Below are 112,934 nucleotides of genomic sequence, written 5' to 3' on the forward strand. Positions count from 1 at the left end.
GTCTTGAACTTCTTGGTCTTCAGCTGCTCAAGCACCCCCGAGTTGGTACGGCGGAACATGTCTTCCACGAAGCCACCACAGTCCGTTGCCACCACGTACTCGGAAGCGAACAGATCACCCGGCATGCGGGTGTAAATGCGGGTGTTGGAGTAGCTGTTGTTCTCCTGCTTGGTGTTGGCAACGAAGTCGCGAGCAAGCTGAAGGTGCTTAGGGATGCCCGATTCTTGTGCAGCCGTACCAAACGACGCTACGCAGAGTGCCGATACCAGCAGTGACTTTGGGAGGAGTTGCGAGAGCATGTTCGTTCCTTCTTATTGGTTGCGCACAGCCGCGATCAACTCCGACGCGATGGCTCGGAGGTTGTTGCGTGTCACGTCGGTGGACTTGCCGTCGATCTTGGCCGACACAGGCACCATCAACTTGACGTTGGGATCTCCACCTGGGGCTCTGTCGGCCTGCGTGAAGATCTGAACCGTGCGTTGAGGACTCTTGACCTCGAAGCCCTCCTTGCTGAGCACGCCTGGCGAGAGGTAGCGCACCTGTGCGCCGTTACGTTGGGCGGCGCAGACGATGCTTGCAAACAGTTCGGGTGAATTCCACTCCATCAAGATGAAGTTGGCCTTCCATGAGGATGGGAAACCAGCCTTTACCAACTGATCTTCGCAGGCTTGCGCATTGAGCTGTTCCTGCATCCTTTCGATGCTGGATACGGCCTTGGTGTAGTAACTGTCATTCAGCGGAAGACTCATCGATTTGATCTGGGCTGCTACACGTTCACGGGCTGCGACCAGTTCTCGGACCTTGGCCTCAGAAGCTGGTTGTTTGGCCGCAGCACCTACCTGATTGGTGAACGCGTCGATGGCGTCATACGAGGCATTGATGCCCGCAGCCTGCCGCTCAAGCAATGCTACGGTGCTCGGGTCTGTCATGCCCACTTGCTGGCACATGCGTGCAAAGGCCGCAGCCTGCCTATAGCTCTCGACTTTGGCGAAGCCAATGCCTTGCTTGAGGGTACTGCAGGTCCGAAGCTCACCACGGTTGCCGTCTGTGTAGAAGATATTGATCTCTTGGGGGTTGCCGCTACCGTTGAGGGTGACTTGGCTGAGCTTCTGATCGGCGACTTTGGCCTCACGACCCTGCTTGCGCATGGCCTCGTCACGGACCGAGAACAAGTCAGTTGATGCGCTGGCCGCCATGGCATTTACGCTTTGGCGCATAGGAGCCTTCATGGCTTCCTCGCTCCAGTTGGCTTTTGCGTTGATGCACGCGATTGCTTGCCGCTGCCATTCGCGCACAGAGTCCGCGGTCCAGTCGCGTGCTTTAACTCCGAATACGGGCTTCTCTGGGTCCGACAGCTTCCACTTCAGCTCATCCGCAAAGCGGTCATTGCAATCCACGCGAATGGCACCTTGCGCCATCGCCTGGCCGCTGGCGCAGAGCAACAACAGGCTGCTTGCGACAGCAACGCGGACAGATTTGTATCGCCCCTTGATTTTTGAGTTCATCGCTCCTCCTTGAATAACACTATCCGGTTGATTGAATTGACAAGTTTGCCAGAAGCAAACTGATAGTTTGTGGATTGATCGAGTGTCTTTGGCAAAACTTCCCGCCATGGAACGGGTCGTCGTCAATAAGCCTCAACCGCTCGAAGCACGCTTCGCGCAGGAGCGCGACCGTGTGCAGGCGGCGTTCGGTAAAAGGGTGCGCGAGTTCCGAACGGAACAGCAGTTGACGCTTGAGATGCTGGCCGAAAAGGCTGATTTGCATGAGAACTACGTCGGTGCTGTGGAGCGCGGCGAGCGCAACCTGAGTCTGTACAACGTCTGGCGTTTGGCTGGCGGGCTGGGCCTGTCAGTGGCTGAGTTGGTGCAGGACTTACCGGCTCGCAAGGCAAAACGCACCGCCGCTTCGTAGGACTGTCAATCGGTTTCGCGCTGCACTGCCTGCGCGATTTCCTCTATCAAGCCATCGGGCACATCCTTGACCTGCACCGGGTAGCGCAATGCGAGCAGCCTTTGCCGGAGCGTTGGCGTTTGCCAGAATCGCGCTGCCAATACCCTGAACAGCGTTTCACGGTAAAACTTCTCTGGCTCATGGTGACTTTGCAGTACCTTGCGCAAAGGCCACGGCCAATCGCTAATCTTGGCTGAGCGCCAGCAGCTTTCGTCCAGAATAAACGGGTGCTGATAGGCCGGGTGGAGCCATCCAAATGCGTCCGCCGGGCTGGTGACTGCGATGCTGTCAATGGCGTGCTGTTGCCCTGCAGGTGCAAATTCAATGCAGCCGTCGAGGTCTGGTCTCCATGTCAGGCAGTACGAACCGCCAAGAAACTGCATCCGTAATGAACATGCAGCCTGAGTTTGTTGCTCCACTGCGGTCAGCAACACCACATGGGCGGCGGGGGATGTAACGGGGTCAGCGGTCTTCATCCATTCTTTGGGTGCAATCGCTCTTCGGTGCTGGCATGACGGAAACATCAGGTCGGCATCACCCCGTGGTGTCAGCGTGAGCCGATAGCCCAAAGACACCATTCCATCCGTACCGGGAACTGCGACGGTGGTTCCTGACTGGTTGCGCATGTACCGCAATGGGGAGGTGCAAACCATCGCCGTCTGATCGAAGTGCAGAACAATTGTCCCGGCAAGCAAGCTGTACCCAGCAACCCCGGCGATGCCACTCGGCCACGGGTCAATCAACTCAATCTTCCTTAACGGTTGGAGCAGGAGTTGTTCAAAAAACATTGCCCAGCTCCGGTATCCGATGGCGGTGGTTAGCCCTCATGACTTATTTACCTGCTGCTTTCTGCATCTGGGTCACGCCAATAAACCAACTTGGAGTCAATCCGGTCAGGTCTGTGTTGGCAGCGGGCTTGCCAGCTGCCGAATCCACACAATAGGCTTGGACGGTCTTGCCATCTGTTGAGCGCATGCGGTGGAACACCACACAGCGACCGACCTCCCAGTCAGCGTCATAGTCCACCATTGCAATCGCCACGTCGGTCAGATCCTTGAAATCCTTCGATTCCTTCCAAACAGTTGCAACGAGTCCATGCGCGGCCAAAAGTTTGGCAATCAGGTCGCCGTCGATGTAGGGGTAGTACGGCCCAGTTTTGGGTACGCCCAACGTTTCTGCTTGCTTGCGGATATCGTCCAGCGTCTTGCCGTTGCCCGCCAAGCTAGCGATAGCACAGTACACATCTGCATGCCGGTCTTCGCCCGCTGAGACGCGCTTGAAGTGGGGTTGGAAGTTAGAGGGGACGAGTGTTGTAGCCATGGGTTGATTCCTTAAAAGGTTGAAATCAACGCGCAGGGCAAAGCCAGCCCGAGTGCCGATGGGCTCAGAGATTACGAATCAAGGGAATTGGGCTTTGCGGCAGTGGGCCGGTATTTGCCCTACGCGCTGGTCCGCGGCAAGCACACATCAGAGCGATGTTGTTGCCGTGACACATTCAGTGTATGCGCCTACAAACAGCCCTCAGCCAACTAAAAAACTTTGGCAGACAACCGCCATCTTGCCACGCTGTCGAGTAGGCACACCAATCAAAGTTGCAGCCCACAAAGACAAAAGCCGCAGCGATGTTACTCACTGCGGCTTTTGATAGTAGCTTTGATAAATCGAGAATGCTAAAATCCAAAAATCTCTTAGCAATCAATAACTTACCAAACATTTTTGGCGGAAACGGAGGGATTCGAACCCTCGATGAGGCTCTACACCCCATACTCCCTTAGCAGGGGAGCACCTTCGGCCACTCGGTCACGTTTCCAATCCAGCTATTATGGCATGGTTTTGGACCGTTTTTACGCCGAAGGCTGGTCCAGTTCGAAGGCTTTGTGCAGTGCGCGCACTGCCAGCTCCATATACTTCTCGTCCAGGACCACCGAGGTCTTGATCTCGCTGGTGGAAATCATCTGGATGTTGATGCCCTCTTCCGCCAGGCAGCGGAACATCTTGCTGGCTACACCGACATGGCTGCGCATGCCGATACCGACGATGCTGACCTTGCAGATCTTGGCGTCGCCAATGATCTCGGTCGCACCCAGCGTGGGCAGCACTTTTTCTTTGAGCAGATCCACCGTCTTGGCGAAATCATTGCGGTGCACGGTGAAGCTGAAGTCGGTTTTGCCGTCTTTGCTGACGTTCTGGATGATCACGTCCACTTCGATATTGGCATCGGCCACCGCGCCCAGGATTTGGTAGGCAATACCGGGGGTGTCGGGCACGCCCAGCACGGAAATTTTGGCTTCGTCGCGGTTGAACGCGATGCCAGAGACAATGGCTTGCTCCATATTTTCGTCTTCTTCAAAAGTGATCAGAGTGCCGGATTTGGCTTCGATATCAATAGCGATGTCCCATGGGGTGAAGCTGGACAAGACGCGCAGTGGCACCTTGTATTTGCCGGCAAACTCGACCGAGCGAATCTGCAGCACCTTGGAGCCCATGGAGGCCATTTCCAACATTTCTTCAAACCCGATGGTGTGCATGCGGCGCGCTTCGGGCACTACGCGCGGGTCGGTGGTGTAGATGCCATCCACGTCGGTATAGATCAGGCACTCAGCCGCCTTCATGGCCGCCGCCACGGCCACGGCCGAGGTGTCGCTGCCGCCACGGCCCAGGGTGGTAATGTTGCCGGCTTCGTCCACGCCCTGAAAGCCGGTCACGATGACGATCTTGCCCTCCGCAAGATCGGCGCGGACTTTCTGGTCATCAATCGATTCGATGCGGGCCTTGGTGTGGGCGCTGTTGGTCAGAATCGGGACTTGCCAGCCCGCGTAGCTGACCGACTCCCTGCCTTCGGCCTGCAGCGCAATCGCCAACAATGCGACCGACACCTGCTCGCCGGTGGAGGCCAACATGTCCAGCTCGCGCTGGTAAGCGTAACCGGGTTTGCTGGGTGCCAGTTCTTTGGCCAGACCCAGCAGGCGGTTGGTTTCGCCACTCATGGCACTGGGAACCACCACCATCTGGTGGCCGGCGCGCGCCCATTTGGCGACGCGTTTGGCAACCAACCGGATGCGCTCGGTCGAGCCCATCGACGTGCCGCCGTATTTGTGAACTATCAATGCCATGGAATGTGTAAGGCGCTAGAAAAAGAAGTGCCAAAAGAAATGCCATATGGCACGGGTCAGGATGGGTCAGGAGGTAGCGCCGAGCGCTCGCCGGCTACCGCGCCCACAGCCTTGGAAGTGTACCAATCCAGCACCGAACCACGACGCAAGGTAAAGCCCGCGCCGATCTTGATGTGGATTTTCTGCCCCCGTGTCACGCAGGCAGCCACCTGGCGCAACAGCTCCTGCAACTGGGCGGTACTTGGCGTGGTGTGGTGCGTGACGGCCAGCCAGTGGCGCAAAACATTCGCCTGGCGGGCTACCGACAAAGCTTGCAGGCGCTTGATCACAGGCGGACTACCGACAGCAGCGAAGTCCTGCTCCGCCACCTCGGTCAGCAGGGATTGCGCTTGGGCCGCATGGGCGGCGCTGCGTGCGAAAGTCTCGCGGAACTGCGGAAAAGCAGCATCCAGCACAGGCAGCACACGGGCGCGGATGCGGTTGCGGGTGTAGCGCTCATCCGCATTGGTCGGGTCCGTCACATAGGCCACGCCGCGCTGTGCCAGCCAGGCTCGGATATGGTCGGCACGCACGCCCAACAATGGGCGCTGGTAGCAAATGCCATCACGCACCCAACGTGCAGGCATGGAGGCCAAGCCGGGCAGGCCCGCGCCCCGGCTCAAGGCCAATAGCAGGGTCTCAGCCTGGTCGTCTGCATGCTGCGCCAATACTATGGTTTTGATAGCTGGTTGCGCATATTCCGCCTGCGCAAAATGGCTAAAAGCCTTGTAACGTGCACGGCGTGCCGCGTCTTCGGGGCTGTCGCCCTGGGCTGGCCGCGCATCGACATGCAGCACATGCAATGGGACGTTCAAGCTGTCGCAAAAAGCCTGGCAGTGCCGCGCAAAATCATCTGCCGCCGCCTGCAGGCCGTGGTGGATGTGCACAGCCTTCACCTGGCCAGGCCAACGCTCAGCGCAAGCCAACAACAAGGCCGTGGAATCCGCACCTCCGCTGAAGGCCACCGCGAGCGGCAGCTGGGGCGCAAAGGCCTGTAGGGCCTGGTCCAGCGTCTGGCTCATACAAGCCTAGGAGCCTGTCGGGCTTGGGGTGTCGAAAGCGAAAATCGGCCCCGGCGAGGACAGTTTTTGCCGGATTTGCAGGCCCATAGCTTCGCTATGGGGCAAAAAGACGGTGAAAAATGGACCTCTGCGGTCGATTTACAGCCGACGTTCCCCAAGTCCGACAGGCTCCTAGGAATGCAGGCGCCGCTCAATTTGGTTCTCGTGGTAGTAGCGGGTTTTCTCGGCGTACATGGCGCGGTCGGCGCGGTGCAACGCAGCTTCCAGCTGGTCGCCAGCGTGGCAGGTGGAGGCACCAATGGCCATGCTGAGTTTTTGACCCGAGTAGAACTGGTTGTTCAGTTCCAGCAGGGACTGGATACGTTCAATGACGGCCTGCGCGCCGCGCTCGTCAGCGCCAGGCAACAGCATGGCGAATTCATCGCCTCCGGTGCGGGCCACGCAGGCATTCGGGCTGTTCACCTTGCCCAGCACCTCGCCCGCGCGACGCAGCAGTGCATCGCCAGCTACATGGCCATTTTCATCGTTCACCAGCTTCAGACCGTTCAGATCGATGACCAGCACGCTCAACGGCCAAGGGCCTTTGCGCGAAAGCCGATTCAGCTCATCCATGTAAAAAGCCCGGTTGCGCAGCTGGGTCAAGGAGTCGTGCTTGCCCAGGTATTCCAGATAGGCCTCGGCCTTCTTGCGGGCCGTGATGTCCACCAGCGACACCAGCACCAGGTCCCAGCTAGCCAGGTGGTCGGGCAACACAGCGAATTGCATGTGGATGTTGATCAAGTCGCCACTGAGCCGGTAGTTGACCACCTCGCGCATCAGCGTGGTCTTGCCCTGCCACAGCTCAATCAATTGCTCGGCAAAAGAGTCGCGCATCTCGCCGCGAAAGACTTCGCCCAAACGGGCCAGCAACTCAGCCTTGTTTTGCGCACCAAACATGCTGAGAGTCTGCTGGTTCACGTCGATGACGCGGATCTCCTGCATACATCGCGACACGAATTCGGGGTGCACATTGATGAAAGTGCGGAAGTCTTCGATACCGCGCATGCGCAACTCGTCCAGCAGCAGCTTGACCGCGCTGAAGTCTTCCACCCACAGCGATACAGGGGAGTAGTCGAACAAGTCGCGTGCGTGCTGCTCGCTGGCGGCCAACAGCCGTGACGTTTGCAGCTCTTGCGTGATGTCCTCCAAGGACACCATGACGCGGGCCCAGCTGTCCTCGTAGCCCTGCAGCACGCGGGCATGGACCTTCACGTCAAGCCGCCGGCCATCCAGGCCGTAGTTCACCGTTTGTACAGAAAAGCCCAGCGCGCCATCCCACATAGGCAAAAGCTGCTCCATCAACTTGCCCAGCATGTCGCCACGGAACACCTGGTCCAGATTGGCCAGCAGCTCGTCCTGACTGCGGGCACCAAAAATCTCCAGGCTGCGTTGGTTGACCTGCAGCACCTGCAGACAGGCTGCACACTCGGCCAGGCTACCCGGATGGGTCTGCACATGGGCATTCAGGTCGGTGACACCCTGGCTGCGCCAAGTATCGAACAGGCGCTTGAGTGCACTGAAATCCTCCAGCCAAAGGGAAACGGGGGCCAGATCGAACAATTGCGCGTAATCGGCCGGGGATGACACATGGGACACAGCAGAACCTCCTGGCCGGTATTGTGCAGGTTGCCACCGGCCCTCGCCGGCAAGCGCTGCGCGCAGACGAAAAAAAACCAGGCCACAAGGGCCTGGTTTGCGAAGAGCAAGAACGCAGCGAATTAACGTGCGGGCTTGGTCAAACGCTTCTTGGTATCACGGGGCACAAACACCTTGCCGCCGTTGCCGGCACCTGCACCAGGCTTGCTGAAAGCTGGCTTGGAGAAAGCAGGACGGGGCGCATTGAAGTCACCACGTTCGGCGCGGTCACCACGGGGAGCGAAATCGCCGCGGGGTGCAAAGTCACCACGGGGAGCGCCGCCGCCGAAACCACGGTCGGCACCACGATCGCCGCCGCCGAAGCCGCCACCGTTATCACGGTTGCCTTGGTAGCCACCGCCGGTACGTGCTGGTGGACGGCTGTTGCGGTCGTTAAAACCGCTGGCGCCGCCGTAGCCACCACCGCCTTCGCGGTTGCCACCACCGAAACCACCACGGTCGCCGCCGCCAAAGCCGCCGCGATCACCGCGTGGCGATGGGCCGAAACTGCGGCCACGGGGAGCGCCATCACGGCCGCCAAAACCGCCGCCTGCACCACGTGGAGCACGCGAATCGGGCTGGCGCTGTTGTGGCTCCATACCTGGGATCACTTCCGCCTTGAACTGCTGGTGGCTGTAGCTTTCGATGTCGAAAATCTTACGACGGTCGCGCATTTCAGCAAAGGTCACAGCGATACCGTCGCGGCCGGCACGGCCCGTACGGCCAATACGATGGGTGTAGTCCTCGGCCTTCATTGGCAAGCCGAAGTTGAACACGTGGCTGATGCTGGGCACGTCGATACCGCGAGCGGCAACGTCGGTGGCTACCAGAATCTGCACCTGGCCTTGGCGCAGAGCCATCAGGCGGCGGTTACGCAGACCTTGGCTCAGGGCACCGTGCAATGCGACTGCGCTGAAGCCTTCTTGTTGCAGGTCGTTGGCCAGGCCATCACACTCGATCTGGGTGCTGGCAAACACGATCGCCTGAGCGATGGTGGTGTCACGCAGCCAGTGGTCCAGCAGCTTGCGCTTGTGCTGGGCGTTGTCGGCCCAGAACAGGATTTGCTTGATGTTGGCGTGCTTTTCTTGCGGGCTGTCGATGGTCACGCGCTGGGGTTCGCGCATCACGCGGGAAGCCAGTTGCTGGATGCGCGGCGCGAAAGTGGCGCTGAACATCATGGTTTGCTTGCGGCCAATGGTCATTTGGTTCACATCGGCGAGATCGTCCGAGAAACCCAGGTCCAACATGCGGTCGGCTTCGTCCACCACCAGAAACTGGACTTGGTCCAGCTTGATTTGCTGCGAACGTTGCAGGTCCAGCAGACGACCAGGGGTGGCCACGACCAGGTTGGCGTTTTGCAGCTTGGCAATTTGCAGTTGGTAAGGCATGCCACCCACCACGTTGGCGATGCGCAAACCACGGCAATGTTGCACCAGGCCGATAGCGTCGTGGGCCACTTGTTGGGCCAGTTCACGGGTCGGGCACAGGATCAGGGCGCCAGGGGTAGCGGCCTTGAAGTTGCGGGCATTGGTGGGGTCCTTGCGCTTGGCACGCTTAGGAGCGGGTTCGCCCTTGGCAGCGGCTTCGGCCACAGCGGCTTCGTATTCAGCCTTTTCAGCGGCTTCGGCTTCAGCTTGCTGGCGCAAAAGGGTGTGCAGCACGGGCAACAGGAAGGCGGCGGTCTTACCGCTACCGGTTTGGCTGGAAACCATCAGGTCGACAAAGCGGGCGGACTCGCTTTGCATGGCCATGGGGATGGTTTGCATTTGCACAGCGGTGGGCTGGGTGTAGCCCAGGTCGGCCACGGCTTGAATCAGTTCAGGCGCCAGGCCCAGGGTCACAAAGCCATTCGGCACTTCAGGCTGCGCCGGAGTAGCCACTTCGACTTCGGACTGCAAAGTCTCGGTCACGAAGGTGTCGTTGGAAGATGAGAAGGAAGCTGCAGGCGAAAAGTCGCCCGCGACGTCAAAAGAGTCGTTCATTTAATTACTCACATGGAGAGAACGCGAAGCTGCAATGGCCCGCGGACTGCCCCGTAAATGGTTAAAAAACATCAACCATCAAACGGAGCCGATACCTTTATAGGCCTGCTGGCCTGGCATCAGTTGGCGCAACTTTGTGCGCCAGATGAGTGAAGGGAGATGTGCAAAGTGCACTAATTGATTTCAGTGCAGCCTCGAATTATAGCCCGGATTCGGGTTTCCACCTAATTACTGTGCAGTCATCTTCAAAAAGTGTGTGCGGTAATGCACAAGTTCTTCAATTGATTCATGCACGTCGGCCAGGGCCGTATGCTTTTGCTGCTTCTTGAAGGAGGCCGCCACTTCAGGCCGCCAGCGCTTGGCCAGTTCCTTCAGCGTGCTCACGTCCAGGTTGCGGTAGTGGCAGAAGGCCTCCAGCTTGGGCATGTACTTGGCCAGAAAGCGCCGGTCCTGGCCAATGCTGTTGCCGCACAAAGGTGAGGTGAACTTGGGCACGTACTGGGACAGAAAGGCGATCAACTGCGCCTCGGCCTCGGCTTCGGTTGTGGTGGAGGCTTTGACCTTGTCGATCAAGCCGCTTTTGCCATGCGTGCCCTTGTTCCATGCGTCCATCTTGTCCAACTGCGCCTCAGACTGGTGGATCACAAAAACCGGACCCTCGACACGCGGCTCCAGGGTCGGGCCGGTAACGACCACCGCGATCTCGATCAGGCGGTCCACCTCGGGGTCCAGACCGGTCATTTCACAGTCCAGCCAGATCAGGTTGTGGTCCGATTTTGCGAGCAAGGTCGCTGATGACACGGGGGATGGGGTATTGATTTCAGCCATAAATCGTATTGTCGCCGATGGCCTACACTCCCGCCCATGCAAGATACCGCCGTTTTTTCGTCCTCGGCCGCCCTCACACTGGGCTTTGCCGCCCTCCTGATTGTTGGTTTGTGGGTCAAGTTTTGGCTGGCTACGCGCCAGATCCGCCACGTAGTTCGCCACCGCAACGCCGTGCCCGCCGCCTTCACCAGCAACATCACTCTGGAAGCTCACCAAAAGGCGGCTGATTACACCGTGACCAAGGCGCGCTTTGGCCTGCTGGAGATGGCTTTGAGCACCACGGTATTGCTGGGCTGGACCCTGCTGGGCGGCCTGAACTGGCTGAACCAAAGCCTGCTGGCCTGGCTGGGCGGCGGCATGCTGCAACAGCTGGCGGTGCTGGCCGGTTTTGTGTTGATTGGCGGGCTGATCGACATCCCCGTGGCGCTGTACCAGACCTTTGTGATCGAAGAGCGCTTCGGCTTCAACAAAACCAGCCTCAAACTCTGGCTGGCCGACATGCTCAAGTCCAGCCTGGTCGGCATCGTTATCGGCCTGCCGATTGCCGCGCTGATCCTGTGGCTGATGGGCGGCGCCGGCCATCTGTGGTGGCTGTGGGCCTGGAGTGCCTGGATGGCTATCAACCTTTTGTTGTTGATGATTTACCCAACCTTCATCGCCCCGCTGTTCAATAAGTTCAAGCCGCTGGAAGACGAAACCCTGAAGGCCCGCGTCACCGCCCTGATGCAGCGCTGCGGCTTTGCCGCCAAGGGCCTGTTCGTGATGGACGGCAGCAAGCGCAGCGCGCATGCCAATGCATATTTCACCGGCTTTGGCGCGGCAAAACGCGTGGTGTTCTACGACACCCTGCTGGCCAAGCTGGCCCCCGGCGAGGTGGATGCGGTGCTTGCCCACGAGCTCGGCCACTTCAAACACAAACACATTATTCAGCGCATCGTGACCATGTTTGCACTGAGCCTAGTCGGCTTTGCGTTGCTCGGCTGGCTGTCGGCCCAGGCCTGGTTCTACACCGGGCTGGGCGTGATTCCGAATATGTCAGGTGCGCCGAATGATGCGCTGGCCCTGCTGCTGTTCATGCTGGCCGCACCGGTGCTGACCTTCTCCATCGCGCCGCTATCGGCCCAGGTATCGCGCAAGCACGAGTTCCAGGCCGATGCCTACGCCGTGCAGCAAACCAGCGGGCAAGACCTGTCTACCGCCCTGCTCAAACTGTACGAAGACAACGCCTCCACCCTCACCCCCGACCCGGTGTTCGTGAAGTTCTATTACTCGCATCCACCCGCCTCCGAGCGGCTGGCACGCATGGCGCAAGGCGCTGCACAAGGAGCATCGGCATGACCTCCGATTTAAAGAAAAAAGACTGGGCGACGCACAAACGGTCTGCGTTGAATGCTGCACAAATCGTAGCAAAGCTGTCCCACATAGAGGGCTGGCAACTGGACGGCGACGGGGCCGAGGTAGCCATCACCAAGACCTTTCGCTTCGCCAACTATTTTGAAACAATCGCCTTTGTGAATGCGCTGGCCCTGGTGGCCCACGCACAAGACCACCACCCGGACCTGCAGGTGTCTTACAACCGCTGCACGGTGCGCTTCAACACCCACGACGTGGGTGGCCTCACGTCCACCGACTTCGACTGCGCGGCACGCATCAACGGGCTCTTGGCCCTGTGAGCAAGCCCCCTGCCCTGACCCCTGGCCTGGTGGTCGCCACCTATGGCCGGCATTGCATGGTGGAGCGCGCGGATGGCAGCCGCCTGATCTGCCACCCACGTGGCAAGAAGAGCAGCGCCGTGGTGGGCGACAAGGTGCTGTGGCTGCCTGCGGCTGCCGGCCAGGGCGAGGACGGCACTATTGAGAAGCTGCAGCCGCGCCGCAACCTGTTCTACCGCCAGGACGAAATCCGCACCAAGTCTTTTGCCGCGAATCTGGACCAGGTGCTGATACTGATCGCCGCCGAACCCGAATTCTCCGAAACGCAGCTGTCGCGCGCGCTGATTGCCGCCGAGGCCGAGCGCATCACGCCGCTGATCGTGCTGAACAAGCAAGACTTGGCCGTGCCTTTTGAGCGCGCCTGGGGCTGGCTGGCCGCCTACCGCGACATGGGCTACCGCATGTTGCCGCTGTCGCTGAAAGACGGCGGTGGCACTCTGGAGGCTGTGAAAGCTGAGCTGGCCGGCAAGACCACGCTGGTACTGGGCCCGTCAGGCGCCGGCAAAAGCACGCTGACCAACCATCTGGTGCCCGGCGCACTGGCCGCCACGCGCGAGATTTCACAGGCACTGAACACCGGCAAGCACACCACCACCAGCACCACCTGGTACTGGGTGGACAAGGACGCCAACACGGCGCTGATCGACTCACCCGGCTTTCAGGAATTCGGCCTGCACCACATCGACGCCCGGCATCTGTCAGGCCTGATGCCGGACATCAAACCCTTTGTGGAGCGCTGCAAGTTCTACAACTGCACCCACTTGCACGAGCCCGGCTGCGGTGTGATGGCAGCAGTCAAAAGTGACGGCAGCGCAGGCAGTATCAGCGACAGGCGCTACAAAATATATAGTGACCTGTTCGCCGAGCTGAACGCCCCGAAGTTTTAGCCCAGGATTTCTGCGAGCGCCTGCACCAAGGTGTCGCACTGCGCGGGCGTGCCTATGCTGATGCGCAGGTACTGGGCGATGCGCTCCTGCTTGAAGTGACGCACCAGCACTGCGCGTTGGCGCAGCTCCGCCGCCAGCATGGCCGCGTCGTGCTGGGGGTGGCGGACAAATACAAAGTTGGCCTGCGATGGCAGCACCTCGAAGCCCATGTCTTCCAGTTGCAGCGTCAAGCCCTCACGGCTGTGCACCACGGCCGCGCAGGTCTGCTCGAAGTAAGCCTGGTCCTCGAACGCGGCCAAAGCACCCGCCTGCGCCAGGCGACCCAGGGGGTAGGAGTTGAAGCTATTCTTCACCCGCTCCAGCGCCTCGATCAGGTGCCGCTGGCCACAGGCCAGGCCGACCCGTAAACCCGCCAGCGAGCGCGATTTGGACAGGGTCTGGGTCACCAGCAGATTCGGATAGCGGTCGATCAGGCCCACGGCAGACGCACCGCCGAAATCCACATAGGCCTCGTCCACCAGCACCACGCGCTGTGGATGCAGCTGCAGCAGGCGCTCGATCTGGTCCAGCGGTAGGCCGATGCCGGTGGGCGCATTCGGATTCGCCACCACCACGCCGGCCACCTCACCAGGACCAACCAGGGCTTCCACATTGACGCGCAACGCTTCGTCCAGCGGCACCACATGCATAGGGATGCCGTACAGACCGCAATACACCTGGTAGAAGCTGTAGGTCACATCCGGCATCACCAGCGGCGCATCGCCATGCTGGAACAGCGCAAAAAAGGCATGGGCCAGCACCTCGTCGGAGCTATTGCCCACAAACACCTGATCTGCCTGCAGACCGTACTGCTCGGCGATGCGGCCGCGCAGCAGCGTGGATTCTGGGTCGGGATACAGCTGCAAGCCCTGCTGTGCCGCAGCCTGGATGGCGGCCAGCACCTTGGGGGACGGGGGGTAAGGATTCTCGTTGGTGTTGAGCTTGGTCAGGTTTTGCAGCTTGGGCTGCTCGCCCGGCACATAGGGCACCAGCCCGGCAACGACCGGGCTCCAGAAAGACGGCGGGGAAGAAGTCAAAATGCTACTACTTTCATAGCTGCCAGCGCAGATAGCACCTGCGCCAGAGCCCAATTTTGTATAAATACTAACCCAGCAGATTCGCCAGGGTCAGCAGGGCCAGCAAGCCCATCCACAGGACAACAGTGCGCCACACCAGGCCCACCACGCTACGCAGATGGCCCAGCTCGGGGTCGCGGCCAGGGGTGGATTCGGTATCTACATCCATCTCCAGTGGCAGGCCGTGGCCAGACTGTAGGGGTTCAGTGGTCTTCAACGCCTCGCCGCCCAGGCGCACATTCAAGGCACCCGAGGTGGCAGCCAGTACCACGCCGTCGTTGTCGTTCGGAAAGCGCTGGGCGTAATTGCGCCAGCCGTCGATGGCATCTTCAAAGCTGCCCACCACGGCAAAACCGAACGCCGTAATGCGCGCGGGCAGCCAGTCGATCAAAATCCAGGCTCCATTGGCTACCTGCTGCAAAGCCGCGCTGGCCAGCTGCTGCGGGTCCTTGTAGCGCCAGTAACGCGCCACGAATTCACCCAGGCGGTAAAACACGGCACCTGCCGGCCCCAAGCCCAACGCTGCGCCGATGGAATACCAGGCCAACACGCCAAACACATGGCGGTGTGCCGCCAGCACCGAATATTCGATCACATGGCGCACGATTTCACTGCGCGGCAGCTCGGTGGCGTCCACCTGCTGCCACTGCGCCAGCAGCTGGCGCGCCAAAGGCTCGTCACCACTTTCCAGGGCGTCGCGGATTTCGGTGAAGTGGTGGCTGAACTGGCGAAAACCCAAAGTGACATAGAGCACAACCACGTTCCACACCACCGCAAATGGCCAGCCCGCAAGCCAGACCAGGGCCCAGTGCAAGCCCAAAGTCAGCAGGCTGGGCAGCCCCACCGCCAGCAGCCAGGTTAGCCAGCCATGCTGGGCCGTGCCGGTATCGAAATTACGGCTACAGCCGCGCACCCAGGCGCGCAGCATGCCGTGGATGGGGTTGTCTCGGGCCAGGGGGCGGACCTGCTCCAGCAGCAGCGCAAACATGATCGCGAAAAAGCTCATCCCACGATCATAACGACCTGCAGCGACGCGCCTTCACGCCGACAGAAAACGGTAGAAGTTTCGCAGCATGCCGGCGGTGGCACCCCAGATAAAGCGCTCGCCATGGGCATCCTGGTAGGGCATGGAAAACCACTCGCGCTTCCCGCCCTCCCAGTCGAAATGGTGGCGCCGGTGGTTCGCCGGGTCCATCAAAAATGCCAATGGCACCTCGAACGCATCGGCCACCTCCTCCGGCTGGTGCACCAGCGTAAAACCGGGCTGCACCAAGGCCACCACCGGCGTCACGATGAAGGCCGTGCCGGTCAGGTAGATAGGCAGCTCGCCTATCACCTGCACATAGGCCCGCGGCAGGCCCACCTCTTCCCAGGCTTCGCGCAAGGCCGTGGCGACAGCATCCGCGTCGGTCGCATCGGCCTTGCCGCCCGGAAAGGCGATCTGGCCGGAATGGTTAGACATGTGCGTGGTGCGCTGGGTCAACAGCACGCTAGGGCCGCCCCGCTCCGAGGGGTGCAGCACGATGGGGATCAACACGGAGGCGTGCACCGGCGCCCGCTCGGTAAAGCGCGGCTCGGCCCGCACCTCGGGCTGCCAGGACGGCGGAAACTGGAAGCGCTGGCGCAAGGCATCCGGCTGCAATGCCGAGGCAGCAACCGCAGGCAGATGCGCGTCGCCACCCACCACCGGCACCAGGCGCGGATCGAAGTTGGGCAGCTTGGACAGAGGAATGGGGGAAGGCTGGGACACGAAAGCGATGGTACGCCCCAAGAAAAAACCGCCGCAAGCTTGACGCTTGGGCGGTTTTTCCAAGGAGAACAGTGCGAATTAAGCGGCTGTTGCTGCTGCGGCCACTTTGACGCGGTTAGGCAGCTTTTCCTTGATACGAGCCGACTTGCCGCTACGGTCACGCAGGTAGTAGAGCTTGGCACGGCGGACATCACCGCGGCGCTTGACTTCAATACCAGCGATCAGCGGGCTGTAGGTTTGGAACGTACGTTCCACGCCTTCGCCGCTGGAGATCTTACGCACGGTGAAGCCGCTGTTCAGGCCGCGATTGCGCTTGGCAATCACAACACCTTCATAGGCCTGCACGCGCTTGCGCGAACCTTCAACCACATTGACGCTAACAATCACCGTGTCGCCAGGGGCGAAAGCGGGGATGGTCTTGCCAAGACGGGCAATTTCTTCTTGCTCTAGGATTTCGATTAAGTTCATGGTTTTCCTCTAGTGATCATGCATGCGCCTAAAAAGTGCTTTTACCGGGATGGCAAAGCGGCCAGGCAGAGGATCGAAAAGCCTTTGATTATAGCATTTCACCCCAACAGCACCATTCAGCTACGGGGCACGGCCTTCAAAGCAGCCTCATCCTGCCGACTGATGCGGCCCGCAGCACGCGCAGCCTCCAGCAATTCCGGGCGGCGTTGCGCCGTCAATTGCAGACGCTGGTCTCGGCGCCAGCGCTCGATCTGGGCATGGTGACCGGACATCAACGCATCCGGCACCGGGTGCTCTTCCCATATTTCAGGCCGGGTGTAGTGCGGGCAGTCCAGCAGGCCATCCAGCGCGGGGTTGAAGCTATCCAGTTGGTGGCTGCCCTCGTCGTTCAGCACGCCGGGTTGCAAACGCGCCACCGCATCAAGCAAGGCCAGGGCCGCAATTTCACCGCCGGACAGTACGAAGTCGCCCAGGCTGATCTGGTGGGTCACAAATTGGTCGATGAAACGCTGGTCGATGCCCTCGTAGCGCCCACACACCAGCACGGCGCCAGCGCTGACAGACCAGGCTTCAACCGCTGCGTGATTCAGAGCCTGCCCCAGGGGAGAAAACAATACTACAGGTGCCTGCGAGGCATCGGCACGATCAGCCTGGATCGCACGCAAACAGCGCGCCAGAGGCTCCGCCATCATCACCATGCCCGGCCCACCGCCAAACGGACGGTCATCGACACGGCGGTAATTGCCATCGGCAAAATCACGGGGATTCCAGATTCGGACCTGCACCAGGCCAGATTCAAACGCACGCCGCGCCACGCCGCTGGTCAAAAACGGCGAAAACATCTCGGGAAACAGACTGATGACGTCGAACCGCATACGCAGCGCCTTACCGCCTAGTAGTCCGGCTGCCAGTCCACGGTGATGCAGCGCGTGGGTAAGTCCACCTTGTCTACATAGGCCGCTACGAACGGGATCATGCGCTCCAAGGTCTGCGCAACGCCTGCGGCATCCAGGGCCTCGTAGGCCACGACCAGCACGGTTTGCGCACCAGTAGACATCAATTCCTTGACCCGCCCCAGTGCCACACCTTCGCGGTTCAGCACTTCCAGGCCGATCAAATCGACCCAGTAATATTCATCGGTCGCAGCGCTTGGAAAGTTGGCGCGCGCAATAAAAATGCGCGAGCCACGCAAAGCCTCAGCAGCATCACGTCCCACGACTTCATGCGCCTGGGCCACCACGCCGCCGGAATGTTCTTTGGCCTCAGCCACGCGCAACAGACGAGCGCCTTCAAAGTGTTTAGCCCCGCGTTCGGTGGGGAGCAAATACCAACGTTTGGAAGAAAAAAGCGCCTCGGGTGCGGCGCTATGGGAGACGACTTTGAACCAGCCTTTGACTCCCCATGCATCACCGATGCGCCCCACTTCGACGGCATCCGCCGGCAATTCAGCGGTATCTAAAAGAGGCATCATGGGATTTTGCAGGGCAGGCATGACCGCGTTGGCGATCCTGCCCGGCCCAAATACAGTTGATTACGCAGCAGGAGCAGCTTTTTTGGCCGCTTGTGCAATCAGGCGTTCCACCGTGGGGGAAGCTTGTGCACCAACGCCGCGCCAGTAGGTCAAACGGTCCTGGGCAATGCGGATGCTTTCCTCATTGGTGGTAGCGATAGGGTTGTAGAAACCGATGCGCTCAATGAAACGACCGTCGCGGCGGGTGCGCTTGTCGGTCACAACAATATTGAAAAACGGGCGTGCTTTTGCACCGCCACGGGCGAGTCGAATAACGACCATGATTTATCCTTCGGGATGGTTGAACCATTTCAACCGATGTACCAGGCCCCAACTTGACGTAAGAACCTAGCGATATATTCCAACGTTGAGACACGCAACTGGCCACCTAGCCAGTGACACGCTGAAAAGCCTTCAATTATAACGTCCTTCTACATGCCAACCATACGCTCCGCCCGAGACGAAGATATTCCTGCCATCACCGCCATTTACGCCCACCACGTACTGCACGGCACCGGCACCTTTGAGACCACCCCCCCCACAGCCGAAGACATGGCCAGCCGCAGAGCCGACGTACTCGCCAAAGGCCTGCCCTATCTGGTGCTGGAGGACGCAGAGCAGGTGCAAGGCTTTGCGTACTGCAACTGGTTCAAGCCACGTCCCGCATACCGATTTTCCGCCGAAGACTCCATCTACATGGCCCCCAATATTGGAGGCAGAGGCCTGGGACGTTTGCTGTTGACCGAGCTCTCCACGCAGGCTGAAAGAGTTGGTATACGCAAGCTGATCGCGGTAATCGGAGACTCAACCAATGCGGGCTCCATTGGCGTGCACCGTAGCCTGGGCTTTAGCCAGGTTGGCATACTCCAGTCCTGCGGCTGGAAATTTGGCCGCTGGCTGGACGTGGTGCTGATGGAAAAAGCCATAGGTGCCGGTGACAGCCATTCACCTGAATAAATCTACGCATGAAAAATAAAACTGTGGCGACCTGGCTGGCCTTTCTGGGTGGCCCGCTGGGGCTGCACCGTTTTTACCTACGGGGTATGGGCGATATCTGGGGCTGGCTCTACCCCCTTCCCTCGGCGCTGGGCCTGTACGGCGTCATGCGCGCACAGCAAATGGGTCTGGACGACCACTGGAGCTGGGTTTTGATTCCGCTGCTTGGGGTGACCATCACGGCAGGCGCGCTGTCTGCTTTGGTCTATGGACTGAAGACGCCAGAGAAATGGAACGCAGCCTACAACCCTTCTACAGACGCCGAGGCGGCGCCTGGCCAATCCAACTGGCTGACCGTCGGCGCACTGGTCTGCGCCCTGCTGGTCGGCACGGGCACGCTGATGGCCAGCCTGGCTTTCAGCTTTCAGCGTTACTTCGAATACCAAATCGAAGTAACGCCCAAAAACACTCCGTGATCAGAAAATCTGAAGGCTGAACCAGTAGGCCACGGCAGCCACAAAGGCGCTGGCGGGAATCGTAAAAATCCAGGCCCAGATGATGGTTCCAGCCACACCCCAACGCACCGCGCTGGCGCGCTGGGTTGAACCTACACCCACAATCGCGCCGGTAATGGTGTGCGTGGTGGAAACAGGAATACCCAAAGCCGTTGCCAAGAACAAGGTCAATGCACCGCCAGTTTCGGCACAAAACCCACCCACTGGCTTGAGCTTGGTAATCTTCTGACCCATTGTCTTCACGATGCGCCAGCCGCCAAACATGGTTCCACCCGCAATCGCGGAGTAGCAGCTCACAATGGCCCACATCGGTGGAGAAGCATCGGTTGCAGCCGCATGGCCAGTCGCAATCAGCAACATCCAGATAATGCCGATCGTCTTCTGCGCATCATTGCCGCCATGACCCAAGCTATAGGCTCCTGCAGACAACAATTGGAGCCGCCTGAACCAGCGGTCCACCTTGGAGGGCGTAGCGCGGCGACAAATCCAGGCCACCGCCACCATCATCAGCGACCCCAGAAAAAAGCCCAGGATGGGGGACACAAAAATAAAGGCCACGGTCTTCAAAATACCGCCAGCCACCAGCGCCCCCGAACCCGCCTTGCCCACGACCGCGCCCACAATGCCGCCAATCAGCGCATGTGAGGAACTGCTGGGAATACCGTAGTACCAGGTCACCAGATTCCAGAAAATCGCGCCCATCAGGGCACCAAACACCACGTGGACGTCAATCACACCCGGGTCAGCAATCCCCTTTCCCACTGTTGCCGCAACGCTCAAGTGGAAAATAAACAGAGCAACGAAGTTAAACAGGGCTGCGAACACGACAGCCTGCACCGGCTTCAGCACGCCGGTGGACACCACCGTCGCAATCGAATTCGCCGCGTCGTGGAAGCCGTTCATAAAATCAAACAGCAGCGCCATCACGACCAGCACCACTACCACCCACAAGCCCACCTGCACCGTAGCCATCTAAAACCCCGACTCAGGAGTTCTCGAGGACAACGCCCTCGATCAAATTGGCAACATCCTCACATTTGTCGGTGATGGTTTCCAGCAACTCGTAGATCGCCTTGAGCTTGATGAGCTCACGCACATCGGGCTCCTCGCGGAACAGCTTGCTCATGGCGGAACGCATCACCCGATCTGCATCCGACTCCAGTTGGTCGATCTCTTCACAGGTTTTGAGGGCGGCCTCGGCAACCTTTGGCTCGGCAATCTTGGCCAACATATAGACAGCATCCTTCACGCGCTCACAGCACTTGAGGCTCAACTCGGTCAGACGAGACATGTCCTCTGTCATGTGGCGCACGTCGTACAAGGACATGGTTTCTGCAGAATCCTGGATCACATCCGCTACATCGTCCATGGTGTTGATCAACTGGTGGATCTGCTCCCGGTCAATCGGCGTGATGAAGGTCTTATGCAACATCTTATTGACCTCGCGCGTGACACGGTCGGCAGCATGCTCGGCAGTATCTACTTCACGGGTGTAGCGCTCACGCAACTGCGGGTCACCATAGTTCGCGACCAGCAAGGAAAAAGCCCGCGCCGCCTCCACGATGCGATCAGCATGCTGGTTGAACATTTCAAAAAAATTGCCTTCACGCGGCAACAGCTTGCCAAACAGCATGGCGAGACTCCTAAGGGGGGGATTGCGTCAGAAATATGACGGAAAAATGACAGAGCGGAGTTTAACCGCCCAGAACAAGACACACTGAAGAGCTACGCTAACGGCTACAACGGAACCCGTTCCGAAGCTCTCAGGCAAGAAGACGCCCCATACCCAAAGAAGTAACCCCCCATTCCATCAAAGCCTGTACCTCAAACGGTGCGGCCCTGACGGATCCAACAAAACCGAGAATTAATCGTTACGAATGCGGCGCATGGCAATGACCGCCACCAAAGCCAGGCCAGCCCATATCGCTCGACCATCCAGATTCCCCATGTCATCCATCAAGTCAGCCTCACCACTGAGGGGTGCATTGCTCGTGTCCGCTGCACGCCCGCGGGGACTGGCACCCAGAGCTACTTTCACCATGCCAGAGTTTTGCACGGCTTCAACTGCGGAATCCATGCCAGACGAATTTTTGGCTACGCTCATGCGCGGAACCGCAAGCGGATCGGTAATGCCTGTGTTTGCCGCACACACCGCCGTCATCGATACGAAACCGAGAGCCACAACGATATTAATTAGCTTCAACATAAACACCCCTGGTAAATCGCACACTTGCTGCACTGCAATATACAAGGAGATGCTCTGGTAAACCCTCGGTCAATTGCAACAATGTGTGCGCTTCAGCAAAAAAACTACTGAAATTGAAACAGTTTTTATATTGTGGAAAATTAATATGCGACCCTGCCCCGCAAATCTGCTTCACCCGCCAGACATTGGTACATTTGCGCATATTTGGGCTTTTTCAGCACCACGACACCCTGGCTCCTCATGATAAATGCCATTGACAAGCAAAAAAACTTCCTCCGACCGAGCTTTTCCCTTGTCGGCGTAATAGAGGCCTTTTTGGACCCTGTGATCACTATCGTGGTCCTGGGTGCATGCCTGGCCGCATTTGCCCACCCGTTTTCTGCACGCTACATGATCTTGGGGGTGATAGCTTTTTCACTCTCGTTCCCTGGCAACGTAGGGTTCCACGAGGCTCCGCGCCGGGTTCTGCGAAAACTGCTGACAAATTGGCTAACTTTTTTACTGATCTTGGGCGGCTTCGGCATAGCTACAGGCTATTTGAAGAGTTTTACGCGACCAGTTTTGATCTCCTGGGCCGTGTTGACCCCATTTGTACAAATTGGTTGCCACTTTCTCATGCGCTGGGCCGTGCCTAGATTCATGGCGCAGAACGGGCCACGGGAGGTCGTCATTACCGGCGTAAACGAGGTAGGACTGCGTCTAATGCGCGAGTTCGAATCAAACCCCTACCTGAACACACGGGTGCTTGGTTTTTTTGATGACCGCGCCTCAGACCGCCTAGCGGAATTGGGTAAGGTCCCTTTGCTTGGTCGCATGTCTGACCTAGCGGACTACATGAACACCCACAATGTTACCGCCCTGTATCTTGCCTTGCCCATGGCGTCCCAGCCACGCATTCTGAGCCTGCTGGATGACCTGAAAGACACCACAGCCTCCATTTATTTCGCACCTGATATTTTCATGACCGACCTGATCCAGGGGCGACTGACTAATGTGGGCCCCATGCCCGTTATGGCCGTGTGCGAAACCCCGTTCAATGGCATGAGCGGGCTGATCAAGCGCATCTCAGACGTCATCATCTCGCTGTGCATTTTGCTGCTGGCATCCCCCGTATTTGTGATGCTGGGCTTGGCTGTCAAATTCACATCCCCTGGCCCGATCATTTTCAAACAACGGCGCTACGGCCTGGATGGAAAGGAAATTCTGGTCTACAAATTCCGATCCATGACCACGGAAGACAATGGTTCGGTCGTCAAACAAGCCACCAAGAACGATAGCCGCATTACCCCGCTGGGTGCCATATTGCGTAAAACATCCCTGGACGAACTACCCCAGTTCTTCAACGTGTTACAGGGCCGAATGAGCATCGTAGGCCCTCGCCCCCACGCGGTGGCCCACAACGAAACCTACCGCAAGCTGGTCAAAGGCTACATGGTGCGGCACAAGGTCAAACCCGGCATTACCGGTTGGGCACAGGTGAGCGGCTACCGCGGCGAAACCGAAACCATCGACAAGATGGAAAAACGTATCGAATACGACCTGGAGTACCTGCGCAACTGGTCCCTGGGATTTGACTTGTGGATCATCGTCAAAACCGTGCTTGTGGTTCTGAACGATAAAAAAGCGTATTAATGATCGCTATATTTTAGATAGCTGCTTCCGCAGGATATACCTGCGCTAGAGCCTGTTTTCTTATATTTTTTCTATAGCCTGATTGCGCACTGCGCTCAGCTGATTCGAGGCAACTTGAATGGGCGCAATCTCTGCCAACGGGTGGAGTACAAACGCCCGCTGCCACATGCGCGGATGGGGCACGGTCAATGCCGGACTCTCGATGCGGGCCGCGCCAAACAGCAGAATGTCCAGGTCCAGCGTACGCGGTGCGTTCCGGTACGGGCGCAGGCGGCCTGCCGTTTGCTCTATTTTCTGTAGCTGCCCTAGCAGAGCGGGCGCGCACAAACCCGTGATTACTTCAACAACCGCATTCACGTAGTCCGGACCATCGGAGTCCACGGGGGCTGTACGGTACAGCGAGGACCGTTGGACCACCTGGGTATTGGGCAACGCATGGATCGCATCCATGGCTACCAGCACCGTGTCGGCAGCATCTCCGAGGTTGGCGCCAAGCGCGATGTATGCGGTGACAGGGGTACGCTGCAGCTCAAGCATCGGAGCCGGCTGCCGGAGCGGAGCCGCCCGCACCGGGTTTGCGACGGCGGCGGCGCTTCTTGGGGGCGGCTGCTAGGTCAGACTCAGGGGCGGCGTCCACGGCTGCAGGCTGGTCTGCTGCCGCACGTGGCTGCGAGACCACACGGGGTACGCGCACGGCCTTCTGGCGACGGCCCTGCTCTTCGCGGGCCTGGGCCAGCAGGTCTTCACGCTGGTCATCGCTGCCGGTGGTGAACTCCTGCCACCAATCGGCGATGGATTGATCCACCTCACCGGCATCGGCACGCAGACGCATAAAGTCAAAAGCGGCGCGGAAGCGCGGCTGGTCGATCATGCCGTAGGGGCCGCTGCCCACGCGTTTTTCAAAGCGCGGCTGCATCAGCCAGGTCTCGCGCATGTCGCCAGCCAGCTTGCCACGGCCGGACACATCGCCAATGCGGGCGTTGAACACGTCTTCGATCGCATCCTGCAGCGCCACGAAGGGCGGCTGGCGGCCGGTACGGGCGGCCCAGCCCTCGCGCACGTCGGCCCACAGCACGCACGCCAGCAGGAAGCTGGGCGCGACGGGCTTGCCCTCGCCTACGCGGCGGTCGGTGTCCTGCAGCGCGGCCAGCACAAAGGGCTGGTCGGCCCGTTCCACCACCACGTCCAGCAAGGGGTAGATGCCGGTGGCCATGCCGAGCTTGCGCAGCTGGGCGATGGTGGCCACGGCGTGGCCGGTTTGCAGCAGCTTGAGCATTTCATCGAACAAGCGGCTTTGCGGCACATCGGCCAGCAACTTCTGCGAGTGCACCAGGGGCGCGGCAGTTTTGGGTTCGATGGTGAAACCCAGCGCACCCAGCTTGGCAGAGAAACGCACGGCGCGGATGATGCGCACCGGGTCCTCGCGGTAGCGGGTGGCCGGGTCGCCAATCATGCGAATGACGCGGTTCTTGGTGTCCTTGATGCCGCCGTGGTAGTCCACCACGATCTGGCTCTTAGGGTCGTAGTACATGGCGTTGATGGTGAAGTCACGGCGGGCCGCGTCTTCGTCCTGCGGACCCCATACGTTGTCGCGCAGCACGCGGCCACTGGAATCGACAGCGTGCTTCATGTTCGCCAGCTCGCTTTTGCTGGTGCGTTCGTTACCGGCGACCTGCTCAGCGGCGGCGTTGTCCATATAGGCGCGGAAGGTGGAAACCTCGATCACCTCGTTCTCGCGGCCCCGCCCGTACACCACGTGGACGATGCGGAAGCGCCGGCCGATGATGAAGGCACGGCGAAACAGGCCCTTGACCTGCTCGGGCGTGGCGTTGGTAGCCACGTCAAAGTCCTTGGGGCGCAGGCCCACCAACAGGTCGCGTACGGCGCCGCCGACGATATAGGCCTCGAAGCCAGCCGCCTGAAGGGTGCTGACCACGTTGATGGCGCGCTCGTCCACCAAAGAGGGGTTGATGCCGTGCTCGGTGACCGGGATTTCAGCGCGTTTGCCGAACTTCGGCTGTTTCGCGGCGGGCTTTTTGCCCAGCAGTTTGTCGATGAATGTCTTGATCATTGGGAATTAGGAAAACAGCTCCAGTATGCGCCAGCCGCGCTCCTGGGCAATTGCGCGTAAACGCGCGTCGGGGTTGGTGGCGACGGGATGCTGGACCTTTTCCAGCAGTGGCAGGTCGTTGATAGAGTCGGAGTAAAACGTAGCGTCCACGTCCTGCCAGCCCCACCCCCGCTGGGCCAGCCATTGCTCCACGCGGGTGATTTTGCCCTCGCGGAAGGATGGCACGCCCTGGATGTTGCCGGTGATCCAGCCGCTGGCGTCCTGCTCCAGATCAACCGCAATCAGCTCCTCCACCCCTAACGCTTGGGCGATGGGGCGGGTGACGAAGGCGTTAGTAGCGGTGACGATGACCAGCTGCGCACCCTCAGCGCGGTGCTGCTGAAGCAAGTCCAGCGCCTGCGGTGTAATGGCTGGTTGCACGACTGCGCTCATGAAATCTGCGTGAGCAGCTATGGATTTAGTAGCACCCTGGCGCCGCGCCGCAGCCGTGGCAAAGAGCACGTACTCGTGGATGTCCAGCGTACCGGCCTTGTAATGGGCGTAGAAATCGTCATTGCGCTGCTTGAACACCACGGGGTCAGTCCAGCCGATTTCGGTGGTGTAGCTGCCCCAGGCATAGTCGGAATCCATGGGGATCAGCGTGTGGTCGAGGTCGAACAGCGCCAGTTTCACGGGGTGGTCTTTCAAATTGTCTCCAGCATGGATTTGACCAAAGGAATGGTGATGGCGCGCTGGGTCTGCAGCGCATAACGGTCCAGGTGCTCCAGCAGTTGCATCAAGCTGCCCAGGTCACGGCTGAAGCGGCGCAGCATGAAGTCCACCACCTCGTCGCTGAGCACCAGGCCACGCGCCTGGGCCTCGCGGCGCAGCACGGCACGGCGCTCGTCTTCGCTGAGCAGTTGCAGCGCAAACACGTGGCCGCCACCCAGGCGGGTGCGCAGGTCTTCCCGCAGCACCAAGTGGGCCGGTGGCACATCGCCGGCACCCAGCACCCAGCAATTGCACGTCTGCGCATTCACAAACCACTTGAAGGCCATGTGCTGCTGCGCAGGGTTGTACAAATGCACATCGTCCAGCAACACAGCGGCCCAGCTATCGTCAAACTCGGGCGGCTCATAAACGCTGGGGTCCAGCCAGCCAACCCTCGCGGCCTGCATGCGGTAGGCCTCGCGCACTGCGCGCAGCAAATAGGTTTTGCCGGTGGCGGGCTCACCCCACAAATAGGTTTGCAGAGGGCGGCCCGTGTCCACCACGGCCTGCTGCACATGCTGCAGCGCTGCCTGGTTCTGCCCCGCGAAAAAATTGCCCAGCGTAGGGCTGGTCGCCAGGCCGATGTCCAATACCAGTTGCTGCATGCTCAGCCTCGGTAAAAAGGGCTGGCAAAGTAGCGCGTGCGCAGGCGACGTATGGCCACCAGCATCACCGCACTAACAGGCAAAGCCACCAGCACGCCCACAAAACCGAACACCTCGCCAAATGCCAGCAAGGCAAAAATGACCGCGAGCGGATGCAGGCCTATGCGCTCCCCTACTAGCCGGGGCGTGAGAAACAGGCTTTCCAGTACTTGGCCGGAGCCAAATACGACAGCCACCATGACCACAGCCTTGATGGAAGCGAACTGCAGCAGCCCCGCCAAACTAGCCAGCACGAGGCCTACACCAAAGCCCAGGTAAGGTACAAACATGGCCAGACCGGTGAAGATGCCGATGGGAAGCCCCAAGTCCAGGCCGAACAGGCTCAGGCCTACCGCGTAGAACACCGCCATGATCAGCATCACCAACAGTTGCCCGCGCAGGTACTGGCCCAGCACCTGGTCTGCCTCGTCCACAAAATGGTCAAAGCCCGCGCGCAGGCGGGTGGGCACAAACTGCACAATCAGGGAAACAAACCGGTCCCAATCCATCAGCAGGTAAAACAAGGCTGCCGGAATCAGCACCAGATTGCCCACCACCGACAGCGCCACGCTTCCGCCCAGCTTGAGCGAAGAAAACAGCGAGCCCAGCGCCTCTTCTACGTTTGCGTTCAAATATTTGAAGGCAAACGCCTTGATGCTGGCTGGGTCAAGAGACACCTTGAGCCCCAGTTGCGCCAGTAAGGGCTGCAACCAGCGCACCAGACCATCCAGCAGCCCGGGCAATTGCTCACGCATCAAGGGCGCCTCTTTCACCACAATGGGCACGATCAGCAGCGCCAGCATCAGAAAAGCCAGCACAAAGCCCAGCTCGACGACGGCCACAGCCAGCAAGCGCGGCACACGGCCACGGCACAGGCTATCGAGCGAATCCACCAAAGGCGTCAACACATACGCCAATACCGCCGCCACCGCAAACGGCGTGAGCACCGGCCCCAGCACCCACAGCACCAGCAACATGCCCAGCGCAATGGAAATCCAGGTAAAACCGCGCATTTGGGTGGGGGTAAATTGCATCAAGAGGTGGATAGAAGCAGAAAAGAAGGATGGCGCCAGGAGCCGGCTGTGCGGACTTGCACACGCAAGCCCTTAAAATCTGCCCAAATTCTATAGGGCTACACGGCTAAATCCCGTCTGCCCGCTTATCTGGGCAGCAATGTCCGCATCTTTCGCCCCCTTCTAAACGCTCCGACCATGACCACTTCCCACACTTCTCCCCTCTCGTACAAGGACGCGGGGGTCGATATCGACGCAGGCGACGCACTGGTCGAACGCATCAAGCCGCTGGCCAAGAAAACCATGCGCGAAGGGGTGTTGGCCGGTATTGGCGGCTTTGGCGCGCTGTTTGAGGTGCCCAAGCGCTACAAAGAACCGGTGCTGGTGAGCGGCACCGACGGCGTGGGCACCAAGCTGCGCCTGGCGTTCGAATGGAATATGCACGACACCGTGGGCATCGACCTGGTAGCCATGAGCGTCAACGACGTGCTGGTGCAAGGTGCCGAGCCGCTGTTCTTCCTGGACTACTTTGCCTGCGGCAAGCTGGATGTAGACACCGCTGCAGCCGTGGTCGGCGGCATCGCCAAGGGCTGCGAGCTGTCGGGCTGCGCGCTAATCGGCGGCGAAACCGCTGAAATGCCCGGCATGTACCCCGCAGGCGAATACGACCTGGCCGGTTTCGCCGTCGGCGCCGTCGAGAAATCGAAGATCCTGACTGGCAAGGAAGTCGCCCCCGGCGACGTGGTGCTGGGCCTGGCCAGCAGCGGCGTGCACTCCAACGGCTTCAGCCTGGTGCGCAAATGCATCGAACGCGCGGGCGACACCGCACCCGCCACGTTGGACGGCAAACCCTTCAAGCAAGCCCTGATGGAGCCGACCCGCCTGTACGTGAAGAACGTGTTGGCCGCGCTGGCTGAGCACCCGATCAAGGCCCTGGCCCACATCACCGGCGGTGGCCTGCTGGAGAACATCCCCCGCGTACTGCCCGAAGGCACGGCCGCCCACTTGGTGAAAGGCAGCTGGCCCCAGACCGAACTGTTCGCCTGGCTGCAAAAGACGGCCGGCATCGATGATTTCGAGATGAACCGCACCTTCAACAACGGCATCGGCATGGTGGTGGTGGTGGACGCGGCAAACGCTGCAGCCACGGCAGCCACCCTGCGCGGCCTGGGTGAATCGGTGTTTGAAATCGGCAAGATTGCACCGCGCGGCGACACCGCCCCTGTCGTTGTTGCCTGAGACGCGGAATACCGGCCTATTTTTTAATTTATAAGAAATAGGCCTCTAGCGCAGACAATACCTGCGCTAGCAGCTATTTAAAATATAGCAAACCGTTCAACCGAGGGCCCGCCATGTCTGCTTTGACCGAAGACCAAGCCCGCAGCTATATGCATAAGCTGCTGACCGCCATGCACCAGGCGGGTGGCTCGGACTTGTTCATTGCCTGCGACTTTGCGCCCAGCATGAAGGCACACGGCCAGATGAAGGCCTTGTCGGCCCAGAAGCTGGCCGGCGACGTGACCCGCATGCTGGCCCACGCCATGATGAACGAGCGCCAGCGTGAAGAGTTCGCCAAGGAAATGGAGTGCAACTTCGCCATGGCACTGCCCGGGGTGGCGCGCTTTCGCGTCAACGTCTTCGTGCAGCAGCAAAACGTCAGCATGGTCATACGCACCATAGCAGCCGAGATCCCCAGCTTTGCCAGCCTGGTCCTGCCCGAGGTGCTGAAAGAAGTCATCATGCACAAGCGCGGGCTGGTGCTGGTCGTGGGCGGCACGGGCTCGGGCAAGTCCACCTCGCTGGCGGCCATGATCGACCACCGCAATGCCAGCACTGGCGGCCACATCATCACCGTGGAAGACCCGGTGGAGTACGTGCACACCTCCAAGATGTCGTTGGTCAGCCACCGTGAGGTGGGCGTGGACACGCACTCCTGGCACCACGCACTGAAGAACACACTGCGTCAGGCACCCGACGTGATTCTGATTGGCGAAATCCGCGACCCGCAGACCATGGAGCATGCGATTGCATTTGCCGAAACCGGCCACCTGTGCCTGGCCACGCTGCACGCGAACAATGCCAACCAGGCGCTGGACCGCATCATCAACTTCTTCCCCGAAGAGCGGCGCAACCAGCTGCTGATGGATTTGTCGGCGAATATGCGCGCCATCGTGTCGCAACGCCTGGTGCGTATGGAGGACGGCAAAGGCCGCCGCGCCGCCGTCGAGGTGCTGTTGAACACGCCCATCGTGGCCGACCGTATTTTCAAGGGCGCGTTTGGCGACCTGAAAAGCATCATGGACAAGTCGCGCGAGATGGGCATGCGCACCTTCGACTGGGCCCTGTTCGAGCTGTACAACGCAGGCGATATCTCCTACGAAGAGGCCATACGCAATGCCGACTCGGCCAATGAACTACGGCTGAACCTGAAGCTGAAGAGCACGCGCGGCGAACCCGCTACCGCCGCAGGCATGGAGCTGACCTTCGACAAACCACTGACCGAAGAAGAAATCGAAGCCCTGCGCGCAGAAGAGCTAGAGAAGCAGCGGCTTAAACGCCGCCAAATGGAAGACGAGCAAATGGCCCGCCTGCGCCAGGCTAAGCTGGACCAGCAGACCCCGTAGCCATAGCCAGCACCTTGTCGATGCGCTTGCCGTCCAGGTCCACCACCTCGAACAGCCAGCCCGCACACTCGATACGCTCCGCCGTCGCCAGCATCCGGCCCGACACCGACATCAGCAAGCCCGCCACGGTGTTGTAACGGCCCCGCGCCTCGTCGGGCAGCTCCTTGATGTCCAGGCGGACCTTTAGCTCCGTCACCGGCATCAGGCCGTCCAGCAGCCACGAGCCATCGTCGCGCTGCGTGGCCCAGGCATCGGCCTGCGCGCCGGGCTGCAGTTCGCCAGTGATCGCCTCCAACAGGTCGCGCGGGGTCATCAAGCCCTGCACCACGCCGTACTCGTCCACCACGAACACCATACGGCCCGACTTGGCGCGGAACTGCTCCAGCAGCTCCATACCGCTCAGTGTCTCGGGCAGAAAAGCAGCAGGCAGTACATACGGCTCCACCGGGCCAGCCTGGTCAGCACCCAGCTCCAGTAAACGGGCCACGCTGATCACGCCCACCACGTCATCCAGCGACCCACGGCACACCGGGTACCAGGAGTGCGCGCCCTTGTCGCCACCACTGCTGGCCATCTGCAGGCATTGCGCCACGCTGTGCGTAGCTTCCAGCCACTCCACGTCGGTACGCGGCACCATCAGGGATGTCAGCGGCCGCTCGTCCAGGCGAAACACGTTTTGCACCATCAGGTGCTCGTGCTCTTCGATCACGCCCGCGTCCACGCCCTCTTCCAGGCTGGCAACGATTTCCTCCTCGGTCACGGAGCGGCCCGCTGCATTGTCGATACGCAGCAGTTTCAACACGGTCTGGGTGCTGAAGGACAGCAAACGCACAAATGGCTTGGCCGCCGTGGCCACCCAGGCCATGGGCCGCGACACATAGCGCGCCACCAGTTCCGGGTGCAGCTGGCCAATGCGCTTGGGCACCAGCTCACCGAACACAATGGTCACAAAGGTAATCACCGTCACCACAATCACCGTGGCCGACACATCCGCCGCCCGTGCCGCCACACCCCAGTGCTGGATCCAGGCAGAAACGCCATCGCTGAACGCAGCCTCACCCAAAATACCGTTGACCATGCCTATAGAAGTGATGCCCACCTGTACAGAAGACAGGAATTGCGTAGGGTTGTCCAGTAAATCCAGCGCAGCCTGCGCCCCCTTGTCCCCCGCCTCGGCCATCGCCGCCAGACGTGCCTTGCGACTGGACGCCAAGGCCAATTCAGACATAGAAAAAACGCCGTTGAGCAAGGTCAACAGCACGATCAGCAATAAATCCATGGATCAGATGTGAGAATGAGGAGATGGCACTTTACTTGATTGGCGACATCCAGGGCTGCGATGCCCCGTTGCAACGCTTGCTGGACAGGCTGGATTTCTCGCCCAGCCGCGATACGCTGTACCTGCTCGGCGATCTGGTGAACCGGGGTCCCGCCTCGGCCCAGGTGCTACGGCGCTTGATGGGCTACGGCGATGCCGCACGCTGCCTGCTGGGGAACCACGACTTGCATTTGCTGGCAGCGGCCCACGGCATACGCCCGACGCAACGCCAAGACACCTTGCAGGGCATCCTGGAGGCTCCGGACAGATCATCACTGTTAGATTGGGTACGCCACCAGCGCCTTGCACTGCTGGAGCACCTGCAAGGGCAGGAAATCCTGATGGTGCACGCCGGCGTGCTGCCTGGATGGACCGCTGAACAAACCCTGGCTTTGGCCGCCGAAGTGGAAGTCGTTTTGCGCGGCCCGGAGTTGGTGGCATTCTTAGGGCAGATGTATGGGAATACACCAACCCAATGGAACGATGGCCTGCACGGCACCGACCGACTGCGGGTCATCGTGAATGCACTCACGCGACTGCGGTTTTGCTCTGCCGAAGGTCAGATGGAATTTGAAAGCAAAGAAGGTGCAGGAGGGGCGCCGGCCGGCTATATGCCTTGGTTCGACGTGCCAGGACGGCGTACAGCTAACACCACGGTTGCTTTTGGCCACTGGTCCACGCTGGGCTGGTTGGACCGCAGCGACGTGCTGTCGCTGGATACAGGCTGCGTTTGGGGAGGATGCCTGAGTGCGCTGAAGCTGGGCAACACTGCGGCAGACAATCAGCTGATTCAGGTACGCTGCGAACAGACGCAGCGCCCCGGCACCTAAGAAAGCAGATTCAGGCCGACACCGAACTGTCAATCGCCTTGAACAGGGCGGCGACTTTACGCTTAGGCTTGATATTGGCCGAAATACCCCGCACGGTCGCATGTTTAGCGGCAGCTTCCCAGGAAGGTGCCGCATCGCTAGCAGCGGTTTGCTCGTAAGGGCGATCAAAAAATGGGTCTCGCGGTGCTCCCGCTTGGCGGGGAGCACGCGGCGCAGGACGTGGCGTATCCATCACATCCCGAGGATCATCTCCACCCCAAGCACGGCGACCATCGTTGATACGGCCCTGCACGCGGATCTTAGGGATGTCTTCTTCAAACTCGATGGCTTCAAGTTCAATCTTGGTTTTGACCAGCTTTTCGATGTCTGCCACCAAACGGGCATCGCTGCCTGACACAAAGCTCACCGCCAGGCCAGATGCACCTGCACGGCCTGTGCGGCCAATACGGTGCACATAGTCTTCGGCATTGAAAGGCACGTCGAAGTTGAACACAGCAGGCACATCCTTGATGTCCAGACCCCGCGCAGCCACATCGGTGCAAACCAGCAAATCGACTTCACCCTTTTTGAATGAGTCCAACGCTTTCAGTCGTTCGTCCTGGCTTTTGTCGCCGTGCAAGGCCGCTGTCTTCAAGCCCTCCTTCTCCAGCGAACGGGCCAGGCGCGCGCAGCCCAGTTTGCTGTTCACGAAAACAAAGGCCTGTTTCATCCCTCGGCTCTTCAGCACTTGATGCAAGGCCCGACGCTTGTCGTCTGCATTGATGCTGTAGAAGTGCTGCTCCACAGTCGACGCCGTGGCATTGGAGCGGGCCACTTCGATAGTGACCGGGTCCTGCAGATAACTGCTGGCCAGACGTTTAATTTCAGAAGAGAAAGTTGCCGAAAACAGCAAGGTAGTGCGCTGCTTGGGCAAATAGCTCAGGATACGCTGCAGATCCGGCAGGAAGCCGATATCCAGCATGCGATCGGCTTCGTCTAGCACCACGTATTCCACCTGGTTCAGAACCGCATTCTTTGCCTCGATATGGTCGAGCAAACGGCCAGGTGTCGCTACCAGAATTTCAACGCCTTTTTTCAATTCCAGCGTTTGCGGCTTCATGTCCATGCCACCAAACACCACCGCGCTACGCAGATTAGTGTACTTAGCGTAAGACTTCACAGCCTGCGCAACTTGGTCGGCAAGCTCTCGTGTAGGCAGCAAAACCAAAGCACGGACGGGATGGCGTGCCGGCGAGGTAGACGAGTTCTCATGCTTGAGCATGCGCTGCAGCAACGGCAGAGAAAACGCCGCTGTTTTACCGGTTCCGGTTTGGGCTGCTCCCATTACGTCGCGCCCCTGCAAAACCACAGGAATAGCTTGCGCCTGAATCGGCGTCATCGACGTATAGCCCATGTCCGCCACAGCACGTGACAAGGGTTCTGCAAGCTGCAGCTGCGAGAAAGAATCCAGGGGGGTATCGCTCATCAAATCCAGAGGTAAGTAGCTATTCAAACAATAGCAAATTGGACCCACGCGACGTGGGCAAACCCAGATTATCCCTGAAAATGAAAAAACTGCTTTTTAAGCATACGTTGGGCACACGCTCTAAAAGCACAAAGCTGGCAGAAACCAAGGTCTCCGCCAGCTTTTTACAGTCTAGTGCTTGACAGGCACCACAGGCGTCACGGCAGGCTCCAGCGCAGCAGCCACCGCCACGGGCTCCTCATCTGGTAAGGGCTGCGGCATACGCTCCAATGCAACCTCTAAAACCTGGTCAATCCACTTAACAGGGACGATCTCCAGCCCGTTCTTTACGTTAGCCGGGATATCCTGCAGATCTTTGGCGTTTTCTTCGGGGATCAGCACCGTCTTGATACCACCGCGCAGTGCGGCCAACAGCTTCTCTTTCAAGCCACCGATAGCAGTGACCTCGCCACGCAGTGTAATTTCACCGGTCATGGCAACGTCGCCACGCACTGGGATGCCCGTCAAGGCAGACACAAAGGCCGTAGTCATAGCGGCACCCGCACTAGGACCATCTTTGGGCGTTGCACCATCAGGCACGTGGATATGGATGTCCTTCTTCTCAAACACCTCATCCTTGATTCCCAAACGCTTCGACCGGCTACGCACTACAGTGCGGGCAGCTTCCACCGACTCTTTCATCACATCGCCCAGAGAGCCGGTACGTGTGATCACACCCTTGCCAGGCATGATGGCAGCTTCGATGGTCAACAAATCGCCACCCACCTCGGTCCACGCCAAACCGACGACTTGGCCAATCTGGTTCTTTTCTTCAGCACGGCCATAGGTGTACTTTTGCACACCCAGGTACTCATTCAGATTGTCGGCCGTCACCTTGACCTGTGCAGTCATCTGCTTGAGCAGTAGCCCTTTGACAACCTTGCGGCAAATCTTGGAGAGTTCGCGCTCCAAGGAGCGGACGCCTGCTTCACGGGTGTAGTAACGCACGATGTCACGAACGGCATCTGGCGTTAGCAACAACTCCTCTTCTTTCAGGCCGTTGTTCTTCAGTTGCTTGGGCAACAAGTACTTGACGGCGATGTTCGTCTTCTCGTCTTCGGTGTATCCGGCAAGACGAATAACTTCCATTCGATCAAGCAAGGCCGATGGAATATTCATGGAATTCGACGTTGCGACGAACATGACATCGCTCAAATCAAAATCCACCTCCACATAGTGGTCGCCGAAAGTATGGTTTTGCTCCGGATCCAGCACTTCAAGCAAGGCACTGGATGGATCACCGCGGAAGTCCGTGCCAAGCTTGTCAATTTCGTCCAGCAAAAACAGCGGGTTGCGCGTGCCGATCTTGTTCAGACTTTGCAAAACCTTGCCAGGCAGTGCACCGATGTATGTGCGCCGATGACCGCGAATCTCCGCCTCATCACGCATACCGCCCAACGCCATGCGTACGTACTTACGCCCTGTCGCCTTGGCGATCGATTGCCCCAAAGATGTCTTGCCCACGCCCGGAGGGCCTACCAAGCACAAGATCGGAGCCTTGACCTTATCGACGCGCTGCTGCACCGCTAAATATTCCAAAATGCGGTCCTTGACCTTGTCCAGCCCGAAGTGGTCTTCGTTCAGTACCTCTTCGGCATTGCGCAAATCGTGCTTGATCTTGGTCTTTTTGCTCCAAGGCAAGGCTGTGAGCACGTCAATGTAGTTGCGCACCACCGTCGCTTCAGCCGACATAGGAGACATCAGCTTGAGCTTCTTCAGCTCGCTCTCAGCCTTCTTCAATGCCTCTTTGGGCATCTTGGCCAACTTGATCTTCTTTTCGATCTCGTCGATGTCCGCGCCCTCTTCCCCTTCGCCCAACTCCTTTTGAATGGCCTTAACCTGCTCATTCAAGTAGAAGTCGCGTTGGTTCTTTTCCATCTGGCGCTTAACGCGGCCGCGGATCTTCTTGTCAACGTTCAGAATGTCCACTTCACGCTCAAGCTGACCGTAGAGGTTTTCAAGACGTTCACGCACATCGGACAGATCCAGCACGACCTGCTTGCTGTCCAACTTGAGCGGCAAATGCGCAGCGATGGTGTCCGCCAGACGCCCTGGGTCGTCGATGCTGGAAATGGACGTCAGAATTTCGGGCGGAATCTTCTTGTTCAGCTTGACGTACTGGTCAAACTGCTGCATCACAGCACGGCGCAATGCCTCGATCTCCGTCGTCTTGTGTGCAGTCGCCGACCCAACGACCGGCGTAATGCTGGCCACAAAATGTGAGTCGCCATCTTCAATGCGATTGACCGTCGCGCGCTGCTGACCCTCCACCAGCACTTTTACCGTGCCGTCAGGAAGCTTCAGCATCTGCAGGATGGTGGAAATGCAACCCACATCGAACATGTCAGCAACAGAAGGCTCGTCTTTCGCTGCGGCCTTTTGCGCCACCAGCATGATGCGGCGCTCGGCCTCCATCGCGGCTTCCAGCGCCTTGATACTTTTGGGACGCCCAACAAAGAGTGGGATCACCATGTGGGGGAAGACCACCACGTCGCGCAAAGGCAGCAAGGGCAAGTCGAGCGGCTCGGCAGGTAGGGAAATGTGTCCGGACATGAAGATCCTTTATGTAACCTGTTGAATATGGACTTCTAGCGGCAGTTTTCAAGCCACCTTTGCTACCGAATCCGCAGCAGGTGGAGAAAAGCTGCATCCATCCAGGATGCAGTGTTTCGTCTCAGGCCTTTTTCGCGGCTTCGCGGTACACCAGGAGCGGCGGCTTACTCTCGTCAATTGTGGATTCATCCACAACAACCTTGTCCACATTGTGGTTGGTGGGCAAATCAAACATCGTATCGATGAGCGACTGCTCCAGTATCGAGCGCAAACCACGCGCCCCCGTCTTACGAGCCAGGGCCTTCTTGGCAATGGCCTTCAAGGCCGATGGGCGAATTTCCAAATCCACACCCTCCATGGCCAGCAGCTTGCTGTACTGCTTTACCAGGGCGTTCTTGGGTTCCGTCAAGATCTGAACCAGCGCATCTTCACTAAGTTCCGCCAGGGTGGCCACCACCGGCATACGTCCGACCAGTTCGGGAATCAAACCGAACTTGATCAAGTCCTCAGGTTCCACTTCGCGGAACACCTCGGTCAGGCTGCGTTGCTCCTTGCTTTTGACTGAAGCGCCAAAGCCGATACCCGAGGATTCGGTACGGTTGCCAATCACCTTTTCAAGCCCCGAGAAAGCACCACCCAGAATAAACAGAATATTGGTCGTATCGACCTGTAAAAAGTCCTGATTGGGGTGTTTGCGCCCGCCCTGCGGCGGCACGCTGGCCATCGTGCCTTCGATGAGTTTCAGCAACGCCTGCTGCACGCCTTCGCCCGAGACGTCACGGGTGATAGAGGGGTTGTCCGATTTGCGCGAAATCTTGTCGATTTCGTCGATGTACACAATGCCGCGCTGGGCGCGCTCAACTTCGTAATTACAGCTTTGCAGAAGCTTGGCCACGATGTTTTCGACGTCTTCGCCCACATAGCCGGCTTCCGTCAGAGTGGTCGCGTCGGCCATCACAAAAGGCACGTCTAGCATGCGTGCCAACGTTTGCGCCAGCAAGGTCTTCCCGGAACCCGTGGGTCCAATCAGAAGAATATTGCTCTTGGCCAGCTCGACATCGTCCTTCTTGGCGCTTTCCTTGTGGCGCAAGCGCTTGTAGTGGTTGTAGACCGCCACGGCCAACGTCCGCTTGGCAACGTTCTGGCCAATGACGTAATTGTCGAGGTTATTCTTGATATCCAGCGGCGTAGGCAGGGCAGCTCCTGCCTCGCGGGACTCGGTCCCGGCTGGCAGCTCATCACGGATGATGTCGTTGCACAGGTCGATACATTCATCACAAATGAATACCGACGGTCCTGCGATCAGCTTTTTCACTTCATGCTGGCTTTTGCCGCAGAAGGAGCAGTACAGAGTTTTTTCGCTGGAGGAGCCTTTTTTTTCGGCCATGGAGAGATGCCTTTTCAGTCGTTACTGAATGATAACCAAATAAAAACGGCGCTTTCTTTTCCAGAAAACGCCGTTCGGGGCCGCAGAGCCTCTTGTTTTACGCTCAGGGCCGCTTGCTGATGACCTCGTCCACCAAACCATAGGTCTTGGCTTCATCGGCAAACATGAAGTAGTCACGCTCTGTATCACGCTCGATCTTCTCGATGGGCTGGCCCGTGCGTTCAGCCAGGATACGGTTCAACTGGTCACGCGTTTTCAAAATGTCACGCGCATGGATCTCAATATCCGTTGCCTGACCTTGCGCGCCACCCGAAGGCTGATGAATCATCACACGCGAATTGGGCAGGGAAAAACGCTTACCCTTGGCACCAGCGGCCAACAAGAATGCGCCCATACTGGCCGCCATGCCTACGCACAAGGTGGAGACGTCAGGCTTGATGAACTGCATCGTGTCGTAAATCGCCATACCGGCCGTGACCGAACCACCAGGCGAGTTGATGTAGAAAGAGATGTCCTTGTCGGGATTTTCGCTTTCCAAGAACAGCAGCTGCGCCACCACCAGATTGGCGGTCTGGTCATTGACCGGACCGACCAGGAAAATCACGCGCTCCTTGAGCAGGCGCGAATAGATATCGTACGAACGCTCACCACGTCCCGACTGCTCGATGACCATGGGCACCATGCCAAGGCCTTGAATTTCCTGTGTGCTATTACGGATGAACATGGTGTATTTACCTTATTGAAGAGCCATTACAAATAAATAAGGGCTTGCGCCAGAAACACAAGCCCTCTTTGTACCAAATCCGGCAGCAGACTAGTTCTGACCCATCAGCTCGTCAAATGCAACTGCCTTGTCAACGACCTGGGCCTTGCCCAGAACGAAGTCGGTCACATTGCTTTCAATCACGATGGCTTCAACTTCGGCCAGGCGCTGGTTGTCGCTGTAGTACCAACGCACCACATCGGCTGGCTTCTCGTAGCTGGAAGCCAGCTCTTCGATATGGGCCTTGATTTGCTCGGTCGTGGCTTGCAAAGCATTGCTACGAACCAGTTCAGCAACCACCAGGCCCAAGCGCACACGGCGCTCTGCCTGGGGACGGAACACGTCATCGGGAATTGGCGCCTTGTCGGCATCCTTGATGCCGCGCTGCTTCAAATCAGCACGGGCGGACTCAATCATGCGATTCAGTTCCGACTGCACGCTGGCGTTTGGCAGATCGAGTTCAGCCTTGGCAATCAGCGCATCCATCACGGCTTGCTTGTTACGTGCCAACACGCGGAATTTGACTTCGCGTTCCAGGTTCTTGCGGATATCGGCACGCAGACCTTCGACGGTGGCGTCGGCAATACCCAGCGACTTAGCCAAAGCTTCATTCACTTCTGGCAGATGGGCAGCTTCAATCTTGTTGACAGTGACCATGAAGTCAGCTTGCTTACCGGCCACATCTTTACCGTGGTAGTCCGAAGGGAATGCCAGGGGAAAGGTGCGGCTTTCACCGGCTTTCATGCCGCGCACGGCATCTTCGAATTCCTTCAGCATCTGGCCTTCGCCAACCAGAAATTGGAAGGCTTCAGCCTTGCCGCCCTGGAAGGTTTCACCATCGATCTTGCCCTCGAAGTCAACGGTCACACGGTCACCATCTTCAGCGGGCGCATCAACAGCGCGCTGAGCGAAGGTACGACGCTGCTTACGCAGAATTTCAACCGTCTTGTCAATCGCACCGTCGTCCACTACGGCGGAAACCTTTTCCACCTGGGCCGTCGCCAGATCACCGATCTTGACTTCAGGGAACACTTCGAAGATGGCGTCAAAAGCCATTTGACCTTCGGGGGATTGTTCGTTTTCGCTGATGCGGGGCTGGCCGGCCACACGCAGCTTGGCCTCATTGGCAGCAACAGCAAAAGCCTCGCCCACCTTGTCGTTCATCACTTCGTAATGCACGGAGTAACCATAGCGCTGTGCCACCACGTTCATGGGCACTTTGCCTGGACGGAAGCCGTCCATCTTGACAGTGCGCGCCATCTTCTTGAGACGGGTAGCTACTTCGTTCTGGATCACTTCCACTGGCAGGGACAACGTAATCTTACGTTCCAGCTTTTCTAGGGTTTCAACAGTAACTGCCATCTGGGGTCTCGTATAAAAAAGTGTGGTGCGCGGGGGGGGACTCGAACCCCCACACCATTGCTGGCGTCAGGACCTAAACCTGGTGCGTCTACCAATTTCGCCACCCGCGCAAATACAGAACTAAACAGACGACTCAGCGGAACGCTCAACTGCACACCGTAGAAAACCGTCTGTTGGAAATCGGTCAGCCCTCTATTTTAGCGCGCTTCAAACCCGGTTTTTAGCGCACACGCGAATCTGCTGTATCGGCCATTCAGACCTTCCCCTGCTCGGCAGCTGGCAACTTGACGCGAAACCACGCCGCATACATGGCGGGCAAAGAGAGCAATGTCAGCACCGTCGCCACGATCAGCCCGCCCATGATGGCCACCGCCATAGGCCCCCAGAACACCGACCGCGACAGCGGAATCATGGCCAGCACCGCCGCCGCAGCGGTCAGCACAATCGGCCGCAAGCGCCCCACAGCAGACTCGACGATCGCGTCCCAGGTCGGCACACCACGCGCCCGCTCATGCTCGATCTGGTCGATCAAGATCACCGAATTGCGCTGGATCATGCCCATCAGTGCGATCACGCCCAGCAAGGCCACAAAGCCAAAAGGACGGCCCAGCGCCAACAAGGCAGCCGCTACGCCCGCAATACCCAGCGGGCCGGTCAAAAACACCAGCATGGCGCGGCTAAAGCTTTGCAGCTGCAGCATCAGCAGGGTAAAGGTCAGGAACAGCATGACGGGGATACCCGCCACGATGGAATCGGAACCCTTGCTGCTCTCCTCCACCGCACCGGCCACCTCCACCCGGTAAGCGGTCAGCCCCTTGGCGGCCCATTGGGCTTCCAGCTTTTTCAAAGCTGGCAGCAGCTCATTGGTCACGGTCGCACCTTGCAAACCCTCTGGAATATCGGCCTGCACGGTGATGGCAAAGTCGCGGTTTTGGCGCCACATGACGCCCGGCTCCCAGTCGAACACTGGATGGGCCACCTGCAATAAGGGGATGGACTGGCCCGTCGCGGTGGGCAAATAGGCGTTGCCGATATCGGTGATGACGCTGCGCTCATCCAGCGGCTGGCGCAGCACGATGTCGATCAATTTGTCGCTCTCTCGGAACTGGCCTACCGTGGTACCGCTCAAAATGGTCTTGGCCGCCTGGGCAATCGCCTGGCTATTCACCCCCAGCGCCAGGGCCTTGGTCTGGTCAATCTCCAGGCGCATGACCTTGACCGACTCGTTCCAGTTGTCATTCACCCCACGGGTGTTGGCGCTCTGGCGCATCACGTCCTTGACCTCGTCGGCGCGCAAGCGCAAGACCTTGGGGTCCGTGCCCACCACGCGGAACTGCACCGGATACGGCACCGGCGGCCCCGTGGACAAGAGCTTGGCCCGGCCACGGACCTCAGGAAACTCGGTGGCCAACAGCGCCGGCAGCTTGGTGCGCAGAATCTCGCGCTGTTGCAGATCCTTGGACATGACAATGAACTGCGTCACATTGGTCTGCGGAAATATCTGGTCCAAGGGAAGGAAGAAGCGGGGCAAGCCTGAACCTATCCATTCGGTGACGGTGCTCACACCCGGCTCCTGCAGCAGCCGGGCTTCCAGCTTCTTAGTGGTGGCCTCGTTGGCGGCAAAAGAAGTTCCTTCGGGAAACCAGATGTCCACCAAGATCTCGGGGCGACTGGAGTCCGGGAAGAACTGCTGCTGCACCCGGCCCATGCCCACGATGCCCAGGGCGAAAATCAGCAAGGTAGCGCCAATAGTCAGCCAGCGGTGCAGCACACACCAGTGCACCAGGCGGCGGAAGCGGTTATAGAACGGCGAATTGAATGTCTCATGGCCATGGGCTTGCGCATCTGGCTCCGAAGTCTTCGCATGGGGTGGCGCCTTGAGCAGCAGAACGCCCAGGTACGGCACAAAATACACCGACACCACCCAGCTGATCAATAGCGCCAGCACGGTCACCGCAAAAATGGCAAAGGTGTACTCGCCCGTAGTGGACTTGGCGATGCCAATCGGCAGAAAGCCCACAGCGGTGATCAGCGTGCCGGTCAGCATGGGCATGGCGGTGATCTCGTAGGCGAAGGTGGCAGCGCGCACTTTGTCGTAGCCCTCCTCCATTTTGCGCACCATCATCTCCACTGCAATGATGGCGTCGTCCACCAGCAGGCCCAGCGCAATGATCAGCGAGCCCAGCGAAATCTTGTGCAGGCCGATGCCCCAGTACCACATGCCCAGAAAGGTCACCCCCAACACCAGCGGGATGGTGATGGCCACCACCAGGCCTGGTCGCACGTCCAGGGTGTAGCTGCGCCAAAAAGGATTTTTACCCGGGCGCTTATGCAACCCCAGGCTGATGAAGCTGACCAGCAGCACGATCACCACGGCCTCAACCAGCACATGGATGAACTCGTTGACCGAGGTGCTCACCGTCTTGGGCTGGTCTTGCACCTGGGCCAGTGCCACGCCGGCGGGCAGGCCCTGGCCAATTTTCTTCACCGCCACGTCCAGCGCCTTGCCCAACGCAATGATGTCGCCGCCCTTGGCCATAGAGACGCCCACGGTAACCACATCCTTACCCTGGTGGCGCACCTTGACGCTGGGCGGATCTATATAGCCACGGCTGACAGAGGCAAGATCGCCCAGGCGGAACTGGCGGCCCGCAGACGCCGCACTGCGGATGGGCATGGCGCGCAGCTGCTCCAGCGAGTCGAACTGCCCTGCAACGCGCACCTGCACCACATCCAGCGGGGTCTGCACCGTGCCGGCACTCTCCACCTCGTTCTGCTGGCCCAGCTGCGCCAACACCTGGTTCCGGTCCAAGCCCAGTTGGGCCAGACGCTTGTGCGACACCTCGATGTAGACCTTCTCGTCCTGCACGCCAAACAGGTCCACCTTGGCCACATCCTTCACGCGCAGCAGCTGCTGGCGCACATCGTCGGCAAACACCTTGACCTCGGCATTGCTGAAACCATCGGACTCCAGCGCGTAAATCACACCATACACATCGCCGAAATCGTCGTTGAAAAACGGCCCCTGCACACCGGATGGCAGGGTGTAGCGCATATCGCCAATCTTCTTGCGCACCTCGTACCAGCTGTTGGACACGTCGCTGCCGCGAATCGAGTCCTTCACATAAAAGATGATCTGCGACTCACCGGGCTTGGAATAGCTTTGAATCTTGTCGGCATAGGCCACCTCTTGCAGGGTGCGCTCTAGCTTATCGGTCACCTGCTCGGCCACCTGCTGGGTGGTTGCCCCGGGCCAGTAGGCGCGTATCGCCATGGCACGGAAGGTGAACGGCGGGTCTTCGTCCTGGCCCAGCTGGAAGTAGGAGATACCGCCCATGAGCATCAACACGACGATCAGGTAACGGGTCAGGGCCGGGTGCTCCAGCGCCCATTTGGAAAGATTGAAGCCCGGCTTGGCCTGGGCGGAGTTGTTCGGCTGCGTCATCTAGAAACTCACTGGGCGGTCGAGGCTGGCGCTGCAGAATGCATAGCAGCTGCCGCAGGTGCTATCTGCGCTGTGGGCTGTTTTTGCATATAAACCGAAACCTTCTGCCCCGGGGCCAGCACATGCACGCCGGCCGTCACCACCTGCATGCCCGGCGCCAGGCCGCTGGCCAGCACCACCTCGTTACCGTCGGCCGTGGCCACCACCACCGGCTGCGACTTCACCGTCATGCTGGCGGTATCCAGCACCCAGACCGCCGTGCTGCCATTGGCTTCCTGCTTGAGGGCGCTGGTGGGCAGCTTGATGACCGGCACACCACCACGGGTCAGCGATGCCAGCACCACCGATACCGTGGTACCCAGGGGAGGCGCCGTCTGCGCATCGATAGCCACCTTGACCAGGAAGGTCCGGGTGGCCGGATCGGCACTGGCCGCAACCTCACGCACCGTACCGGTCAACTTGGCGTCTGACGACCAGACCCGCACCTCCACGGCCGAGCCCAGCTTGACGCTGGCCACCCGGTCTTCCGGCACCGAAAACACCACGTCGCGCGCGCCATCCCGGGCCACCTTCAGCACCGGCGCACCGCCGGCCACCACCTGGCCGGGCTCGGCAGACACGGCCGTCACCACACCGGCCACATCCGACACCAGGCGGGTGTAGGCCGCCTGGTTGCCCTGGGAAGACAGCTGCGCCTGGGCCTGATCCACCTGCGCCTGGGCGGCTTTTAGCGTGCTGTCGCGCCGCTCCAGCTCGGCGCTGCTGATGAAGTTCTGGTCCTTCAGCTCCTTGTAGCGCTTGTAGTCGGCATTGGCCAGGTCTCGGTTGGTCACCGCCGCAGCCACCTGGGCGCGGGCGGCATCGGTCGCCAGCTTGTAGTCCTGCGGGTCCAGTTGGGCCAGCACCTGGCCCACCTTCACGCGCTGGCCCAGTTCGGCCTGGCGCTGCAGAATCTTGCCAGCCACCCGAAAGCCCAGTGCCGACTCCACCTGCGGCCGCACCTCGCCCGCAAATTCAAACTGGGCGCCCATGTCGCCCAGCGCCACCGTCATCACCTTGACGGCGCGCACCGGCTCGGGCGCCGACTCGTGCTTGGAGCAAGCGGCCGCCAGCAGGGCCACAGCGACCCAGATGGCGCCCATACGGAGCGACGGACGCAAACCACGCGGCGAAGAAGAATGCTGGGGCATGACAAACCTACTGAAAACTGCGGGAGATTAAATTACTGACTGGTTGGTTAGTAATTTATGAGAATGGGCCAGGCATGTCAAGCGACAATCCGGGCCGTGAAAGCCCTAGACCCATCCCAAAATGCTACCCCACAAACCACCAGCCACTACGAAAACTTCCCCGTAGCATCCATCCTGTGCCCGGCCCGGCTGCGCCCGCCCATCGCGGCGATCTACTGGTTCGCCCGCACTGCCGACGACATTGCCGATGAAGGCACGGCCCCGCCACCGCAGCGCCTGGACGACCTGGCCGCCTACCGTGCCGATCTAGCCGCCGTAGCAGCGGGCCGCGCGCCCTCGCAACGCTGGCAACGGGTGTTTGTGCCGCTGCAAGCCGCCATGGCGCAATTTGCCCTGCCCGAGCAGCTGCTGGCCGACCTGCTCAGCGCCTTCACCCAGGACGTCATCAAAACCCGCGACCAGGCCGGCTACGCCGACCGCGCCGAGCTGCTGGACTACTGCCAGCGCTCCGCCGCGCCGGTAGGCCGCCTGCTGCTGCATCTTTATGGTGTGGACGATGCCACGTCCCTGCAGCACAGCGATGCCATCTGCAACGCCCTGCAGCTGATCAACTTCTGGCAGGACCTGAGCCTGGACCTACCACGCGGCCGCTACTACCTGCCACAAGACCGCAGCCTGCACCACGGTGTGGACGCGCAAGCCCTGCAGCAAAACCCGCAAAGCCCGGCGCTCACCGCCCTGACTGCCGAGAACGTGGCCTGGGCCCGCGCCCTGATGGCCAGCGGCACACCACTGGTGCACCGCGTGCCCGGCCGCGCCGGCTGGGAGCTGCGCCTGGTGGTGCAAGGCGGCCTGCGCATCCTGGACAAAATCGAGGCCCTGGGTTTCGCCACCCGCCACACCCGGCCCAAAGTCAGCGGCTGGGACGTACCGCTGATGCTCTGGCGCGCGGTTTGGATGTGACAATCAGCCCCAATCTATGACCCCCGAGCAATACGTACAAAATAAGGCTGCGTCGTCCGGCAGCAGCTTCTATTACGCCTTCCTGTTTCTGCCCAAGCAGCGGCGGGCCGCCATCACCGCTTTCTATGCCTTCTGCCGCGAGGTCGATGATGTGGTCGACGAAACCACCGACCCCGGCGTCGCCGCCACCAAGCTGGCCTGGTGGCAGACCGAAGTGAGCAGCGCCTTTGCCGGCAAGCCCACCCACCCGGTGATGCAAGCCCTGATGCCGCTGGCGGCCGAGTTCAAGATCGAACCGCGCCACTTGCACGCCATCATCGACGGCTGCCAAATGGACCTGGAGCAGACCCGCTACCTGGACTTCCCCGGCCTGCAGCGCTACTGCCACCTGGTGGCCGGCGTGGTGGGTGAGGTGTCGGCGCAAATCTTCGGCCAAACCGACCCCGCCACCACCCAGTACGCCCACACCCTGGGCCTGGCCTTCCAGATGACCAACATCATCCGCGACGTGGGTGAAGACGCGCTCATGGGCCGCATCTACCTGCCGGTGAACGAGCTGCAGCAGTTCGACGTGAAGGCACACGAAATCCTCAAGCGCACCTATTCAGACCGCTTCGTCGCCCTGATGCGCTTCCAGGCCGAACGCGCCCACGGCCTGTACGAGCAAGCCCTCGCCATGCTGCCCGCCGCCGACCGCCGCGCGCAGAAGCCTGGCCTGATGATGGCCAGCATCTACCGCACCCTGCTGCGCGAGATCGAGGCCGACAACTTCCAGGTGCTGCACCAGCGCGTCAGCCTCACGCCTCTGCGCAAACTCTGGCTGGCATGGAAAGTCCAAGCCCTTAACAAGTTATGAAAGTCGCGGTGATCGGTGCTGGCTGGGCCGGCCTGGCCGCCGCCGTCACCGCCACACAAGCGGGCCACCTCGCTACAGTTTTTGAAGCATCTCGCGCACTAGGTGGGCGCGCCAGAGCCCTTTTTGACACCGAAAACCCGGATGGCCTGGACAACGGCCAGCACATCCTCATCGGCGCCTATACCGAGACCCTGCGGCTGATGCAGACCGTGGGCGTAGATGCTGACAAAGCCCTGCTGCGCCTGCCGCTGACCCTGCTGTTCCCCGACGGCAAGGGCCTGCGCCTGCCCAGCCTGCCCGCACCCTTCGACGCCATGGCGGGCATCCTGCGTGCGCGCGGCTGGGGCTGGGCCGACAAGGCGGCGCTGCTGCGTACTGCAGTGGGCTGGCAGCTGGCCGGCTTCCGCTGTAGGGCAGAACAGTCGGTGGCCGACCTGTGCGCCCCACTCACACCGCGCGTCACGGCCGAGCTGATCGAGCCGCTGTGCGTGGCCGCGCTGAACACCCCGGCTGTGCAATCCAGCGGCCAGGTGTTTCTGCGCGTGATCCAGGATTCGCTGTTTGGTGCGCCGGGTGGATCGAACCTGCTGCTGCCCCGGGTGAACCTGGGCGCCCTGTTCCCTCTGCCCGCCGTGGACTGGCTGCAGCGGCATGGCGCCAGCGTTAAAACCGGGCAGCGCGTGCACCACATTAATCCCCACGGCCACCAATGGCTAGTCGATGGAGAAGCCTTCGACCACCTGCTACTCGCCTGCCCGCCCTGGGAGGCGGCACGCTTGGTCGCGGCCAGCGGTGTCGCGGGTACAGCGGCAGAGGCCTGGCTGCATCACACCCAGGCCCTGCAATTCGAGGCGATAGCCACCGTCTACGCCCATAGCGGCACGCGGCTAGCCCAACCCATGCTGTCGCTGCGCGGCGATTCGTCAAACCCGGCCCAGTTTGTGTTTGACCGTGGCCAGCTCGGTGGCCCTGCCGGCCTGCTGGCCTTTGTGGCCAGCGCCAGCCAGGGTGACCGGCAAGCGCTGGAGGATGCGGTCATTGCCCAGGGCAAGGCGCAGCTGGGGGTGAACGATCTGCGGCCCCTGCGCACCGTGGTGGAAAAGCGCGCCACCTTCGCCTGTACGCCGGGCCTGCAACGCCCGGCGCAGCACATAGCACCGGGCCTGGACGTCTGCGGCGACTATGTGGACGGGCCCTACCCCGCAACGCTAGAAGGTGCGGTGCGCAGCGGCGTGGCGGCTGCGCAGTCCCTCAGGTACTAAGCGCGTTCCTTGCACTGGTCGCGCAGGGCCTTGATCTGGTCGTGGTTGGCCTGGGTGCCCTGCAGCTGGCGCTCTACCACTGCGCGCACTTCGTTCGGCAGCACATGCTTGGCCGCCTTGCGGTAGTGCGCCAAGGCCATGTCCTCGCCGCGCTCGCATTCGTCCAGGATCGCGTAGTCGCTATTGCCGCTGAGCAGGCCTCGCACAGCGGCCCAGCCGCGCTGCACGGCCCCACCGGTGGTACCGCCTTCTTCAGGCTTGCCACCGAGGTCCAGCACATGCGCATAAAGCTCCAGCGCCGCAGATGTGCATTCTTTAGAACGCTGCTCAAAAATAGCCTTCAGCTCTGGGTTGGACGTGCGGCTGGCACAGGCGTTGAAGCCATACTCGCCGTCGCGGCAAGTCTCCAGCAGCTCGTTAAGCGTGGCGACCACGGCTTGATCGATATCGGATGTGGTTTGCATATGGGACTCCTTGGGGAAATGGAACACATAGGACCGGCTTGGCCCATGGAGTCCATCTTGGACCTGCTGGCAGCCGATGAACGTCAGCCATACCGGTGCCTGCCCGTAGGAGGATGCCCCGCATCCCAGGGGGGCGACTACCCTCCTCATGCAACGAAAGCACTCCAGCGCAGACCTCCCCCTTTTTAGGGACATCCGGTTACAGCTGCTTTCGTAAATTGCCTGGACGCACCAGATGGCGCCCCATTTCGCGGCAAACTGCGGCCCTCCCCAAGGTCCCTTGCCACCGCACACCCACCCCATGTCCATCGATTTGACTGCCCTGCTCCAAGCATTCACCAGCACGAGCCGCTTGTACGAGTTGACGCTGGGTGCGCCAGAAGCCGCCTCTAGTAAGGCTCCCAACCTGCTGGTAGAAGCCTTTGCGGCCAGCGAATCGCTGCACAGCGTAGGCAGCCGCGACATCATCGCCCTGAGCACCCAGGCCACCATCGCCCCAGAGCAGCTGCTGGGCCAGCGCGCCAGCCTGCAGATCAGCCTGTCCGACGGCAGCCGCACCCCCTTCACCGGCCTGGTAGTGCAAGCCGCCCAGCTGGGCAGCTACGGCGGCCTGGCCCGCTACCACCTGCGCGTGGCGCCCTGGATCTGGCTCTTGGGCCAGTCGCGCACCAGCCGGGTCTGGCAAGACATGTCCACCATCCAGATCGTGGACGCCGTATTCCAAAGCTACCAGGCCGTAGCCGCCTGGCGCTGGAGCGACGAGGTCGGCCCCTTTCTGCGCAACGCCCCACCCCGCAGCTACTGCGTGCAGTACCGCGAGACCGACCTGGCCTTTGTCTCCCGCCTGCTGGCCGAAGAAGGCCTGGGTTGGCGCATCGAAGAATGCGAAGAAAGTAGCTCCGCCCCCAGCGGCCACCAGCTGGTGCTGTTCGCCGACTCCAGCCAAACCAGTGCCTGCCCCGAAGACGCCACCAGCGCCCACGCCCTGGGCGGTGCTGGCATCCGCTTCCACGGCGCCAGCGCGCTGGAGGAGCAAGACGCCATCCAGGCCCTGGTGCACAGCAGCAGCCTGCCCCCGGCCCGCCTCAGCCTGCAAAGCTTTGACTACAAAGCCAAGGCCTCCAGCAGCGTCAGCATCCCCATCTTCCCCAGCAACGTGCCGTTCAGCGGTGGCCCCAACGCCCCCCAGCTGGAGAGCTATGACAGCCCCGGCATCTACGCCTTTGCCGACGGGACCCAGGCCCGTGCCGCTGCTGACCGCATCGCCCAGGCGCACCACAGCCAGCGCAGCCGCTGGCAGGGTCGCAGCACCGTGCGCACCCTGCGCCCGGGCACCCGCTTCACACTGGTGGGCAGCCCGCGCCAGATCGCCAGCACGGACAACAACGCAAGCAACGACGGCAGCAACCCAGAGCCCGAGCTGCTGGTGCTAGGCGTCACCAGCATCGGCATCAACAACCTGCCCCGCCCCGCGCAGGAAGCCCTGGCCGAGCTGTTTGGGCCGGTGCCCCAGCTGCTGGACGACTTGCTGCAGCAACTATCGATTCAAGAAAAATCGGCCTCCAGCGCAGATAGCACCTGCGCAAGCAGCTATGAACTCCATAGCACCCGCTCGCCCACCCATGCCGAGTTGATCCCCACCTCCGCCCTCATCGCCCAGGCGCAAAAGCTGGGCTACGCCAACCGCTTCGAGGCCCTCCCCGCCCAGCAGCCCTGGCGCCCGGTGCTGGCCGATGGCACCGGCCTGCGGCTGAACCCGCGCCCCACGGCCTGGGGCAGCCAGACCGCCATCGTCATCGGCGCCCAGGGCGAGACGGTGCCCAGTGGCGCCGATGAAACCTTTACCGACCGCCTGGGGCGCATCCGCATCCGCTTCCACTGGCAGGGCCAGGGGAGTGATAGTGCAGGCGGCGATAGTGACGACAGCACCCGCACCTGCTGGGTCCGCGTACTACAGCGCAGTGCGGGCGGAGGAAGTGGTGCCGGCATGGGCGTGCAGTTCATCCCCCGCATCGGCCAAGAGGTGCAGGTGCAGTTTCTGGAGGGCGACATCGACCGCCCGATCGCCGTGGCAGCCCTCTACAACGGCCAAGGTGAAGGCGGGGTACTGCCCACCCCCGGTGGTGCCCAGGATGCCGATGCAGACACCCGCGTGTTTGGCGCCGCCAGCGACACCCGCTACAGCGGCCAGGGCAACCTGGTCGGCTCGGGCTCGGGGGGACACAGCCCCGTCTGGCATGGTGCTGCCGCTAACAGCCAGCGCAATGCCACAGCCCAATGGGGCATCCGCAGCAAGGAATATGGCGCCACCGGCTACAACCAGCTGGTGTTTGACGATACAGACAGCCAAAACCGCATCCAGCTCAAAACCACCCAGTCCGCCACCGAGCTCAACCTGGGCCATTTGCTACACACCGCAGACAACTTCCGGGGCAGCCTGCGCGGCACCGGTACCGAGCTGCGTACCGATGCCTATGGCGCCATCCGCGCCGGAGCCGGCCTGCTCATCAGCAGCTACAGCCTGCAGCACAGCGCCAGCAGCCGCGACCCGGCCGGCGACAACAGCGCGGGCATGGCCCTGCTCAAACAAGCCAGCACCCTGGCCGCGTCCTTTAGCCAGGCCGCCACCACCCACCAGACAGTCGCCCTGGCCAGCCACATCGGCAGCGTCAAAGCCCAAGCCAGCGCACTCAACGACCAAGCCGCACCGCTGCAAGCCCTGTACACCGCCACCAGCGGCATGCTGGACCCGAGCACCCTGGCCCAGGCACAAAGCGACGCCGCCGCCAAAAGCACCCAGGCCAGCGACGGCAAACTCCCCCACAGCACCGACGCGTTACTAAGCATTTCCGCCAAGGGCGGACTGGGCGTAGTGGCGGGGCAAAACATCCAACTCAACAACGGCGAAACCACCAGTCTGATGAGCGGCCAAGACAGCCAATTCGCCAGTGGCGGCCAGCTGAGAATCCACACCGGCCAGGCCATCGGCGTACTGGCCGGGGCGGTGAAGGCAGGAATAGCCAACACCGGCCTGCAGCTCATCGCAGCCAAGGACGACATCGACCTCCAGGCCCAGGCAGGAGAACTCAAAGTCCAGGCCAAGGGACGTGTCGATGTCATGAGTGCCAACGCCCACATCGACTGGGCAGCGGCCAAGCGAATTCGCATCGCCACAGCAGGCGGGGCGAGCATCACGATTGAGGGCGGCAATATCACTACGACTGCGCCGGGGCAGATCACGGTGCATGCTTCTGAGAAGGTGTTTGAGGGGCCGGGAAGGGTGAGTTATGCCTTGCCGGTTATGCCTAAAGGCGAGCTGGATTTACCCGGCAGCAATCCATTTTCCGAATAAGGCCATGCTAATTTCTTATCCCCTATTGCCGTTAGCAAGCACGGCCAATGATCCATTCGCACCCGATGCAGCATGGAAACCGCATGCCTTGCCAAAACAGGACCAGTCTCACCAACGCGTGGAAGCCGAGCCTGGCAAACAGACTGAAACCGACGATTCCATTTTTGAAAAAGAGCTGATAGATCAACCGACGCCAGTAGTGTTACCAGTTACACCTCTGAACAAAGTAGATGCCGACGCAGCGGAGCGGGAGGCCTCGCATGGCGTGTTTCCCATAAGTGCAGACAAACGTTGGCACGCGGGAATCCATTTGGGTCTGGACAACACGCTGGAAGCAATACATGCCATTGCTGACGGCGTGGTGGTTGCTGCGCTGTACCCCAAAACCGCCATCAAAGACAAAGCAGACAAAGAGTGCGACAACGGTTTTGTGCTTCTTCGGCACGACACAGAAATTGGTGCGCGATTAATACCGGCCACAAAAGACCAGCCCGCAAAGCTAGAACCCATTCAGTTCAGCTATTTTTCACTCTACATGCACTTGCGCAACCAAACGGGTGAACGGCAAGCTGGCATCTTGTCGCACAAAGATCGACCATTTATCCGTCCATTGATAGAACCCATACCGGACGTACTGCAAACCTTTGCTGATCCGAAAACCGCCCCGCGTGTTTACCGAAGAGAAATCGTGGGTTATCCAGGCAAGATGTATGGTCACACACAAGTGCATTGCGAGGTCTTTGCCACTGACGAACAAATGCAAAAGCTCAGCGATACAGAGAAGCTAGTAGCCCAAGGCAAATCTTCTGATCGCCTCCCCTGGGGGAAGTTGTACTTCTATATTCCTGCCCAAACTAGCTTTGTGGATAGCCCTACAAGAGCAGTGCATGGCTTCATCTCGAAAGATGCAGACTCCATCAAAGAGGAGGTCGAAAAAGTCAAGGTAACCGAGAGCAAAACTACCGTGGTGAAAGGGAAAGAAGTGACCAAACAAGTCACCAAAACAGAGTCCCAACCCACCGGTAACTATTTCGATGCAAAAAGTCTGCGCTCCGTCTTCTTCCCGAAGCAACAGGCCGGAGTAAACGATACAGCTCTCGTAGTAGAAATGTGGTACCACCAAGGTAGTCGTTTTTACCGCGTACTAAAAGAAGAAAAAGTTGGTACACGCAAGCAATACGTGCCGCTTTTGGATGGGAACCAGTCATTCAAGATGACTGACTATGAATACGACCTTTACCAGCGCGCCAAGCGCATGTACCCCGACAGTCCAAGCGCTGGCTCGGACCTGATGCGATTCGGGCGAGTGGTCGGTGTAGACGCTGCTGCTGCGGGTCAGGCAGATTGTTGGCTGGCTATGCCGTTCGGAGCGAGCAAAGACCAGATGGGCTACATCGATTTAGCACAGGCTAAGGTGCTGAAGTACTCAGATGCCGACTTTCCTCATTTCAAAGGCTGGGCTCGGCTAAAAGAAAGTGCAGCTCACGCGGGCGATGGTACGGTTGACGTACAAATATTGAGTGACCTTATCGCCGCCGCAGATGCAAACAAAGACGGCACGACCAGCCCCGATGAATTAGCCCGCTACCTCAAGGCCAACCCTGAAATGCGCCGCCGCTTGCGCTACCTAATTTGCCAAGCTCCTAGCGAATGGGACGATAGCTATAACGCGGCGCGATATGACGGTCTACAAAAGCCGGGCAAGGTTTTCAGCAACAAGCCCACAGATTATGCAGAGTTCAAAACTTTCATTCAGAAGTTTCAGTTTTGGGGACAAGCTAAAGCGGCGCTGGCCGGGCATGGGGTAAACAGCTCGACGCTGTGGTATTTCCACCCACTGCAGTTCATAAAACAATTCCGCAAGGCTAATTGGTTAACTTTGGATGAAATGGTGCAGTTGACGCCTCTATTCCATGTAAGTTTGGACGAAAAAGGGAACAAATCTAATGTGGAAATTGACTACCAAAAATTACGCGAACGTTTGCTAAAGGGAAATGACATCGTTCCACGCGGAATGGGTGAAAGTATGCGGCAATGGATGCCCGCAAATGCATGGATCAATATCAATTGGATGTGTATCAAATACGGCATCGACACACAGCAGCGCAAATCGCATCTTTGGGCACAAATCACACAAGAAACAGGACTATTTAAGGATGTCACCGAAGACGGATCAGACGCTTATCTTTTGGCTCTTAACTACGCCAATAAAAATGGAAATAATGGCAGCAATGAAAATGCAGTTAACTTCCGTGGACGTGGGCTAATCCAAATTACAGGGCTAGAAAAGTACGACGAATACTCCAAATTCCGAAAAACAAAAAATTATACGGCTGTACCCAATCAGGAACTAATCTCCACCAACGCTTTCGAAGCATGCGACAGCGCAGGTTGGTACTACTCATACTATCGCCCAAGAACTTGTCAAGCGGGAGACCAAGGAATAGCACCTAGCAATGTAGAGGCGGTCACTAGGGCGGTGAATGGAGCCATAAACCATCTACCAAACCGCAAGACATTCTTTATACACGCACTGCATGCACTGGGTGACCAAGTAGGAAAACTGCCGACGGAGTACAGTCCATTGAACCAAGATACTTCTGATGAGTATGAAAAAAAGAAAATAGATGTAGGTGACCCAAAGTCAACCGGACGGAGGGGCACAAAGAAATGAATAATATCTCTGTGTATATATTTACGCTTGCAATGCTGAGCTTACTAGAAACCGCCTTTGCTGCAAATATACCACCCAAAAAATACAGTCCGAATAATCTGGATGTATCCGACGCTTCGATACGGCGGCAAGCCAATACTGACAACTCTTATGTCACAGCCAAATTGGCATTAATTGCTAACGGCAAAATTCTCATTGATCGTTCACCAGCACCCACGCTACCTATATATGAAGTTTCAGGACCATTTTTCAAGATGGAAGTAGCGGATAGCGAATGCAGGATGCGTATCGTTGTACCCAAAACTAATGATCCAGAGTTTGGAGGTCCGGCCTGCTGGACTCGGGGTAAAAACCAACCGGATAATGTATTTGGACTTGCCGCTTCTTTGAATCCATCTCTAGGTGTTGGATATGTACAGCCGATACACCCCTTATACACAAAGGGGTATACAGCAACTGAACATTTTGCGGCCACTGATTTCTTCATTCACGACAACCAGAGCTTTGAGGAAAGCCTACTTCAAAGTGGTCAACTTCGGGCCGATGAAAAAGGCCTGTTCATGAATGGCCGTCTTAGCCCAAAAGGACAATGGTCGTTGCCAATTCGTCTGCCTATCATCCAGAAGAATAATGAAGGCACTCAGCTGATAATCGCTCGTGCAGTGTCTCGTTTTCAGTTGAAAGCAGGTACAAGTTATGCAGTATGCATCTATTCTTTACATGGCAACGTCAATCGCTCTGCTGAAGCTCTCGTTTGCTTCGATGACGTAAACCCTAAAACCTACACAAATCAATACGTAGACCAGTATCTGAAAGTTCTCGACTCCATTCGCATGGGGCCATAAGGGCCGGTCTATTAAGTGGGCCATAGCCAACGACATTTTTTCCATAGCAAGGAGTCGCTACCGAGCCCCCCCCAGCGCAGCTACTGCATGTAGTACCGCGAAACCGACTTTCTGCAGAGTACAGCACACTCAATCAATATACATGTGACGAATATGAGGGAAATAGGAGGAATGCGGTGGCGTAGAAAATCGAAAGGGAAGCGAGAAACAAAAATTAAAAAATGCTACTATGCGCATATTTTTATAATACTTTTCTTGCTGCTAAATACAGCTTTTGCAGCCGATCAGTTAATTTCTAAAAATAGCCAAAACACCTCCGACACAAAAAAGAAAGTCGGCAAATCGCCTGATACTTTTCTATCAATGGAAATAGATGATTCAGCATGCGCTATGCGTATAGTGATCCCCAAAACCAGTGACCCCGACATTGACGCCCCCAACTGTTGGATTAGCAAAAATCCAAATCACGTGGAGAGGCAGCCTAACGATGCTCCTCACCCTATATTTGGGTTTGCAGCGTCAGATGCACCAGTCAAAGCCATGCAATATATGCAACCAGTCGTACCTTTATACACAAAGGGATACACATTTAACGAGCATTTTAATTATGTGAATTTCTATATTCATGATCATCAAAGTTTCGAAGAAAGTTTGGCTCAGAGCGGCCAATTAGATATTGATGAAAGAGGCTTATTTATGGATCGCATGTTGACCCCCAAAGGTCGATGGTCTATACCCACTAGTTTTCCTGTCATTCAGAAAGACAATCAAGGCACTCAAATGCTCGTGGCACGCGCTGTTTCGTACTACAAGGGCACAAAAAATCCTTACTCCGTCTGCATCTACTCCATACACGGCAATAAAAATAGGTCCGCAGACGCCCTCACTTGCTTCGATGACGTAAACCCTAAAACCTACACAAATAAATATGTAGACCAGTACCTGAAAGTTCTCGACTCCATTCGTTTGGGCCCATAAGGCCAAGCCCATAACGTGGGCTCTACACGCCAATCATTAGGCGAGCTGCTGCAACAGCTATCCGCGCAGGCATCCCAAGAATTACAAGCCGAATCAGCCTCCAGCGCAGGTAGTAACTGCGCAAGCAGCTATGAACTCCATAGCACCAGTGTTGAATTGATCCCCATCTCCGCCCTCATCGCCCAGGCCCAGAAGCTGGGCTACGCCAACCGCTTCGAGGCCATCCCCGCCCAGCAGCCCTGGCGCCCGGTGCTGGCCGATGGCACCGGCCTGCGGCTGAACCCACGCCCTACCGCCTGGGGTAGCCAGACGGCCATCGTCATCGGAGCCCAGGGCGAGACGGTGCCCAGTGGCGCCGACGAGACTTTCACCGACCGCCTGGGGCGCATCCGCATCCGCTTCCACTGGCAGGGCCAGGGGAGTGATGACGCGAGTGACGACGCCAGCACCTGCTGGGTCCGCGTGCTGCAGCGCAGTGCGGGCGGAGGAAGTGGTGCCGGCATGGGCGTGCAGTTCATCCCCCGCATCGGCCAAGAGGTGCAAGTGCAGTTTCTGGAAGGCGACATCGACCGCCCCATCGCCGTGGCAGCCCTCTACAACGGCCAGGGCGAAGGCGGGGTACTGCCCACCCCCGGCGGTGCCCAGGATGCCGATGCAGACACCAGCGTCTTCGACGCCGCCAGCGACACCCGCTACAGCGGCCAGGGCAACCTGGTGGGTTCCGGCTCGGGCGGACACAGCCCCGTCTGGCATGGTGCTGCCGCTAACAGCCAGCGCAATGCCACAGCCCACTGGGGTATCCGCAGCAAGGAATATGGCGCCAGCGGCTACAACCAGCTGGTGTTTGACTGTTGGCGCAGCTTGAATCTTGCCAGCTGGCCGCCGAAGCCGCCATGCGCAGCCACATCCGCGCCGCTACCGACCGCTGGGTTATTGCGTAACCCACAGCGCGCTCAACGCGCCCAGGTCCGCCACGGTCAGGTGCGGCTCGGTGGCGTGCGCCCAGGCGTGGCCATGGCGGTTCAGCCAGACGGCTTGCATGCCGGCATCTACGGCGGCCACCACGTCCAGCAAGGCATCGTCGCCCACGTGCAGCACCTCGTGCGGCGCCACGCCCACGGCCTGCGCGGCGGCGTGGAAGATGCGCGGGTCTGGCTTGGCCACGCCAAACAAATGGGCGCTGAACGAGGCCGAGAAATGCCCGCCAATGCCCACGCGGTGCACATCGGCGTTGCCGTTGCTCAGCGCGACCAAGGGGAAGCGCGCCGCCAGTTGTTCCAGCGCGGGCAAGGCGTCTTCATACAAGTCCACCCGTTGGCGCGCGGCGAAGAAAACTTCAAACGCCGGTTCGGCCAAAGCGCCGTCGTCCCCGGACTCGCGCAGCGCCAGACGGATGGACTCGCGGCGCATGGCGCTCAGGTCGTGCCGCAGGTCGGGGCGCTCACGCTCCAGTTGCTCGCGCACGGCGCGCAGGGCCTCGGTGCTGTCATAGCGGCGGGCGGTGGCCGGTGCGTGGTCGTGCAGCCACTGCAGCAGCTCGGCTTCGGCCCGGTGGATGGCCGGCCAGACCGGCCACAGCGTGTCATCCAGGTCCAGGGATATGGCTTTGATTTTGGTGAGGTCCAACATAGGTACGCGAGAATACCGGAATGCCCCTCTTCGCCTCCCCCTTCAAGCCAGAACCCCCACATTCCCACGCCCAAGCCCCGCGCACCGGCGTGCTGTACTGCAACCTGGGCACGCCAGACGCCGCCACGCCAGCGGCCGTGCGCCGCTATCTGGCGCAGTTCCTCAGCGACCACCGGGTGATCGAGATCCCTAAGGTCATCTGGAACGTGATCCTGCACGGCATCATCCTGCGCACCCGGCCCAAGCAGTCGGCCGCCAAATACGCCAGCATCTGGACGCCGCAGGGCTCGCCGCTGCGCATTGGCACCGAGCAGCAGGCGGTGATGCTGCGCGGCTGGCTGGGCGAGCGCGGCCACCAGGTGCAGGTGGACTACGCCATGCGCTACGGCAGCCCGTCGATTGCCGAGCAGCTGGACAAATTCAAGGCCCAGGGCGTGACCCGGGTGCTGATCGTGCCGGCCTACCCGCAGTACTCGGCCACCAGCACGGCCAGCGTGTTCGACGCGGTGTACGACTGGGCGCGCCAGACCCGCAACATCCCCGAGCTGCGCTTCGTCAACCGCTACCACGACGACCCCGGCTACATCGCTGCCCTGGCCCAGCGCGTGCGCAGCCACTGGCAGCACAACGGCCAGCCCGACCAACTGGTGATGAGCTTCCACGGTGTGCCCGAGCGCACCCTGCACCTGGGCGACCCCTACCACTGCGAATGCCACAAGACCGCACGCCTGCTGGCCGCCGCACTGGGCCTGGCCAAGGAACAGTACAAGGTCACCTTCCAGTCGCGCCTGGGCCGCGCCAAATGGCTGGAGCCCTATACCGAGCCCAGCCTGATCGCCATGGGCAAGGCCAAGGTGAAGCGCGTGGACGTCATCTGCCCCGGCTTCACCAGCGACTGCCTGGAGACGCTGGAAGAAATCGCCATGGAAGGCAAAGCCGCCTTCCTGAACGCAGGCGGCCAGGAGTTCCACTACATCCCCTGCCTGAACAGCGAACCCGGCTGGATCACCGCCTTGAGCACCATCGTGCAAAACCATCTGCAAGGCTGGCCCACGCAGAACCCGCCGGACGCGCAGAGCCTGGCGGATACCGCAGCGCGCGCCAAGGCCCTAGGAGCGAGAACTTGAGTACACCCCCAGGCTCCAGTGCTGCGCACTTTCCGCCAACCCCCTTGCAGGGGGCAACACCAGCAGCCTGGCGAAGCCAGTTCTGCGGTGTTCCTGGAAGAAGCGAGCCATTCACTAAAACTATGATTTTTATAGCTGCTTGCGCAGCTTCTACCTGCGCTAGAGGCCAATTTGATGCATAAGTTTGATGTCGTCGTCATCGGCGCGGGCGCGGCCGGTTTGTTCTGTGCGGGCGTGGCCGGGCAGAGGGGTTTGAAGGTCTTGGTCATCGACCACAGCGAGAAGGTGGCCGAGAAGATCCGCATCTCTGGCGGCGGTCGCGCCAACTTCACCAACCGCGATGTGACGCCGGCCAACTTCCTCGGCGAGAACCCGCACTTCTGCCGCAGCGCGCTCAGCCGCTATACGCCCAAGGACTTCACCGAACTGATGACCCGCCACGGCATCAGCTTCCACGAGAAGCACAAGGGCCAGCTGTTTTGCGACCGATCCGCCGAAGATTTGGTGAACATGCTGCTGGCCGAATGCGCCACCGGCAACGTTACACGCTGGCAGCCCTGCAGCGTAAAAAACATACGCTATTCGGCCGCTAGCACAGACACTACCTCCGCAGGCAGCTATGAAATAGATAGTAGCGAAGGTACCATACACGCGCCGCAAATCGTCGTCGCCACCGGCGGCCTGTCCATCCCCAAGATCGGCGCCACCGACTTTGGTTACCGTATCGCCCAGCAGTTCGGCCTGCGCATGGTCACGCCCCGCCCGGCGCTGGTGCCGCTGACCTTTGACAGCGAAGCCTGGGCGCCCTACGCGCACCTGTCCGGCCTGGCGCTGCCGGTGCTGATCGAAACCGGCGTGAAGAAGGACAAGACCAGCTTCCATGAAGACCTGCTGTTCACCCACCGGGGCTTGAGCGGCCCGGCCGTGCTGCAAATATCCAGCTACTGGCTTGATGGCACGCCGATCCGCCTGAACCTGGCCCCCGAAAAAGACCTACCCCCGGCCCTGCTGCGGGCCAAAGCCACCTCGCGCAAGCTGATCGCCAACGAGCTGGCGCAGCTGGTGCCCTCGCGCCTGGCCGACGCCTGGGCCGGCCAGGACCCGGCCTGGCAAAAACCCATCTGCGACGCCACCGACAAGGCACTCAACAGCTTGGCCGAAAAGCTGGCCCGCTGGGAGCTGACGCCCAACGGCTCGGAAGGCTACAAGAAGGCCGAGGTCACCGCTGGCGGCGTGGACACGCGGGATTTGTCGTCGCAGACCATGGAATCCAAACAGCCCGGCCTGTATTTCATCGGCGAGGTGATGGACGTGACCGGCTGGCTGGGCGGCTACAACTTCCAGTGGGCCTGGGCCAGCGGGTTTGCGTGTGGGCAGGCGCTGCGGGCGGCCGCATGAACCGGCTTGCAATACACATTCTGCTGGCCATCACGCTAGCCACCTCCGTCGCGTCCGCGGAAGAATCCGCCTACAACCAGGGCGTCGCCGCCTGGCGGGCGAAGGACTACGCCGAAGCGCGTAAGCAGTGGGAGCAGTCGCTGGCAGATGGCGGGCCCGACGAGGCGCTGAACAACCTGGCCTTTCTGCTGTACGCCGGCCTGGGCGGCCCGGCCCAGCCCGCCAAAGCGGTGGAGCTGTGGCGCAAGGGTGCGGCGCTGGCCGTATCGGAGGCGCAGTTGCACCTGGGCCAAGCCTATGAAGCTGGCAGAGGCGTGGCCGCCAATGCGGCCCAGGCCTATGCCTGGTACCAATGCGCCATCGCCACCGCCGCCCGGAACAGCGCCACCGATCCGATCGAAGAAGACATACTGAAAGACGCCAACAAGGCCATGGCCGACCTGGCGCCACGGCTTTCTGCCGCCGACCGCAGCGCAGGCGACGCCATGGCCAAGGAGTTGATCGCGAAATATGCGACGCGGCTGAAAGTCGAGCAGCCTTAACCGCCCCACCTAACCGCCCCCTAACCGCCGCCCCGGCGCACCAGCATGACCACACCAGACAGCCACACCATCACCAACCTTGCCGCCCTGGAGGCACTGTTTGGCGAGGCGGCTGAGGTGTCGATACGCAAAGAAGTGCCCTACCTGCACCCGGTCTACCGCCAGTGGATAGAGGCGTCGCCCTTCGCGGTGCTGGCCACCTCTGGGCCGGACGGACTGGACACGTCCCCCCGGGGTGATCCGGCGCCGCTAGTGACCGTGCTGGACGAACACACCCTCTTGCTGCCCGAGCGGCGGGGCAACAACCGCATCGACAGCCTGCGCAACATCCTGGCCGACCCGCATGTGGCGCTGCTGTTCTTTGTGCCCGGCACCAACGAGACGCTACGGGTCAACGGGCTAGCCCGGATTTCGGTAGCGCCCGAGCTGCTGGCACGCTTGGCCATCAACGGAGTGCAACCCAAGTGCGTGATCGAGATCCGGGTGCAAACGGTGTACTTCCAGTGCGCCCGGGCGCTGCTGCGGTCCAAGCTGTGGGATCCGTGCGACCCGGGGCTGGCCACCACCGTGCCCAGTGCGGGCGCGATGCTGGCGGCGGTGACCCAGAACGCCATCGACGGTGCGGCGTACGACGCTGAACGCACTGCCCGCCAGCGCGCCACGATGTACTGAACTGGACAAGGAATCCCATCGGTATGGCATGCGCACTAACCATATGTGCCCCCGATACACTGCTTACGTCAAGCCGACTCTTGGCTATGTAACTAGCCCTAACCTTGCAACCAGAGACCACTGATATGCAGACTCTTTCCGAAGGCTTGCGCACCTGCGAACATTTTGGACAGTTCGCGCAAACTCTCGAATCCAAAGGGGCACGTGAGGCCCTGGCGTACATCCTGTCGCTGTCTGCCTACCGGTTCATCGGTGTCTTTCGTTTCCAGGATGGCAAGGCCACTGCGGTCCTCCACTACGACCGCGAAAACCCGTCCGTCACCAGCTCCGCCGAGGTGCCAGACACGGCCACTTACTGCTGCTATGTGCGCGAAAGCAAGGGCTTGTTCACCGTCGCCAATGCGCTGGACGATGCCCGGCTGGAAAGCCACCCCGCACGCAACGCCGTACTCGCCTATTGCGGCATACCGGTGATGGACCCTGATGGCCAACTGCTGGGCACCCTATGCCATTACGACGTGGTGCCTCGCGACCCGGACACACTGGACATAGAGCTGCTGCTGCAAGTCGCCAGCCGGCTGCAGCAAGGGCAGCACATTCCGCCCTACCCTGTCGCAAGTGCTTAAAGGCGTATTGGCAGGCAGCTGCCACGCCAACATTTTTGGCTTCTAACGCATATAAATAGTGCGCCAGCAGCTACTGTTTAAATAGCACTCCAGCCTGGGTATGCTCGCGCCCTCCCCAACAGCCCCCCCACCCCATGATCGCCTCCCTCCCCATGTACGTGTCCCACCCAGCTGGCAGCGCCGCGCTTTGGCAGTACCTGGCCGGCTACCTGCGCCAGGCGGGCGTGCCGGAGGTACCCACGGAGCTTGACACCCCCACCAACGACGACCTCACCAGCCATTGGCTGCGGCCCGACCTGCTATTGAGCCAGTGCTGCGGCTACCAGATGGTGGATGCGCTGGAGCAGCGGGTGCAGCTGGTCGGCGCCTTCCATTACACGGCGCCAGGCTGCGAGGGCATCCAATACAGCAGCCACCTGGTGTGCCGGGCGGACGATGCCGGCCAAGACCTGGCCGCATTCCGCAACCAGGTGGTGGCCTACAACTCGACCGATTCGCAGTCGGGCTACCACAGCCTGCGCGGCATGGCGGCGCCGCTGGCGGTGGACGGGCGCTTCTTTGCGCGGGCAATAGCCTCGGGCGCGCACATCGCTTCGCTGGCGCTGGTGCGCAACGGCGCGGCGGACATCGCGGCCATCGACTGCATCAGCTACGCCCAGTTCCAGCGCTACCAGCCCGAGGTAGTGCAGGGCACACGCATCGTCGGCCGCACCGCCAGCGTGCCGGGCACAGCGCTGGTCACCGCCCTGGGCACGCCGCCTGCGCTGCTGGCCCTGCTGCGCCAAGGCCTGCAACAGGCGATGGCCGACCCGGCACTGACCGGCACCCGCGCCGGGCTGCTGCTGGGCGGCTTCGAGGCCGTGCCGAGCTCGGCCTACCGGGTGCTGCGGGACCTGGATAGACAGGCTACGGCGCTGGGCCTGGCGCAGTTGTAGGCTCATTTAGAGAAAATCGGCTTGCGGCGCATATTCCACCTGCGCCAACAGCTATTTTTAATATAGCAAATGGCCGCTGAACCATGGCTGGCGGAGGTGCGACTGCAGGACTCCACCCCGTTGGCACCGAATATGCTTAGGCGTATTTATTCTTTGCTTGTATATACCGGGTGAACGTAACATCCATGACAGGCATTTTTCCGCTTGTTACATCCCCACCATGCACAGCCCCAGCACTCTTGCACGCAACCGTTTTGAATGGCCGACCTGGCTTTTGACAGCAGGCATCTACCTGGCCTGGGTGGCGGTGGTGGTGTACTGGCAGCAGCTGGGCAATGTGTTGGGCAGCACGGCCTTGCTGCTGGTGGTCTGCTGGTACATGAGCCTGCAGCACGAGCTGGTGCACGGCCACCCCACGGCGTCGCCGCGCATCAACCGGCTGCTGGGCCTGGCGCCGCTGGCCGTCTGGTACCCGTTCGACATGTACCGCCACAGCCATTTGATCCACCACCAGGACGAGCACCTGACCCGGCCCGGCATCGACCCCGAGAGCAACTACCTGACAGCCGCCCAATATGCGGGCCTGCCCGCCTGGCAGCGCGTCTGCTGGCGCTGGCAGCGCACGGTGTTGGGGCGGCTGCTGGTCGGCCCGGCGCTGGCCATCGTGCCGACCTGGGCCGATATCCTGCGCCAGCCGCTGCGCGGCGACTGGTCGCACAGCCGCAGCTGGGCCGAGCACCTGGGCCTGCTGGCGCTGCTGCTGTGGGCGCTGCAGCACTATGCGGGCATCCATCCGCTGCACTATCTGCTGGTGTCCTACCCGGCGCTGGGCCTGGCCATGCTGCGATCCCTGTACGAACACCGGCCGGCGCTGCGCCCCGCGCACCGCATCGCCATCAACGAGGCCAGCCCGTTCTGGCGACTGCTGTACCTGAACAACAACTACCACGTGGTGCACCACGAAACCCCGTCCATGCCCTGGTACCGGCTGCGCACCACCTACCTGGCCGACCGCAGCGGCTACCTGCAGCGCAACGGCGGCTTTCTGGTGCCGGGCTACGGCCATCTGCTGCGTCGGTTTGCGCTGACACCGATTGATTCACCTGTGTTACCTGAAGAACTGATTCCTGTGGCACGCTCTAGCCTGCACTGAAATCTTGTCCATCTCCGTTTAAAGGAATTCCCATGGCTTATTCGTTTTCTCGCCGCCTGCTGGTTACCGCTGTTGCCGCTGTGGGCCTGACGGGCGCACTGCACGCCCAGACCGCCGTGCGCGTCGCCTCCAAAATCGACACCGAAGGCGCACTGCTGGGCAATGTGGTGCTGCAGGTGCTGGAAGCCAATGGCATCAAGACCGAGAACAAGTTGCAGCTCGGCAACACCAAGATCGTGCGCGGCGCGCTGACGGCGGGCGAAATCGACATCTATCCCGAATACACCGGCAACGGCGCGTTCTTCTTCTCCGACGAAAAGAACCCGGCCTGGAAAGACGCCAAAGCCGGCTATGAAAAGGTCAAGGCGCTGGACGCCGAGAAGAACAAGCTGGTCTGGCTGGAGCCGGCCCCGGCCAACAACACCTGGGCCATCGCCATCCGCAAAGATGTGGCCAGCAAAAACAATCTGAAGTCGCTGGACGACCTGGGCAAATGGCTGGGCACCGGCGGCAAGTTCAAGCTGGCGGCATCGGCCGAGTTCATTGAACGGCCCGACGCCCTGCCCGCCTTCCAGACCACCTACGGCTTCAAGCTGAACCAGGACCAGCTGCTGACCCTGGCCGGCGGCGACACCACGGTGACCATCAAGGCCGCGGCCGAGCAGACCTCGGGCGTGAACGCCGCCATGGCCTACGGCACCGACGGCCCGGTATCCGCGCTGGGCCTGGTGATCCTGAACGACAGCAAGGGCGCGCAGCCCATCTACGCGCCGGCACCGGTGGTGCGCGCCGATGTGCTGGCCAAGAACCCCAAGATCAAGGATGCGCTGGCACCGGTGTTCAAAAGCCTGGACGGCCCGACCCTGCAAAGCCTGAACGCCAAGATCGCCCTGGAAGGCCAGGACGCCAAGGCCGTAGCGGCTGCCTACCTGAAGTCCAAAGGCTTCGTCAAATAAACCGATGGCGCAGGCCTCGCCCTCCCTGATAGCTGTAGCCGAGGCCTCCGATACACCGGGCTGGGTGCGCAACCGGGTGCTGTTCAGCCTGGTGCTGCTCGGCCTGTTCGTGGCTTTCCGCCTGGCGTTTGTGACCGAGGCGCCAAACCGCCTGGTCTCGGGCGTGGGCATTCCACTGGCCGACATCCTGGCCGGCTGGCGCTGGCTGGTGCTGCTACCCGCCGCGCTGCTGGCTGGCGCAGTGTTTCTGGCCCCGCAACCTCGCGTCCATTGGCTGGTGCTGCTGACGGCGGCGGCCAGCCTGTTCGGCTGGGTCTGGCTGGCGGGCGAGCAGGCACGGCAGGCCGCAGCCACGGCCGAGTCGCCGCTGCTGCGCACCTCGTTTGGCGGCGGATTCTGGATTCTGGTCGTGCTGTGCGCGCTGGCTGCGGCCGATGCGCTGCAGCGCCTGAAGCTGAATGCGCTGACCCGCAGCCTGGCAGGCGTGGCCGTGGCGCTGCCGCTGGTGGCCCTGCTGTTGCAAGGCCATCTGGATGCGCTCTCGCTGCTGAAGGAATATGCAAACCGGCAGGACGTATTCCAGTCCGCCTGGCGCCGCCATGTGCAAATCGTGCTGACCACCCTGGTGCCGACCCTGCTGATCGGCGTGCCGCTGGGCGTGGCGGCGTTTAGGCGGCCGCGTCTGGCGGCGCCGCTGTTTGCGCTGCTGAATCTGGTGCAAACCGTGCCGTCGATTGCCCTGTTCGGCCTGCTGATGGCGCCGCTGGCCATGCTGGCGGCCTGGTGGCCCAACGCCGGTATCAGCGGCATCGGACTGACACCGGCGGTGCTGGCGCTGACCCTGTATTCGCTGCTGCCCATCGTGCACAGCACCGTCACCGGCCTGCGCCAGGTGCCGGAGGCGGTGGTGGAGTCGGCAACCGGTATGGGGCTGACACCGCGGCAGATCTTCTGGCGCGTCGAAGTGCCGCTGGCCCTGCCGTTGCTGGTGGCCGGCATCCGCACCACCACCGTGCAGGCCGTAGGCCTGGCGGTGGTGGCAGCGCTGATCGGCGCGGGCGGCTTTGGCTCCATCATGTTCCAGGGCCTGCTGAGCAGTGCGCTGGACCTGGTACTACTGGGCGTGCTGCCGGTAGTGGCGCTGGCGGTGCTGGTCGATGCGCTGTTTCAATCTTTGTCTGTATTCCTCACACCCACGCCATGATCGAATTCCAGCACGTGCACAAATCCTTTGGCAGAGCGGCAGCGGTCAAAGACCTGTCGCTGAATATCCCCAAGGGCGAATTCACCGTGCTCATCGGCGGCTCGGGATCTGGCAAGTCCACCACCTTGAAGATGATCAACCGGCTGGTCGAACACGACTCGGGCCGCATCCTGTTCCAGGGCGAAGAAATCCGCAGCTTCAAGCCCCAGGACATTCGCCGCCGCATGGGCTATGCAATCCAGTCCATCGGCCTGTTCCCGCACTGGACGGTGGAGAAAAACATCGCCACCGTGCCCGAGCTACTGGGCTGGCCGGCGGCCCGCATCCGCGACCGCGTGACCGAGCTGCTGGAGCTGCTGGACCTGGCGCCCGCCACCTACCGCGGCCGCTATCCGCACCAGCTGTCGGGTGGCCAGCAGCAGCGCGTAGGCGTAGCCCGGGCGCTGGCGGTAGACCCCGAGGTGCTGCTGATGGACGAGCCGTTTGGCGCGCTCGACCCGGTGACGCGCAGCACGCTGCAAAAAGAGATGCTGCGCATCCATAAGACATCGGGCAAAACCATTGTGCTGGTGACCCACGATATCGACGAGGCGCTGAGCCTGGCGACCCGCATCGTGCTGCTGCAGGACGGCCAGATCGTGCAGGCCGGCAGCCCCACCGAGCTGTTGACCCACCCGGCCAACGACTTCGTGACCGACTTTGTGGGCCGTAGCGACATAGGCATCAAGTTATTGGGCCTGGCCACCGTGGCAGCCCACACCCGGCGCGGCGAAACCGTGGCCGGCGACGCCCTGCCCGCCCACACCAGCCTGCGCGAAGCCCTGTCGACCTTCGTGGCCCGCGCCTGCGACCGCCTGCCGGTGGTGGACGAGCACGGCCAGGCGCTGGGCGTGCTGCACTTTGCCGACCTCTGGCAACGAGCTGCGTAATGCATAGAGTCCTGCACAAAATCTTGCATGACCGCTTATTCTGGGTGGTTCTCTTGCTAGCATTATTGACATGGGGTATGCCACAGCTGCGGCCGCTGTTTGCCGCGCTGTTCCCGGCGCTGGACCGGCCGGTCTACACCCAGGACAGCTTTGTGGCCCTGGTGCTCGCACATCTGAACATCGTGTTCTGGTCCAGCCTGGCGTCGGTCGTGGTCGGAGTAGGCGCCGGCGTGGCCGTGACCCGGCCCGCCGGGCAAGAATTCAAGCCGCTGGTGGAAACCGTGGTCGCCATGGGGCAAACTTTCCCGCCAGTGGCCGTGCTGGCGATTGCCGCGCCCTTGATCGGTTTCGGTACCGAGCCCGCACTGATCGCGCTGGCCTTGTACGGCCTGCTGCCGGTGGTACGGGCCACTATCGCCGGTATCGAATCGGTGCCCGCTTCGGTACGCGAAATCGCGCTAGGGCTGGGTATGGGCGGCCTGGGTACGCTCTTAAAAGTAGAGCTACCACTGGCCCTGCCGGTGATATTGACCGGCGTGCGTACCTCGGTCATCGTGAACCTGGGCACGGCCGCGATTGCCTCCACCGTCGGCGCCAAAACTCTGGGCTCGCCCATCATCGTCGGCCTGAGCGGCTTCAACACCGCCTATGTGCTGCAAGGCGCGATCCTGGTCGGTGGGCTGGCCGTGGTGACCGACATGGCTTTTGGCCGGTTGGCCGAATATCTGGACCGCTGGCGCACCCAATCCCGCTGAAACCCATGCTGTCTTCCCTCCCCATGTATGCCGCCGGATCGGCCGCCAATGCCACACTGTGGCAGGCCCTAGCCGAATCATTGCGCCACGTCGGCCTTGGCCAAGCACCTGACACCCTGACCCAACCCGATGATTTGATGGCGCACTGGACCGACCCCGGCCTGCTGCTGAGCCAGACCTGCGGCTATCCGCTGACGCATGGGCTGGCCGGCCGGGTCCAGTTGGTTGGCGCATGGGCCTATGCCGCGCCCGGCTGCGAGAGCGTGTACTACCGCAGCCAGCTGGTTTGCCGGGACGCGGATGCCGGCCAGCCGCTACAGGCGTTTCGCGGCCGGGTAGTAGCCTACAACTCGGAAGATTCGCAGTCGGGCTACAACAGCCTGCGGGCACTGCTGGCACCGTGGGCACGGGATGGCCGGTTTTTTGCCAGCGCCGTCGCGTCCGGCTCGCACCGGCGTTCGGTCGAACTGGTCCGCAGCGGCCAGGCCGATCTGGCGGCGGTGGACTGCGTGACCTGGGCCTTGCTGACCCGCGACCAGCCCGAGGCCGTGCGCGGACTGCAGGCCTTCGGCCAGACTGTGCCAGCGCCGGGCTTGCCGCTGGTCACCTCCATCCACACCCCTGCCGCCATGCTGCAGGCCTTGCGCCAGGCCCTGCACCAGGTCGTCGCCGACCCACGCTGGGCGGAAGCACGGGCGGCCTTGCTCATTCAGGATTTCACCGAATTGCCGCTCAGCGTCTATGGTGTGATCCCGCAAATGGCGCAAAATGCCATCGATGCGGGTTACCTGCGGCTATAGATCGTACTTCCGCGCTATAATCCAAGGCTTTGCTGGCAAACCCTCGCTGCCTGATCAATGTAATAGCGAGGGAACACCGCGGTCCCTTCGTCAAACGGCCTGATCTTCCTTTGACAAGACCCGCACACTATCGGAATCTTTTTTTGTCATGACAACTATCCGTGTAAAAGAAAACGAACCCTTTGACGTGGCCCTGCGCCGCTTCAAGCGCACCATCGAAAAGCTCGGTCTGCTGACCGACCTGCGCGCGCGCGAGTTCTATGAAAAGCCCACCACCGAGCGCAAGCGCAAGAAGTCGGCCGCTGTGAAGCGCCACTACAAGCGTGTACGTTCGATGCAGCTGCCTAAAAAGCTGTATTAAGCTTTCAAACTGTCCGCAGTTTGACAAGCCCGCCCCGGGACGCCAGGGCGGGCTTTTTCTATGGCGTTTTCATTTCAAACCGATATGTCGTTGCTTTGCCTGGCCGTACCGAAGTACCGTCTGCGGCTGCGCGCCTAATCTCGGCTTGAAATGAAAACGCAATAGCCTCCTCCCTCAAAAAGGAAAACCAATGTCACTCAAAGAACAAATCACCGAAGACATGAAAACCGCCATGCGCGCCAAGGACAGCGCCCGCCTGGGTACCGTCCGCCTGCTGCTGTCGGCCATGAAGCAAAAAGAAGTGGACGAACGCGTGGTGCTGGATGACGCCGCCATCATCGCCATCGTTGACAAGCTCATCAAGCAGCGCAAGGACTCGGTGGAAGCCTTCGTCAAGGCCGACCGCAACGACCTGGCCGATGTGGAAAAGGCCGAAATGGCCGTGCTCTCCGCCTATCTGCCCCAGCGTCTGGACGCCGAGCAAGTCGCCGCCGAAGTCAACGCGCTGGCTGCCGCCCTGGTCGCCGAACTGGGCCGCCCCCTGGCCGGTGGCGACATGGGCAAGCTGATGGGCGCCGCCAAGGCGCAGTTGGCCGGCAAGGCCGAAATGGGCCAGGTGTCTGCCGCCGTGAAGGCTGCGCTGGCGGGATAAACGTAAGCATCCGTAGCCGGGACAACCATTGTCCTGGCTACCGCGTTATGCAGGCGTGACCACTTCGCTGCACGCCATGTCCTACTCCCTTCTCTACCGAACAAGCCGCTTCCTGGGCGGCTTGTTACTCGCGTTGGCGGGCTTGCAGGCCTCCGCACAGACCGACGCGCCCAGTCGCGTTGGCCGCATCAGCCAGATGGAGGGTGCCACCAGCTACGCGCCCGGCGGCAGCAACGACTGGAGCCCGGCCGAATACAACCGCCCACTTACCACCGGCGACAGGCTGCAAACCGCCCCTGGTGGCCGCAATGAGCTGCACATAGGCTCTACCGCCCTGCGCAGCAGCGGCCCGGCCGCATTGGAAATCGCCCAGCTGGACGACGACACCGCCCGCCTGACGCTGGAGCGGGGTAGCCTGTCGCTGCGCGTGCGCCAGATCTATCCCGGCGAACAGCTGGAAATCGACACCCCCAACCTGGCCTTCACCATCAGCCAGCCTGGCGAATACCGGCTGGATGTAGATCCCCCCTTGCGCACCACCGCCGTCACCGTGCGCAGCGGCAGCGGCGTGGCCTATGGTGAAAGCGGCCAGGCACGCGGCATCACCGCCGGGCAGCAGATCCGCTTTGCCGACCGCCAGCTGAGCCAGGAGGTTTTTTACGACAACCCGCCCCGCGATTCCTTTGACATGTGGGCCAGCGCCCGTGACCGGGCCGAAGACCAGTCGCTCAGCGCCCGCTACGTGTCGCGCGACACCGTGGGCTACCAGCAGCTGGACGCCTATGGCGAATGGCGCACCGACACTGAATTCGGCACGGTATGGATTCCCCGCGTCAACAGCAGCCAGTGGGCACCCTTCCGCAACGGCCAATGGCGCTGGATTGAACCCTGGGGCTGGACCTGGGTAGACGACGCGCCCTGGGGCTTTGCACCCTTCCATTACGGCCGCTGGGCGCAGATCGGCGCGCAATGGTGCTGGGTGCCTGGGCCGGTGATGGCACGCCCGGCGTATGTGCCTGCGGTGGTGGGTTTCCGCGACCCATTTGCCGACCGTGACCGCCACCATCCACCCAATAACAACTGGTTTCCGCTGGCCCCCGGCCAGACCTGGCGCCCAGCCAACCCCAACCGCCCACCCGAGTCACGGCCCGGTCTGCCTCCCGGCGTGGGCGCCAACCCCGCATGGCACGGTGGCCCGCCCAGCCAGCAGGCCATTCCCATGCCCCGGCCTCAAGTGCATATGGTGGAGCCCATGATGCAGGCCCCCAACAACTTTCAGGACTTGCAGCAGCGCGCCCAATTGCAACGCCAGCAGCAGCTAGACCGCGAGCGCCAGCAGCAAGAGCAAAACCGTATGCAGCTGCAAGGCCAGCAACGGGAACAAATGCAGCGCGATGCCGTGCAGCAGCAAATGCGCGAACAGCAAAACCGCATCCAGCAACAGCAGGCAGAGCAAGCCCAACGTGAACAGGCGCAGCGGGACCGGAACCAACGCGCCCAGCAGCAGCAGCAACAGCAACAACAGCCGCCACAGCCAGCACAGCAGATCCAGCCCATGCCCCGCCCACAGGTGCAGGAGGCCAGGCCCAACACCTGGACCCCAGACCGCAAACGCATCCTGCGCCCGGGCGAAGAGCCAAATCGTTAAAGCATGTTTTGCTTCACTATTTATAGCAGCCGGCGCAGGTAAATAGTGCGCCAGCGGTATAAAACATACTGAATATTAAGGCCCTCAGCTGCTGCTGCGCACCACCAGCTGGTAGCCCAGATCAACCGTGCTGTGCAGCACCGGTTCACCGCGCATCAACGCCAGCAGCATCGTGGCGGCCTGCGTCCCGATCTCGGCGCGCGGCGTGCGGATCGTAGTCAGAGGCGGCAACATCTGGTCGCTGCCGGCCAGGTCGTTGAAGCCCACCACCGCAATCCGCCCTGGCACGGCCACCTGTAGACGCAACGCGGCTAATAGCCCGCCCTGCGCCAGGTCGTCGTTGCAAAAGAAAACGGCATCCACATCCGGCCGGCGTGCCAGCAGGCTTTCCAGCAATTGCCCACCCAGGGCCATGGAGGTCGGCGACGGGTCCAATACCTCCAGGTCAGGGTCGTAACACCCCGCGTCCCGCAGGGCGGCGCGGTAGCCCTCGGCGCGTTGCATGACCCGCGGGTCCAGCTGCCCAGCAACGTAGGCGATACGCCGGCGGCCGCGCTGCAACAGGTGTTCGGTGATAGTGCGCGCCGCGTCCAGTTGCGATAGCCCCACGCCGTAGACGCCTGGCGTCGCCGCCGTTTCCATCAAATGCACACAGGGCACGCCGCTGCGGGCAATCATCTGGCGGGCGGCTTCGCTGCGGTCAAAACCGGTGACCAGCAGCCCGGCCGGCCGGTGCGCCAGGTAGCTGCGCAGCAAGGCCTCTTCTTCCGCCGCTTGGTAATGGGTCACGCCCATCAGGGTCTGGTAGCCGGCAGGCGCCAAGGTGCGCTGCACCGCTTCCAGCAGCTCGACGAACAGCGCGTTCGACAGCAAGGGAATCAGCACCGCCACATGTGAGCTACGGGCCGACGCCAATGCGCGGGCCGCAGGGTCGGGCACGTAGCCCAGTTGCAGGGCTGCCACTTGGACCTTCTCAACCAGCACCGGATCCACCGCCCGGGCGCCGCGCAAGGCGCGTGACGCCGTGATGGCACTGACACCTGCGGCCAGAGCCACATCGTTAAGCGTGGCGCGCCCGGTGGCCCGGCGGCGCAAAGGGGCGGAAGAAGGGGGTGAAGAAGGGCTGTCCATGCGGTGTGGAGGCGATTCTACCGAGGCAGGGGCAAGCCATTCGACCAGCCCAATCGACCGGGTTTGACACATTTGCAGGTGAAAACCCTGATGGAAATACACGCTGCAGGGACATAGGATAGCGCTGTCCAAAAAATCAAAAACGGTTTTTAGACGTCGTACAGGCCGCTGGCCTGGTTTTTTTCACTCATTGGGATTGCGCTGTCCAAGATGGTTTCTTTGGTTGTTATGGGCGTTGCCGGATGCGGCAAATCAAGTTTGGGGGATGCGTTGGCCAAGGCGCTGCACTGGCCCCTGATCGAAGGCGATGACTACCACTCCGCCGCCAACGTTGCCAAGATGCGCGCCGGCGTGCCCCTGGTAGACGCCGACCGTACAGGCTGGCTGGCGCGGCTGGGCGAGGAGCTGCAGCACCACCCCCAGGGCGCCGTACTGACCTGCTCGGCCCTCAAACGCGCCTACCGGGAGCAGCTGCGCAGCGCCGTGCCGGGCCTGCGCTTTGTACACCTGTCACTGAGCCGCGAGGAAGCCCGCCAGCGGGTGGCCCAACGCGCGGGTGGCCATTACTTCCGGGCCAACCTGGTGGACAGCCAATTTGAGGCCCTGGAAAGCCCCGAGGGTGAAGCCGGTGTACTGGTGGTCGATGCCACCCTGGCCCTGGCACCCCTTACCCAACACGTCATCCATTGGATGCAGGAGACCCCGTATGCAAACCCCTGAAACACCTCTCCCCGTGCCCCGCATGGTGCGCCTGGCCCATGCAGCCATGGCCCTGTGCCTGGCCGTGATGGCCACCTCGGTCTTCATCAACGTGGTGCTGCGCTATGGCTTTGGCAGCGGCGTGGCCGCCAGCGAAGAGCTGTCGCGCCTGCTGTTTGTGTGGATGGTGTTCATCGGTGCCGCTGCCGCCTACCCCATGGGCGAGCACATGGCCTTCACCAGCCTGCTGCTGGCGCTGCGCGACAAACCTGGGGCCTTGGCCGCAATGGCGGCCCTGATCCGCGTGCTGGTGGTGCTGGGCTGCAGTCTCCTGGCATGGGGCGCCTGGCAGCAGGTGGTCGTGGGCATGGGCAGCCATTCGGTGGTGCTGGGCTACTCCAGCGCGCTGCTGCCCTTGCCGGCGTTTTTGTGTTCCCTGCTGATCGCCGTGATGGCACTGTGGGAGCTGGTACGTAACAAAGCCCTGGACCTCGGTCACGGCGCGGAAGTGGAGTAAGTCATATGTCCGCAGAAGGTCAAGCATTCGTCGTTTTTTCGCTGGGCATGCTGGTGCTGATGGGCATCGGCATGAACATGGCGCTGGCATTGGTACTCACCGGGGCCGGGATGGCCTGGGTTCTAGATTTCTGGGATACCCAGTTGCTGGCCCAGAACCTTGTGGCCGGGGTGGACAGCTTTCCGCTGCTGGCCGTGCCCTTCTTCATCCTGGCCGGTGAACTGATGAACTCGGGCGGCATCAGCCGGCGCATCATCGCCATGGCCCAGGCCTGGGTCGGCCACATCCGTGGCGGCCTGGGTTATGTGGCGATTGGCGCTGCCGTGCTGATGGCCAGCATGAGCGGCTCGGCCCTGGCCGACACCGCAGCGCTGGCCACCATCCTGCTGCCGATGATGCGCCAGCATGGCTACCCGTTGCCGGTGTCGGCCGGCTTGCTGGCCTCGGGCGGCATCATCGCGCCCATCATTCCGCCGTCCATGCCGTTTGTGATTTACGGTGTGACTACCAACACCTCGATCTCGGCACTGTTCGTCTCGGGCATCGTGCCCGGCCTGTTCATGGGTGCCGGTTTGATCGTGGCCTGGAAGTTCGTGCTGCGCAAGACCGAGCTGCCGATTGGCCAGCCCCTGCCCATGAAGGAACGCCTGCACGCCACGCTGAAAGCCTTCTGGGCGATGCTGATGCCCATCATCATCATCGGTGGCATGAAAAGCGGCCTGTTCACGCCTACCGAGGCCGCCGTGGTGGCCGCGTTCTACGCGCTGGTCGTAGCCCTCTTCGTGCACCGTGAAATGAAACTGCCCGAGCTCTACACGGTGCTGGTGCGCGCCGCCAAGACCACCGCCGTGGTGATGTTCCTGTGCGCCGGCGCTGCCGTGGCCAGCTACATGATCACCCTGGCCGACCTGCCCAGCACGCTGTCGAACTGGCTCGGCCCGTTGGTGGAAAGCCCGCGCATCCTGATGGCGGTGATGATGCTCGTGCTGGTGTTGATCGGCACCGCACTGGACCTCACGCCCACCATCCTGATCTTCGCCCCGGTGATGCTGCCCATCGCCGTCAAGGCCGGCATAGACCCGGTGTACTTCGGCCTGATGTTCGTGCTGAACGGCGCCATCGGCCTGATCACCCCACCGGTTGGCACGGTGCTGAACGTGATTGCCGGCGTGGGCCGCCTGCCCATGCACACCGTCATCAAGGGCGTGAACCCCTTCCTCATCACCTACACGCTGATCCTGATCCTATTCATCATCTTCCCGCAGCTCGTCATCGCCCCCGTGGCGTGGATGCGCTAAACCGCCCGCTCTCTCGCAACCAACAACTTACAACCAAGGACAAACACCATGCACACCTTCCTTCGCCGTACCGCCCTGGCCACCGTGGCCGCACTCGCCCTGGGCGCCGCCAGCGCGGCCTTCGCGCAAGACATCAAGCCGCGCATCATCCGCTTCGGCTACGGCCTGAACGAGCAAAGCAACCAGGGCCGCGCCGCCAAAGTACTGGTCAGTGCGATCGAAAAAGCCTCTGGCGGCAAGATGAAAATGCGCGCCATCGGCGCTGCCGCCCTCGGCCCCGACACCCAAATGCAGCAAGCCCTGGTGGGCGGCGCGCAGGAGATGATGGTTGGCTCCACCGCCACCCTGGTCGGCATCACCAAGGAGATGGCGCTTTGGGACACGCCCTTTCTGTTCAACAACGCGCAGGAAGCCGACGCCATTCTGGACGGCCCCATCGGCCAGAAAGTCATGGCCAAGCTGCAGGAAAAAGGCCTGGTAGGCCTGGTCTACTGGGAGAACGGATTCCGCAACCTGACCAACAACAAACGTCCCGTCACCAAGCTGGAAGACATGGACGGCATCAAGCTGCGCGTGATGCAGAACGAAGTCTTCCTGAGCAGCTTCAAGACTCTGGGCGCCAACGCCATTCCCCTTCCCTTCAGCGAACTCTTCAGCGCGCTGGAAACCAACACCGTGGACGGCCAGGAAAACCCGTTCAACACCATCGTTTCCAGCAAGTTCTATGAGGTGCAGAAGTACCTGAGCGTAACCAACCACGTCTACAGCCCCTGGATCGTGCTGGCCAGCAAGAAGTGGTGGGACGGCCTGAGCAAGGACGAGCAAAAAGTACTGCTGGACGCCGCCATCCAGAGCCGCGATTTTGAGCGCAAAGACACCCGCGACGAAGCCGCCAAAGCCCTGGCCGACCTGAAAACCAAGGGAATGCAGATCAACCAACTGCCCCCCACCGAAGCCGCCCGCATGCGCGACAAGCTCACCAAGGTCAACGCCCTGGTCGCTGCCAATGTGGGCATGGACCTGTGGCAAGAAACACAGGCCGCACTGGCCAAACAACGCAGCAAGTAAGCCCAAAGCAAAACGCCACCAGCTATATTATTGATAGCTGGTGGCGCTGGTTTTATAAGCGCTGGAGGCCTAAAAGGCCTTGAAGTCTTACATCAGCTCCCTGCCACCTTCATCCGGTTCACCAGGATCGAGCCCACGGTCTTCGCGCCGTAGTTGTAGGTGTCTGCGCCAATAGCCTGGATGCCCTTGAACATGTCCTTCAGGTTACCGGCGATGGTGATCTCTTCCACGGGGAAGGCGATTTCGCCGTTTTCCACCCAGAAGCCGCTGGCGCCACGCGAGTAGTCGCCAGTCACGTAGTTCACGCCCTGGCCCATCAGTTCGATCACGAACAGGCCGGTGCCCAGCTTTTTCAGCATGGCGTCCAGGTCGTCGCCCGCACGGGTGCTGCGGGAGGTCAGCGTCAAATTGTGCGAGCCGCCGGCGTTGCCAGTGGTCTTCATGCCCAGCTTGCGCGCCGAGTAGCTGCTGAGGAAATAGCCTTCGACGACACCCGCATCCACCACCTTGCGCGCCTTGACGCGCACGCCTTCTTCGTCGAACGGCGAGCTGCCCTTGCCGCGCTTCACGAACGGGTCTTCCATCAAATCGATGTGCTTGGGGAAGATCTGCTTGCCCATGGAGTCCAGAAGGAAAGTGCTCTTGCGGTACAACGCACCGCCGCTGACGGCCTGCACAAAGCCGCCCAGCAGGCCGGCGGCCAGCGGCGACTCGAACAGCACCGGGCATTCCACGGTCGGGATTTTGCGCGCCTTCAGGCGGCTCAGCGCGCGCTGGGCAGCGTAGCGGCCCACGTCCTGCGGAGAAGCCAGCTCGGCCGCGTCGCGCATGGAGCTGTACCAGGAGTCACGCTGCATGCCGCTGCCCTTGCCGGCAATCGGCGCTACCGACAAGGAATGCCGCGAGCTGGCGTAGCCGCCCCGGAAACCATTGCTGTGCGCGCTGAAGAAATGCGACTGCTGGGCCGACACGCCAGCACCTTCGCTGTTGGTGATGTGCTTGCTGGTCTGCAGGGCTGCGGCCTCGCATTCCATAGCGATCTGGGCTGCGTCTTCGCTGGTGATGGCCCAGGGGTGGAACAGGTCAAGATCCACCTGGCGCTTGGCGATGTCTTTGGCACTGGGCAGGCCGGCGGCCGGGTCTTCGGCGGTGAAGCGGGCAATATCAAAAGCCGCTTGCACGGTCTGCTGGATCGCTGCCTTGGAGAAATCAGAGGTGCTGGCGTTGCCCCGGCGCTTGCCGATGTAAACCGTGATGCCCAGCGACTTGTCGCGGTTGCGCTCCACGGTTTCCAGCGCGCCCTTGCGCACCGATACGCTCAGGCCACAGCCCTCGGAGGCCTCGGCGCCGGCGTCGGTGGCGCCCAGTTTTTTGGCGTGCGCCAGAGCGCTATCTACCAATTCTTCAAAGAATGGGCGGCTGTAAGCGAAGCCGCTATCAGGACGGCGGCTGTCGAGGGCAGAGGTGGAATCTGGTTTTTTCATGTTGGCGGCTATGATACTTGCCACGCAGCCCGCTCTGCTGCACCCCCATCGGATACCCGCGCACTGCGCCACCCCACACTAAAAACCATGTCACGCAAACTCACCAAAGGCTACTACGTCCACGGCAAATTCGTCGCCGAAGGTAGCGAACTGGACATCCAGCTCAAAGCCGAACTCAAGGGCACGGATGCCTCCAGCCGCACCGACCTCAAGAAAGAAAGCGACGAACTGCAAAAGCTAGGCGAAGACCTGCTGACCCTACGCCAAGACCTGCTCACCAAGCTGCAACTGGGCGAGAAGCTGTTTGACGCGGTCGTGGAATCCAAGCGCATCACCAACTTCGAAGGCAAGCGCCGCCAGATGCAGTACATCGGCAAACTGATGCGCAAGCAAGAGCCCGAAATGCTGGAAGCCATCCGCGCCGCGCTGAAAGTACAGCAATTCGGCTCGGCCCAGGAAAACCTGGCCCTGCACAAGGCAGAAACCTGGCGCGACCGCCTGATTGCCGAAGACGCAGCCGTGGGCGAATGGATCGCCGACTTCCCGCAAACCGACTCCCAGCAATTGCGCGCTCTGGTGCGCCAGGCCCGTAAGGACGCGACGCCCGATAAGCCCGGCGCCCTGCCGCGCCATGGCCGCGCCTACCGCGAGATTTTCCAACTGGTACGCGAGCACCTGGCGGACACCGACGGGCCCTTGAACGACGGTACGGTAGAAGAGGAATGAGCGCCTTCGATCGCGTCAAGATCGGCATCGTCTCGGTCAGCGACCGCGCCAGCACCGGCGTCTACGAAGACAAAGGCCTGCCCGCCCTGCAAGATTGGCTGAGCCGCGCGCTGCAGAACCCCATCGAATTCGTGCCGCGCCTGATCCCCGACGAGCAAGGCGTCATCAGCGCTACGCTGGTCGAACTGGTCGATGCCGGCTGCAGCCTGGTGCTGACCACCGGCGGCACCGGCCCTGCCCTGCGTGACGTCACGCCCGAGGCCACGCTGGCCATCGCCCACAAGGAAATGCCCGGCTTTGGCGAGCAGATGCGCCAGATCAGCCTGAAGTTCGTGCCCACCGCCATCCTGTCGCGCCAGACCGCCGTAGTCCGCGACAAAAGCCTGGTCATCAACCTGCCCGGCCAGCCCAAGGCCATCGCCGAGACGCTGGAAGGCCTGCCCGCACTGGGCACGCCCGGCATCTTCGCGGCCGTGCCCTACTGCATCGACCTGATCGGCGGGCCCTACCTGGAAACGGTGGATACGGTGTGCAAGGCCTTCCGGCCCAAATCGGCGATTCGCCCACCGGCCACCCCATAAGCACGACGGCGGCAGGGCTTCACGCTCCGGCTGAAAATGACTTTCAGCCCTTCACAGTCCTGCAAGGAGACACCATGCAAGTCCTGAAACTCGCCGCCTTCTCCGACGGCCCCACAGGCGGCAACCCCGCCGGAGTGGTCATCGCCGACGTACTGCCCAGCGACCTTGAAATGCAGCGCACCGCAGCCGCCGTAGGCTTTTCTGAAACCGCTTTTGCTGCGCCCCTGGGCAAGGCTTGGCGGGTGCGCTACTTCTCGCCAGAGACCGAAGTGCCGTTTTGCGGCCACGCCACCATTGCATTGGGCGCGGCGCTGGCGCAGCAGCATGGTGATGGCGCCTACCCGCTGACGCTGAACCACGCCCAGATCACCGTGGAAGGCCAGCGCGCCGGAGCGCTGTTCACCGCCGCGCTGCAATCGCCGCCCACGCGCAGCCAGCCCGCACCCGCCGAACTGGTAGCCGAGGCCCTGGCCCTGCTGGGCTACACCGCCCACGACCTGGACCCACGCATCCCGCCGGCCCTGGCCCATGGCGGTGCCGACCACCTGGTGCTGGCCCTGAAGACCCGCAGCGCCCTGGCCACCATGCATTACGACCTGGCCGCAGGCCGCAGCCTGATGCTGCGCGCCGGCCTGGTGACCATCCTGCTGGCGTTTGCCGAGTCGTCGCAGCGCTTCCACACCCGCAATGCGTTCGCGTCTGGCGGCGTGCTGGAAGACCCCGCCACCGGTGCCGCTACCGCCGCCCTGGCCGGCTACCTACGCGACCTGGACTGGCCGCACGGCGGCGCCATCGACGTGGTGCAAGGTGAAGACATGGGCATGCGCTCCCTGCTGCATGCCGAGTTCAGCAGCCAGCCCGGCAGCTCAATCCGCGTGTCGGGCTCGGCCCGATTGATGGCCTGATTGCTATTGAAATTGAAGCTGCTGGCGCGGGTGGAATCTGCGCTAGAGGCCTAAAAGGCTTGGAAGATTACTTGCCTACCAGCTGCGTAAGCTTCTCAGCCTCAAAACACTCGGTACGTGCCGCGTCGCAAGGCACGCAGTCGGGTGTGGTCTGGCTGGCAGACAGCTTTTCGATAGCCTGCCACAGCATGGCGATCTGGTGGTCCTGGTTAGAGGCGTTGTCAATCAGGCCACGCATGGCTTCGCCGATCGGGTCGCCGTCTGGCGTGATGCCGTAGGCGCTAAAGCGCGGCGTGGCCATGGCAGCGTCGCCAGCCTGGCCGTCCTTCGGAAGGATGATGCGGGCCGGAATACCCACCGCCGTGGCGCCTGCCGGCACCGGCTTGATGACCACCGCGTTGGAGCCGATCTTGGCGCCGTCGCCCACGGTGAAGCCGCCGAGTACCTTGGCACCGGCACTGACCACCACGTCGCGGCCCAGGGTCGGGTGGCGCTTGGCACCCTTGTAGAGCGAGGTGCCGCCCAGGGTTACGCCTTGGTAAATCGTGCAGCCGTCGCCGATTTCAGCGGTCTCGCCGACCACCACGCCCATGGCGTGGTCGAAGAACACCCGCTCACCCAGCTTGGCGCCGGGGTGGATCTCGATGCCGGTCAGCCAGCGCGCGCAGTGCGAGATGAAGCGCCCCAGCCATTTGAAGCCGTGGTTCCAGCACCAGTGGGCAGGGCGGTGCAGCACCACCGCATGCAAGCCGGGGTAACACGTGATCACCTCCCAGGTGCTGCGGGCAGCGGGGTCACGATCGAGGATGCAGCGGATGTCGGAGCGGAGGCGGGAAAACATCGGAATAGTCTAGTCGTTTGATGGGGATAGTGTTTGTCCGCGCAACTATTGGCCATCTAACGACGAGCACAACGGCTTTCAGGCCAGGAACCCGTGGATCCGGCTTTGCCGGGCCACTGGGTTCACCCCCTGCAAGGGGGTTGGCGGAAACACGAAGTGTGGAGCCTGGGGGTGAGCAACTATTTTTCCGCAGCCTGCGTCATGGCTTTGGCGATGCCGCGCAGGATGTGGATTTCTTCCTGCAGCGGCTGGGCGCGGTTGAACAACTGGTTCAGGCGTGGCATCAGCTTCTTGGGCGCAGTCGGGTCCAGGAAGCCCACCTCGGTCAGCGCCTGCTCCCAGTGCGCCAGCATGCCGGCCACCTGGCGCGCATCGGCGCGCACCGGCTCAGGGGTGGAGGCCTCGACAGCGAAGCCACCCAGCGCCATGCGCCATTCGTAGGCGATCAGCTGCACGGCAGCGGCCAGGTTCAGCGAGCCGAACTTCGGGTTGGTCGGAATGCTCAAAGCGACATGGCTGCGGTACACGTCTTCGTTGGCCATGCCGAAGCGTTCGCAGCCGAACAGAAACGCCACGCCTTCCGGCAGGCTTGAAGGCAAATCGGGCTCCGACGCAGATTCTGCCTGCACGGGTAGCTCCTGTTTCAATAGCATTTCAAAGTGCTGGCGCGGCGCACGGGTGGGCGGGCCAAAGTCGCGCGGCGTCATGGCGGTGGCGCACAGGTGGTCCATGCCATCCAAGGCCTCGTCCAGCGTGGCGACGATGCGCGCCTTGTCCAGCACATCCAAGGCGCCGCTGGCGCGCTGGATCGTCTCCTGCCGGCGCAGCACATTCGGCCAGCGCGGGTCAACCAGCACCAGGTCGTCAAAGCCCATGACTTTCATCGCGCGGGCAGTAGCACCCACATTGCCAGCATGGCTGGGTTGGATCAGAATAAAACGGCTTTGCATGGCGAAATCGGCAAAAATTTTTGAAGAGGTAAAATCCCCCGATTGTCGCTGCCCGCATCGCCTGGCCGCTCTTCTTTTGCTCTTACTCACAATTTATGGCGCTACCCAACCTACACCCGATGCTTAACGTGGCCGTCAAGGCCGCCCGTGCCGCTGGCAACCTCATCAACCGTGCGGCGCTCGACGTCGAAGCGGTGCGTATCAACCAGAAGCAGATCAACGACTTCGTCACCGAAGTGGACCATGCAGCGGAGCAGGCCATCATCGAGACGCTGCTGGCGGCCTACCCTGGCCACGGCATCCTGGCAGAGGAATCGGGTTCGGAACACGGCGCCAAAGATTCTGAGTACGTGTGGATCATCGATCCACTCGACGGCACCACCAACTTCATCCACGGCTTTCCGTTTTACTGCGTCAGCATCGCGCTGGCTGTGCAGGGCAAGATCGAACAAGCCGTGGTGTACGACCCCACCCGCAACGACCTGTTCACCGCCACCAAGGGCCGTGGCGCATACATGAACGAGCGCCGCATCCGCGTGTCCAAGCGCGTGCGCTTGAACGAATGCCTGATCTCCACCGGCTTCCCGTTCCGTCCGGGCGACAACTTCAAGAACTACCTGGGCATGATGTCCGACCTGATGCCCAAGCTGGCCGGCATGCGCCGCCCAGGTGCTGCAGCGCTGGACATGGCCTATGTGGCCGCAGGCTTTACCGACGGCTTCTTTGAAACCGGCCTGAACCCCTGGGACATGGCAGCGGGCTCGCTGCTGATCACCGAAGCCGGTGGCCTGGTGGGCAACTTCACCGGCGAAGCCGACTTCCTGGACCAGAAGGAATGCATGGCCGGCAACCCGCGCGTCTACGGCCAGCTGGTGTCCATCCTGGGCAAGTACAGCAAGTTCGCCAGCGCCGGCGAAAAAGCTACTTTGCGCCAACAAGCCCCCGCAGAGACTGCTGAAGCTGAAACCGAAGCCGAAGTGGCAGAAGACGCCGCAAAGGGCGAAGACGCACCCTTTTAAACGGGTCCATCGGCCAGGGCGAGATGTTCAGGCGCCAGCCTGAACACCTCCACCGCCTGGGCCAGCAGCTGGGCCTGGTCGCGCAGGCTCTCGGCTGCAGCAGCAGATTGCTCGACCAGGGCCGCGTTTTGCTGCGTCATCTGGTCCAACTCCCCCACCGAGTGGTTCACCTGGGCTATGCCGTCTGATTGCTCGCCCGCAGCAGCGGTAATCTCACCAATGATGGCGCTCACGCGCTGCACCGAACCGACAATTTCACTCATGGTGTCTCCTGCATTGCGCACCAGCCGGGAACCATTTGCCACGGTCTGTACCGAGGCACCAATCAGCAGCTTGATTTCCTTCGCCGCATCGGCACTGCGCCCAGCCAGGTTGCGCACCTCGCTGGCCACCACGGCGAAGCCCCGGCCCTGCTCGCCGGCCCGCGCAGCCTCCACCGCCGCATTCAAGGCCAGGATATTTGTCTGAAATGCAATGCCGTCGATCACGCCGATGATGTCGGATATCTTCTTCGAGCTGCGGTTGATCTCGTCCATGGTGGACACCACATCGCCCACCGCGGAACCGCCACGGGCCGCCACCTCGGCGGCAGTTGCCGCCAACAAATTGGCCTGGCGCGCGGCATCGGCCGAGCTCTTCACGGCGCTGGTCAGCTGCTCCAAATTCGTGGCGGCAGTTTGCAAATTGGTGGCGGCGCGCTCGGTGCGCACGCTCAAATCCTGGCTACCGCTGGCAATTTCGGAACTGGCCGTGCCTATGCTGTCTACCGAGCCGCGCACTTTCAGCAGCGTCTGGCTATAGCGTTGCCGCATGGCGTCCACCTGGTTCACCAGGTCGCCAATTTCATCGTTGCGCTGGGACCGCGTGGCCTGGGTCAAGTCGCCTTGCGTCACCTGGTTGATGCCGGTGGTCAACTCGCCTAAGGGCTGGCTCACCATGCGCCGCACCAGCATGAACAGCCCGGCTGCCAGCAGCAGCGCAGTCACGCCCAGCAGACCCCAGACCATGCGCATATTCGCCCAGTAAGGCGCCATGGATTCAGGTTCCGATACCTCGGCGACGATCCAGCCATTGCCCTCTTTGTTCTTGCGCATCACGGCCCAGCGGTCTTCGTCGGGCTCGCCCAGGAAAGGAATCGCATTGCGCACATAGCCATCGGGTGCGGCGGCCAAGGCGTCGAGGAACTTGCCGGCGTTCGGGTAGGCTTCCAGCACCTTCTTGCCCTTGGCTTCGGGGTGCACCAGGAAACGGGCGTCCGACACAGCGCCGCTGGCGTCGATGTAGTACACGCCGCCGGTTTCAAAAAATTGCGTGTCGGCAATCTGCTTGCCCATCACGAATTGCTGGAAGGACACGTCGATCCCTGAAAACAGCACACCTACGATGGCACCCGAGGCATCTTTCATAGCCTCGTAATGCGTCATGTACGGCTTGCCGTACAGATTGGCCACGCCGGAATAGCCCTCGCCCGCCATCACCAGTTTGTAGGCCGGCGACTGCTTGTCCAGCACCGTGCCGATATCTCGCGCGCCATCGCCCTTGCGCAGCGACGAGGTGATGGACACAAAGTCATCGCCCTGCTTGGCATACACCGACACCACCCCGCCGGTATCGCGCGCGTACTTGTCCACCACCTGGAAGTCGTCGTTGATGGCGTTGCCGCCGCTCATGAGCTCGCCAGACGCGGGGTCCAACACCACCGTCCGGTCGAAGTTGCGCCGCAAGGCGCCGAATGCATTCACCACCAGACCCCGGTTGACCTGGTCGGACGCGTCGGTAGAGGCCACGATGCCCTGCACCCGCTCGGCCACCGAAGAAACCATCAGCGCATGCGTACTGCGGTGCTCCAGCACGCCGATGGCCACACTCGCCCCGAGCAAAACCAGCACCAGCCCGGCAAACGACAAAAGCGCCAACTGGCGCGCGACTGTCTTTTTGGGAAGCTTGAATTTGAACATTGTCTCCGCCTCTTTTTTATCGGCCCGTCTCCGCAGGCCGTGTGTCATAAGCTGTAGGCCTGGCTTACCGCACCGCTGACAGGCCGGTGCGATAAGTCGGGTAGCGGTCGCTACACCGTTTCAGCTTGCCCGCTGCGCAGCGAACGGGTAATGGCCAGGCCAATACGGGTCGCCTCCAGCGCGTCGGCCAGGGTCAGAGTCAAAGGCTTTTCACCACGGCAAGCTGCAACAAAAGCTGCCATCTCGGCCGCAAACGCGGCTTCGAAGCGCTCGTAAAAATCCTTCACCACGGCATGGCGCACGCCATGGCCGTCGCTGCGCACCACACGGTCGCTCGCGGCATGCTCACCCACAGTCAGCTTGCCGGCGGTACCGATGACTTCGGTGCTGGTTTCGTGCCCATGGGCCATGGTGCGCGATGCGTACAACACTGCGCGGGCGCCGCCTTCGAACTCGACCACCGCCAAGCCGTTGTCCACATCGCCAAACTCGGCCAGTGCCGGGTGCAGCGCATTGGTGCCAGTGGCAAAGGCACGCAGTGCCTTGGGGCGGCCCAGCATCCAGCGCGCCAGGTCGATGTCGTGCACGCTGCAGTCCATAAAGATGCCGCCCGAAGTGGGCGCAAAACGCACGAAGAAACCATCGGGGTCGTTCTGGTCGCAGGTTTGCGAACGCACCAGAAACGGCGTACCCAATTCGCCTGCGGCTACACACGCATGTGCAGCCACATAGCTCGGGTCAAAACGCCGGACAAAGCCCACCATCGCCACCAAGTCCGGGTACCGCTCGGCCACGCTCAGCACGCGCTCGCAGTCGGCCAGGTTCAACGCCAGCGGCTTTTCTACGAATACGTGCTTACCGGCTTCCAGTGCCGCAATAGTCTGGTTTGCGTGCAGCGATGTCGGGGTGACCAACACCACTGCGTCGATCTCCGGGTCCGCAATGAAGGCATCAAAATCGCCGTACAGGCGCTCAATACCCAGCTGTTCGCCCGCAAATGCACGCTCACTGGCCACCGGGCTGCACGCCGCCACCAAGTTGCAGTGGCGGGTACGGAAAGCCAAGGCCTCCGCATGCCGCTGCCCCAGGCGCCCCAGACCGGCAATTCCTATCCGCAACGGCGCAGTCATGGCTTAAAACAAAATCGGTTGACCGCTCTTGCAGCTTTCGGCGGCCGCATCGGCCAGCTTCTGGGCAGCCACGCCGTCGGCCACGGTGGTCTTGAACTTGCCACCCGTCTGCAAGCATTCGAAGAAATGGGCCATCTCCAACTTGTAGGCCGCTGCGTAGCGCTGCAGGAAGAAGGCTTCGGGCTTGTCGGCGCGGATACCGTTGGCATCCCATTGCACAACTTCGGTGGGCGTGTGGTTGCCACATTGCAGCAGACCGGCCGAGCCCAGCACTTCGAAGCGCTGGTCATAGCCATAAGCGGCGCGGCGGCTGGTGTTGATCTGGCACAGGCGGCCGGACTTGGTGCGGATGCTGACCGCAGTGCTGTCCACATCGCCCAAGGCGGTGATGGCAGGGTCGGTCAGCACCGAGCCAGTAGCGCTGAGCCAGACCGCTTCGTCGCCGTCTGCGCACAAGATCCAGCGGAACACATCCAGGTCATGGATCAGCATGTCGCGGAAGATGCCGCCGGAAGCCTTGATGTAGTCGGCCGGAGGCGCGCCAGGGTCGCGGCTGGTGATGATCAGCATCTCGGGCTTGCCGATCTCACCGGCGGCCAAGCGGCGGCTGGCATCGTTGAAAGTAGGGTCAAAACGGCGCTGGAAACCGATCATGCAGGCCACACCGGCAGCCTTGACGGCTTCGGCACAGGCTTCGGCGCGCGGCACCGACAGATCGACCGGTTTTTCGCAAAAAATGTGCTTGCCCGCAGCAGCAGCGCGGGTAATCAGGTCGCTATGGGTGTCGGTGGACGAGCAGATCGCCACAGCGTCAATGCTCTTGTCAGCCAGCACGGCTTCGATGGTGGACACATTGGCACCGTACTTTTGCGCCAGCTCGGCAGCGGCAGCAGGCACCGGATCACACACGGTATGCAGCTTGACACCGGCCAGGGATGCAATGTTGGAGGAGTGGATACGGCCGATGCGACCGGCTCCGAAAACAGCAACGTTCTTCATAAATTTTCCAGAGATTAAAGACGAGAAAAACCCGGAACTGGGCGACGACAAACTGAACTATACGGCGATTTTTGATATTCGAAAATATTTTTCTAAAATTTTTAAAAATCGAATTTCACTTCAAGGTAAACCCTTATAAATGATCAAAAATGATCAAAAAAGCTGCTGCCAAAGCGCCGCACATTACCTAGAGTCATGTTCTGTCTGCACAACCACAACGCAATCCTCAACGGAGACTTCACATGACCAGCGCCATCCCTTTTTCCATCAACCGCATCAGTGCACCACGCATCCCTTTCGGCGACTTCGCCGCCTTGGTCAAGCGCCTGGGTGTCGGTGCAATCGAAATCCGCAACGACCTGCCAGAGGCTGAAATGGTCAACGGCGCCAAGGCTGCAGACATCGGTGCAGCGGCCAAGGCCCAGGGCCTGACCATCCGCTCCATCAACGCCTTGCAGCGCTTCGAGCAGTTCGACGCCAAACGCCTGCACGAAGCCCAGGACATGATCGCCTACGCCGTTGAGTGCGGCGCCGAAGCCCTGGTGCTCTGCCCCACCAACGACCTGCGCGACAAGCGCTCGGCCGACCAGCGCCACCTGGACCTGGTCCACGCGCTGCAGCAACTCAAACCCCTGCTCGATAAAGCCGGCCTGATCGGGCTGGTCGAACCCCTGGGCTTTGAAGAATGTGCAGTGCGCCGCAAATCGCAGGCCGTGCGCGCCATCCGCGAAATCGGTGGCGAGGACACCTTCAAACTGGTGCACGACACCTTCCACCACCACCTGGCTGGCGAAGGCCTGTTCTTCCCCGAGCTGACCGGTCTGATCCACATCTCCGGCGTGGAAGACACGGCCCTCACGCCTGCACAAATGCGCGACAGCCACCGCGTGCTGGTGGGCGCCGCCGACCGCCTGGGCAACGCCGCCCAACTCAACACCCTGCTGGACGCGGGCTACCAGGGCTATGTGTCGTTCGAACCCTTTGCCGAAGAAATCGCAGCCGCCAAAGACATCGAACAGCAGCTGGCCAGCAGCATGGCCTACCTGACCCAGGCCGTGGCCGCCGAGAAGGAGAAGGCCGCCGTAGCGGCTTGATGATCTACAGTGGAGGGCATGGCAGACACCGTACCTCCGCGCAAGAAAAGCAGCGCCCGCTTCATCGACATTGCGGCGCAGGCCCAGGTCAGCATCGCCACCGTCAACCGGGTGCTGAACGACAGCGGCAGCGTGTCGCGGGCGACGCGCGAGAAAGTGGTGCGCGCGGCCCAGCAGCTGGCCGTGCCGCGCCTGATGCCCGAGGTGCACCGCGCCCTGACCCGCATCGACGTGGTGCTGGCACGCAGCCAAACGCCGTTCTTCCAGCGCATGGAGCTGGCGCTGACCCGCTTCGTGCAGCTGCTGGACCGGCGCATCGTGGTGCACCGCCACAGCTTCGCACCCGGTGACGACGAGCGCACCGCAGACTTCATCCGCCGCCCGCCGCACCCACGCCACGGCCTGCTACTGGCCGTGCACGACACACCGGTACTGCGCGCCGCCGTACAGCAGGTGAGCCAGAAAGGCGTGCCGGTGGTCACCCTGATGAGCGACATCAGCGACCCCAGCGGCAGCCAAAGCGCCCTGCGCCTGCACTACGTGGGCATAGACAACTTGCACGCCGGCCGCACCGCCGGGCACTTCATGGGCCGACTTGCCGCCACAAAAGAAGGCACCGGCGGGCGCCTGCTGGTGCTGACCAACGACCTGCACTTCCGCGCCCACCGCGACCGCACGGCCGGCTTTCTGGATGTGCTGCAAGAGAAATTCCCCGCCCTCACCTGCCTACCCGTCACCCCCTGCTTTGACGACACCGACCAGGTATTCCAGGCGGTGGACGCGGCGCTAAAGCAAGGCAGCCTGGCCGGCATCTACCACAGCGGCGCTGGCTCTGCCGGCATCCACCAGGCCTTGCAGCGCCATGGCTGCCTGGGCCAGGTGGTGTGGATTGGGCACGAACTATCCGACGAGCACCGCCGCTGGCTCAAGCTCGGCGTGATGGACCTGGTAATCGACCAGGACCCCGACGGCCAGGTCATGTCAGGCATGCAGCACCTGCTGTTTGAAAACAAATGGCTGGACCAGAAGCCACCCGGCGGCCCCAACGAGTTCCGCCTGTTCTGCGCCGAAAACCTGCCCAGCCAGCCCTACTTGCCCCGCAGCGGATTGCTACCAAATAAATAGCTGCTTGTGCAGGTATTACCTGCGCCAGAAGCCTCTTTCACTGCAGACCGCAAGCACGCACATGGAGCCACCCTCCCCGTTCGCCCTGAGCTTGTCGAAGGGCTATTTGAAAGCCCTTCGACAGGCTCAGGACAGGCTCCTTCGACAGGCTCAGGACAGGCTCCTTCGACAGGCTCAGGGCGAACGGTAGTGGTGGCTTGCTTGGGGCGTGTAGCCAATTTGAAAGCCCTTCGACAGGCTCAGGACAGGCTCCTTCGACAGGCTCAGGGCAAATGGTGGTGGTGGCGTGCTTGGGGCGTGTAGCCAATCAGGCCTTATATCTTCAAGCCACCTGGCCGTTGGGCGTGGTGGTTTGGTAGGGCAGCTCCAGCGTGTAGGCCAGGGCGATGAACAGGCTTTGCGCCAGGCCCATGGTGCTGTTGAGTGAGCGGAAACCAAAGGTGGAGTTGTCTTGCACCACCAGCGAGGCCTGCGCCAGCTTGGCCAGCGGGCTCATGCGGCTGTCGGTGATGGCGATCAGGCGCGCGCCGCGCTCCACCGCCATTTTGGCCACGCCTATGGTTTCTTCGGCATAGGGCGCGAAAGAGATGGCCAACATCACGTCGCCCTTGCGCACCGAGCGCATCTGGCCCAGGTGCATGCTGCCCAGGCCCGACACCAAAGCGACCCGCTTGTCGGTGTGCTGCAAGGCGTAGTCCAGGTACACCGCCACCGGAAACGAGCGGCGCGACGCAGCGATCCAGATGCAGTCGCTCTCCACCAGCATATCCACGGCCTTCTTGAAGGTCGGGCCGTGTAGGCTGGCCTGCAGCTCTTGCATGCCGGCGATGCTGCCGGCTAGGAACTCGTTGGCAATCTCGACGCTGGACAGGCTGCCCGCGCCGGATTCGATGGCGTCGCGGATGCGGGTTTTGTAGTTGCGCGCCGGCGCCAACTGGCGCGACAGGCCTTCGCGGAAGATGGCCTGCATTTCCGAAAAGCCCGAGAAGCCGAAATGCTTGGCAAAGCGCACCACCGCCGATGGCTGCACGCTGCACTGCGCCGCGACCTGCTGGATGCCGTCCAGCCCGATGTGGTGGCGGTTCTGTTCGACATGGCGCGCGATCACTTTGAGCTGCTTGCTCAGGGCGTCGTACTCGCCGGTGATGCGCTTGATCAGCTGGTCAACGCTGAGCTTGGGAACGGTGTCAACAGCCATGGTGGTGTGCGCTTGTGAAAGAGTCCATCTTAACCAAAGAATTAAATTTCATAAAAAATTAGAAATAGAAAATTTTTACCTTTTCATGCGCAGGCTTCCTATAATTCAGCTCTAAATATAACGAGACAGATCCCCATGCAAACCCTTGCTACACAGTCCATGGTCATCGTCGGCGCAGGCCATTGCGGGGGCCGTGCCGCCCAGGCATTGCGCAGCGCCGGCTGGGCCGGCGTCATCCACTTGGTGGGCGATGAACCACACGCACCGTATGAACGCCCGCCCCTGTCCAAAGACCTGCTGACCGGCGATAAAACGCCGACCGCTTGCGCCCTGCATTCCGACGAAGACTGGGCGAATTTGCAAGTAACGCGCCATGTCGCGCAGGTGACTGCCATCCACCCCGCAGACCACAGCGTGACGCTGAGCAACGGCGAAGTGCTGGGCTACCAGTCGCTGCTGCTGGCGCACGGCGGCAAAGTGCGCACGCTGACCATCCCCGGCGGTGACCTGCCCGAGGTGCTGACCCTGCGCAACCTGGGCGACGCCGCCGCACTGGCGCAGCGGCTGCAACCGGGCAAGCGCCTGCTGGTGGTGGGCGGCGGCTTCATCGGCCTGGAAGTGGCGGCGTCGGCACGCAAGCTGGGCTGCGAAGTCACCGTGGTCGAAGGCGCCCCGCGCCTGATGGGCCGCGCCGTACCCGAGCCGGTGGCCGAACGCGCCCTGGCCCTGCACCGCGCCCAGGGCGTGCGTGTGCTGCTGGGCGCCAGCCCGCAAAGCATTGAACGCACGGCCGATGGCGTACGCATGCTGTTGGCCGACGGCACGCAGCTGGATGCCGATACGGTATTGGCCGGCATCGGCATCGAGCCGCACCTGGGCCTGGCCCAGGCGGCCGGCCTGGCGGTGGGGCGCGGCATCCAGGTGGATGCGCAGCTGCGCACCAGCGTGCCCGGCATATTTGCGGCGGGTGACGTGGCCGAATTCCCCAGCGCGCTGTCCAGCCAGCTGATACGCCAGGAGACCTGGCACAACGCCGAAACCCAGGCCGGCATTGCCGCGCAAAACATGCTGGGCGGCAATGCCACCTACACCAGCCTGCCCTGGTTCTGGTCCGACCAGTACCACTACCAACTGCAGGTGGTGGGCGAGCCGGCCCTGGCCGTCACGTCGGCTACGCGCGCACTGGAAGACGACGGGCTGGTGATCTTCTACCTGGACGCCTCGCAGCGCATCGTGGGCGCCTGCGGCTGGGGTGAAGCCAGCCGTGTCGCCAAGGAATTGAAGCTGGCCCGCACCCTGGTGGAAAAAGGCGTCAGTGCCTCCGCCGAAGCCCTGGCCGACCCTGCCACCAAACTAAAAGCCCTGCTCAAGTAAATAGCTCACCCCCAGGCTACACACTGCGTGTTTTCGCCAACCCCCCTCGTATCGGCTTGGAAAGCGGATACGACATGCAGGGGGCGATACCAGTGGCCTGGCAAAGCCAGTTCCACGGTATCCCTGGCGACGGCACGTTCGACCCGAAACCAAGTCAGCACCATTTCTATGCCATCTCCATCCACTTCACTTCCGATCGGCATCAACATTGACGGCGTGCTGCAGCACGACGGCCTGCCCACGCCCGACGCGGCCACCCGCTTTGCATGGATACGCGACAGCGGCGCCTTCGACTACATCGAGAAGAACCACAACCCCGAAGAAGACCTGGCGCCCTACTTCGACCTGGTGCAGGAATACGGCGTGCCCATAGGCGTATTCGGCGGCATCTTCTGCGCTGGACGCGATGAAGAGCGCATGCGCTGGTGCGTGGCCACCGGCGGCAAGTTCGGCGCCCCGGTGTTCAACATGCAACTGTTCGCCCGGCGCGCCGACGGCGCGGCCATCACCGACCAACAGGTGGCCGACTTCTTCATGGACGCCATGGACCACGGCGCACCGGTCGGCTGCCTGCCCAGCCTGGAAGTGCATGTGGACATGTGGAGCGAGCAGTTCGCCCGCGTAGAGCGCGTGGCCGAGTTGCTGGCGCGCCGCAACGCCAAGCTGCGCATCACGCTGGACCACTCGCACCTGGTGTTCAAGATGGACCACCCGCAAGAGCTGGCCCTGAGCGGCCTGCAGGACTTGGCTGGGGCGGACAGCCGCAACGCCCTGCCCGCCTTCTACCGCCAGTGGGTGGCCGAGGGCTGGGTGGCCCACGCCCACACCCGCAGCGTGGCCCCCGGCATCCCTTTCAACAAAGCCGTGGACCGCCAACCCGGCCAACCCGGACGCGCCATCCAGTACCCGTTCATCGCGCCGCCTGCGGGCACGTTCCACAGCGAATGGGACGCGCAAAAACTGGAGCCCTGGAAGCAAGCCGTACGCGAACTACTGGCCGCCATGCACGCCCAGCCCGACAACACACCGCAGCGGATTAGCTGCGAGTTCATACCCTTCCCGGACTACGGTGGCGGCGGGCGTTATTCGATCTGGGAGAACAACCTGGCGTGTGCAGCCTGGTTGCGGGAGGAGTGGAAGAAGTTTAAGTAAAAAGAGCTGCTAGCGCAGGTAGTGCTTGCGCCAGCAGCTCTTTATTTAATAGCAATCAGCCCAATGGCCCAGGGCAATCGCATCTAAATCCCTGGCATTCCCGGCCCCCGTAGGCCGGGTTAGCGCAGCGTAACCCGACAACCAGCGCCTTGTCGGGCTACGCCCTACGGTCACTTGCAGTACTGGTCCACATACCGCTGCATTTCACTGCGCATGAAGCGGCTGGAGTCTTCGGCCCGCTCTTCCCACGCAAATACGCAAGCAGACATCACACCGTCAAAGCCCACCTCGCCCAGGGTTTGAAAAAACAGGTCCCAGTCGATCTCGCCCTGGCCCATGTCCAGGTGCTGGTGCACGCGGACCTGGGTGGAACCTGGCGGGTTGACGATGTAGCGCAGCTGGCTGCTTTTCTTGTGGTTGAAGGTGTCGGCCACGCGTACGTGGGCCAGCAGGGGCGCGGCTTCGCGCAGCATGGCGGCCATGTCGTCGCCGTAGTAGAAGGTGTGCGGCGCAATGTAGGACAGGCGCAGCGCTTTGGAGCCGATGTTTTTAACGATGTCGATGGCGGGCTGCAGCTGCTCGATCCAGTCTTCGGGGTGCGGCTCAACCGACAGGGTGATGCCCTCGCGCTCCAGAATGGGCAGCAGCTCGTCCATGGAGCGGAACCAGGCAGCCTCGCACATTTCCTTGGGGTTGGCGCCGGGGCGCTCGCCCACCGATCGCTCGGTGGATGCGCCGCGCCCGAATTCGCTGACCATCAGGGTGCAGCCCATCTCCACGGACACTTCGATGGCTTTCTTCCAGCAGCGCACGGCCCACTGGCGCTCGTCTTCAAACGGGCTGGCCCAGCGGTACATGGGCTGCAGGCTGGCCAGGCCCACGCCGTGGGTGCGCATGGCGGCTTTGAAGGCGGCCGTGCGGTCTTTGGTGGCGCGGGGCATGACCCACCAGTCCAGGAAGTCGGCGCGCGGCGACAGTTCGATCTGGTCGTAGCCCAGCTCGGCCGTGGCGCGGCACAGCTCGGGCAGCGACAGGTGGCGAATCATGTAGGGGTCGAGCGCGATTTTCATGGGCTTCAGTTCGTCAAGCGCCCAGCTGCACCAGGACCTGGTCGCCTTCCACCTTGGCCGGATAGGTCTTCAAATTCACGCAGACCGGTGCGCCCAGGGCGCGGCCGTCGCGGATGTCGAAGCGGCCGTTGTGCTTGGGGCACTCGATCACGTGCTCCATCACCAAGCCATCACACAGGTGTACTTTCTCATGGGTGCACAAGCCGTCGGTGGCGTAGACCTTGCCCGCAACGTGGTACACGGCGTAGCTGTGGCCGTTGTGGTCAAAGCGGATGACGTCTTCGTCATCGATATCGTCCAGTGCGCAAACTTCGATCCAATTGCTCATGGTTATGTCTCCTTGTGGTTGTGTATTTAGCTGGCGGTTATGGGGGCTGCGGGCAACGGACGCACCACGTAGTAATGCGGGTCCTTGGCCTGCTTCAACAGCGCGGGGATGATCTCGCGGTAGGCTTCCACGGTGCTGTTGTAGGCTGGCGGGCAGTCGTCCTTGATGGACTCGTGCAGCTGTGGCAAGGCGTGGAACGGCACCATGGGGAACATATGGTGTTCAACGTGGTAGTTCATGTTCCAGTACAGAAAGCGGAACACCGGGTTCATGTAGACGGTGCGGCAGTTCTTGCGGTGGTCCAGCACGTTTTCAGGCAAGCCGGCATGCTGGGTCAGGCCGAAGAAGGTGTAGAGCCAGGTGCCGCCCATCACCGGCAGCAGGCCGAACAAGGCCAGCGGCAACCAGCTACCGAAGTAAATGGCGGTGGCGATCAGCACGGCGTAAATGGCCACCCAGACGCGGGCTTCCTTGACCATCTGCGGCCACTCCATTTCAGGCACAAAGGTCTTTTCTTCCTCGCCCAGAATGCCAAAGGCATTGCGCAACACGCGCCACAGTTCACGCGGGCCGGATTTGATGGAGAACAGGTTGAGCAACATGCCGACAAAGTCGGTGGGCAGCGGCACGGCGACTTCGGGGTCGCGGCCAGTGACCAGGGTGTCGGTGTGGTGGCGGGCGTGGCTCCACTTCCACACGCTGGGGCGGCGCAGCACCTGGAAGCAGGCCAGTTGGTACACCACGTCGTTCATCCAGCGGGTTTTGAAGGCGGTGCCGTGGCCGGCCTCGTGCCAACGCGAATCGGCGGGGCCTGCATAGATCGTGGCGTACACAAAAAAGGCCAGCCAGGCCCAGGCCGTGCCCCAGGTGGCGACCAGCACGGCACCGGCGGCAATGATCAGCGCGTACCAGAGCACCGTGTCGCGGATCGCCTGCGCGTCTTCGCGCTGCATCAGCTGCTTCATGCGGGCACGCGGCACCGGGCATTTGTACCAGTTGGCGTTAACCAGACCGGCGGCCTGGGCGCGCGCACCAACTCCGGAGATCAGGTGGTAGTCGTCTTGCGTACGGGCCCAGTTCGGGCCTGCGTAGTGGGTGGTTTCAGCGGTGGGCATGGTGCTTGTCTCTCGTTATGGGGAAGCGATGGCGGATGCTAAAACCAATGCCCTTGGCTGTGTTATGAAAAACCTCAAATCACATCATTTCATATCAAAATACATCAAAAATTTATGTAGAAAACTTGCATTTATGGCAAGGAATGGGATGATGCAGGCCCATGAAAACCAAAATCACCCTGACCGATGTGGCAGCGGCCGCCGGAGTGAGCACCGCCACCGTAGACCGCGTGTTGAACAGCCGCCTGCCGGTGCGTGAAGGCACGGCGCTGAAAGTCATTGGCGCAGCCGAAAAGCTGGGCTACCACGCCGTGGGCCTGATGCGCGAGCGGCTGAAAGAGCGCGTGCCGGTGCGGCACCTGGGGTTTTGCCTACAAAAGCGCAACGACCACTTCTACCAAACCCTGGCCGCCGCGCTGCAGCAGGCCGTGGCCCAGAACCAGCCGGAGCCCTGCGTGGCGCACATCACGTTCATGGACGCGCTGGAGCCCGCAGCGATTGCCGAGCAGTTGCTGGAATTGGGCCGCAAGGTGGACGCGCTGGCCGTGGTCGCCGTGGACCACCCACATGTCACCGCCGCAGTGGAGACGCTGTATGGGCAAGGCAAGCCCTGCTTCGCGCTGCTCAGCGACATCAGCGCACCACACCGTGCAGGCTACATCGGCCTGGACAACCGTCAGCGCGGCCGCACTGCGGCCTGGGCCATCAGCCGGCTGAACCGGCAGGCCACGGGCGAGGTGGCGGTGTTCGTTGGCAGCCACCGCTACCTGGGACACGAGCTGTCAGAGATCAGCTTTCGTTCGTACCTGCGCGAGAACGCGCCCGGCCTCAAGGTGCTGGACACGCTGGTGAACCTGGAAGACCCGCAGCTAGCCTATGAAGCGACGCTGGAGTTGCTGGCCAAGCACCCCGACCTGGTGGGTCTGCACCTGACCGGTGGCGGGGGCTTCGGCGTGATCCGCGCGCTGCGCGAAGAGGCTGCGGGCCGCCCCCTGGTGGTGGTGTGCAACGAGCTGAACGCCACCACCCGCGCCGCGCTGATCGACGGCGTGGTGGACCTGGTGATCCACACCCCGCAAGAGCGCCTGGCCCAGACCGCAGTAGCGCAGATGCTGGCCGCTACCCTGCCCGGGGCCAGTTACACCGGGCCGCAGCAGAAGCTCATGGCCATGGATCTATTCACGCCAGAGAACATGAACTAGGGCAATGCGGAATAAGTCGGGCATGCAGGAGCACATCGAGACCGCCCTGTTTCGCCGCGCCATGAGCAACCTGCTGCAAAACGCCAGCGAGAGGACGCCAAGGCCGCCTGTATCACGCTCGCCAACCCCGGCGAGCCGATTGCCAGAACGCACCAGCAGCACCTGTTCGACCGCTTCTACCGCGTCGATGTGTCCTGCCAAGGCCTGGGCTTGGCGATCGTGAAAGCCGTCGCCAGCATGCACGGCGGCCAGGTCAGCGCCCACAGCGCAAACGGCATCAACACCATAGCCTTCAGCGTGGTTCGGGACGCGGGCTGCAATCGCATTCAAAGCCGCAGGTTCCACGCGGCGAATACTCACATTTTGATAGCTGCCACCGCAGGTAATACCTGCGCCAGAGGCATATTTCGTTAGAAATTCATGAATGCCATGCTGGGCTGTACGGCGCAAGCCTGCCTAAGCCGGCAACACCCCGCGCTGACACAAAGCCGCTGAAAGGCGTAAGCTGGCTGGCCATGGAGCCCGACAGGGACGATCCCCATGTATTTGCGAAGGAGCCGTGGCCATGCACACCCCCATTCGATGCTTCCCATCCTTATGGCGCGCTACTGTCGGCACGCTGCTCGCGCTGCTGGTAAGCGCATCCGCTTTGGCGACGCCGCTCAGCAGCCAGGATGCCAAGGCGGTGCGTGAGGTGATCCACGCGCAGCTGGATGCATTTGCCGCAGACGATGCCGAAAAAGCCTTTTCCTACGCCGCGCCGAGTCTGCGCAAATCGGTAGCCTCTGCGCAGTACTTTATGGCCATGGTGCGCGGCCAGTACGCTGTGGTGTACCGGCCCGCATCGGTGGCGTATCTGCAGCCAGCCCTGGATGGAAAAGTGGTGGTGCAGCCGGTACAGATGTCGGACACCGAAGGCGCCAGCTGGATGGTCGTCTACACGCTGGAGCGGCAGAAGAACAAACAGTGGCGCATCAGCGGCTGCTTCTTGAAGGAAACCAGTGGGCGGATGGCGTAGGAGCCGGCCAGACTCCTGGTACCGCCGATCCATTTAAGTGCGACGCTTCTTGTTGCGGTATTGGTCGGCCACCACGGCGGCCACGATGATGCCGCCCTTGACCATTTCCTGGTAGTAGGCGTCGATGCGGATGAAGGTAAAGCCCGACATCATCACACCCAGGATCAGGATGCCGATGACGGTGCCCGTCACCCGGCCCAGGCCACCCACCAGCGAGGTACCGCCGATGACCACGGCCGCAATTGCGTCCAACTCGTAGCTCACACCCATGCCGGACTGGCCGGAGATGGCGCGGGCCGCAGTGACGGTACCGGCCACGCCGCTGAGCAGGCCAGCGATGCTGTAGATCCAGATCAGATGCCGGTTCACATTGATACCCGAGACGCGGGCGGCCTGGCGGTTCGCGCCGATGGCATAAGTGAACTTGCCGAAGCGGGTGTAGCGCAGCACCACATGGGCAATCGCCACGATCACCAAGAAGATGATCACCGGGTTGGCCCCCTCACCGATCCAGGCGAACTCTGGCGTCAGCATGCTGACGGGCATGCCGCCGGTGAACCATTTGGCAAAGCCGCGTGCAGCCACCATCATGCCCAGCGTGGCAATGAAGGGCGGTATGCCGGTGGCCGCAATCAACCACCCGTTGATCAAGCCGACCACCACGCCCACCAGCACCCCGGCCAGCACGGGCCAGATGGGGTTCAGATCAGTCAATTGTGGGAACACGGCGCGCGGAAAGTCCGACACCTGGGCCAGGCTGGCCGCTACCACCGCAGACGCGGCCACCACCGAGCCCGACGACAGGTCAATGCCGCTGGTGATGATGACCATGTTCACGCCCACCGCGATGATGCCGATGACCGACATCTGCAAGATGATGACCTGCAGCCGCTCCGCGTTGAAAATGAAACTTTGACCGTTCAGGTACCAACCCAGCGCCTCAAAAAAGACGCAGATACCCAGCAGCACCAGCAGGATGCTGAACTCTGGAGGCAACTTGATTTTGGCTTTGGCAGCGCCTGATGCGGGCTGGGAAATAGTAGGGGAGCTCATACATTCATTCCTTTTAAATTACTTCGCTGCCAGGTCCATCACGGAAACCTGGTTGGCGTCTTTGCGGTCCAGAATGCCGGTGACCTGGCCACCGTGCATCACCACGACGCGGTCGCTCATGCCCAGCACCTCGGGCATTTCCGACGAAATCATCAAAATCGCCACGCCCGTACCAGCCAGTTCAGAAACCAGGCGGTGGATCTCGGCCTTGGCCCCCACGTCGATGCCACGGGTGGGCTCGTCCAGGATCAAGATGCGCGGGTTGGTCAGTAGCCAGCGGCCCACCAGCACTTTTTGCTGGTTGCCACCCGACAGGTTCTGGATGATCTCGTCCATGCTGGGCGTCTTCACGCGCAGGCGCTTGGCCATTTCCAGGCAGTCCTTGTTGAGCTGCTCGCTCTGCACAAAGCCACCGCTGACGTAGCGCTGGTTGAGCACCGCCGAGTCCATGTTTTCCTGGATGTTCAGGGCCAGGAAGCAGCCGGTTTCCTTGCGGTCTTCGGTCAAGAACGCCATGCCTGCAGCCAGGGCCTGCTGCGGCGAGCGGATCTGCACGGGCTGCCCCTTGATGGAGATGGTGCCAGAGGTCGCAGGCACCACGCCAAACAGCGCCTCGGCCACATTGGAACGGCCCGACCCGACCAGACCGGCCATACCTACGATCTCGCCGGCGCGGATGTCGAAGCTCACATTCTTGAAAATGCCCTCGACGCACAGGTTTTTGACCGACAGCACAACGTCGCCGATCGGCACCTCCAGCTTGGGGAACATCTGGGTGATTTCGCGCCCCACCATCATGCGGATGATGTCGTCGCGGGTCACCTCAGAAGACAAATGGGTGGCAATGTACTGGCCGTCGCGGAACACCGAAAACTCGTCGGCGATCTCGAACAGCTCGTTCATCTTGTGGGTGATGTAGATGATGCCTTTGCCCTGGGCGCGCAGGCGGCGGATGATGGCGAACAAATGCGCCACTTCCGTTTCCGTAAGGGCAGAGGTGGGTTCGTCCATGATCAGCACATCGGAGTTCCAGGACACGGCCTTGGCAATCTCCACCATCTGGCGGCTGGCGACAGACAGGTTTTGTATCTCTACCGCCGGGTCGATATCGATGTTCAGTTCTTTGAACAGCTCGGCGGTTTTGCGGTTTAGCTCGGCGTGGTCGACCAGGCCCAGCCAGTTTTTCGGTTCGCGCGTGATCCAGACGTTCTCTGCAACCGTCATGTACGGCATCAGGTTCAGCTCCTGGTGGATCATGGCGATGCCCAGGTTCAGCGCGTCCAGAGGCGACTTCATCACAATGGGCTGGCCACGCAGGCGGATATCGCCCTTCTCTGGCGTGTAAATGCCCGCGATGATCTTCATCAGCGTGGACTTGCCGGCGCCGTTTTCGCCCATCAGCGCATGCACGGTGCCTGCGCGCAGCTTGAGTTGCACATTGTTGAGTGCAACCACGCCTGGAAATATCTTCAGAATGCCCTGGATCTCCAGCAGAGGCGGAACAGGGGCGGCGGACGGCGCAGCCGGTCGCTCCATGGTGGCGGTATCTGACATACAGCTAGCTCGATTGAACAGTCAAAATGGGTAGACGCCCCCATGGGTGGGGGCGTCTGGCTAATAACCAATAAGGCAAATTAGTTTTTGCCGGAATACTTGGCCAGGTTAGCCGGCGTTACCAGTTCAAACGGTACGTTGACGAAACGCTCCACCGGTTGCTTCTTAACCAGCTTCAGTGCAGCATCCAATGCGCCGCTGCCTTGGCCCGCAGCGTTCTGGAACACGGTGACCTTCAAATCGCCGGCCTTCATGGAAGCCAGCGCGTCGGGGGTCGCGTCGATACCGGCCACGATGCTGGCAGGGGTCCACTTCTTCTGTGCCTTCAGCGCATTGATGGCGCCGATGGCCATTTCGTCGTTGTTAGCGATGATGGCGTCGAACTTCATGCCGGTCGACAGCCAGTTGGTGGTGATGTCCTGGCCCTGGGTACGGTCCCACTTGCCTTCACGCTTGTCCAGAACCTTGATGCCGCTGCAGTCCTTAGTGGCCAGCACGTCTTCAATGTCCTTGGTGCGTGTGCGTGCGGCTTCGTTGGACAACTCGCCCATCAGCACCACGACATCGCCCTTGCCCTTGAGCAAGCGGCAGACTTCCTGGGTTTGCAAAGTACCGGACACGACTTCGTCGGAGGCCACAAACGCCACACCAGCGGGCAGCTTGGCAAAGTCCACCGGCTTGCGGTTCACATACACCAGCGGAATCTTGGCGTCGGTCACCATCTTGGTGATCTTGGGGGTGACGTCGGTATCCACCGGGTTCACGATGATGGCGTCGACCTTTTGGGCGATCAAGTTCTGGATCTGGCTGAGCTGTTTACCCACGTCGTTCTGAGCGTCTTCCACCTGCACGGTCGTGCCAGCTTTCTTGCCGGCATCCACCACACCGTTTTTCAGGATCGTCAGAAAGGTGTCCAGCTGGGCCATGGCCAAGCCAACCTTCTCAGCGTGCGCGGCCATGGGCACCAACAAGGTGGAAGACACGGCAGCTGCGAGTAGAAGTTTTTTCATTGTGTACGTCTCCGAAGTAGTAAGGAACAGCAGTTATAGAGCCATTCGGTTGGTTGGGATCCGACGGCAGAAATGCGCCAGACCACGAACCGTACTGTAATCACTATTTCCAAAAATAGAAAATAAATTTCTAAGTGATTACACTTAGAGAAAAAATTTTCTCTACAATTTATAGTCAGTCCACCTGGCATGGCTGCGAGCCGTGTATTTCGCTTTCTCGCCTCTGGTGAGAACCCCTTTCCTTGATACAACTGCACCCGATGAGCCAACTGAACTTCCCCCAAGGTCGCCGTATCGACCTCGCCTGCCTGGGCCGCCTGGCAGTAGACCTGTATGCCCAGCAATTTGGTAGCCGCCTGGAAGATGCGCGCAGCATGGCCATGTACCTGGGCGGGAGCTCGGGCAACCTGGCGTTTGGCGTGGCTCGCCTGGGCCTCAAAAGTGCCATGTTGTCCCGCGTAGGCAATGAGCAAATGGGCCGCTTCCTCACCGAAACCCTGGAGCAGGAAGGCTGCGACACCAGCCAGGTGCAGATCGACCCCGAACGCCTGACCGCGCTGGTGCTGCTGGGCCTGAAAGACCGCGACACCTTCCCGCTGCTGTTCGTTCGCGAAAATTGCGCCGACATGGCGGTAGATGCCGACCAGATAAGCGAAGATTTCATCGCCCAATGCCGTTCGCTGGCCATCACCGGCACCCATTTATCCACCCCCGGCACCCGCCGTGCATCGCAAACCGCGCTGGCCTATGCCAAAAAGCATGGCGTGGTGCGCGTGCTGGACATCGACTACCGCCCCGTGCTGTGGGGCCTGACCAGCCGCGGCGCCGGTGAAAACCGCTATGTGGCAGATGCACATGTGACGCAGCAACTGCAGGAAATGCTGCCTGAGTTTGAATTGCTGGTCGGTACCGAAGAAGAATTCTTCATCGCTGGCGGCGTAGCCGACGACCTGATGGCCAGCCTGCGTGCCGTGCGCGCCATCAGCCCTGCAACTCTGGTGGTGAAGCGCGGCGCCGCCGGCTGCAGCGTCATCGAAGGCGCTATTCCCACCAATATCGACGACGCCCCCACCTTCAAGGGCGAGCGCGTCGAAGTGCTGAACGTGCTGGGCGCAGGCGACTCCTTTTTGTCCGGCCTGATGGCCAGCCTGCTGCAAGGTAAGGACTGGGCCGAATCCACCCAGGTGGCCAATGCCTGCGGCGCCATCGTGGTGTCGCGCCACGCCTGCTCGGCCGCCATGGCCACGCCGGCCGAGCTGGCCCACTGGTTCAGCGGCAGCCGCAACCCCAAGGTGGATGCCGACCAGCAACTGGCCCATTTGCACCGCGTCACCGCAGCCCGCCCCGACTGGAATGAGATGTGCGTGTTGGCGTTTGACCACCGCAGCCAGTTTTTTGACATTGCCCGCGAAGCCGGTGCCAGCGACTCCCGCATCCCCGCCCTGAAAAAGCTGCTGGTTGAAGCCGCTGAACAGGTAGAAACCAGCCACAAGCTGCAAGGCCACACCGGCGTGCTGATCGACGGCGGCGACTACGGCCGCGACGCCCTGGCCAGCGCCACCGGCCGTGGCTGGTGGGTGGGCCGCCCGGTTGAGCTGCCCGGCTCGCGCCCGCTGCGCTTTGACGGCACCCGCTCGGTCGGCAGTGCGCTCATCAACTGGCCTACCGAACACGTGGTCAAGTGCCTGGTGCATTACCACCCGGACGACAGCTACGAGCTGCGCCTGCAGCAAGAACAAACCGTTTTGGAACTCTGGGAAGCCACCCGCACCAGCGGCAACGAGCTGCTGCTGGAAATCATATGCCCCCGCGCCATGGTGCCTGCCGGCACCGAAGACGCCGCCGTGCTGCGCGCCGTGAAGCGCTTCTACAACCTGGGCGTCAAGCCCGAATGGTGGAAGCTGGCGCCCATGCAGGCCCAGGGCTGGACCGACCTGGCCGCCCTGGTGGCCGAGCGCGACCCGTACTGCCGCGGCGCGGTAATTCTGGGCCTGAACCAGCCGCTGCAGCACCTGGCCGACAGCTTTGTGCATGCCACCAACCCCATCGTCAAGGGCTTTATGGTCGGCCGCACGCTGTGGGCAGAGCCATCGCTAAAGTGGCTGAAGAACGACATCAACGACGCCGCATTCAAAGACGCTGTGGCACACAACTTTGCTACCCTCGTCAACGCCTGGCGCAACCGTAAATCTGCCTGATACATCTGCCCATGAAAACCCAAAAACTCACCATGAGCCAGGCGCTGGTCAAGCACCTGGCCGCGCTGCAAGTCGAGATGGCCGACGGCAGCATCCAGCCCTACTGCGCGGGCGTGTTCACCATCTTCGGCCACGGCAATGTGGCCGGCTTTGGCGAGGCCCTGTACGCCGAGCGCGCCCAGCTGCCCACCTACCGCGCCCACAACGAGCAGGGCATGGCCCATGCCGCCGTGGCCTATGCCAAGGCGCATTTCCGCCAGCGCATCATGGCCGTCAGCACCAGCATCGGCCCCGGTGCCACCAACCTGGTCACCGCTGCCGCCATGGCCCATGTGAACCGCCTACCGGTGCTGCTGCTGCCCGGCGACACCTTTGCCTCGCGCGCGCCTGATCCGGTGCTGCAGCAGATTGAAAGCTTCCAGCACGGCGACCTGAGCGCCAACGACACCTTCCGCCCCGTGACGCGCTTCTTTGACCGCATCACCCGCGCCGAGCAAATCCTGACCGCCCTGCCCCGCGCCATCCAGGTAATGACCGACCCGGCCAGCTGCGGCCCGGTCTGCCTGGCGCTGCCGCAAGACGTGCAAACCCACGCCTTCGACTGCCCTGAGAGCTTTTTGCAGCCCGGGCTGATCCACTTCCGCCGCCCACCGGCCGACACCCGTGAGCTGGCCGCTGCCGCCGCACTACTGAAGACAGCCAAGCAACCGCTGATCGTGGCCGGCGGCGGCGTGCTGTACAGCCAGGCCTGGGACGCACTGCGCGCCTTTGCCGAGAAGCACGGCGTGCCCGTGGTCGAATCCCACGGCGGCAAGAGCAGCCTGGCCTGGGACCACCCGCTGAACCTGGGCGGCATCGGCGTCGATGGCGGCCCTGCCGCCAACGAAATGGCCCGCGAAGCCGATGTGGTGCTGGCCGTGGGCACGCGCCTGCAGGACTTCACCACCGGCTCGCACGCGCTGTTCGCCAAGGCCCAACTGCTGTGCCTGAACGTGCAAAGCTTCGACGCCACCAAGTGGGCCGGCACCGCCCTGGTAGCCGATGCCCGCGTGGGCCTGGGCCAGCTCAGCGTGGCCGCTGGCGACTGGAAGGCAGAACCCGCATGGACAACCCGCGCCCGCACTCTGGCCGCAGGCTGGGTCAAGCGCGTCACCGAGCTGACCACCGCCGTGCCCAAGGACGTGCTGCCCTACGACGCCGAAGTGATTGGCGCCGTGCGCGACTCCATTGCCAACAGCGATGTGCGTGACGTAGTGGTCTGCGCCGCCGGCACCCTGCCCGCCGAGCTGCACAAGCTGTGGCGCGCCACCCGCCCCGGCAACTACCACGTGGAATACGGCTACTCCTGCATGGGCTACGAAGTGGCCGGTGCGCTGGGCGCCAAGATGGCCCGGCCCGACCAGGAGGTCATCGTCATCGTCGGTGACGGCTCCTACATGATGATGAACTCCGAGCTCGCCACCTCGGTGCTGCTGGGCAAAAAGCTGATCGTGGTGATCCTGGACAACCGGGGTTATGGCTGCATCGAACGCCTACAACTCAAATCCGGCACGCCTAGCTTCAACAACATGCTAGACGACTGCATTCCCGAAGGCGGTAGCAGCAGCCAGATCGACTTCGCCATGCACGGCCGCAGCATGGGCGCGGATGCAGTGCACGTGAAAGACGTGGCCGAGCTCAAGACCGCCATGGTGGCCGCCCGCGCCGCCACCAAATCGCAAGTCATCGTGATCGACACCACCCATGAGCGCACCACCGCCGAAGGCGGCTGCTGGTGGGAGGTCGCCATTCCCGAAGTTTCTGAACGCCCTGCGGTGAACGAAGCGTTCGAGCGCTACACCGCTGCCAAACAAACCCAACGTATTTAACGCCCCTGTCTTACCCCCTCTCCCCCCGGGAGAGGGTTGGGGTGAGGGCCTCCCCGCACTAGGCACCCTCACCCCAGCCCTCTCCCGCACGCGGGAGAGGGAGTAAGACACCTCACTCCTTTAAGAAAGCACCACTATGACCTGGAACGTACGCATCGGCATCAACCCCTTGTCCTGGATGAACGACGACCTGCCCTCGCTGGGCGGCGAAACCCTGCTGGAAACGGCTTTGAGCGAAGGCAAGGAAATCGGCTACGAAGGCTTCGAGCTGGGCAACAAATTCCCGAAAGACGGCCCCGGCCTGAAAGCCAAGCTGGACGAATTCGGCCTGGCCTGCGTGTCCGGCTGGTACTCGGGCTTTTTGGGCAACGACACGGTGGAAGCCGAGATCGAGCGCTGCAAGGCCCACATGTCCAAGCTGCAATACAACAAGGTGAATGTGGTGGTCTACGGCGAATGCGCCGACACCATCCAGGGCCAGATCGACACCCCCGTGTCCAAGCGCCCCAAGTTCGCCAACGACGAACAATGGAAGGCCTACGCCGACCGCCTCAACGCCTTCGGCGAGCACCTCATCAAGACCTACGGCATCAAGCTGGCCTACCACCACCACATGGGCGCCTACGTCGAGTCCCCCTCCGACGTCGACAAGCTGATGGCGCTGACCGACCCTACCAAGGTGTTCCTGTTGTTCGACACCGGCCACGCCTACTTCGGCGGCGCCGCCGACCCCGTCACCCTGCTGAAAAAACACGTCGAGCGCGTGGTCCATGTGCACTGCAAGGACGTGCGTACCCCCGTCATCGCCCAGGCCCGCAACGACGGCTGGAGCTTTTTGAACGGCGTGATCAACGGTACCTTCACCGTGCCTGGCGATGGCAGCATCGACTACGAAGCTGTGCTGACCACGCTGAAAAACGCCGGCTATGAAGGCTGGCTGGTGGTCGAAGCCGAGCAAGATCCGGCCGTCGCCCCGAGCTACGAATACGCCAAGAAGGGCTACGACACCTTGCGTAGCCTGGTCAACAAACTGAGCGCCTGATATGTTGTACCCCCACGTTCACATTCGTTCACTGCCCCCCGAGGGGGCGCAAGCCTCCCTAGGGGCGGCCCGTCGGGAGTCTTGATATGGTCAGCCCCCTGCTAGCCAAAGCCGCGCCCACGGGTCGCGAAATCGTCAACGTCACCCCCGAACGCGCCGGTTGGACCCACGTGGGTTTCCGCGCGGTGCGCCTGGCACAAGGCGAATCTGAAACGGTCAAAACCAGCACCCGCGAACTCTGCCTGGTGGTGCTGACCGGCACCGTCAGCGTCACCATCGACGGGCAGACCCATGCGCACTTGGGCACGCGCAAAAGCGTGTTCGAAGAAGTCTCGCCCGCAGCGGTCTATGTGCCCGCAGACAAAACCGTCGTCATCGTCGCCGAAAGCGATGCCGAAGTCGGACTGTGCACCGCGCCCGCCGGCAACACACCGCATGCGGTCAAGGTGCTCGACCCTGCCAGCATGCGCCGCAGCGTGCGCGGCAAGGGCACAAACACCCGCTATGTCTGCGACGTGCTGCCGCACGACGACCCGACTGCCGCGCACCTGCTGGTGGTCGAAGTCCTCACGCCCGCCAGCCACTCCAGCAGCTACCCCCCGCACAAGCACGACATCGAGCAACCGCCGGTGGAAACCCTGCTGGAAGAAACCTACTACCACCGCCTGAACCCACCGCAAGGCTTTGCCTTCCAGCGCGTCTACACCGACGACCGGACGCTGGATGAGGCCTGCGCCGTGGAGAACCACGACGTGGTGATGGTCCCGCGCGGCTACCACCCGGTCGTGGCGCCGCATGGCTACGACCTGTACTACCTGAACGTGATGGCCGGCCCGAACCGCTTCTGGGTCTTCAAGAACGATCCAGCGCATGAGTGGATGCTGGCGGCGAAGTAGTCGTTGCTAGTGATTCAATAGCTGCCAGCGCAGGTTTTATCTGCGCTGGCAGCCGATTTGGCTTGTAATTTCTTCGAGGCCACGCTGCACACGACAAGCACGGCGCGAGGCCATGCGGCCGGACAGCCAGCTCAGCTTTCGCCTCAACGCGCTGGAACGCAACGCACCACGCAGCGCAAGGCCATGGGGTCAGATCCGAATTGCGCACCACATGCCCATTGAAGCCTGCCATGACCACCCGCATTTCGGCTCTGACCCCAGGGGCGGATTAACGCGTACTCTCAAATTGATAGCTGCTCACGCAGTTAATTCCTGCGCTAGCGGGCGATTTGGCTTGTCATTTCTTCGAGGCCACGCTGCACACGACAAGCACAGCGCGAGGCCATGGGACCGAACATCCAGCCCGGCTCTCGTCTCAACGCGCTGGAACGCAACGCACCACACAGCGCGAGGCCATGGGGTCAGATCCGAATTGCGCTCTGTCTGCGCATCGGAATCCACGGCGCCCGCCCGCATTTCGGCTCTGACCCCAGGGCCGAATAGACGTTCACTCTCAAATTGATAGCTGGTTGCGCAGGTATCTTCTACGCTGGCGGTCGATTTGATTTGTAGTTTCTTTGGGCACTGATAACGCCACCAGCATCCCTGGCCGGGAAGTGCGCCCGGCGGCGCAGTCACCTTTCTTTGCGTCGCCAAAGAAACGTAACCCAAAGAAAGGCGAGCCGAAGTCGTCGCCCCCTGCGCTGCGCTACGGGGTACGCTGCGTTGCTCGGTCTGGTCGGGGTCCCGCTCGAACTCGGCCTGCAGCCTCAAACAATCGCGGGCCCTGATCCGCCCAGCCCTGCGCTACTCGCCGACGCCACACGGCGTGGGAGCGGACAACCGAACAGCCAGCCCGGCTGCGCCGGGCATCGCGCCGTTGGCGCGAATTCAGCGTATGTCTACCCCGTTCGGGCTGAACTTGTCGAAGCCTCTCGTTCACAAACAAGCCCTTCGACAAGCTCAGGGCGAACGGAAATAAATAATGCCGACATCCCCTCGCGCCCTAGGCGCGATGTGGCGCACAGCGCCACCGATCCCGATCCCCGGGGTCCCCCTCTGTATGCGCCGAGGAGCACAGCTTTGGGCGGATCAGGGCTGGCGTTGTTTGAGCCGCAGGCGAGTTTAGCCAGACCCCGACCAAAGCGCGCACCGCAGGTTCCCGTAGCGCCAGCGCAGGGCGCAGACAGTGGGGGCGCCTTTCTTTTGGTAACTTTTCTTTTGCGCAAAAGAAAAGTTACTGCGCCGCCGGGCGCACATCCCGGCCGGGGATCACATGAACGCCAACGTGGTTTCACTTGTGCCCCATAAAGTAAAGACGTTCTTTGCTTGATCGATGACCGGTTACGATCGCCATGAAATACCCCTTTCAAGTGCGTATGTGATGAAAAGCAGGGCCGCTTCATCAATGCAATCTGTAACTGCTCAATGCAACCCTGAAGGGATGCAATCAGCTTGGGACAGGGAAGTCCCTTTCATTCGCTAGGACTCAGAATGGACCGACCTTGGTTGCGCGCTGCTCAGAAACTCGAATACAAGGACCCTCGGCCATTCCTTATCAACTTGAGGAAAATTGAGCTGGAGCTTGCCCAATCAGCCACGCCGGATAAAGTAAAGAACCTTCGCACAAATGGACTCAAGCAAGCGCGGGAGCAACGACAGGCTGCACTGTTCTGTGAGGGAATGAGCCAAAGGATTGGCCAGACGGTCTACTTTGCGGCGCACGAGGACCAAGACTTCGATTTCGTTGCTTCTTGGGTGGTCGGAAGTGAACAGCACGTGGCGCAAGTGCAACTGAAGGAAGTTGTCCCGAAATCATTGAACACAGAGGCGGAACTGACGTCGCTCATCCATGGACTTGCAAAGTACACAAACTCGTCAGGCCTGACCGTTGCGATCCATCTGAACCAGTCAGGAAGATTTGAGCCGAGCCGCCTGAACCTCCAGCATCTAAACGTCGCGTCAGTCTGGGTCTTCGCAGCAGCAGTTCCCGACCAATCCCTCTGGAATCTATGGGGTAACTTCACCGAGGAGAAACCTTTTGGCAGTCAGTACGCGTACCCCACTGAGGCCTAACCCCTTGGGCTGGCGCGAGCGCCAAGGTTAAAGCAAAAATCCTCCTCCAGCGGACATAAACCCTGCGCCCCCAACTACAAAAACCATAGCACCCGTGTCATCAAGCCTTCATCCAAACCACGCATCCTAGGCACGCGGTATGTCGCCGCGCCAGCATCTGCGAGGACTTTATGAACACTGACGACACCACCATCCTGGAAGAAGAGTTTGAAACCCTGGGCGACCACCACCGCATGGCGGCGCACCACTTTGCTGCGGCGGCCAAGCTCCATTTGCTGGCTGCGACAGCCGACGACGATGGCGATGACGAAGCCTGCGCGCGCCACGCTTTTAAAGCCTACCACCACCAACTGAACGCCGTGCAATACGCCGAAATCGCCGTGATGGACAGCGAAGGCATGGACGACGAAGACGAGCCAGCCGCAGACTGAAAAAACAGAGTTGCACAAAAAAAGGGCCGTATGAACGGCCCTTTTTACTTCACGCTAGCAGAGCTAGAGATTAGTACGTACCCAGCGCGGACGGAACACCCGCCTTGAAGGTGTAGATGGTGATGGGAGCAGACTTCAGGTTGCCCTTCTCGTCAAAACCGAAGGTACCCGACATGCCTTTGTAGGTGGTCTTGTAGATCTCGGCGCCGACCTTTTCGGAGTCCACTGCACCAGCCTTCTGGATGGACTGGCCCACGAACATGGTTTGGTCGTAGAACGAAGGAGCGTAGGCATCGGGGTCGATGTTGAAACGCTTCTTGTACTTGGCCTTGAAGGCAGGGCCTTCAGCCGTCTTCTCCAGCACTGCACCACCTTGGGCGCAGAACACCGTGTCGGTTGCGGCTTCACCCGCCAGCTTACCCAGTTCAGCCGTGCAGATGGCGTCGCCGCCCAGCAGCTTGGCGGTCAGGCCCAGGGATTTCATCTGGCGAACCATGGGGCCAGCTTGGGGTGCGTAGCCACCCAGCAAAATGACTTCAGGCTGCTTGGCCTTCAGGCTGGTCAGGATGGAGGAGAAATCCGTTGCCTTGTCGGTGGTGAACTCTTGGCCCACGATTTCCAGGCCCAGCTTCTTGGCTTCCTTGGAGAACTCGTCTGCCAGGCCTTGGCCGTATGCGGTGCGGTCATCGATCAGGGCAACCTTCTTGACCTTCATGATGTTGGCTGCATAGAAAGCCATGCGTGCGCCGATTTCGTTGTCGCCGGCCATGATGCGGAACAGGTTCTTGTAGCCGCCCATGGTGACCTTGGGGTTGCTACCCACGGTGGACACCACCACGTTGCCCTGGCTGTACACGCGCGAAGCGGGGATGGCCACGCCGGAGCAGTATGGGCCCATCACGAACTTGACGCCTGCGTCCACCAGCTTCTGGGCCACGCTCACGCCGGACTTGGGATCGCACTGGTCGTCTTCGGACTCCAGCTCGAACTTCAGCGTCTTGCCGCCGACAACCATTTTCTTGGCGTTGAGGTCTTCAACTGCCAGACGCACGCCGTTTTCATTGTCCTTACCGATGAAAGCGTTGGGGCCAGACAAGGGGCCGGTCACACCGATTTTGACGATTTGGTCTTCTGCGTACGCGCCGCCGGCCATTGCCATAGCCATGGCGCCAACAAGTGCGATCTTCGTGAAAGTAGGTTGCATGAACTCTGTCCTAGAAAGGGAATGGATTAAGACTTACACAGTGTCTGATGAACGGCTTGTAACCATCTACAGGGCACCGGGTAACTCGTGTGTGAAGCTTGTAATAGGCCACTGATGGACTGTAGGCGCTATCGGCCACGTCGCATGGGCGGGTTTGTTCTGATTGAAGCAAATATGAGCGGAAAGAAGGTCGGCTAATGTTGGCAATATCCTTTCAAGAGGTATGGCGCTGGGCAGCGCCTGGTGTAAAGACCATTGCAGCAAGCGTGCCAACCCGTGTTGGCGTCAGCGGCACCCGGGGCGCAGGTGGCGTCCAGCCCAGTAAAAACTGGGTGGCCGCGCCGCATACACGGCCCTGGCAGGCGCCCATGCCGCAGCGGCTGTGCAGCTTGGCATCCGTCCAGCCGGAGCAGGCGGACACGGCTGCATAAGGCACGTCCTCACAGCGACACACCAGGGTATCGGCCTGCGGCAGCTTGCGCAGCTGCGGCTGGAGCGCAAAGCTGTGTGCCAGCTGCTGCGCAAAGCGGTCCCAGCGCGCACGCTGCGGCCAGTGCCGCTGTGCCGCAGCCTGCTGGCCCACGGCCGCATGGCCGGCAACTGTGCCCTGGACCAATGCCCGCTCGCTACCGCCTATGCCTGTGCATTCGCCTGCGGCATACACATGGGGCACGCTGGTGGCCTGCCAGCCATCTACCTGCAGCGCCTGCGCCCCTGTTGCGGTAGGCACCAGCGCGCAGCCCAAGAGCTGGCCCAGCTGGATATTCGGCACCAGGCCAAAGCCGCAAGCCACGCGGTCGCAAGCCAGCTCCACGGTGGTGCCGCCCTGCTGCAGCCGCACCGACTCGACACGGCCCTGGCCCTGCACTTCCAGCACATGCGAAGACGTGCGCCAGCCAGCCTGCAGCAGACCCAAGGCTTGCACCGCTTTGCCAGGCCAGCGCGGCAGCTGCGCCACAAAACCCGCCATGGACGCCGCGCTGGCCTGCTCGGCCACGCGCAGCACCTGGGCACCCGCTTTGCGCGCGGTGGCCGCCACGGCCAGCAGCAAGGGGCCGCTGCCGGCCACCACAACCCGCTCGCCGGCGACAGGCAGGCCGGACTTGATCAGCGCCTGCAAGCCGCCGGCACCGGTCACGCCGGGCAAGGTCCAGCCAGGGAACGGCAATAGCAATTCGCGGGCGCCGGTACACAGCAGCAGCTTGCCCCATTGCATCTGCAGGCCGCGCTGGGCGTCTTCCAGCAGCAAGGTTTGAGGCGCGGGCGCAGCCACCACCCGGGTGGCACTGAGCCAGCGCACATTGGTGCATGCTGCCACTTGTTCACGCATACGGCGGGCTGCCGGCGGTAGTTGGGCACCAGGGCCATCGCGCCAGATCTGGCCGCCGGGCAGCGGGTTGTCGTCCACCACCACGATGCGCGCACCACTGCTTGCTGCGGCCAGCGCGGCGGCCATGCCCGCCGGGCCCGCGCCGATGATGAGCAGGTCGCAGGAGTCAACAGCGAACAGGCTCTGCGTCATGGTGTTCTCTCCACCTGCATGCCCTCAGTGCACAGGGTCTGGCAGGCGAGCTGGCGCTGCCCATCCACGCTAACGCGGCATTCCTGGCACACGCCCATGCCACACAACGGTGCCCGCGCTTGCCCGCGCACGGACATACGCGACACGCCATTGCCCGAAATCGCCAAGGCCACCGCCACGGTGCAGCCCATGGGCACGGCCACGGGCTGGCCATCGATATGCAGGTTCACGCGCATACCGCCTCCTTGAAACGTTGCAAGCCGTAGGGGCTGCCATCGATGGCAGCCGTACCGCCGGTCATTTGTGCCGCCAGCAGCTGGGCAGTACCCAGCGCAGTGGTGACGCCCAGCCCTTCGTGGCCCACGGCCAGCCACAGGCCTTCACGCGCGGGGTGCGGGCCGAGGATGGGCAGGCTGTCTGGCGTGGCGGCGCGCAGGCCGGTCCAAGAGCGGATGGCATTCAGCCCGGCCAAGCCCGGCACG

Annotated in this window: 105 protein-coding genes, 2 tRNA genes and 1 pseudogene (2 of these 108 only partly in view); 53 read left to right on the forward strand and 55 right to left on the reverse strand. The window is 61.4% G+C overall.

Annotation, left to right across the window (positions count from 1 at the left end; genetic code table 11):
* On the reverse strand, positions 1-299 hold the beginning of the coding sequence (locus AC4BBN_RS18610; RefSeq protein WP_490593493.1) for a hypothetical protein. It extends 505 nt beyond the left edge of the window; 299 of the gene's 804 nt are visible here — the first part of the coding sequence; its start codon is at positions 297-299; its stop codon lies beyond the left edge, outside the window.
* Between the two features lie 12 nt (positions 300-311).
* Positions 312-1,505: a hypothetical protein gene (locus AC4BBN_RS18615; RefSeq protein ID WP_490593494.1), complete on the reverse strand. Its 1,194-nt coding sequence runs from the start codon at positions 1,503-1,505 to the stop codon at positions 312-314.
* A 106-nt stretch (positions 1,506-1,611) separates the two neighbouring features.
* Here AC4BBN_RS18615 and AC4BBN_RS18620 point away from each other — a divergent pair, with 106 nt between their 5' ends.
* Complete coding sequence (locus tag AC4BBN_RS18620; protein ID WP_490593495.1) at positions 1,612-1,914, forward strand: helix-turn-helix domain-containing protein; 303 nt, start codon at positions 1,612-1,614, stop codon at positions 1,912-1,914.
* A gap of 5 nt (positions 1,915-1,919) precedes the next feature.
* On the opposite strand, the gene AC4BBN_RS18625 is transcribed toward AC4BBN_RS18620, so the two are convergent.
* From AC4BBN_RS18625 to orn, 8 genes are all read right to left on the reverse strand, one after another.
* The gene (locus AC4BBN_RS18625) at positions 1,920-2,741 is read right to left on the reverse strand and encodes a hypothetical protein (protein ID WP_490593496.1); all 822 of its coding nucleotides are present in this window, start codon (positions 2,739-2,741) and stop codon (positions 1,920-1,922) included.
* A gap of 43 nt (positions 2,742-2,784) precedes the next feature.
* On the reverse strand, positions 2,785-3,273 hold the full coding sequence (locus tag AC4BBN_RS18630; protein WP_490593497.1) for a hypothetical protein: 489 nt from the start codon (positions 3,271-3,273) through the stop codon (positions 2,785-2,787).
* Between the two features lie 397 nt (positions 3,274-3,670).
* Positions 3,671-3,763 (reverse strand) — tRNA-Ser (locus AC4BBN_RS18635).
* Positions 3,764-3,797: 34 nt separating this feature from the next.
* Positions 3,798-5,066 carry an aspartate kinase gene (locus AC4BBN_RS18640; protein ID WP_490593498.1) on the reverse strand — a complete coding sequence of 423 codons (1,269 nt, stop codon included), beginning with the start codon at positions 5,064-5,066 and terminating at the stop codon, positions 3,798-3,800.
* Between the two features lie 56 nt (positions 5,067-5,122).
* Positions 5,123-6,127, reverse strand: a complete 1,005-nt coding sequence (tilS, locus tag AC4BBN_RS18645; RefSeq protein WP_490593499.1) for a tRNA lysidine(34) synthetase TilS — start codon at positions 6,125-6,127, stop codon at positions 5,123-5,125.
* A gap of 171 nt (positions 6,128-6,298) precedes the next feature.
* Positions 6,299-7,762: a sensor domain-containing diguanylate cyclase gene (locus AC4BBN_RS18650; RefSeq protein WP_490593500.1), complete on the reverse strand. Its 1,464-nt coding sequence runs from the start codon at positions 7,760-7,762 to the stop codon at positions 6,299-6,301.
* A gap of 122 nt (positions 7,763-7,884) precedes the next feature.
* Positions 7,885-9,783 (reverse strand): DEAD/DEAH box helicase, encoded by a 1,899-nt coding sequence (locus AC4BBN_RS18655; RefSeq protein WP_490593501.1) that lies wholly within the window; start codon positions 9,781-9,783, stop codon positions 7,885-7,887.
* Between the two features lie 228 nt (positions 9,784-10,011).
* Positions 10,012-10,611: an oligoribonuclease gene (orn, locus tag AC4BBN_RS18660; RefSeq protein WP_490593502.1), complete on the reverse strand. Its 600-nt coding sequence runs from the start codon at positions 10,609-10,611 to the stop codon at positions 10,012-10,014.
* A 36-nt stretch (positions 10,612-10,647) separates the two neighbouring features.
* On the opposite strand from orn, the gene AC4BBN_RS18665 reads away from it, so the two are divergent.
* The 3 genes from AC4BBN_RS18665 to rsgA are packed head-to-tail and all read left to right on the forward strand — an operon-like array spanning position 10,648 to position 13,210.
* On the forward strand, positions 10,648-11,949 hold the full coding sequence (locus tag AC4BBN_RS18665; protein ID WP_490593503.1) for a M48 family metallopeptidase: 1,302 nt from the start codon (positions 10,648-10,650) through the stop codon (positions 11,947-11,949).
* The gene (locus AC4BBN_RS18670; RefSeq protein ID WP_490593504.1) at positions 11,946-12,284 is read left to right on the forward strand and encodes a 4a-hydroxytetrahydrobiopterin dehydratase; all 339 of its coding nucleotides are present in this window, start codon (positions 11,946-11,948) and stop codon (positions 12,282-12,284) included. The genes AC4BBN_RS18665 and AC4BBN_RS18670 overlap by 4 nt, the downstream gene beginning before the upstream one ends.
* Complete coding sequence (gene rsgA / locus AC4BBN_RS18675; RefSeq protein WP_490593505.1) at positions 12,281-13,210, forward strand: ribosome small subunit-dependent GTPase A; 930 nt, start codon at positions 12,281-12,283, stop codon at positions 13,208-13,210. Before AC4BBN_RS18670 ends, rsgA begins: the two co-directional genes overlap by 4 nt.
* On the opposite strand, the gene hisC is transcribed toward rsgA, so the two are convergent.
* The 7 genes from hisC to rpsP all read right to left on the reverse strand — a co-directional run bounded on the left by hisC (position 13,207) and on the right by rpsP (position 18,335).
* The gene (gene hisC / locus AC4BBN_RS18680) at positions 13,207-14,286 is read right to left on the reverse strand and encodes a histidinol-phosphate transaminase (RefSeq protein ID WP_490593506.1); all 1,080 of its coding nucleotides are present in this window, start codon (positions 14,284-14,286) and stop codon (positions 13,207-13,209) included. The genes rsgA and hisC overlap by 4 nt on opposite strands.
* A 67-nt stretch (positions 14,287-14,353) precedes the next feature.
* Complete coding sequence (locus AC4BBN_RS18685; RefSeq protein ID WP_490593507.1) at positions 14,354-15,331, reverse strand: CobD/CbiB family protein; 978 nt, start codon at positions 15,329-15,331, stop codon at positions 14,354-14,356.
* Positions 15,332-15,364: 33 nt separating this feature from the next.
* Positions 15,365-16,075, reverse strand: a complete 711-nt coding sequence (locus AC4BBN_RS18690; RefSeq protein ID WP_490593508.1) for a CoA pyrophosphatase — start codon at positions 16,073-16,075, stop codon at positions 15,365-15,367.
* A 78-nt stretch (positions 16,076-16,153) separates the two neighbouring features.
* Positions 16,154-16,543, reverse strand: a complete 390-nt coding sequence (gene rplS / locus AC4BBN_RS18695; protein WP_490593509.1) for a 50S ribosomal protein L19 — start codon at positions 16,541-16,543, stop codon at positions 16,154-16,156.
* 116 nt (positions 16,544-16,659) lie between these two features.
* Positions 16,660-17,418, reverse strand: a complete 759-nt coding sequence (trmD, locus tag AC4BBN_RS18700; RefSeq protein ID WP_490593510.1) for a tRNA (guanosine(37)-N1)-methyltransferase TrmD — start codon at positions 17,416-17,418, stop codon at positions 16,660-16,662.
* A 17-nt stretch (positions 17,419-17,435) separates the two neighbouring features.
* Positions 17,436-18,014, reverse strand: coding sequence for a ribosome maturation factor RimM (rimM, locus tag AC4BBN_RS18705; protein WP_490593511.1), 579 nt, complete (start codon positions 18,012-18,014; stop codon positions 17,436-17,438).
* 60 nt (positions 18,015-18,074) lie between these two features.
* Positions 18,075-18,335 (reverse strand): 30S ribosomal protein S16, encoded by a 261-nt coding sequence (gene rpsP / locus AC4BBN_RS18710; RefSeq protein WP_490593512.1) that lies wholly within the window; start codon positions 18,333-18,335, stop codon positions 18,075-18,077.
* A gap of 153 nt (positions 18,336-18,488) precedes the next feature.
* On the opposite strand from rpsP, the gene AC4BBN_RS18715 reads away from it, so the two are divergent.
* A complete protein-coding gene (locus AC4BBN_RS18715) occupies positions 18,489-19,010 on the forward strand; it encodes a GNAT family N-acetyltransferase (protein WP_490593513.1) in 522 nt (173 codons plus the stop codon).
* Between the two features lie 8 nt (positions 19,011-19,018).
* A complete protein-coding gene (locus tag AC4BBN_RS18720) occupies positions 19,019-19,465 on the forward strand; it encodes a TM2 domain-containing protein (protein ID WP_490593514.1) in 447 nt (148 codons plus the stop codon).
* Here the strand turns inward: AC4BBN_RS18720 and AC4BBN_RS18725 are convergent, their stop codons facing one another.
* From AC4BBN_RS18725 to AC4BBN_RS18735, 3 genes are all read right to left on the reverse strand, one after another.
* Positions 19,466-20,476, reverse strand: a complete 1,011-nt coding sequence (locus AC4BBN_RS18725) for an inorganic phosphate transporter (RefSeq protein WP_490593515.1) — start codon at positions 20,474-20,476, stop codon at positions 19,466-19,468. It lies immediately after the preceding gene.
* A 13-nt stretch (positions 20,477-20,489) separates the two neighbouring features.
* Complete coding sequence (locus tag AC4BBN_RS18730; protein ID WP_490593516.1) at positions 20,490-21,137, reverse strand: DUF47 domain-containing protein; 648 nt, start codon at positions 21,135-21,137, stop codon at positions 20,490-20,492.
* A 231-nt stretch (positions 21,138-21,368) separates the two neighbouring features.
* The gene (locus AC4BBN_RS18735; RefSeq protein WP_490593517.1) at positions 21,369-21,755 is read right to left on the reverse strand and encodes a hypothetical protein; all 387 of its coding nucleotides are present in this window, start codon (positions 21,753-21,755) and stop codon (positions 21,369-21,371) included.
* A 345-nt stretch (positions 21,756-22,100) separates the two neighbouring features.
* Between AC4BBN_RS18735 and AC4BBN_RS18740 the strand changes: the two genes are divergently transcribed.
* On the forward strand, positions 22,101-23,342 hold the full coding sequence (locus AC4BBN_RS18740) for an undecaprenyl-phosphate glucose phosphotransferase (RefSeq protein ID WP_490593649.1): 1,242 nt from the start codon (positions 22,101-22,103) through the stop codon (positions 23,340-23,342).
* Positions 23,343-23,402: 60 nt separating this feature from the next.
* Here AC4BBN_RS18740 and folK read toward each other — a convergent pair whose 3' ends face one another.
* Genes folK through AC4BBN_RS18765 form a run of 5 tightly spaced genes read right to left on the reverse strand, consistent with a single transcriptional unit; the run spans position 23,403 to position 27,841 of the window.
* The gene (gene folK, locus AC4BBN_RS18745) at positions 23,403-23,879 is read right to left on the reverse strand and encodes a 2-amino-4-hydroxy-6-hydroxymethyldihydropteridine diphosphokinase (RefSeq protein ID WP_490593518.1); all 477 of its coding nucleotides are present in this window, start codon (positions 23,877-23,879) and stop codon (positions 23,403-23,405) included.
* On the reverse strand, positions 23,872-25,413 hold the full coding sequence (pcnB, locus tag AC4BBN_RS18750; protein ID WP_490593519.1) for a polynucleotide adenylyltransferase PcnB: 1,542 nt from the start codon (positions 25,411-25,413) through the stop codon (positions 23,872-23,874). The genes folK and pcnB overlap by 8 nt, the downstream gene beginning before the upstream one ends.
* Positions 25,414-25,419: 6 nt before the next feature.
* Positions 25,420-26,085 carry a histidinol-phosphatase gene (locus tag AC4BBN_RS18755; protein ID WP_490593650.1) on the reverse strand — a complete coding sequence of 222 codons (666 nt, stop codon included), beginning with the start codon at positions 26,083-26,085 and terminating at the stop codon, positions 25,420-25,422.
* Between the two features lie 11 nt (positions 26,086-26,096).
* A complete protein-coding gene (gene hda / locus AC4BBN_RS18760; RefSeq protein WP_490593520.1) occupies positions 26,097-26,768 on the reverse strand; it encodes a DnaA regulatory inactivator Hda in 672 nt (223 codons plus the stop codon).
* 2 nt (positions 26,769-26,770) lie between these two features.
* Entirely contained in the window at positions 26,771-27,841 is a 1,071-nt protein-coding gene (locus AC4BBN_RS18765) for an AI-2E family transporter (RefSeq protein ID WP_490593521.1), read from the reverse strand.
* 177 nt (positions 27,842-28,018) lie between these two features.
* On the opposite strand from AC4BBN_RS18765, the gene purM reads away from it, so the two are divergent.
* Complete coding sequence (gene purM, locus AC4BBN_RS18770; protein ID WP_490593522.1) at positions 28,019-29,059, forward strand: phosphoribosylformylglycinamidine cyclo-ligase; 1,041 nt, start codon at positions 28,019-28,021, stop codon at positions 29,057-29,059.
* A gap of 113 nt (positions 29,060-29,172) precedes the next feature.
* Positions 29,173-30,444: a PilT/PilU family type 4a pilus ATPase gene (locus AC4BBN_RS18775; protein WP_490593523.1), complete on the forward strand. Its 1,272-nt coding sequence runs from the start codon at positions 29,173-29,175 to the stop codon at positions 30,442-30,444.
* On the opposite strand, the gene AC4BBN_RS18780 is transcribed toward AC4BBN_RS18775, so the two are convergent.
* A complete protein-coding gene (locus AC4BBN_RS18780; RefSeq protein WP_490593524.1) occupies positions 30,419-31,723 on the reverse strand; it encodes a hemolysin family protein in 1,305 nt (434 codons plus the stop codon). The two genes, AC4BBN_RS18775 and AC4BBN_RS18780, sit on opposite strands and share 26 nt — an antisense overlap.
* 23 nt (positions 31,724-31,746) lie before the next feature.
* Here AC4BBN_RS18780 and AC4BBN_RS18785 point away from each other — a divergent pair, with 23 nt between their 5' ends.
* Positions 31,747-32,592: a symmetrical bis(5'-nucleosyl)-tetraphosphatase gene (locus tag AC4BBN_RS18785; protein WP_490593525.1), complete on the forward strand. Its 846-nt coding sequence runs from the start codon at positions 31,747-31,749 to the stop codon at positions 32,590-32,592.
* A 10-nt stretch (positions 32,593-32,602) separates the two neighbouring features.
* Here the strand turns inward: AC4BBN_RS18785 and AC4BBN_RS18790 are convergent, their stop codons facing one another.
* The 8 genes from AC4BBN_RS18790 to AC4BBN_RS18825 all read right to left on the reverse strand — a co-directional run bounded on the left by AC4BBN_RS18790 (position 32,603) and on the right by AC4BBN_RS18825 (position 44,796).
* A complete protein-coding gene (locus tag AC4BBN_RS18790; RefSeq protein ID WP_490593526.1) occupies positions 32,603-34,057 on the reverse strand; it encodes a DEAD/DEAH box helicase in 1,455 nt (484 codons plus the stop codon).
* A 171-nt stretch (positions 34,058-34,228) separates the two neighbouring features.
* On the reverse strand, positions 34,229-36,649 hold the full coding sequence (gene lon / locus AC4BBN_RS18795) for an endopeptidase La (RefSeq protein WP_490593527.1): 2,421 nt from the start codon (positions 36,647-36,649) through the stop codon (positions 34,229-34,231).
* Between the two features lie 121 nt (positions 36,650-36,770).
* Positions 36,771-38,036 carry an ATP-dependent Clp protease ATP-binding subunit ClpX gene (gene clpX / locus AC4BBN_RS18800; protein WP_490593528.1) on the reverse strand — a complete coding sequence of 422 codons (1,266 nt, stop codon included), beginning with the start codon at positions 38,034-38,036 and terminating at the stop codon, positions 36,771-36,773.
* 103 nt (positions 38,037-38,139) lie between these two features.
* Positions 38,140-38,760 carry an ATP-dependent Clp endopeptidase proteolytic subunit ClpP gene (clpP, locus tag AC4BBN_RS18805; RefSeq protein ID WP_490593529.1) on the reverse strand — a complete coding sequence of 207 codons (621 nt, stop codon included), beginning with the start codon at positions 38,758-38,760 and terminating at the stop codon, positions 38,140-38,142.
* Positions 38,761-38,850: 90 nt separating this feature from the next.
* The gene (gene tig, locus AC4BBN_RS18810) at positions 38,851-40,161 is read right to left on the reverse strand and encodes a trigger factor (RefSeq protein ID WP_490593530.1); all 1,311 of its coding nucleotides are present in this window, start codon (positions 40,159-40,161) and stop codon (positions 38,851-38,853) included.
* A gap of 23 nt (positions 40,162-40,184) precedes the next feature.
* Positions 40,185-40,271 (reverse strand) — tRNA-Leu (locus tag AC4BBN_RS18815).
* A gap of 143 nt (positions 40,272-40,414) precedes the next feature.
* Positions 40,415-43,606, reverse strand: a complete 3,192-nt coding sequence (locus AC4BBN_RS18820; protein WP_490593531.1) for an efflux RND transporter permease subunit — start codon at positions 43,604-43,606, stop codon at positions 40,415-40,417.
* An 8-nt stretch (positions 43,607-43,614) separates the two neighbouring features.
* Positions 43,615-44,796 carry an efflux RND transporter periplasmic adaptor subunit gene (locus AC4BBN_RS18825; protein ID WP_490593532.1) on the reverse strand — a complete coding sequence of 394 codons (1,182 nt, stop codon included), beginning with the start codon at positions 44,794-44,796 and terminating at the stop codon, positions 43,615-43,617.
* 96 nt (positions 44,797-44,892) lie between these two features.
* Here AC4BBN_RS18825 and hpnC point away from each other — a divergent pair, with 96 nt between their 5' ends.
* From hpnC to hpnE, 3 genes are read left to right on the forward strand one after another with little or no spacing between them, the layout of a single operon-like run.
* Entirely contained in the window at positions 44,893-45,759 is an 867-nt protein-coding gene (gene hpnC, locus AC4BBN_RS18830) for a squalene synthase HpnC (RefSeq protein WP_490593533.1), read from the forward strand.
* A 16-nt stretch (positions 45,760-45,775) separates the two neighbouring features.
* Positions 45,776-46,615 (forward strand): presqualene diphosphate synthase HpnD, encoded by an 840-nt coding sequence (gene hpnD, locus AC4BBN_RS18835; protein WP_490593534.1) that lies wholly within the window; start codon positions 45,776-45,778, stop codon positions 46,613-46,615.
* On the forward strand, positions 46,612-47,877 hold the full coding sequence (hpnE, locus tag AC4BBN_RS18840; protein ID WP_490593535.1) for a hydroxysqualene dehydroxylase HpnE: 1,266 nt from the start codon (positions 46,612-46,614) through the stop codon (positions 47,875-47,877). The genes hpnD and hpnE overlap by 4 nt, the downstream gene beginning before the upstream one ends.
* On the opposite strand, the gene AC4BBN_RS18845 is transcribed toward hpnE, so the two are convergent.
* Positions 47,874-48,341, reverse strand: a complete 468-nt coding sequence (locus tag AC4BBN_RS18845; RefSeq protein ID WP_490593536.1) for a PA2169 family four-helix-bundle protein — start codon at positions 48,339-48,341, stop codon at positions 47,874-47,876. The genes hpnE and AC4BBN_RS18845 overlap by 4 nt on opposite strands.
* Before the next feature lie 301 nt (positions 48,342-48,642).
* On the opposite strand from AC4BBN_RS18845, the gene AC4BBN_RS18850 reads away from it, so the two are divergent.
* The 5 genes and pseudogenes from AC4BBN_RS18850 to AC4BBN_RS18870 form a co-directional block, all read left to right on the forward strand.
* A complete protein-coding gene (locus tag AC4BBN_RS18850) occupies positions 48,643-51,693 on the forward strand; it encodes a type VI secretion system Vgr family protein (RefSeq protein ID WP_490593537.1) in 3,051 nt (1,016 codons plus the stop codon).
* 4 nt (positions 51,694-51,697) lie between these two features.
* Entirely contained in the window at positions 51,698-54,367 is a 2,670-nt protein-coding gene (locus AC4BBN_RS18855) for a hypothetical protein (RefSeq protein ID WP_490593538.1), read from the forward strand.
* Positions 54,364-55,212, forward strand: a complete 849-nt coding sequence (locus tag AC4BBN_RS18860; RefSeq protein ID WP_490593539.1) for a hypothetical protein — start codon at positions 54,364-54,366, stop codon at positions 55,210-55,212. The genes AC4BBN_RS18855 and AC4BBN_RS18860 overlap by 4 nt, the downstream gene beginning before the upstream one ends.
* Before the next feature lie 153 nt (positions 55,213-55,365).
* Positions 55,366-56,190, forward strand: coding sequence for a hypothetical protein (locus AC4BBN_RS18865; RefSeq protein WP_490593540.1), 825 nt, complete (start codon positions 55,366-55,368; stop codon positions 56,188-56,190).
* A gap of 165 nt (positions 56,191-56,355) precedes the next feature.
* Positions 56,356-57,039, forward strand: a pseudogene (locus AC4BBN_RS18870) (phage baseplate assembly protein V); the annotation flags it as partial.
* A gap of 81 nt (positions 57,040-57,120) precedes the next feature.
* Here AC4BBN_RS18870 and AC4BBN_RS18875 read toward each other — a convergent pair.
* Positions 57,121-57,819, reverse strand: a complete 699-nt coding sequence (locus tag AC4BBN_RS18875) for an HAD family hydrolase (RefSeq protein WP_490593541.1) — start codon at positions 57,817-57,819, stop codon at positions 57,121-57,123.
* A gap of 20 nt (positions 57,820-57,839) precedes the next feature.
* Here AC4BBN_RS18875 and hemH point away from each other — a divergent pair, with 20 nt between their 5' ends.
* The 15 genes from hemH (at position 57,840) to AC4BBN_RS18950 (ending at position 71,577) form a co-directional block, all read left to right on the forward strand.
* Positions 57,840-58,946 carry a ferrochelatase gene (hemH, locus tag AC4BBN_RS18880; protein WP_490593542.1) on the forward strand — a complete coding sequence of 369 codons (1,107 nt, stop codon included), beginning with the start codon at positions 57,840-57,842 and terminating at the stop codon, positions 58,944-58,946.
* A gap of 174 nt (positions 58,947-59,120) precedes the next feature.
* Positions 59,121-60,344: a BaiN/RdsA family NAD(P)/FAD-dependent oxidoreductase gene (locus AC4BBN_RS18885; RefSeq protein WP_490593543.1), complete on the forward strand. Its 1,224-nt coding sequence runs from the start codon at positions 59,121-59,123 to the stop codon at positions 60,342-60,344.
* Positions 60,341-60,886, forward strand: a complete 546-nt coding sequence (locus tag AC4BBN_RS18890; RefSeq protein ID WP_490593544.1) for an SEL1-like repeat protein — start codon at positions 60,341-60,343, stop codon at positions 60,884-60,886. The genes AC4BBN_RS18885 and AC4BBN_RS18890 overlap by 4 nt, the downstream gene beginning before the upstream one ends.
* Positions 60,887-60,931: 45 nt before the next feature.
* Positions 60,932-61,558: a pyridoxamine 5'-phosphate oxidase family protein gene (locus AC4BBN_RS18895; RefSeq protein ID WP_490593545.1), complete on the forward strand. Its 627-nt coding sequence runs from the start codon at positions 60,932-60,934 to the stop codon at positions 61,556-61,558.
* A gap of 125 nt (positions 61,559-61,683) precedes the next feature.
* Complete coding sequence (locus tag AC4BBN_RS18900; protein WP_490593546.1) at positions 61,684-62,184, forward strand: GAF domain-containing protein; 501 nt, start codon at positions 61,684-61,686, stop codon at positions 62,182-62,184.
* Positions 62,185-62,318: 134 nt separating this feature from the next.
* Positions 62,319-63,119, forward strand: coding sequence for a phosphate/phosphite/phosphonate ABC transporter substrate-binding protein (locus AC4BBN_RS18905; RefSeq protein WP_490593547.1), 801 nt, complete (start codon positions 62,319-62,321; stop codon positions 63,117-63,119).
* A gap of 220 nt (positions 63,120-63,339) precedes the next feature.
* The gene (locus tag AC4BBN_RS18910) at positions 63,340-64,272 is read left to right on the forward strand and encodes a fatty acid desaturase (protein ID WP_490593548.1); all 933 of its coding nucleotides are present in this window, start codon (positions 63,340-63,342) and stop codon (positions 64,270-64,272) included.
* A 32-nt stretch (positions 64,273-64,304) separates the two neighbouring features.
* Positions 64,305-65,228, forward strand: a complete 924-nt coding sequence (osmF, locus tag AC4BBN_RS18915) for a glycine betaine ABC transporter substrate-binding protein OsmF (RefSeq protein WP_490593549.1) — start codon at positions 64,305-64,307, stop codon at positions 65,226-65,228.
* 4 nt (positions 65,229-65,232) lie between these two features.
* Complete coding sequence (locus tag AC4BBN_RS18920; RefSeq protein ID WP_490593550.1) at positions 65,233-66,432, forward strand: ABC transporter permease; 1,200 nt, start codon at positions 65,233-65,235, stop codon at positions 66,430-66,432.
* Positions 66,429-67,361 (forward strand): ABC transporter ATP-binding protein, encoded by a 933-nt coding sequence (locus AC4BBN_RS18925; RefSeq protein ID WP_490593551.1) that lies wholly within the window; start codon positions 66,429-66,431, stop codon positions 67,359-67,361. Before AC4BBN_RS18920 ends, AC4BBN_RS18925 begins: the two co-directional genes overlap by 4 nt.
* A gap of 77 nt (positions 67,362-67,438) precedes the next feature.
* Positions 67,439-68,116 (forward strand): ABC transporter permease, encoded by a 678-nt coding sequence (locus tag AC4BBN_RS18930; RefSeq protein WP_490593552.1) that lies wholly within the window; start codon positions 67,439-67,441, stop codon positions 68,114-68,116.
* 5 nt (positions 68,117-68,121) lie between these two features.
* A complete protein-coding gene (locus AC4BBN_RS18935; protein ID WP_490593553.1) occupies positions 68,122-68,916 on the forward strand; it encodes a phosphate/phosphite/phosphonate ABC transporter substrate-binding protein in 795 nt (264 codons plus the stop codon).
* Between the two features lie 148 nt (positions 68,917-69,064).
* A complete protein-coding gene (gene rpsU, locus AC4BBN_RS18940; RefSeq protein WP_092756237.1) occupies positions 69,065-69,277 on the forward strand; it encodes a 30S ribosomal protein S21 in 213 nt (70 codons plus the stop codon).
* Between the two features lie 190 nt (positions 69,278-69,467).
* Positions 69,468-69,929: a GatB/YqeY domain-containing protein gene (locus AC4BBN_RS18945; RefSeq protein WP_490593554.1), complete on the forward strand. Its 462-nt coding sequence runs from the start codon at positions 69,468-69,470 to the stop codon at positions 69,927-69,929.
* A 76-nt stretch (positions 69,930-70,005) separates the two neighbouring features.
* Positions 70,006-71,577, forward strand: coding sequence for a DUF6600 domain-containing protein (locus tag AC4BBN_RS18950; protein ID WP_490593555.1), 1,572 nt, complete (start codon positions 70,006-70,008; stop codon positions 71,575-71,577).
* A gap of 84 nt (positions 71,578-71,661) precedes the next feature.
* Here AC4BBN_RS18950 and gntR read toward each other — a convergent pair whose 3' ends face one another.
* Complete coding sequence (gntR, locus tag AC4BBN_RS18955) at positions 71,662-72,708, reverse strand: HTH-type transcriptional regulator GntR (RefSeq protein ID WP_490593556.1); 1,047 nt, start codon at positions 72,706-72,708, stop codon at positions 71,662-71,664.
* A gap of 228 nt (positions 72,709-72,936) precedes the next feature.
* Here gntR and AC4BBN_RS18960 point away from each other — a divergent pair, with 228 nt between their 5' ends.
* From AC4BBN_RS18960 to AC4BBN_RS18975, 4 genes are read left to right on the forward strand one after another with little or no spacing between them, the layout of a single operon-like run.
* Positions 72,937-73,428: a gluconokinase gene (locus AC4BBN_RS18960; RefSeq protein WP_490593557.1), complete on the forward strand. Its 492-nt coding sequence runs from the start codon at positions 72,937-72,939 to the stop codon at positions 73,426-73,428.
* Entirely contained in the window at positions 73,415-73,924 is a 510-nt protein-coding gene (locus AC4BBN_RS18965) for a TRAP transporter small permease subunit (protein WP_490593558.1), read from the forward strand. Before AC4BBN_RS18960 ends, AC4BBN_RS18965 begins: the two co-directional genes overlap by 14 nt.
* 5 nt (positions 73,925-73,929) lie before the next feature.
* On the forward strand, positions 73,930-75,222 hold the full coding sequence (locus tag AC4BBN_RS18970) for a TRAP transporter large permease (protein ID WP_490593559.1): 1,293 nt from the start codon (positions 73,930-73,932) through the stop codon (positions 75,220-75,222).
* Between the two features lie 48 nt (positions 75,223-75,270).
* On the forward strand, positions 75,271-76,290 hold the full coding sequence (locus AC4BBN_RS18975; protein WP_490593560.1) for a TRAP transporter substrate-binding protein: 1,020 nt from the start codon (positions 75,271-75,273) through the stop codon (positions 76,288-76,290).
* Between the two features lie 92 nt (positions 76,291-76,382).
* Here AC4BBN_RS18975 and pmbA read toward each other — a convergent pair whose 3' ends face one another.
* Complete coding sequence (gene pmbA, locus AC4BBN_RS18980; RefSeq protein ID WP_490593561.1) at positions 76,383-77,774, reverse strand: metalloprotease PmbA; 1,392 nt, start codon at positions 77,772-77,774, stop codon at positions 76,383-76,385.
* Positions 77,775-77,861: 87 nt separating this feature from the next.
* Between pmbA and yjgA the strand changes: the two genes are divergently transcribed.
* From yjgA to AC4BBN_RS18995, 3 genes are all read left to right on the forward strand, one after another.
* On the forward strand, positions 77,862-78,500 hold the full coding sequence (gene yjgA / locus AC4BBN_RS18985; RefSeq protein ID WP_490593562.1) for a ribosome biogenesis factor YjgA: 639 nt from the start codon (positions 77,862-77,864) through the stop codon (positions 78,498-78,500).
* Complete coding sequence (gene mog / locus AC4BBN_RS18990; RefSeq protein WP_490593563.1) at positions 78,497-79,081, forward strand: molybdopterin adenylyltransferase; 585 nt, start codon at positions 78,497-78,499, stop codon at positions 79,079-79,081. Before yjgA ends, mog begins: the two co-directional genes overlap by 4 nt.
* A 74-nt stretch (positions 79,082-79,155) precedes the next feature.
* Positions 79,156-79,986, forward strand: coding sequence for a PhzF family phenazine biosynthesis protein (locus AC4BBN_RS18995; RefSeq protein WP_490593564.1), 831 nt, complete (start codon positions 79,156-79,158; stop codon positions 79,984-79,986).
* A gap of 67 nt (positions 79,987-80,053) precedes the next feature.
* On the opposite strand, the gene cysE is transcribed toward AC4BBN_RS18995, so the two are convergent.
* Both cysE and AC4BBN_RS19005 read right to left on the reverse strand, forming a co-directional pair.
* Positions 80,054-80,827: a serine O-acetyltransferase gene (gene cysE / locus AC4BBN_RS19000; protein WP_490593565.1), complete on the reverse strand. Its 774-nt coding sequence runs from the start codon at positions 80,825-80,827 to the stop codon at positions 80,054-80,056.
* A gap of 179 nt (positions 80,828-81,006) precedes the next feature.
* Entirely contained in the window at positions 81,007-81,777 is a 771-nt protein-coding gene (locus tag AC4BBN_RS19005) for an RNA methyltransferase (protein ID WP_490593566.1), read from the reverse strand.
* A gap of 119 nt (positions 81,778-81,896) precedes the next feature.
* Between AC4BBN_RS19005 and AC4BBN_RS19010 the strand changes: the two genes are divergently transcribed.
* The gene (locus AC4BBN_RS19010) at positions 81,897-82,796 is read left to right on the forward strand and encodes an inositol monophosphatase family protein (RefSeq protein ID WP_490593567.1); all 900 of its coding nucleotides are present in this window, start codon (positions 81,897-81,899) and stop codon (positions 82,794-82,796) included.
* Here the strand turns inward: AC4BBN_RS19010 and AC4BBN_RS19015 are convergent.
* The 3 genes from AC4BBN_RS19015 to iolG form a co-directional block, all read right to left on the reverse strand.
* Complete coding sequence (locus tag AC4BBN_RS19015; protein ID WP_490593568.1) at positions 82,793-84,754, reverse strand: methyl-accepting chemotaxis protein; 1,962 nt, start codon at positions 84,752-84,754, stop codon at positions 82,793-82,795. The two genes, AC4BBN_RS19010 and AC4BBN_RS19015, sit on opposite strands and share 4 nt — an antisense overlap.
* A gap of 110 nt (positions 84,755-84,864) precedes the next feature.
* Positions 84,865-85,884 carry a Gfo/Idh/MocA family oxidoreductase gene (locus AC4BBN_RS19020; RefSeq protein WP_490593569.1) on the reverse strand — a complete coding sequence of 340 codons (1,020 nt, stop codon included), beginning with the start codon at positions 85,882-85,884 and terminating at the stop codon, positions 84,865-84,867.
* Positions 85,885-85,887: 3 nt separating this feature from the next.
* Positions 85,888-86,883, reverse strand: a complete 996-nt coding sequence (iolG, locus tag AC4BBN_RS19025) for an inositol 2-dehydrogenase (protein WP_490593570.1) — start codon at positions 86,881-86,883, stop codon at positions 85,888-85,890.
* A 242-nt stretch (positions 86,884-87,125) separates the two neighbouring features.
* On the opposite strand from iolG, the gene AC4BBN_RS19030 reads away from it, so the two are divergent.
* Together AC4BBN_RS19030 and AC4BBN_RS19035 are read left to right on the forward strand one after the other, a co-directional pair.
* The gene (locus AC4BBN_RS19030; protein WP_490593571.1) at positions 87,126-87,977 is read left to right on the forward strand and encodes a TIM barrel protein; all 852 of its coding nucleotides are present in this window, start codon (positions 87,126-87,128) and stop codon (positions 87,975-87,977) included.
* Between the two features lie 18 nt (positions 87,978-87,995).
* Positions 87,996-89,102 (forward strand): LacI family DNA-binding transcriptional regulator, encoded by a 1,107-nt coding sequence (locus AC4BBN_RS19035; protein WP_490593572.1) that lies wholly within the window; start codon positions 87,996-87,998, stop codon positions 89,100-89,102.
* Positions 89,103-89,424: 322 nt separating this feature from the next.
* On the opposite strand, the gene AC4BBN_RS19040 is transcribed toward AC4BBN_RS19035, so the two are convergent.
* Positions 89,425-90,300, reverse strand: coding sequence for a MurR/RpiR family transcriptional regulator (locus AC4BBN_RS19040; protein WP_490593573.1), 876 nt, complete (start codon positions 90,298-90,300; stop codon positions 89,425-89,427).
* Positions 90,301-90,435: 135 nt separating this feature from the next.
* Here AC4BBN_RS19040 and AC4BBN_RS19045 point away from each other — a divergent pair, with 135 nt between their 5' ends.
* On the forward strand, positions 90,436-91,674 hold the full coding sequence (locus AC4BBN_RS19045) for an NAD(P)/FAD-dependent oxidoreductase (protein WP_490593574.1): 1,239 nt from the start codon (positions 90,436-90,438) through the stop codon (positions 91,672-91,674).
* A 168-nt stretch (positions 91,675-91,842) separates the two neighbouring features.
* Positions 91,843-92,826 (forward strand): xylose isomerase, encoded by a 984-nt coding sequence (locus AC4BBN_RS19050; protein ID WP_490593575.1) that lies wholly within the window; start codon positions 91,843-91,845, stop codon positions 92,824-92,826.
* Positions 92,827-92,996: 170 nt separating this feature from the next.
* On the opposite strand, the gene AC4BBN_RS19055 is transcribed toward AC4BBN_RS19050, so the two are convergent.
* From AC4BBN_RS19055 to AC4BBN_RS19065, 3 genes are read right to left on the reverse strand one after another with little or no spacing between them, the layout of a single operon-like run.
* A complete protein-coding gene (locus tag AC4BBN_RS19055; RefSeq protein ID WP_490593576.1) occupies positions 92,997-93,896 on the reverse strand; it encodes a sugar phosphate isomerase/epimerase family protein in 900 nt (299 codons plus the stop codon).
* Positions 93,897-93,909: 13 nt separating this feature from the next.
* Entirely contained in the window at positions 93,910-94,224 is a 315-nt protein-coding gene (locus tag AC4BBN_RS19060; RefSeq protein ID WP_490593577.1) for a MocE family 2Fe-2S type ferredoxin, read from the reverse strand.
* Between the two features lie 26 nt (positions 94,225-94,250).
* Positions 94,251-95,339, reverse strand: coding sequence for a fatty acid desaturase family protein (locus AC4BBN_RS19065; protein WP_490593578.1), 1,089 nt, complete (start codon positions 95,337-95,339; stop codon positions 94,251-94,253).
* Positions 95,340-95,500: 161 nt separating this feature from the next.
* Here AC4BBN_RS19065 and AC4BBN_RS19070 point away from each other — a divergent pair, with 161 nt between their 5' ends.
* The gene (locus AC4BBN_RS19070) at positions 95,501-96,541 is read left to right on the forward strand and encodes a LacI family DNA-binding transcriptional regulator (RefSeq protein ID WP_490593579.1); all 1,041 of its coding nucleotides are present in this window, start codon (positions 95,501-95,503) and stop codon (positions 96,539-96,541) included.
* Here the strand turns inward: AC4BBN_RS19070 and AC4BBN_RS19075 are convergent.
* Positions 96,515-96,991 carry a hypothetical protein gene (locus AC4BBN_RS19075; protein WP_490593580.1) on the reverse strand — a complete coding sequence of 159 codons (477 nt, stop codon included), beginning with the start codon at positions 96,989-96,991 and terminating at the stop codon, positions 96,515-96,517. The two genes, AC4BBN_RS19070 and AC4BBN_RS19075, sit on opposite strands and share 27 nt — an antisense overlap.
* A gap of 115 nt (positions 96,992-97,106) precedes the next feature.
* Between AC4BBN_RS19075 and AC4BBN_RS19080 the strand changes: the two genes are divergently transcribed.
* Positions 97,107-97,559 (forward strand): DUF4864 domain-containing protein, encoded by a 453-nt coding sequence (locus tag AC4BBN_RS19080; RefSeq protein ID WP_490593581.1) that lies wholly within the window; start codon positions 97,107-97,109, stop codon positions 97,557-97,559.
* A 33-nt stretch (positions 97,560-97,592) separates the two neighbouring features.
* Here AC4BBN_RS19080 and AC4BBN_RS19085 read toward each other — a convergent pair whose 3' ends face one another.
* From AC4BBN_RS19085 to AC4BBN_RS19095, 3 genes are all read right to left on the reverse strand, one after another.
* Positions 97,593-98,612, reverse strand: a complete 1,020-nt coding sequence (locus AC4BBN_RS19085; protein WP_490593582.1) for an ABC transporter permease — start codon at positions 98,610-98,612, stop codon at positions 97,593-97,595.
* 18 nt (positions 98,613-98,630) lie between these two features.
* Entirely contained in the window at positions 98,631-100,166 is a 1,536-nt protein-coding gene (locus tag AC4BBN_RS19090) for a sugar ABC transporter ATP-binding protein (protein ID WP_490593583.1), read from the reverse strand.
* 80 nt (positions 100,167-100,246) lie between these two features.
* Positions 100,247-101,176, reverse strand: a complete 930-nt coding sequence (locus AC4BBN_RS19095) for a sugar ABC transporter substrate-binding protein (RefSeq protein WP_490593584.1) — start codon at positions 101,174-101,176, stop codon at positions 100,247-100,249.
* A 260-nt stretch (positions 101,177-101,436) separates the two neighbouring features.
* On the opposite strand from AC4BBN_RS19095, the gene AC4BBN_RS19100 reads away from it, so the two are divergent.
* The 6 genes from AC4BBN_RS19100 (at position 101,437) to AC4BBN_RS19125 (ending at position 109,726) form a co-directional block, all read left to right on the forward strand.
* Positions 101,437-103,374, forward strand: a complete 1,938-nt coding sequence (locus AC4BBN_RS19100) for a bifunctional 5-dehydro-2-deoxygluconokinase/5-dehydro-2-deoxyphosphogluconate aldolase (RefSeq protein ID WP_490593585.1) — start codon at positions 101,437-101,439, stop codon at positions 103,372-103,374.
* An 11-nt stretch (positions 103,375-103,385) separates the two neighbouring features.
* On the forward strand, positions 103,386-105,242 hold the full coding sequence (gene iolD, locus AC4BBN_RS19105; RefSeq protein WP_490593586.1) for a 3D-(3,5/4)-trihydroxycyclohexane-1,2-dione acylhydrolase (decyclizing): 1,857 nt from the start codon (positions 103,386-103,388) through the stop codon (positions 105,240-105,242).
* Between the two features lie 136 nt (positions 105,243-105,378).
* Positions 105,379-106,284 (forward strand): myo-inosose-2 dehydratase, encoded by a 906-nt coding sequence (iolE, locus tag AC4BBN_RS19110; protein WP_490593587.1) that lies wholly within the window; start codon positions 105,379-105,381, stop codon positions 106,282-106,284.
* Positions 106,285-106,370: 86 nt separating this feature from the next.
* Positions 106,371-107,180, forward strand: a complete 810-nt coding sequence (iolB, locus tag AC4BBN_RS19115; RefSeq protein WP_490593588.1) for a 5-deoxy-glucuronate isomerase — start codon at positions 106,371-106,373, stop codon at positions 107,178-107,180.
* Between the two features lie 1,533 nt (positions 107,181-108,713).
* Positions 108,714-109,295, forward strand: a complete 582-nt coding sequence (locus tag AC4BBN_RS19120; RefSeq protein ID WP_490593589.1) for a hypothetical protein — start codon at positions 108,714-108,716, stop codon at positions 109,293-109,295.
* 170 nt (positions 109,296-109,465) lie between these two features.
* Positions 109,466-109,726: a hypothetical protein gene (locus tag AC4BBN_RS19125; RefSeq protein WP_490593590.1), complete on the forward strand. Its 261-nt coding sequence runs from the start codon at positions 109,466-109,468 to the stop codon at positions 109,724-109,726.
* Between the two features lie 70 nt (positions 109,727-109,796).
* Here the strand turns inward: AC4BBN_RS19125 and AC4BBN_RS19130 are convergent, their stop codons facing one another.
* The 4 genes from AC4BBN_RS19130 to AC4BBN_RS19145 form a co-directional block, all read right to left on the reverse strand.
* On the reverse strand, positions 109,797-110,930 hold the full coding sequence (locus AC4BBN_RS19130; RefSeq protein ID WP_490593591.1) for a branched-chain amino acid ABC transporter substrate-binding protein: 1,134 nt from the start codon (positions 110,928-110,930) through the stop codon (positions 109,797-109,799).
* Positions 110,931-111,144: 214 nt separating this feature from the next.
* Positions 111,145-112,452 (reverse strand): FAD-dependent oxidoreductase, encoded by a 1,308-nt coding sequence (locus AC4BBN_RS19135; RefSeq protein ID WP_490593592.1) that lies wholly within the window; start codon positions 112,450-112,452, stop codon positions 111,145-111,147.
* Complete coding sequence (locus tag AC4BBN_RS19140) at positions 112,449-112,688, reverse strand: (2Fe-2S)-binding protein (protein WP_490593593.1); 240 nt, start codon at positions 112,686-112,688, stop codon at positions 112,449-112,451. The genes AC4BBN_RS19135 and AC4BBN_RS19140 overlap by 4 nt, the downstream gene beginning before the upstream one ends.
* Positions 112,679-112,934, reverse strand: partial view of an NAD(P)/FAD-dependent oxidoreductase gene (locus AC4BBN_RS19145; protein ID WP_490593594.1) — the 3' end only. 851 nt of this gene lie beyond the right edge of the window; the window shows 256 of its 1,107 coding nt (coding positions 852-1,107); its start codon lies beyond the right edge, outside the window; its stop codon occupies positions 112,679-112,681. Before AC4BBN_RS19145 ends, AC4BBN_RS19140 begins: the two co-directional genes overlap by 10 nt.

Source organism: Rhodoferax sp. SPJ21 (assembly GCF_058216335.1).

Excerpts from the sequence above, each read along its gene's own strand:
- AC4BBN_RS18615 (WP_490593494.1), bottom strand. The coding sequence starts at position 1,505 with ATGAACTCAAAAATCAAGGGGCGATACAAATCTGTCCGCGTTGCTGTC.
- AC4BBN_RS18620 (WP_490593495.1), top strand. The coding sequence starts at position 1,612 with ATGGAACGGGTCGTCGTCAATAAGCCTCAACCGCTCGAAGCACGCTTC.
- AC4BBN_RS18625 (WP_490593496.1), bottom strand. The coding sequence starts at position 2,741 with ATGTTTTTTGAACAACTCCTGCTCCAACCGTTAAGGAAGATTGAGTTG.
- AC4BBN_RS18630 (WP_490593497.1), bottom strand. The coding sequence starts at position 3,273 with ATGGCTACAACACTCGTCCCCTCTAACTTCCAACCCCACTTCAAGCGC.
- AC4BBN_RS18640 (WP_490593498.1), bottom strand. The coding sequence starts at position 5,066 with ATGGCATTGATAGTTCACAAATACGGCGGCACGTCGATGGGCTCGACC.
- tilS (WP_490593499.1), bottom strand. The coding sequence starts at position 6,127 with ATGAGCCAGACGCTGGACCAGGCCCTACAGGCCTTTGCGCCCCAGCTG.
- AC4BBN_RS18655 (WP_490593501.1), bottom strand. The coding sequence starts at position 9,783 with ATGAACGACTCTTTTGACGTCGCGGGCGACTTTTCGCCTGCAGCTTCC.
- orn (WP_490593502.1), bottom strand. The coding sequence starts at position 10,611 with ATGGCTGAAATCAATACCCCATCCCCCGTGTCATCAGCGACCTTGCTC.
- AC4BBN_RS18665 (WP_490593503.1), top strand. The coding sequence starts at position 10,648 with ATGCAAGATACCGCCGTTTTTTCGTCCTCGGCCGCCCTCACACTGGGC.
- AC4BBN_RS18670 (WP_490593504.1), top strand. The coding sequence starts at position 11,946 with ATGACCTCCGATTTAAAGAAAAAAGACTGGGCGACGCACAAACGGTCT.
- AC4BBN_RS18685 (WP_490593507.1), bottom strand. The coding sequence starts at position 15,331 with ATGAGCTTTTTCGCGATCATGTTTGCGCTGCTGCTGGAGCAGGTCCGC.
- rplS (WP_490593509.1), bottom strand. The coding sequence starts at position 16,543 with ATGAACTTAATCGAAATCCTAGAGCAAGAAGAAATTGCCCGTCTTGGC.
- trmD (WP_490593510.1), bottom strand. The coding sequence starts at position 17,418 with ATGCGGTTCGACGTCATCAGTCTGTTTCCCGAGATGTTTTCGCCGTTT.
- rimM (WP_490593511.1), bottom strand. The coding sequence starts at position 18,014 with ATGATGCCTCTTTTAGATACCGCTGAATTGCCGGCGGATGCCGTCGAA.
- rpsP (WP_490593512.1), bottom strand. The coding sequence starts at position 18,335 with ATGGTCGTTATTCGACTCGCCCGTGGCGGTGCAAAAGCACGCCCGTTT.
- AC4BBN_RS18715 (WP_490593513.1), top strand. The coding sequence starts at position 18,489 with ATGCCAACCATACGCTCCGCCCGAGACGAAGATATTCCTGCCATCACC.
- AC4BBN_RS18720 (WP_490593514.1), top strand. The coding sequence starts at position 19,019 with ATGAAAAATAAAACTGTGGCGACCTGGCTGGCCTTTCTGGGTGGCCCG.
- AC4BBN_RS18725 (WP_490593515.1), bottom strand. The coding sequence starts at position 20,476 with ATGGCTACGGTGCAGGTGGGCTTGTGGGTGGTAGTGGTGCTGGTCGTG.
- AC4BBN_RS18730 (WP_490593516.1), bottom strand. The coding sequence starts at position 21,137 with ATGCTGTTTGGCAAGCTGTTGCCGCGTGAAGGCAATTTTTTTGAAATG.
- AC4BBN_RS18740 (WP_490593649.1), top strand. The coding sequence starts at position 22,101 with ATGATCTTGGGGGTGATAGCTTTTTCACTCTCGTTCCCTGGCAACGTA.
- folK (WP_490593518.1), bottom strand. The coding sequence starts at position 23,879 with ATGCTTGAGCTGCAGCGTACCCCTGTCACCGCATACATCGCGCTTGGC.
- pcnB (WP_490593519.1), bottom strand. The coding sequence starts at position 25,413 with ATGATCAAGACATTCATCGACAAACTGCTGGGCAAAAAGCCCGCCGCG.
- hda (WP_490593520.1), bottom strand. The coding sequence starts at position 26,768 with ATGCAGCAACTGGTATTGGACATCGGCCTGGCGACCAGCCCTACGCTG.
- AC4BBN_RS18765 (WP_490593521.1), bottom strand. The coding sequence starts at position 27,841 with ATGCAATTTACCCCCACCCAAATGCGCGGTTTTACCTGGATTTCCATT.
- purM (WP_490593522.1), top strand. The coding sequence starts at position 28,019 with ATGACCACTTCCCACACTTCTCCCCTCTCGTACAAGGACGCGGGGGTC.
- AC4BBN_RS18775 (WP_490593523.1), top strand. The coding sequence starts at position 29,173 with ATGTCTGCTTTGACCGAAGACCAAGCCCGCAGCTATATGCATAAGCTG.
- AC4BBN_RS18780 (WP_490593524.1), bottom strand. The coding sequence starts at position 31,723 with ATGGATTTATTGCTGATCGTGCTGTTGACCTTGCTCAACGGCGTTTTT.
- AC4BBN_RS18785 (WP_490593525.1), top strand. The coding sequence starts at position 31,747 with ATGGCACTTTACTTGATTGGCGACATCCAGGGCTGCGATGCCCCGTTG.
- AC4BBN_RS18790 (WP_490593526.1), bottom strand. The coding sequence starts at position 34,057 with ATGAGCGATACCCCCCTGGATTCTTTCTCGCAGCTGCAGCTTGCAGAA.
- lon (WP_490593527.1), bottom strand. The coding sequence starts at position 36,649 with ATGTCCGGACACATTTCCCTACCTGCCGAGCCGCTCGACTTGCCCTTG.
- clpX (WP_490593528.1), bottom strand. The coding sequence starts at position 38,036 with ATGGCCGAAAAAAAAGGCTCCTCCAGCGAAAAAACTCTGTACTGCTCC.
- clpP (WP_490593529.1), bottom strand. The coding sequence starts at position 38,760 with ATGTTCATCCGTAATAGCACACAGGAAATTCAAGGCCTTGGCATGGTG.
- tig (WP_490593530.1), bottom strand. The coding sequence starts at position 40,161 with ATGGCAGTTACTGTTGAAACCCTAGAAAAGCTGGAACGTAAGATTACG.
- AC4BBN_RS18820 (WP_490593531.1), bottom strand. The coding sequence starts at position 43,606 with ATGACGCAGCCGAACAACTCCGCCCAGGCCAAGCCGGGCTTCAATCTT.
- AC4BBN_RS18825 (WP_490593532.1), bottom strand. The coding sequence starts at position 44,796 with ATGCCCCAGCATTCTTCTTCGCCGCGTGGTTTGCGTCCGTCGCTCCGT.
- hpnD (WP_490593534.1), top strand. The coding sequence starts at position 45,776 with ATGACCCCCGAGCAATACGTACAAAATAAGGCTGCGTCGTCCGGCAGC.
- hpnE (WP_490593535.1), top strand. The coding sequence starts at position 46,612 with ATGAAAGTCGCGGTGATCGGTGCTGGCTGGGCCGGCCTGGCCGCCGCC.
- AC4BBN_RS18845 (WP_490593536.1), bottom strand. The coding sequence starts at position 48,341 with ATGCAAACCACATCCGATATCGATCAAGCCGTGGTCGCCACGCTTAAC.
- AC4BBN_RS18850 (WP_490593537.1), top strand. The coding sequence starts at position 48,643 with ATGTCCATCGATTTGACTGCCCTGCTCCAAGCATTCACCAGCACGAGC.
- AC4BBN_RS18855 (WP_490593538.1), top strand. The coding sequence starts at position 51,698 with ATGCTAATTTCTTATCCCCTATTGCCGTTAGCAAGCACGGCCAATGAT.
- AC4BBN_RS18860 (WP_490593539.1), top strand. The coding sequence starts at position 54,364 with ATGAATAATATCTCTGTGTATATATTTACGCTTGCAATGCTGAGCTTA.
- AC4BBN_RS18865 (WP_490593540.1), top strand. The coding sequence starts at position 55,366 with ATGAGGGAAATAGGAGGAATGCGGTGGCGTAGAAAATCGAAAGGGAAG.
- AC4BBN_RS18875 (WP_490593541.1), bottom strand. The coding sequence starts at position 57,819 with ATGTTGGACCTCACCAAAATCAAAGCCATATCCCTGGACCTGGATGAC.
- hemH (WP_490593542.1), top strand. The coding sequence starts at position 57,840 with ATGCCCCTCTTCGCCTCCCCCTTCAAGCCAGAACCCCCACATTCCCAC.
- AC4BBN_RS18885 (WP_490593543.1), top strand. The coding sequence starts at position 59,121 with ATGCATAAGTTTGATGTCGTCGTCATCGGCGCGGGCGCGGCCGGTTTG.
- AC4BBN_RS18890 (WP_490593544.1), top strand. The coding sequence starts at position 60,341 with ATGAACCGGCTTGCAATACACATTCTGCTGGCCATCACGCTAGCCACC.
- AC4BBN_RS18895 (WP_490593545.1), top strand. The coding sequence starts at position 60,932 with ATGACCACACCAGACAGCCACACCATCACCAACCTTGCCGCCCTGGAG.
- AC4BBN_RS18900 (WP_490593546.1), top strand. The coding sequence starts at position 61,684 with ATGCAGACTCTTTCCGAAGGCTTGCGCACCTGCGAACATTTTGGACAG.
- AC4BBN_RS18905 (WP_490593547.1), top strand. The coding sequence starts at position 62,319 with ATGATCGCCTCCCTCCCCATGTACGTGTCCCACCCAGCTGGCAGCGCC.
- AC4BBN_RS18910 (WP_490593548.1), top strand. The coding sequence starts at position 63,340 with ATGCACAGCCCCAGCACTCTTGCACGCAACCGTTTTGAATGGCCGACC.
- osmF (WP_490593549.1), top strand. The coding sequence starts at position 64,305 with ATGGCTTATTCGTTTTCTCGCCGCCTGCTGGTTACCGCTGTTGCCGCT.
- AC4BBN_RS18920 (WP_490593550.1), top strand. The coding sequence starts at position 65,233 with ATGGCGCAGGCCTCGCCCTCCCTGATAGCTGTAGCCGAGGCCTCCGAT.
- AC4BBN_RS18925 (WP_490593551.1), top strand. The coding sequence starts at position 66,429 with ATGATCGAATTCCAGCACGTGCACAAATCCTTTGGCAGAGCGGCAGCG.
- AC4BBN_RS18930 (WP_490593552.1), top strand. The coding sequence starts at position 67,439 with ATGCCACAGCTGCGGCCGCTGTTTGCCGCGCTGTTCCCGGCGCTGGAC.
- AC4BBN_RS18935 (WP_490593553.1), top strand. The coding sequence starts at position 68,122 with ATGCTGTCTTCCCTCCCCATGTATGCCGCCGGATCGGCCGCCAATGCC.
- rpsU (WP_092756237.1), top strand. The coding sequence starts at position 69,065 with ATGACAACTATCCGTGTAAAAGAAAACGAACCCTTTGACGTGGCCCTG.
- AC4BBN_RS18945 (WP_490593554.1), top strand. The coding sequence starts at position 69,468 with ATGTCACTCAAAGAACAAATCACCGAAGACATGAAAACCGCCATGCGC.
- AC4BBN_RS18950 (WP_490593555.1), top strand. The coding sequence starts at position 70,006 with ATGTCCTACTCCCTTCTCTACCGAACAAGCCGCTTCCTGGGCGGCTTG.
- gntR (WP_490593556.1), bottom strand. The coding sequence starts at position 72,708 with ATGGACAGCCCTTCTTCACCCCCTTCTTCCGCCCCTTTGCGCCGCCGG.
- AC4BBN_RS18960 (WP_490593557.1), top strand. The coding sequence starts at position 72,937 with ATGGGCGTTGCCGGATGCGGCAAATCAAGTTTGGGGGATGCGTTGGCC.
- AC4BBN_RS18965 (WP_490593558.1), top strand. The coding sequence starts at position 73,415 with ATGCAAACCCCTGAAACACCTCTCCCCGTGCCCCGCATGGTGCGCCTG.
- AC4BBN_RS18970 (WP_490593559.1), top strand. The coding sequence starts at position 73,930 with ATGTCCGCAGAAGGTCAAGCATTCGTCGTTTTTTCGCTGGGCATGCTG.
- AC4BBN_RS18975 (WP_490593560.1), top strand. The coding sequence starts at position 75,271 with ATGCACACCTTCCTTCGCCGTACCGCCCTGGCCACCGTGGCCGCACTC.
- pmbA (WP_490593561.1), bottom strand. The coding sequence starts at position 77,774 with ATGAAAAAACCAGATTCCACCTCTGCCCTCGACAGCCGCCGTCCTGAT.
- yjgA (WP_490593562.1), top strand. The coding sequence starts at position 77,862 with ATGTCACGCAAACTCACCAAAGGCTACTACGTCCACGGCAAATTCGTC.
- mog (WP_490593563.1), top strand. The coding sequence starts at position 78,497 with ATGAGCGCCTTCGATCGCGTCAAGATCGGCATCGTCTCGGTCAGCGAC.
- AC4BBN_RS18995 (WP_490593564.1), top strand. The coding sequence starts at position 79,156 with ATGCAAGTCCTGAAACTCGCCGCCTTCTCCGACGGCCCCACAGGCGGC.
- cysE (WP_490593565.1), bottom strand. The coding sequence starts at position 80,827 with ATGTTTTCCCGCCTCCGCTCCGACATCCGCTGCATCCTCGATCGTGAC.
- AC4BBN_RS19005 (WP_490593566.1), bottom strand. The coding sequence starts at position 81,777 with ATGCAAAGCCGTTTTATTCTGATCCAACCCAGCCATGCTGGCAATGTG.
- AC4BBN_RS19010 (WP_490593567.1), top strand. The coding sequence starts at position 81,897 with ATGCTTAACGTGGCCGTCAAGGCCGCCCGTGCCGCTGGCAACCTCATC.
- AC4BBN_RS19015 (WP_490593568.1), bottom strand. The coding sequence starts at position 84,754 with ATGTTCAAATTCAAGCTTCCCAAAAAGACAGTCGCGCGCCAGTTGGCG.
- AC4BBN_RS19020 (WP_490593569.1), bottom strand. The coding sequence starts at position 85,884 with ATGACTGCGCCGTTGCGGATAGGAATTGCCGGTCTGGGGCGCCTGGGG.
- iolG (WP_490593570.1), bottom strand. The coding sequence starts at position 86,883 with ATGAAGAACGTTGCTGTTTTCGGAGCCGGTCGCATCGGCCGTATCCAC.
- AC4BBN_RS19030 (WP_490593571.1), top strand. The coding sequence starts at position 87,126 with ATGACCAGCGCCATCCCTTTTTCCATCAACCGCATCAGTGCACCACGC.
- AC4BBN_RS19035 (WP_490593572.1), top strand. The coding sequence starts at position 87,996 with ATGGCAGACACCGTACCTCCGCGCAAGAAAAGCAGCGCCCGCTTCATC.
- AC4BBN_RS19040 (WP_490593573.1), bottom strand. The coding sequence starts at position 90,300 with ATGGCTGTTGACACCGTTCCCAAGCTCAGCGTTGACCAGCTGATCAAG.
- AC4BBN_RS19045 (WP_490593574.1), top strand. The coding sequence starts at position 90,436 with ATGCAAACCCTTGCTACACAGTCCATGGTCATCGTCGGCGCAGGCCAT.
- AC4BBN_RS19050 (WP_490593575.1), top strand. The coding sequence starts at position 91,843 with ATGCCATCTCCATCCACTTCACTTCCGATCGGCATCAACATTGACGGC.
- AC4BBN_RS19055 (WP_490593576.1), bottom strand. The coding sequence starts at position 93,896 with ATGAAAATCGCGCTCGACCCCTACATGATTCGCCACCTGTCGCTGCCC.
- AC4BBN_RS19060 (WP_490593577.1), bottom strand. The coding sequence starts at position 94,224 with ATGAGCAATTGGATCGAAGTTTGCGCACTGGACGATATCGATGACGAA.
- AC4BBN_RS19065 (WP_490593578.1), bottom strand. The coding sequence starts at position 95,339 with ATGCCCACCGCTGAAACCACCCACTACGCAGGCCCGAACTGGGCCCGT.
- AC4BBN_RS19070 (WP_490593579.1), top strand. The coding sequence starts at position 95,501 with ATGAAAACCAAAATCACCCTGACCGATGTGGCAGCGGCCGCCGGAGTG.
- AC4BBN_RS19080 (WP_490593581.1), top strand. The coding sequence starts at position 97,107 with ATGCACACCCCCATTCGATGCTTCCCATCCTTATGGCGCGCTACTGTC.
- AC4BBN_RS19085 (WP_490593582.1), bottom strand. The coding sequence starts at position 98,612 with ATGAGCTCCCCTACTATTTCCCAGCCCGCATCAGGCGCTGCCAAAGCC.
- AC4BBN_RS19090 (WP_490593583.1), bottom strand. The coding sequence starts at position 100,166 with ATGTCAGATACCGCCACCATGGAGCGACCGGCTGCGCCGTCCGCCGCC.
- AC4BBN_RS19095 (WP_490593584.1), bottom strand. The coding sequence starts at position 101,176 with ATGAAAAAACTTCTACTCGCAGCTGCCGTGTCTTCCACCTTGTTGGTG.
- AC4BBN_RS19100 (WP_490593585.1), top strand. The coding sequence starts at position 101,437 with ATGAGCCAACTGAACTTCCCCCAAGGTCGCCGTATCGACCTCGCCTGC.
- iolD (WP_490593586.1), top strand. The coding sequence starts at position 103,386 with ATGAAAACCCAAAAACTCACCATGAGCCAGGCGCTGGTCAAGCACCTG.
- iolE (WP_490593587.1), top strand. The coding sequence starts at position 105,379 with ATGACCTGGAACGTACGCATCGGCATCAACCCCTTGTCCTGGATGAAC.
- iolB (WP_490593588.1), top strand. The coding sequence starts at position 106,371 with ATGGTCAGCCCCCTGCTAGCCAAAGCCGCGCCCACGGGTCGCGAAATC.
- AC4BBN_RS19120 (WP_490593589.1), top strand. The coding sequence starts at position 108,714 with ATGGACCGACCTTGGTTGCGCGCTGCTCAGAAACTCGAATACAAGGAC.
- AC4BBN_RS19125 (WP_490593590.1), top strand. The coding sequence starts at position 109,466 with ATGAACACTGACGACACCACCATCCTGGAAGAAGAGTTTGAAACCCTG.
- AC4BBN_RS19130 (WP_490593591.1), bottom strand. The coding sequence starts at position 110,930 with ATGCAACCTACTTTCACGAAGATCGCACTTGTTGGCGCCATGGCTATG.
- AC4BBN_RS19135 (WP_490593592.1), bottom strand. The coding sequence starts at position 112,452 with ATGACGCAGAGCCTGTTCGCTGTTGACTCCTGCGACCTGCTCATCATC.
- AC4BBN_RS19140 (WP_490593593.1), bottom strand. The coding sequence starts at position 112,688 with ATGCGCGTGAACCTGCATATCGATGGCCAGCCCGTGGCCGTGCCCATG.